Annotated in this window: 127 protein-coding genes, 2 tRNA genes, 3 pseudogenes and 1 riboswitch (1 of these 133 only partly in view); of the genes and pseudogenes, 77 read left to right on the forward strand and 55 right to left on the reverse strand. The window is 40.1% G+C overall.

Features of this window, described 5'->3' with window-relative positions; translation table 11 throughout:
• Positions 1–314: 314 nt before the first annotated feature.
• The 3 genes from H7O61_RS00005 to exbB are packed head-to-tail and all read right to left on the reverse strand — an operon-like array spanning position 315 to position 1,955.
• Positions 315–1,166 carry an energy transducer TonB family protein gene (locus H7O61_RS00005; RefSeq protein WP_187874731.1) on the reverse strand — a complete coding sequence of 284 codons (852 nt, stop codon included), beginning with the start codon at positions 1,164–1,166 and terminating at the stop codon, positions 315–317.
• Entirely contained in the window at positions 1,132–1,521 is a 390-nt protein-coding gene (gene exbD, locus H7O61_RS00010) for a TonB system transport protein ExbD (protein WP_000836377.1), read from the reverse strand. Before exbD ends, H7O61_RS00005 begins: the two co-directional genes overlap by 35 nt.
• On the reverse strand, positions 1,518–1,955 hold the full coding sequence (gene exbB, locus H7O61_RS00015) for a TonB-system energizer ExbB (RefSeq protein ID WP_165548881.1): 438 nt from the start codon (positions 1,953–1,955) through the stop codon (positions 1,518–1,520). The genes exbD and exbB overlap by 4 nt, the downstream gene beginning before the upstream one ends.
• A gap of 310 nt (positions 1,956–2,265) precedes the next feature.
• On the opposite strand from exbB, the gene nikR reads away from it, so the two are divergent.
• Both nikR and nadD read left to right on the forward strand, forming a co-directional pair.
• Positions 2,266–2,712, forward strand: a complete 447-nt coding sequence (gene nikR / locus H7O61_RS00020) for a nickel-responsive transcriptional regulator NikR (protein WP_187874733.1) — start codon at positions 2,266–2,268, stop codon at positions 2,710–2,712.
• Positions 2,705–3,220 (forward strand): nicotinate (nicotinamide) nucleotide adenylyltransferase, encoded by a 516-nt coding sequence (gene nadD, locus H7O61_RS00025; protein WP_187874873.1) that lies wholly within the window; start codon positions 2,705–2,707, stop codon positions 3,218–3,220. The genes nikR and nadD overlap by 8 nt, the downstream gene beginning before the upstream one ends.
• On the opposite strand, the gene H7O61_RS00030 is transcribed toward nadD, so the two are convergent.
• Positions 3,217–3,978: a J domain-containing protein gene (locus H7O61_RS00030; protein ID WP_187874735.1), complete on the reverse strand. Its 762-nt coding sequence runs from the start codon at positions 3,976–3,978 to the stop codon at positions 3,217–3,219. The two genes, nadD and H7O61_RS00030, sit on opposite strands and share 4 nt — an antisense overlap.
• Positions 3,979–4,116: 138 nt before the next feature.
• Here H7O61_RS00030 and mnmA point away from each other — a divergent pair, with 138 nt between their 5' ends.
• The gene (gene mnmA / locus H7O61_RS00035; RefSeq protein WP_187874737.1) at positions 4,117–5,145 is read left to right on the forward strand and encodes a tRNA 2-thiouridine(34) synthase MnmA; all 1,029 of its coding nucleotides are present in this window, start codon (positions 4,117–4,119) and stop codon (positions 5,143–5,145) included.
• 60 nt (positions 5,146–5,205) lie between these two features.
• Here mnmA and H7O61_RS00040 read toward each other — a convergent pair whose 3' ends face one another.
• Both H7O61_RS00040 and H7O61_RS00045 read right to left on the reverse strand, forming a co-directional pair.
• Positions 5,206–5,895 (reverse strand): NYN domain-containing protein, encoded by a 690-nt coding sequence (locus H7O61_RS00040; RefSeq protein WP_187874739.1) that lies wholly within the window; start codon positions 5,893–5,895, stop codon positions 5,206–5,208.
• A gap of 204 nt (positions 5,896–6,099) precedes the next feature.
• On the reverse strand, positions 6,100–7,182 hold the full coding sequence (locus H7O61_RS00045; protein WP_187874741.1) for a hypothetical protein: 1,083 nt from the start codon (positions 7,180–7,182) through the stop codon (positions 6,100–6,102).
• A gap of 178 nt (positions 7,183–7,360) precedes the next feature.
• Here H7O61_RS00045 and dnaJ point away from each other — a divergent pair, with 178 nt between their 5' ends.
• From dnaJ to H7O61_RS00060, 3 genes are read left to right on the forward strand one after another with little or no spacing between them, the layout of a single operon-like run.
• A complete protein-coding gene (gene dnaJ / locus H7O61_RS00050; protein WP_187874743.1) occupies positions 7,361–8,470 on the forward strand; it encodes a molecular chaperone DnaJ in 1,110 nt (369 codons plus the stop codon).
• A gap of 10 nt (positions 8,471–8,480) precedes the next feature.
• A complete protein-coding gene (gene azlC, locus H7O61_RS00055; RefSeq protein ID WP_187874745.1) occupies positions 8,481–9,167 on the forward strand; it encodes an azaleucine resistance protein AzlC in 687 nt (228 codons plus the stop codon).
• The gene (locus H7O61_RS00060; RefSeq protein ID WP_000928591.1) at positions 9,161–9,517 is read left to right on the forward strand and encodes a branched-chain amino acid transporter permease; all 357 of its coding nucleotides are present in this window, start codon (positions 9,161–9,163) and stop codon (positions 9,515–9,517) included. The genes azlC and H7O61_RS00060 overlap by 7 nt, the downstream gene beginning before the upstream one ends.
• On the opposite strand, the gene H7O61_RS00065 is transcribed toward H7O61_RS00060, so the two are convergent.
• Genes H7O61_RS00065 through crdA form a run of 4 tightly spaced genes read right to left on the reverse strand, consistent with a single transcriptional unit; the run spans position 9,498 to position 15,221 of the window.
• Entirely contained in the window at positions 9,498–12,605 is a 3,108-nt protein-coding gene (locus tag H7O61_RS00065; RefSeq protein ID WP_187874747.1) for an efflux RND transporter permease subunit, read from the reverse strand. The two genes, H7O61_RS00060 and H7O61_RS00065, sit on opposite strands and share 20 nt — an antisense overlap.
• Entirely contained in the window at positions 12,606–13,604 is a 999-nt protein-coding gene (locus tag H7O61_RS00070; RefSeq protein WP_187874749.1) for an efflux RND transporter periplasmic adaptor subunit, read from the reverse strand. It lies immediately after the preceding gene.
• Positions 13,601–14,839 carry a copper resistance outer membrane protein CrdB gene (gene crdB / locus H7O61_RS00075; protein ID WP_187874751.1) on the reverse strand — a complete coding sequence of 413 codons (1,239 nt, stop codon included), beginning with the start codon at positions 14,837–14,839 and terminating at the stop codon, positions 13,601–13,603. The genes H7O61_RS00070 and crdB overlap by 4 nt, the downstream gene beginning before the upstream one ends.
• A 4-nt stretch (positions 14,840–14,843) precedes the next feature.
• On the reverse strand, positions 14,844–15,221 hold the full coding sequence (crdA, locus tag H7O61_RS00080; RefSeq protein WP_000731571.1) for a copper resistance determinant CrdA: 378 nt from the start codon (positions 15,219–15,221) through the stop codon (positions 14,844–14,846).
• Between the two features lie 175 nt (positions 15,222–15,396).
• On the opposite strand from crdA, the gene fumC reads away from it, so the two are divergent.
• From fumC to H7O61_RS00095, 3 genes are read left to right on the forward strand one after another with little or no spacing between them, the layout of a single operon-like run.
• A complete protein-coding gene (gene fumC, locus H7O61_RS00085; RefSeq protein WP_180577529.1) occupies positions 15,397–16,788 on the forward strand; it encodes a class II fumarate hydratase in 1,392 nt (463 codons plus the stop codon).
• A gap of 22 nt (positions 16,789–16,810) precedes the next feature.
• Positions 16,811–17,062, forward strand: coding sequence for a hypothetical protein (locus tag H7O61_RS00090; RefSeq protein ID WP_187874753.1), 252 nt, complete (start codon positions 16,811–16,813; stop codon positions 17,060–17,062).
• A gap of 30 nt (positions 17,063–17,092) precedes the next feature.
• A complete protein-coding gene (locus H7O61_RS00095) occupies positions 17,093–17,707 on the forward strand; it encodes a ribonuclease HII (protein WP_187874755.1) in 615 nt (204 codons plus the stop codon).
• On the opposite strand, the gene H7O61_RS00100 is transcribed toward H7O61_RS00095, so the two are convergent.
• Positions 17,681–18,259, reverse strand: a complete 579-nt coding sequence (locus tag H7O61_RS00100) for a hypothetical protein (RefSeq protein WP_187874757.1) — start codon at positions 18,257–18,259, stop codon at positions 17,681–17,683. The genes H7O61_RS00095 and H7O61_RS00100 overlap by 27 nt on opposite strands.
• A 325-nt stretch (positions 18,260–18,584) precedes the next feature.
• The gene (locus tag H7O61_RS00105) at positions 18,585–19,670 is read right to left on the reverse strand and encodes an AAA family ATPase (RefSeq protein ID WP_187874759.1); all 1,086 of its coding nucleotides are present in this window, start codon (positions 19,668–19,670) and stop codon (positions 18,585–18,587) included.
• A 210-nt stretch (positions 19,671–19,880) separates the two neighbouring features.
• On the opposite strand from H7O61_RS00105, the gene rpsJ reads away from it, so the two are divergent.
• The 29 genes from rpsJ (at position 19,881) to rplQ (ending at position 33,723) form a co-directional block, all read left to right on the forward strand.
• On the forward strand, positions 19,881–20,195 hold the full coding sequence (gene rpsJ, locus H7O61_RS00110) for a 30S ribosomal protein S10 (RefSeq protein ID WP_000411561.1): 315 nt from the start codon (positions 19,881–19,883) through the stop codon (positions 20,193–20,195).
• Between the two features lie 35 nt (positions 20,196–20,230).
• Complete coding sequence (gene rplC / locus H7O61_RS00115) at positions 20,231–20,806, forward strand: 50S ribosomal protein L3 (protein WP_187874761.1); 576 nt, start codon at positions 20,231–20,233, stop codon at positions 20,804–20,806.
• Between the two features lie 34 nt (positions 20,807–20,840).
• Positions 20,841–21,488 carry a 50S ribosomal protein L4 gene (rplD, locus tag H7O61_RS00120; protein ID WP_187874763.1) on the forward strand — a complete coding sequence of 216 codons (648 nt, stop codon included), beginning with the start codon at positions 20,841–20,843 and terminating at the stop codon, positions 21,486–21,488.
• 3 nt (positions 21,489–21,491) lie between these two features.
• Positions 21,492–21,773 (forward strand): 50S ribosomal protein L23, encoded by a 282-nt coding sequence (locus H7O61_RS00125; RefSeq protein ID WP_000763613.1) that lies wholly within the window; start codon positions 21,492–21,494, stop codon positions 21,771–21,773.
• Between the two features lie 15 nt (positions 21,774–21,788).
• Positions 21,789–22,619 carry a 50S ribosomal protein L2 gene (rplB, locus tag H7O61_RS00130; RefSeq protein WP_000985809.1) on the forward strand — a complete coding sequence of 277 codons (831 nt, stop codon included), beginning with the start codon at positions 21,789–21,791 and terminating at the stop codon, positions 22,617–22,619.
• A gap of 11 nt (positions 22,620–22,630) precedes the next feature.
• A complete protein-coding gene (gene rpsS / locus H7O61_RS00135; RefSeq protein WP_000091385.1) occupies positions 22,631–22,912 on the forward strand; it encodes a 30S ribosomal protein S19 in 282 nt (93 codons plus the stop codon).
• A gap of 9 nt (positions 22,913–22,921) precedes the next feature.
• Positions 22,922–23,290, forward strand: a complete 369-nt coding sequence (rplV, locus tag H7O61_RS00140) for a 50S ribosomal protein L22 (protein ID WP_000030349.1) — start codon at positions 22,922–22,924, stop codon at positions 23,288–23,290.
• Positions 23,291–23,293: 3 nt separating this feature from the next.
• A complete protein-coding gene (rpsC, locus tag H7O61_RS00145) occupies positions 23,294–23,998 on the forward strand; it encodes a 30S ribosomal protein S3 (protein WP_042961587.1) in 705 nt (234 codons plus the stop codon).
• A gap of 2 nt (positions 23,999–24,000) precedes the next feature.
• On the forward strand, positions 24,001–24,426 hold the full coding sequence (gene rplP / locus H7O61_RS00150) for a 50S ribosomal protein L16 (RefSeq protein ID WP_187874765.1): 426 nt from the start codon (positions 24,001–24,003) through the stop codon (positions 24,424–24,426).
• Positions 24,413–24,613, forward strand: coding sequence for a 50S ribosomal protein L29 (gene rpmC / locus H7O61_RS00155; RefSeq protein WP_000877884.1), 201 nt, complete (start codon positions 24,413–24,415; stop codon positions 24,611–24,613). The genes rplP and rpmC overlap by 14 nt, the downstream gene beginning before the upstream one ends.
• A 14-nt stretch (positions 24,614–24,627) precedes the next feature.
• Positions 24,628–24,888, forward strand: coding sequence for a 30S ribosomal protein S17 (gene rpsQ / locus H7O61_RS00160; RefSeq protein WP_001092746.1), 261 nt, complete (start codon positions 24,628–24,630; stop codon positions 24,886–24,888).
• 2 nt (positions 24,889–24,890) lie between these two features.
• Complete coding sequence (gene rplN / locus H7O61_RS00165) at positions 24,891–25,259, forward strand: 50S ribosomal protein L14 (RefSeq protein ID WP_000616110.1); 369 nt, start codon at positions 24,891–24,893, stop codon at positions 25,257–25,259.
• Positions 25,259–25,480, forward strand: coding sequence for a 50S ribosomal protein L24 (gene rplX, locus H7O61_RS00170; RefSeq protein WP_000834238.1), 222 nt, complete (start codon positions 25,259–25,261; stop codon positions 25,478–25,480). Before rplN ends, rplX begins: the two co-directional genes overlap by 1 nt.
• A 12-nt stretch (positions 25,481–25,492) precedes the next feature.
• Positions 25,493–26,038: a 50S ribosomal protein L5 gene (gene rplE, locus H7O61_RS00175; RefSeq protein ID WP_181324190.1), complete on the forward strand. Its 546-nt coding sequence runs from the start codon at positions 25,493–25,495 to the stop codon at positions 26,036–26,038.
• Positions 26,039–26,047: 9 nt separating this feature from the next.
• Complete coding sequence (locus H7O61_RS00180; RefSeq protein WP_001085694.1) at positions 26,048–26,233, forward strand: type Z 30S ribosomal protein S14; 186 nt, start codon at positions 26,048–26,050, stop codon at positions 26,231–26,233.
• 9 nt (positions 26,234–26,242) lie between these two features.
• Positions 26,243–26,638: a 30S ribosomal protein S8 gene (rpsH, locus tag H7O61_RS00185; protein ID WP_000245805.1), complete on the forward strand. Its 396-nt coding sequence runs from the start codon at positions 26,243–26,245 to the stop codon at positions 26,636–26,638.
• Between the two features lie 10 nt (positions 26,639–26,648).
• The gene (gene rplF, locus H7O61_RS00190; protein WP_187874767.1) at positions 26,649–27,185 is read left to right on the forward strand and encodes a 50S ribosomal protein L6; all 537 of its coding nucleotides are present in this window, start codon (positions 26,649–26,651) and stop codon (positions 27,183–27,185) included.
• Positions 27,186–27,198: 13 nt separating this feature from the next.
• Complete coding sequence (gene rplR, locus H7O61_RS00195; protein WP_187874874.1) at positions 27,199–27,555, forward strand: 50S ribosomal protein L18; 357 nt, start codon at positions 27,199–27,201, stop codon at positions 27,553–27,555.
• Positions 27,556–27,569: 14 nt separating this feature from the next.
• The gene (rpsE, locus tag H7O61_RS00200) at positions 27,570–28,013 is read left to right on the forward strand and encodes a 30S ribosomal protein S5 (RefSeq protein WP_001860543.1); all 444 of its coding nucleotides are present in this window, start codon (positions 27,570–27,572) and stop codon (positions 28,011–28,013) included.
• Positions 28,014–28,032: 19 nt separating this feature from the next.
• The gene (rplO, locus tag H7O61_RS00205; protein WP_000522167.1) at positions 28,033–28,434 is read left to right on the forward strand and encodes a 50S ribosomal protein L15; all 402 of its coding nucleotides are present in this window, start codon (positions 28,033–28,035) and stop codon (positions 28,432–28,434) included.
• Positions 28,435–28,473: 39 nt separating this feature from the next.
• Entirely contained in the window at positions 28,474–29,736 is a 1,263-nt protein-coding gene (gene secY, locus H7O61_RS00210; protein WP_079340490.1) for a preprotein translocase subunit SecY, read from the forward strand.
• Complete coding sequence (map, locus tag H7O61_RS00215; protein ID WP_001018132.1) at positions 29,736–30,497, forward strand: type I methionyl aminopeptidase; 762 nt, start codon at positions 29,736–29,738, stop codon at positions 30,495–30,497. The genes secY and map overlap by 1 nt, the downstream gene beginning before the upstream one ends.
• Positions 30,497–30,715 carry a translation initiation factor IF-1 gene (infA, locus tag H7O61_RS00220; protein WP_000090248.1) on the forward strand — a complete coding sequence of 73 codons (219 nt, stop codon included), beginning with the start codon at positions 30,497–30,499 and terminating at the stop codon, positions 30,713–30,715. Before map ends, infA begins: the two co-directional genes overlap by 1 nt.
• Before the next feature lie 78 nt (positions 30,716–30,793).
• The gene (gene rpmJ, locus H7O61_RS00225) at positions 30,794–30,907 is read left to right on the forward strand and encodes a 50S ribosomal protein L36 (protein WP_000868339.1); all 114 of its coding nucleotides are present in this window, start codon (positions 30,794–30,796) and stop codon (positions 30,905–30,907) included.
• Positions 30,908–30,910: 3 nt separating this feature from the next.
• Positions 30,911–31,273: a 30S ribosomal protein S13 gene (gene rpsM / locus H7O61_RS00230; RefSeq protein WP_000090814.1), complete on the forward strand. Its 363-nt coding sequence runs from the start codon at positions 30,911–30,913 to the stop codon at positions 31,271–31,273.
• A gap of 22 nt (positions 31,274–31,295) precedes the next feature.
• The gene (gene rpsK, locus H7O61_RS00235) at positions 31,296–31,691 is read left to right on the forward strand and encodes a 30S ribosomal protein S11 (RefSeq protein ID WP_120935534.1); all 396 of its coding nucleotides are present in this window, start codon (positions 31,296–31,298) and stop codon (positions 31,689–31,691) included.
• 9 nt (positions 31,692–31,700) lie between these two features.
• On the forward strand, positions 31,701–32,327 hold the full coding sequence (rpsD, locus tag H7O61_RS00240; protein ID WP_000135258.1) for a 30S ribosomal protein S4: 627 nt from the start codon (positions 31,701–31,703) through the stop codon (positions 32,325–32,327).
• A gap of 11 nt (positions 32,328–32,338) precedes the next feature.
• Positions 32,339–33,373: a DNA-directed RNA polymerase subunit alpha gene (locus H7O61_RS00245; RefSeq protein ID WP_187874769.1), complete on the forward strand. Its 1,035-nt coding sequence runs from the start codon at positions 32,339–32,341 to the stop codon at positions 33,371–33,373.
• Positions 33,373–33,723: a 50S ribosomal protein L17 gene (gene rplQ, locus H7O61_RS00250; protein WP_001964612.1), complete on the forward strand. Its 351-nt coding sequence runs from the start codon at positions 33,373–33,375 to the stop codon at positions 33,721–33,723. The genes H7O61_RS00245 and rplQ overlap by 1 nt, the downstream gene beginning before the upstream one ends.
• Before the next feature lie 497 nt (positions 33,724–34,220).
• On the opposite strand, the gene H7O61_RS00255 is transcribed toward rplQ, so the two are convergent.
• The 4 genes from H7O61_RS00255 to H7O61_RS00270 all read right to left on the reverse strand — a co-directional run bounded on the left by H7O61_RS00255 (position 34,221) and on the right by H7O61_RS00270 (position 36,568).
• Positions 34,221–34,835 carry a thiamine diphosphokinase gene (locus H7O61_RS00255; protein WP_187874771.1) on the reverse strand — a complete coding sequence of 205 codons (615 nt, stop codon included), beginning with the start codon at positions 34,833–34,835 and terminating at the stop codon, positions 34,221–34,223.
• Positions 34,823–35,485, reverse strand: coding sequence for a nicotinamide riboside transporter PnuC (gene pnuC / locus H7O61_RS00260; protein ID WP_187874773.1), 663 nt, complete (start codon positions 35,483–35,485; stop codon positions 34,823–34,825). The genes H7O61_RS00255 and pnuC overlap by 13 nt, the downstream gene beginning before the upstream one ends.
• Positions 35,473–35,582: riboswitch (TPP riboswitch) on the reverse strand. It overlaps the preceding gene by 13 nt.
• Before the next feature lie 77 nt (positions 35,583–35,659).
• Positions 35,660–36,154: a hypothetical protein gene (locus tag H7O61_RS00265; protein WP_187874775.1), complete on the reverse strand. Its 495-nt coding sequence runs from the start codon at positions 36,152–36,154 to the stop codon at positions 35,660–35,662.
• A gap of 39 nt (positions 36,155–36,193) precedes the next feature.
• Positions 36,194–36,568, reverse strand: coding sequence for a pantothenate kinase (locus tag H7O61_RS00270; RefSeq protein ID WP_187874777.1), 375 nt, complete (start codon positions 36,566–36,568; stop codon positions 36,194–36,196).
• A 714-nt stretch (positions 36,569–37,282) separates the two neighbouring features.
• Here H7O61_RS00270 and tenA point away from each other — a divergent pair.
• A complete protein-coding gene (gene tenA / locus H7O61_RS00275) occupies positions 37,283–37,936 on the forward strand; it encodes a thiaminase II (protein WP_187874779.1) in 654 nt (217 codons plus the stop codon).
• A gap of 62 nt (positions 37,937–37,998) precedes the next feature.
• Here tenA and H7O61_RS00280 read toward each other — a convergent pair whose 3' ends face one another.
• On the reverse strand, positions 37,999–38,547 hold the full coding sequence (locus H7O61_RS00280; RefSeq protein WP_001970937.1) for a YceI family protein: 549 nt from the start codon (positions 38,545–38,547) through the stop codon (positions 37,999–38,001).
• Positions 38,548–38,670: 123 nt separating this feature from the next.
• On the opposite strand from H7O61_RS00280, the gene H7O61_RS00285 reads away from it, so the two are divergent.
• From H7O61_RS00285 to trpA, 8 genes are all read left to right on the forward strand, one after another.
• Positions 38,671–39,408 (forward strand): 5'-nucleotidase, lipoprotein e(P4) family, encoded by a 738-nt coding sequence (locus H7O61_RS00285; RefSeq protein ID WP_001930131.1) that lies wholly within the window; start codon positions 38,671–38,673, stop codon positions 39,406–39,408.
• 67 nt (positions 39,409–39,475) lie between these two features.
• A complete protein-coding gene (locus H7O61_RS00290; RefSeq protein WP_001930132.1) occupies positions 39,476–40,534 on the forward strand; it encodes a glycosyltransferase family 9 protein in 1,059 nt (352 codons plus the stop codon).
• A gap of 231 nt (positions 40,535–40,765) precedes the next feature.
• A complete protein-coding gene (trpE, locus tag H7O61_RS00295) occupies positions 40,766–42,268 on the forward strand; it encodes an anthranilate synthase component I (RefSeq protein WP_187874781.1) in 1,503 nt (500 codons plus the stop codon).
• Positions 42,265–42,849 carry an aminodeoxychorismate/anthranilate synthase component II gene (locus H7O61_RS00300; protein WP_000688272.1) on the forward strand — a complete coding sequence of 195 codons (585 nt, stop codon included), beginning with the start codon at positions 42,265–42,267 and terminating at the stop codon, positions 42,847–42,849. The genes trpE and H7O61_RS00300 overlap by 4 nt, the downstream gene beginning before the upstream one ends.
• A complete protein-coding gene (gene trpD / locus H7O61_RS00305; RefSeq protein WP_079294864.1) occupies positions 42,846–43,853 on the forward strand; it encodes an anthranilate phosphoribosyltransferase in 1,008 nt (335 codons plus the stop codon). Before H7O61_RS00300 ends, trpD begins: the two co-directional genes overlap by 4 nt.
• A complete protein-coding gene (gene trpCF / locus H7O61_RS00310; protein WP_079340482.1) occupies positions 43,846–45,204 on the forward strand; it encodes a bifunctional indole-3-glycerol-phosphate synthase TrpC/phosphoribosylanthranilate isomerase TrpF in 1,359 nt (452 codons plus the stop codon). The genes trpD and trpCF overlap by 8 nt, the downstream gene beginning before the upstream one ends.
• A 1-nt stretch (position 45,205) precedes the next feature.
• The gene (gene trpB, locus H7O61_RS00315; protein WP_187874783.1) at positions 45,206–46,387 is read left to right on the forward strand and encodes a tryptophan synthase subunit beta; all 1,182 of its coding nucleotides are present in this window, start codon (positions 45,206–45,208) and stop codon (positions 46,385–46,387) included.
• Positions 46,384–47,172 carry a tryptophan synthase subunit alpha gene (gene trpA / locus H7O61_RS00320; protein WP_187874785.1) on the forward strand — a complete coding sequence of 263 codons (789 nt, stop codon included), beginning with the start codon at positions 46,384–46,386 and terminating at the stop codon, positions 47,170–47,172. Before trpB ends, trpA begins: the two co-directional genes overlap by 4 nt.
• Positions 47,173–47,351: 179 nt before the next feature.
• On the opposite strand, the pseudogene H7O61_RS08005 reads toward trpA, so the two are convergent.
• The 22 genes and pseudogenes from H7O61_RS08005 to secG all read right to left on the reverse strand — a co-directional run bounded on the left by H7O61_RS08005 (position 47,352) and on the right by secG (position 68,732).
• Positions 47,352–47,729 (reverse strand): annotated as a pseudogene (locus H7O61_RS08005) (hypothetical protein).
• Positions 47,730–47,900: 171 nt separating this feature from the next.
• Positions 47,901–49,280 carry a phosphomannomutase/phosphoglucomutase gene (locus H7O61_RS00330; protein ID WP_187874788.1) on the reverse strand — a complete coding sequence of 460 codons (1,380 nt, stop codon included), beginning with the start codon at positions 49,278–49,280 and terminating at the stop codon, positions 47,901–47,903.
• The gene (locus tag H7O61_RS00335) at positions 49,281–51,692 is read right to left on the reverse strand and encodes a DUF7494 domain-containing protein (RefSeq protein ID WP_079358023.1); all 2,412 of its coding nucleotides are present in this window, start codon (positions 51,690–51,692) and stop codon (positions 49,281–49,283) included. It abuts the gene before it with no gap.
• The gene (gene nuoN, locus H7O61_RS00340; protein ID WP_097682009.1) at positions 51,682–53,154 is read right to left on the reverse strand and encodes an NADH-quinone oxidoreductase subunit NuoN; all 1,473 of its coding nucleotides are present in this window, start codon (positions 53,152–53,154) and stop codon (positions 51,682–51,684) included. Before nuoN ends, H7O61_RS00335 begins: the two co-directional genes overlap by 11 nt.
• Positions 53,141–54,679, reverse strand: coding sequence for an NADH-quinone oxidoreductase subunit M (locus tag H7O61_RS00345; protein WP_187874790.1), 1,539 nt, complete (start codon positions 54,677–54,679; stop codon positions 53,141–53,143). Before H7O61_RS00345 ends, nuoN begins: the two co-directional genes overlap by 14 nt.
• 3 nt (positions 54,680–54,682) lie before the next feature.
• Positions 54,683–56,521 carry an NADH-quinone oxidoreductase subunit L gene (gene nuoL / locus H7O61_RS00350; RefSeq protein WP_187874792.1) on the reverse strand — a complete coding sequence of 613 codons (1,839 nt, stop codon included), beginning with the start codon at positions 56,519–56,521 and terminating at the stop codon, positions 54,683–54,685.
• A gap of 2 nt (positions 56,522–56,523) precedes the next feature.
• Complete coding sequence (gene nuoK / locus H7O61_RS00355; protein WP_000579759.1) at positions 56,524–56,826, reverse strand: NADH-quinone oxidoreductase subunit NuoK; 303 nt, start codon at positions 56,824–56,826, stop codon at positions 56,524–56,526.
• Positions 56,823–57,371, reverse strand: a complete 549-nt coding sequence (locus H7O61_RS00360) for an NADH-quinone oxidoreductase subunit J (protein ID WP_127964664.1) — start codon at positions 57,369–57,371, stop codon at positions 56,823–56,825. The genes nuoK and H7O61_RS00360 overlap by 4 nt, the downstream gene beginning before the upstream one ends.
• Positions 57,364–58,023: an NADH-quinone oxidoreductase subunit NuoI gene (gene nuoI / locus H7O61_RS00365; protein WP_187874794.1), complete on the reverse strand. Its 660-nt coding sequence runs from the start codon at positions 58,021–58,023 to the stop codon at positions 57,364–57,366. The genes H7O61_RS00360 and nuoI overlap by 8 nt, the downstream gene beginning before the upstream one ends.
• A gap of 9 nt (positions 58,024–58,032) precedes the next feature.
• On the reverse strand, positions 58,033–59,022 hold the full coding sequence (gene nuoH, locus H7O61_RS00370) for an NADH-quinone oxidoreductase subunit NuoH (protein ID WP_001277310.1): 990 nt from the start codon (positions 59,020–59,022) through the stop codon (positions 58,033–58,035).
• Complete coding sequence (locus H7O61_RS00375; protein WP_187874796.1) at positions 59,019–61,580, reverse strand: NADH-quinone oxidoreductase subunit G; 2,562 nt, start codon at positions 61,578–61,580, stop codon at positions 59,019–59,021. Before H7O61_RS00375 ends, nuoH begins: the two co-directional genes overlap by 4 nt.
• Positions 61,577–62,563 (reverse strand): hypothetical protein, encoded by a 987-nt coding sequence (locus H7O61_RS00380; protein ID WP_187874798.1) that lies wholly within the window; start codon positions 62,561–62,563, stop codon positions 61,577–61,579. The genes H7O61_RS00375 and H7O61_RS00380 overlap by 4 nt, the downstream gene beginning before the upstream one ends.
• Positions 62,564–62,565: 2 nt before the next feature.
• A complete protein-coding gene (locus tag H7O61_RS00385; protein ID WP_000819164.1) occupies positions 62,566–62,796 on the reverse strand; it encodes an NADH-ubiquinone oxidoreductase subunit E family protein in 231 nt (76 codons plus the stop codon).
• Positions 62,793–64,022: an NADH dehydrogenase (quinone) subunit D gene (gene nuoD, locus H7O61_RS00390; RefSeq protein WP_000068227.1), complete on the reverse strand. Its 1,230-nt coding sequence runs from the start codon at positions 64,020–64,022 to the stop codon at positions 62,793–62,795. Before nuoD ends, H7O61_RS00385 begins: the two co-directional genes overlap by 4 nt.
• Before the next feature lies 1 nt (position 64,023).
• Complete coding sequence (locus H7O61_RS00395) at positions 64,024–64,821, reverse strand: NADH-quinone oxidoreductase subunit C (protein WP_001873976.1); 798 nt, start codon at positions 64,819–64,821, stop codon at positions 64,024–64,026.
• Complete coding sequence (locus H7O61_RS00400; RefSeq protein WP_001183508.1) at positions 64,821–65,300, reverse strand: NuoB/complex I 20 kDa subunit family protein; 480 nt, start codon at positions 65,298–65,300, stop codon at positions 64,821–64,823. Before H7O61_RS00400 ends, H7O61_RS00395 begins: the two co-directional genes overlap by 1 nt.
• Complete coding sequence (locus H7O61_RS00405) at positions 65,300–65,701, reverse strand: NAD(P)H-quinone oxidoreductase subunit 3 (protein WP_001183385.1); 402 nt, start codon at positions 65,699–65,701, stop codon at positions 65,300–65,302. Before H7O61_RS00405 ends, H7O61_RS00400 begins: the two co-directional genes overlap by 1 nt.
• 92 nt (positions 65,702–65,793) lie before the next feature.
• A complete protein-coding gene (locus tag H7O61_RS00410) occupies positions 65,794–66,498 on the reverse strand; it encodes an SIR2 family NAD-dependent protein deacylase (RefSeq protein WP_187874800.1) in 705 nt (234 codons plus the stop codon).
• The gene (locus H7O61_RS00415; protein WP_187874802.1) at positions 66,495–66,959 is read right to left on the reverse strand and encodes an RDD family protein; all 465 of its coding nucleotides are present in this window, start codon (positions 66,957–66,959) and stop codon (positions 66,495–66,497) included. Before H7O61_RS00415 ends, H7O61_RS00410 begins: the two co-directional genes overlap by 4 nt.
• Positions 66,949–67,554, reverse strand: coding sequence for an orotate phosphoribosyltransferase (gene pyrE, locus H7O61_RS00420; protein ID WP_187874804.1), 606 nt, complete (start codon positions 67,552–67,554; stop codon positions 66,949–66,951). Before pyrE ends, H7O61_RS00415 begins: the two co-directional genes overlap by 11 nt.
• 3 nt (positions 67,555–67,557) lie before the next feature.
• Positions 67,558–68,115 carry a ribosome recycling factor gene (frr, locus tag H7O61_RS00425; protein WP_187874806.1) on the reverse strand — a complete coding sequence of 186 codons (558 nt, stop codon included), beginning with the start codon at positions 68,113–68,115 and terminating at the stop codon, positions 67,558–67,560.
• Positions 68,115–68,732, reverse strand: coding sequence for a preprotein translocase subunit SecG (gene secG, locus H7O61_RS00430; RefSeq protein WP_187874807.1), 618 nt, complete (start codon positions 68,730–68,732; stop codon positions 68,115–68,117). The genes frr and secG overlap by 1 nt, the downstream gene beginning before the upstream one ends.
• A 116-nt stretch (positions 68,733–68,848) precedes the next feature.
• Between secG and H7O61_RS00435 the strand changes: the two genes are divergently transcribed.
• From H7O61_RS00435 to babB, 11 genes are all read left to right on the forward strand, one after another.
• Positions 68,849–69,577: a methyltransferase domain-containing protein gene (locus H7O61_RS00435; protein WP_187874809.1), complete on the forward strand. Its 729-nt coding sequence runs from the start codon at positions 68,849–68,851 to the stop codon at positions 69,575–69,577.
• A gap of 70 nt (positions 69,578–69,647) precedes the next feature.
• Complete coding sequence (gene trpS, locus H7O61_RS00440) at positions 69,648–70,628, forward strand: tryptophan--tRNA ligase (RefSeq protein WP_165508605.1); 981 nt, start codon at positions 69,648–69,650, stop codon at positions 70,626–70,628.
• Positions 70,629–72,416: an extracellular solute-binding protein gene (locus tag H7O61_RS00445; RefSeq protein ID WP_187874811.1), complete on the forward strand. Its 1,788-nt coding sequence runs from the start codon at positions 70,629–70,631 to the stop codon at positions 72,414–72,416.
• A complete protein-coding gene (locus H7O61_RS00450) occupies positions 72,413–73,459 on the forward strand; it encodes a microcin C ABC transporter permease YejB (RefSeq protein WP_187874813.1) in 1,047 nt (348 codons plus the stop codon). The genes H7O61_RS00445 and H7O61_RS00450 overlap by 4 nt, the downstream gene beginning before the upstream one ends.
• Before the next feature lie 8 nt (positions 73,460–73,467).
• The gene (locus H7O61_RS00455; protein WP_231623796.1) at positions 73,468–74,079 is read left to right on the forward strand and encodes an SH3 domain-containing protein; all 612 of its coding nucleotides are present in this window, start codon (positions 73,468–73,470) and stop codon (positions 74,077–74,079) included.
• A 7-nt stretch (positions 74,080–74,086) separates the two neighbouring features.
• Positions 74,087–74,878, forward strand: coding sequence for a shikimate dehydrogenase (locus tag H7O61_RS00460; protein ID WP_079358036.1), 792 nt, complete (start codon positions 74,087–74,089; stop codon positions 74,876–74,878).
• Positions 74,879–75,084: 206 nt separating this feature from the next.
• The gene (gene holA, locus H7O61_RS00465; protein WP_187874817.1) at positions 75,085–76,107 is read left to right on the forward strand and encodes a DNA polymerase III subunit delta; all 1,023 of its coding nucleotides are present in this window, start codon (positions 75,085–75,087) and stop codon (positions 76,105–76,107) included.
• 343 nt (positions 76,108–76,450) lie between these two features.
• Entirely contained in the window at positions 76,451–76,879 is a 429-nt protein-coding gene (rpsF, locus tag H7O61_RS00470) for a 30S ribosomal protein S6 (protein ID WP_001216726.1), read from the forward strand.
• Between the two features lie 9 nt (positions 76,880–76,888).
• The gene (locus tag H7O61_RS00475) at positions 76,889–77,434 is read left to right on the forward strand and encodes a single-stranded DNA-binding protein (protein ID WP_187874819.1); all 546 of its coding nucleotides are present in this window, start codon (positions 76,889–76,891) and stop codon (positions 77,432–77,434) included.
• Positions 77,435–77,457: 23 nt separating this feature from the next.
• Positions 77,458–77,715 carry a 30S ribosomal protein S18 gene (gene rpsR, locus H7O61_RS00480; protein ID WP_000440196.1) on the forward strand — a complete coding sequence of 86 codons (258 nt, stop codon included), beginning with the start codon at positions 77,458–77,460 and terminating at the stop codon, positions 77,713–77,715.
• Between the two features lie 398 nt (positions 77,716–78,113).
• Complete coding sequence (babB, locus tag H7O61_RS00485; RefSeq protein ID WP_187874821.1) at positions 78,114–80,240, forward strand: Hop family adhesin BabB; 2,127 nt, start codon at positions 78,114–78,116, stop codon at positions 80,238–80,240.
• Between the two features lie 685 nt (positions 80,241–80,925).
• Here the strand turns inward: babB and H7O61_RS00490 are convergent.
• The gene (locus H7O61_RS00490; protein WP_000468328.1) at positions 80,926–81,156 is read right to left on the reverse strand and encodes a YdcH family protein; all 231 of its coding nucleotides are present in this window, start codon (positions 81,154–81,156) and stop codon (positions 80,926–80,928) included.
• A gap of 118 nt (positions 81,157–81,274) precedes the next feature.
• On the opposite strand from H7O61_RS00490, the gene alaS reads away from it, so the two are divergent.
• The 4 genes from alaS to H7O61_RS00510 all read left to right on the forward strand — a co-directional run bounded on the left by alaS (position 81,275) and on the right by H7O61_RS00510 (position 85,396).
• Complete coding sequence (alaS, locus tag H7O61_RS00495) at positions 81,275–83,818, forward strand: alanine--tRNA ligase (RefSeq protein WP_187874823.1); 2,544 nt, start codon at positions 81,275–81,277, stop codon at positions 83,816–83,818.
• A gap of 1 nt (position 83,819) precedes the next feature.
• Positions 83,820–84,392 carry a septum formation inhibitor Maf gene (maf, locus tag H7O61_RS00500; RefSeq protein WP_187874825.1) on the forward strand — a complete coding sequence of 191 codons (573 nt, stop codon included), beginning with the start codon at positions 83,820–83,822 and terminating at the stop codon, positions 84,390–84,392.
• Between the two features lie 116 nt (positions 84,393–84,508).
• Positions 84,509–84,991, forward strand: coding sequence for a hypothetical protein (locus H7O61_RS00505; RefSeq protein ID WP_079340465.1), 483 nt, complete (start codon positions 84,509–84,511; stop codon positions 84,989–84,991).
• Positions 84,992–85,138: 147 nt separating this feature from the next.
• A complete protein-coding gene (locus H7O61_RS00510) occupies positions 85,139–85,396 on the forward strand; it encodes a hypothetical protein (protein WP_187874827.1) in 258 nt (85 codons plus the stop codon).
• A gap of 79 nt (positions 85,397–85,475) precedes the next feature.
• On the opposite strand, the gene H7O61_RS00515 is transcribed toward H7O61_RS00510, so the two are convergent.
• The 6 genes and pseudogenes from H7O61_RS00515 to H7O61_RS08010 form a co-directional block, all read right to left on the reverse strand.
• Positions 85,476–86,480, reverse strand: coding sequence for a formamidase (locus H7O61_RS00515; protein WP_001966237.1), 1,005 nt, complete (start codon positions 86,478–86,480; stop codon positions 85,476–85,478).
• A 162-nt stretch (positions 86,481–86,642) separates the two neighbouring features.
• Positions 86,643–87,770: a glutamine-hydrolyzing carbamoyl-phosphate synthase small subunit gene (gene carA, locus H7O61_RS00520; protein WP_187874828.1), complete on the reverse strand. Its 1,128-nt coding sequence runs from the start codon at positions 87,768–87,770 to the stop codon at positions 86,643–86,645.
• Complete coding sequence (locus H7O61_RS00525) at positions 87,770–88,321, reverse strand: DUF507 family protein (protein WP_001237418.1); 552 nt, start codon at positions 88,319–88,321, stop codon at positions 87,770–87,772. The genes carA and H7O61_RS00525 overlap by 1 nt, the downstream gene beginning before the upstream one ends.
• Before the next feature lie 78 nt (positions 88,322–88,399).
• A complete protein-coding gene (locus H7O61_RS00530) occupies positions 88,400–89,647 on the reverse strand; it encodes a glycosyltransferase family 39 protein (RefSeq protein ID WP_187874829.1) in 1,248 nt (415 codons plus the stop codon).
• Positions 89,648–89,650: 3 nt separating this feature from the next.
• Complete coding sequence (locus H7O61_RS00535; RefSeq protein ID WP_187874830.1) at positions 89,651–90,547, reverse strand: DMT family transporter; 897 nt, start codon at positions 90,545–90,547, stop codon at positions 89,651–89,653.
• A 53-nt stretch (positions 90,548–90,600) separates the two neighbouring features.
• Positions 90,601–90,797: pseudogene (locus tag H7O61_RS08010) on the reverse strand (hypothetical protein).
• A gap of 99 nt (positions 90,798–90,896) precedes the next feature.
• Between H7O61_RS08010 and H7O61_RS00540 the strand changes: the two are divergent.
• Positions 90,897–91,358, forward strand: coding sequence for a hypothetical protein (locus H7O61_RS00540; RefSeq protein ID WP_000301303.1), 462 nt, complete (start codon positions 90,897–90,899; stop codon positions 91,356–91,358).
• 95 nt (positions 91,359–91,453) lie between these two features.
• On the opposite strand, the gene folP is transcribed toward H7O61_RS00540, so the two are convergent.
• The 6 genes from folP to H7O61_RS00570 form a co-directional block, all read right to left on the reverse strand.
• Positions 91,454–92,596, reverse strand: coding sequence for a dihydropteroate synthase (gene folP, locus H7O61_RS00545; RefSeq protein ID WP_187874831.1), 1,143 nt, complete (start codon positions 92,594–92,596; stop codon positions 91,454–91,456).
• Complete coding sequence (locus tag H7O61_RS00550) at positions 92,593–93,249, reverse strand: DNA polymerase III subunit delta' (protein WP_001930189.1); 657 nt, start codon at positions 93,247–93,249, stop codon at positions 92,593–92,595. The genes folP and H7O61_RS00550 overlap by 4 nt, the downstream gene beginning before the upstream one ends.
• Positions 93,246–93,788: a HobA family DNA replication regulator gene (locus tag H7O61_RS00555; RefSeq protein WP_000788274.1), complete on the reverse strand. Its 543-nt coding sequence runs from the start codon at positions 93,786–93,788 to the stop codon at positions 93,246–93,248. The genes H7O61_RS00550 and H7O61_RS00555 overlap by 4 nt, the downstream gene beginning before the upstream one ends.
• Positions 93,785–95,002: an aspartate kinase gene (locus tag H7O61_RS00560; protein ID WP_187874832.1), complete on the reverse strand. Its 1,218-nt coding sequence runs from the start codon at positions 95,000–95,002 to the stop codon at positions 93,785–93,787. Before H7O61_RS00560 ends, H7O61_RS00555 begins: the two co-directional genes overlap by 4 nt.
• On the reverse strand, positions 94,996–95,469 hold the full coding sequence (locus tag H7O61_RS00565; RefSeq protein WP_000902630.1) for an RNA pyrophosphohydrolase: 474 nt from the start codon (positions 95,467–95,469) through the stop codon (positions 94,996–94,998). The genes H7O61_RS00560 and H7O61_RS00565 overlap by 7 nt, the downstream gene beginning before the upstream one ends.
• Positions 95,470–95,629: 160 nt before the next feature.
• Positions 95,630–95,920 (reverse strand): c-type cytochrome, encoded by a 291-nt coding sequence (locus H7O61_RS00570; protein WP_187874833.1) that lies wholly within the window; start codon positions 95,918–95,920, stop codon positions 95,630–95,632.
• Positions 95,921–96,015: 95 nt separating this feature from the next.
• Between H7O61_RS00570 and hemW the strand changes: the two genes are divergently transcribed.
• Positions 96,016–97,053: a radical SAM family heme chaperone HemW gene (gene hemW, locus H7O61_RS00575; RefSeq protein WP_187874875.1), complete on the forward strand. Its 1,038-nt coding sequence runs from the start codon at positions 96,016–96,018 to the stop codon at positions 97,051–97,053.
• A 50-nt stretch (positions 97,054–97,103) separates the two neighbouring features.
• Here the strand turns inward: hemW and crcB are convergent, their stop codons facing one another.
• From crcB to H7O61_RS00590, 3 genes are read right to left on the reverse strand one after another with little or no spacing between them, the layout of a single operon-like run.
• Positions 97,104–97,496, reverse strand: coding sequence for a fluoride efflux transporter CrcB (crcB, locus tag H7O61_RS00580; RefSeq protein ID WP_187874834.1), 393 nt, complete (start codon positions 97,494–97,496; stop codon positions 97,104–97,106).
• A gap of 47 nt (positions 97,497–97,543) precedes the next feature.
• Complete coding sequence (locus H7O61_RS00585; RefSeq protein WP_187874835.1) at positions 97,544–98,224, reverse strand: uroporphyrinogen-III synthase; 681 nt, start codon at positions 98,222–98,224, stop codon at positions 97,544–97,546.
• 2 nt (positions 98,225–98,226) lie between these two features.
• Entirely contained in the window at positions 98,227–98,559 is a 333-nt protein-coding gene (locus H7O61_RS00590) for a rhodanese-like domain-containing protein (protein ID WP_060473521.1), read from the reverse strand.
• Positions 98,560–98,630: 71 nt separating this feature from the next.
• Here H7O61_RS00590 and H7O61_RS00595 point away from each other — a divergent pair, with 71 nt between their 5' ends.
• From H7O61_RS00595 to H7O61_RS00655, 13 genes and pseudogenes are all read left to right on the forward strand, one after another.
• Positions 98,631–101,471: an FAD-binding and (Fe-S)-binding domain-containing protein gene (locus H7O61_RS00595; protein WP_187874836.1), complete on the forward strand. Its 2,841-nt coding sequence runs from the start codon at positions 98,631–98,633 to the stop codon at positions 101,469–101,471.
• 39 nt (positions 101,472–101,510) lie between these two features.
• Positions 101,511–102,215: a di-trans,poly-cis-decaprenylcistransferase gene (locus tag H7O61_RS00600; RefSeq protein ID WP_078241651.1), complete on the forward strand. Its 705-nt coding sequence runs from the start codon at positions 101,511–101,513 to the stop codon at positions 102,213–102,215.
• Positions 102,209–102,895, forward strand: coding sequence for an ABC transporter ATP-binding protein (locus H7O61_RS00605; protein ID WP_041049767.1), 687 nt, complete (start codon positions 102,209–102,211; stop codon positions 102,893–102,895). The genes H7O61_RS00600 and H7O61_RS00605 overlap by 7 nt, the downstream gene beginning before the upstream one ends.
• 312 nt (positions 102,896–103,207) lie before the next feature.
• On the forward strand, positions 103,208–104,482 hold the full coding sequence (gene purD, locus H7O61_RS00610; RefSeq protein WP_187833108.1) for a phosphoribosylamine--glycine ligase: 1,275 nt from the start codon (positions 103,208–103,210) through the stop codon (positions 104,480–104,482).
• A gap of 48 nt (positions 104,483–104,530) precedes the next feature.
• Positions 104,531–105,010 carry an RDD family protein gene (locus H7O61_RS00615; RefSeq protein WP_187874837.1) on the forward strand — a complete coding sequence of 160 codons (480 nt, stop codon included), beginning with the start codon at positions 104,531–104,533 and terminating at the stop codon, positions 105,008–105,010.
• A 1-nt stretch (position 105,011) separates the two neighbouring features.
• Positions 105,012–107,273, forward strand: a complete 2,262-nt coding sequence (locus H7O61_RS00620; protein WP_001878079.1) for an LPS-assembly protein LptD — start codon at positions 105,012–105,014, stop codon at positions 107,271–107,273.
• Between the two features lie 14 nt (positions 107,274–107,287).
• Positions 107,288–107,992, forward strand: a complete 705-nt coding sequence (locus H7O61_RS00625) for a phosphoribosyltransferase (protein ID WP_001090667.1) — start codon at positions 107,288–107,290, stop codon at positions 107,990–107,992.
• A gap of 2 nt (positions 107,993–107,994) precedes the next feature.
• On the forward strand, positions 107,995–110,061 hold the full coding sequence (locus H7O61_RS00630) for a polyribonucleotide nucleotidyltransferase (protein ID WP_001930199.1): 2,067 nt from the start codon (positions 107,995–107,997) through the stop codon (positions 110,059–110,061).
• Between the two features lie 132 nt (positions 110,062–110,193).
• Positions 110,194–110,511, forward strand: a complete 318-nt coding sequence (locus tag H7O61_RS00635) for a F0F1 ATP synthase subunit C (RefSeq protein WP_000669961.1) — start codon at positions 110,194–110,196, stop codon at positions 110,509–110,511.
• Positions 110,512–110,584: 73 nt separating this feature from the next.
• Positions 110,585–110,671 (forward strand) — tRNA-Leu (locus H7O61_RS00640).
• A 53-nt stretch (positions 110,672–110,724) separates the two neighbouring features.
• Positions 110,725–110,811: transfer RNA gene (locus H7O61_RS00645), tRNA-Leu, on the forward strand.
• A 299-nt stretch (positions 110,812–111,110) separates the two neighbouring features.
• A complete protein-coding gene (gene cysE / locus H7O61_RS00650; RefSeq protein WP_000886344.1) occupies positions 111,111–111,626 on the forward strand; it encodes a serine O-acetyltransferase in 516 nt (171 codons plus the stop codon).
• Positions 111,627–111,864: 238 nt separating this feature from the next.
• Positions 111,865–111,960 (forward strand): annotated as a pseudogene (locus H7O61_RS00655) (IceA2 protein) (its annotated part continues 81 nt past the right edge of the window); the annotation flags it as partial.

Raw genomic sequence — 111,960 nt, forward strand, 5'->3', positions numbered from 1 at the left:
TTCACTTGTTGAACCGCTTCACCGATCTGATAGCCCACGCTCATGTAAAATCCATCGTCTTCAGCCCTTGATAATGAGAGCATGAGAGAAAGAGAGAGTAAGAGAGATTTTTTGATTTTCATGTTTTTTTCCTTTTAATAGATTTTTCTTTGATACAAAGAAACTTCGTACTATAAGCAATAAATGGAATTTTATGGCTAATTTTAGCGCTAAATTTTAGAGGTTTTGTTTTTTTTTTTTTTTGTAAAAATTGGGAAAAATAGGGGTTTTGGCCCAACTTTTAAGGCTTGAATCGCCCCTAAAAGAAAGGCTAATCAGTCTTCTTTCAAGCTATAAGCGATAGGGATTTTTAGATGCACGGTTTCGTCTGGTTTAGGGAACAAATGCGCTGCGTTTTTAATGGCCTCTAAAGCCGCATGGTTTAAAATATCCGTCGTGTTGCTTTTGACGACTTTAATGTCTGTAACGCTCCCATCAGCATTGATCGTAAAGCTCACTAGCACTTCGCCCTCAATGCCCCTAATTTGCGCCATTTTGGGATAGCGGTTCTTAGAAGAAATAGCGGTTTGGATCTTCATTAAAAATTCGTTGCTCACCCCTGGGTTATAAGCTTGGGCTTCAGAAGTGGCCCCCTCAGAGGTTTTGTTGGATTCTTCTTGCTTGTCTTTTTCTTTGACTATATCTTTAGTCGTTACTTGTTTAGGAGCGCTCTTTTCTTTAGCTTCCTCTTTAACTTCTTCTTTTTTGGGTTCTTCTTTAGGCTCTTCTTTTTTAACCTCTTCAACTTTAGGCTCAGGTTTAGGCTCGGGTTTTGGCTTAGGCTCGGGTTTGGGTTTGGGTTCAGGCTTAGGTTTTGGCTTGGGTTTAGGCTTAGGCTTTGAAACCTTTTTTTTGGGTTCTTCTTTTTTTGGCTTTTCTTTCTTGGGTTCTTCTTTAGGCTCTTCTTTAGGTTTAGCGGATTCGGCATTCGTCTTCACTTTAGAATTGGTGTTAATGCTGGCTAAACTCATGGTAACCTTAGTGGTCCCCGCTTGCGCTAAAGGCTCTGGAGCGTCTTCGCGCAGTAAAAAATAGCCAAACCCTATAGCGTATAGGGCAAAAGAGATTAAAAAGCTAACACTCGTTGAGACTTTACTGAGCTTGCGTGGAGATGGAGAAATTTTCATGATTATGCTCTTTTAAAATATCCATAATGCTGATAAAAGTTTCAAAACGAGAGCTTTTGTCGCTTTTTAAGTCTATAAGGGTTTTAGGGTCTGTTTGTTTGACTACAGCGCTCAAAGCTTCTAAATTCGTCGGTTTGTCATCTACGAAAATATTGTCATGCTCATCTACAGAGATGACCACCACTTTTTGATCGTTTGGCTGGGATTTTTCCGCATTTTTAGCGTTAGGGAGACTGACTTTAATCTTGCCTTGCGCAATAAAAGTAGAAACGCTTAACACAATCGCTAGCAAAACGAGCATAATATCAATAAAAGGGACAACATTCAGCCCATCGCCTCTTCTGATGCTTTTCATTTTTTCATGATCCTAAATTTTTCGCTCAAAACATCGGATTTTCTCAACAAGCTATTGTAAGCGATCAAAGTGGGAATCGCCACAGCAAGCCCTAAAGCGGTCGCTTTTAAAGCTAAAGACAAACCTACCATGATCGTTTTAGCGTCCATCCCGCCGCTCACGCCCATGTCATAGAAAATCACCATGATCCCTAAAACCGTCCCCAATAAGCCCACATAAGGCGCGTTAGAATAAATCACATAGAGAATGGTTAGATTCTTGGTTAAATCCAAATTCAAAGCATCTATATCATCATAAGCTTTTAAATTGACTTTAGAATAAAAAATAACCCTTTCAATCACAAACCACAAAGCTAAAAAACTGGCCACGCCAAGCACCGCAAAAACAAATATATCCACATAATCTTTCAACATTCCCATTGAAAAACCGCCCATAAAAACTCCTTTTGTCTATAATCAAATAACTCCCCTAAAACTAAAGCAAGCCGTTCTAGGGTAACGCTCTAAGAAACACCAATTCGCATAATCCTCTAAAAATGATAAAGGAATATTGGGTTATTGATTATATTGTTTTAATAATAATAAGTCAATGATAATTAAGCTAGTAATTGTAATTAAATTCAAACGCTCTTATGACCAACCATTTAAATCCAGTTTGTATTATAATTGTTCATTTTAAATTAATTCAATCATACTAGCATGAGCGGCTTTTAACAAACTCATGCCAAAAAAGGATTTTTCTCAAATGGATACACACCACAAAGACGATTCAATCATCCGCTTTTCGGTTTCTTTGCAACAAAATTTATTAGACGAATTAGACAACCGCATCATTAAAAACGGCTATTCTTCTCGCTCAGAATTGGTGCGCGACATGATCAGAGAAAAATTAGTAGAAGACAATTGGGCAGAAGATAACCCTAATGATGGGAGCAAGATCGCCGTGTTGGTGGTGATTTATGACCACCACCAAAGGGAATTGAACCAGCGCATGATAGACATTCAGCATGCCAGCGGGACGCATGTTTTATGCACCACGCACATTCATATGGATACACACAATTGCTTGGAGACGATCGTTTTACAAGGCAATTCGCTTGAAATCCAACGCTTGCAATTAGAAATTGGGGGGCTTAGGGGGGTTAAATTCGCTAAATTGACTAAGGCGTCTAGCTTTGAATACAATGAATAGCGTCTTAAAATACAAAGAATTAGCGCTCTATGGAGGGAGTTTTGATCCCTTGCACAAGGCTCATTTAGCCATTATTGAGCAAACTTTAGAATTACTGCCTTTCGCTCAGCTCATTGTCTTACCCGCTTATCAAAACCCTTTTAAAAAGCCATGTTTTTTGGACGCAAAAACCCGTTTTAAGGAATTGGAAAGAGCTTTAAAGGGAATGCCTAGGGTGCTATTGAGCGATTTTGAAATCAAGCAAGAAAGGGCCGTGCCTACGATAGAAAGCGTTCTTCATTTCCAAAAACTCTACCGCCCCAAAACGCTTTATTTAGTCATAGGAGCGGATTGTTTAAGGCATCTTTCTTCTTGGACTAACGCTAAAGAGCTTTTAAAAAGGGTGGAATTAGTGGTTTTTGAAAGGATCGGCTATGAAGAGATCCAATTTAAGGGGCGTTATTTCCCTTTAAAAGGTATTGATGCACCGATTTCTTCTAGCGCGATTAGGGCCAGTTTAGGGGTTTAAGCGTGTTTTTTAATGTGGCGGTAGGCTTCTTGAATGATGGCGAAGCGTTTGGCATAAAGAGCCTTTTTTTCTTTAAGATCGCATAAATCAGGGTGGTAGGTTTTAGCCAATTCTAAATAACGCTTTTTCACCTCGCTGAAATTTTCATGCTTGATGAAACCTAACGCTTTATAGCATTCTCTTAATTTGCGCTCAGCCAAGGTGGTGTAGCTGTCCTTACCAAAGCCATTAGGATAGATGAAATGCAAGCATGCGTTATGGACGATTCTATTTTCATTGAGCGTTACAATGAGTTCCCAAAAACGCTCTGAATCGCCTCTTATATGCAATTCGTCTTGGGTTTCTAAAAACACATAGCCGTTAAATTTTTGGCGTAAAAACCGCTTGGCGATAGGGTGCTTGGTGATAAAAAGCGCATATTCTGCCCCAAAGGTTAAAACTTTCACTTCTATTTTTTCTAAAAGCGTGTTTTGAGCTATGATTTTGATGCGTATGGGCAGGTGGCTTTTTTGTAAAATCTCTTCTAATGAATACTGGCTAATATCTTTTTCATGCGCGCATTCAAGGGCATGATAGACCCAATTAAGCAAGTAGTTTTTTTTAAAACATTCCGTGTCATTTAAAATGAGTAACGATGAAGAGAGCATGTGGCACTGGCTGAAATGTTTTTTAGCGTAGTTTAAAACTTTTTTCAATAAAGGGTGGCTGTTAGGGAGCGCGATTTGCGTGAATTTGGCTAACAATTCAATTTTGGCCATTGCCCTTATTTTCTCCATGCGTTTTGATGCGATTTTTAAAAATCTTTAGGTATTTTAGCATGCCAATGGTTAAAAAAGGTGGTTATGAGTGGTTTTTGCGCTAGACTACGAGCCATAACATTTAGTGAAAGATTAAAAATGAAAATAGCGGTATTACTCAGTGGGGGGGTGGATAGCTCTTATAGCGCTTATAGCTTAAAAGAGCAAGGGCATGAATTAGTGGGGATTTATTTAAAACTCCATGCGAGCGAAAAAAAGCATGATTTATACATTAAAAACGCTCAAAAAGCGTGCGAGTTTTTAAGCATTCCTTTAGAGGTGTTGGATTTTCAAAAGGATTTTAAAAGCGCGGTTTATGATGAATTTATCAGCGCTTATGAAGAAGGGCAAACCCCAAACCCATGCGCGTTGTGCAACCCTTTAATGAAATTTGGGTTAGCTTTAGATCACGCTTTAAAATTAGGCTGTGAAAAGATCGCTACCGGGCATTATGCGAGAGTCAAAGAAATTGATAAGGTAAGCTATATTCAAGAAGCTTTGGATAAAACTAAAGATCAGAGTTATTTTTTATACGCTTTAGAGCATGAAGTCATCGCTAAATTGGTGTTCCCTTTAGGGGATTTGTTAAAAAAAGACATTAAGCCTTTAGCCTTGAATGCGATGCCTTTTTTAGGCACTTTAGAGACTTATAAGGAATCTCAAGAAATTTGCTTTGTGGAAAAAAGCTACATTGACACTTTAAAAAAGCATGTTGAAGTGGAAAAAGAGGGCGTGGTGAAAAACCTACAAGGCGAAGTCATTGGCACGCATAAGGGCTATATGCAATACACGATTGGCAAACGCAAAGGCTTTAGTATTAAAGGCGCGTTAGAGCCGCATTTTGTGGTGGGGATTGACGCTAAAAAGAACGAGCTAGTCGTGGGCAAAAAAGAAGATTTAGCCACGCGTTTTCTCAAGGCTAAAAACAAATCTTTAATGAAAGATTTTAAAAAGGGCGAATATTCTATCAAGGCTCGTTACAGGAGCGTGCCTGCTAAAGCGTTTGTGAGTTTAAAAGATGAGGTGATTGAAGTGGAGTTTAAAGAGCCTTTTTACGGCGTGGCTAAAGGGCAAGCCTTAGTGGTTTATCAAGATGATATTTTGCTTGGCGGGGGCGTGATCGTTTAAAAATTAAAAAACTAAGAGATACGCCTTTTAGCAGTCTCTTAATGCTTTATTGAATAGGCGTTATTGTTGTTGTTTAAATTGTGGCAACCTAGTGGTCAAATAATCAATATGTTCTTTTAGATCCTCTCTAATATGATTTCCCATAGGATCAAGAGTGAAAATGATACCTTCAACTCGAGCAAGTTTTGAAGCAGGGACAAAATCGCTATCACCAGAAATTAAAACGATTTTTTGCACTAATTTTTTCAACGCTAAAGTGGCTATATCAAGTCCTATCTTTATATCAACGCCTTTTTGCTTTGCGTGATAGATAAAATCATCATTTTGAAATTTCTCTATACTTATTCTCCTGTTAAAAAGTTTCTTTTCTTTTTCCTTGTCGTGAATGACCCATCTAGCGTTGTTTTCGTCAAGATACCCTAATCTTAACGCTAAACAAGGCTTAGAAATTAAACATTTATGTAATTCGCTTCTTTCTTGATAGCTTGAACTTTTGGATAAATCTAAAGGTGTTTGAGTGTATGGATAATGAACCTTTTTACTTAATGGCTTACAATCATAAAAAAATATGCGGTATAGTTCTTCATCATTCTCTTTATTGATATGCTTTAGGCAATGAATATGAATATCGTGTGCTAATTTTTCTGGGTTAAGATCTTCATACTTGTCACCAAACTGCTTTCTAAGATGAGATTTGTAGCATCTTATAAAAAAATCTCCATCCACAAGTATAGCTACTTTTTTTGACATTCTAAAATCCTAACTAAGTATAAAAGTCCGTCTCTTTCACCACTTCAATATTGGGTGACAAGAAACGGATAGAAAATATCTAGGGTTCGCACTTGTATTCTATAGGTTCACAAGGGTCATTGGATTCCTCAATAATGAGAATCCCCTAGAAGTTATATCCTTATTTTACTCTAATTGTTTTTACTTGTCAAATATTCTCAAGTCCTACTCTCGCTTAAAATTTTCAAAGCTAGGGAATCCATGCGGATCTAAGCGGATATTTTTAATGGAAGCCTTTTTATCGCTCAAATCGCCATTCAAATTGGAAGGCTTTGGCGTTTTGGCATGCTGTTTGGCTAAAAGGGCTAAAACTTGGGCGTTTAACGCCATGGTTTCATTCAAAAACGCCATTTGCTCACTCAATTCGCTTAAAAATTCTATATTCAAGGTTTTTAAAGTGTGTTCGTAATTGGCTAAGATTAGAGCATGCTTTTCTTTGTTGTTTTTAGCGTTTTTTAATTCCTTGTCTCGCTCTATTAGGGCGTTTTGGTAGCGTTGCTGTAATTGGTTAGCGCATGATTTGAGATTTTCTTTATCGCATAAAAAGCGCGATTTTAAAGTTTCCAGGCGTTTTTCTAGGGGTAAAAAGGTTTTTAGGGCGTCTTCTTTAGCTTGGATTTGGCTTTGAAGCTTGTTTTTAAATTTTTTCAAACGCATGGCTTTATAGGCTTGAAAATCATGGTTTATGAGGGCGTTGTATTCTAGGGTTTTGTTATGGGATTGTTGATCCTGTATTTCATTTTCTAAAACCTGATCGCATAAGGCGTTTAAAGCACTCATCAAATCCAATTGCGAGAGTAATTGGGCGAGTTTAGGCTCTTTGAGTAAGAAAAGGGCGTTGTTTTTTTCTTGGACTTCTAAAGCGTTTGACGCCTCTTCTAAATTCTTAACGCCGCTCAAATAAGGGCAATGCTCTTGCAAGAAAAGCGCTTGAGATTCTTTGATTAAGCGTTCTTGATTCATTTTCTCTTTTAAGCGTTTTTCTAAAGCTTGTAATTTTTCTAATTCCAAAGCGCTTTGTTTCAATAACGCATCAGTGTCCATAAGGCGGATCTGGCTGGCGTTAAAAAAACGCCTTTGACTGGTTAGGGTGCTGTTAGCCTTTTTGATTTCTTTAAGTTGATCCTGATTGTTGGAAAGCATGTTTTGATAGATTCTTAAACTTTCATTGAGTTTGTAAAGCATGTCAGAAAGCTGTTCGTTAGAGCGCGAGAGCTTGGCGTTAGTTTGGGAATCAAAAGTCATCATTATCTGCGCGTTTGAAAAGGTTAGAAAAAATAAGAAAAGGCAAAAAAATCTCATGGGGTTATCTTTATTATTATGATTTCATCGTGTTATTTTATCTAAGTTTTGGCATGCACCAAAACACGCAAAATTATCGCTTTTAAGATAAAATAAGCGTTTTGATGCCATTTTTGGAGCGATCGTGGAATTGAGTTATTATGAAATTTTAGAAGTGGAAAAACACAGCAACCAAGAGACCATTAAAAAGTCTTACAGAAAGCTGGCTTTAAAATACCATCCGGACCGAAACGCCGGCGATAAAGAAGCCGAAGAAAAATTCAAGCTCATCAATGAAGCCTATGGGGTGCTAGGCGATGAAAAGAAGCGGGTCTTATACGACAGGTATGGTAAAAAGGGCTTAAACCAAGCCGGCGCGAGCCAGAGCGATTTTTCTGATTTTTTTGAAGATTTAGGCTCGTTTTTTGAAGACGCTTTTGGGTTTGGCGCTAGAGGGAGTAAAAGGCAAAAAAGCTCTATCGCACCGGATTATTTGCAAACCATTGAATTGAGTTTTAAAGAAGCGGTTTTTGGCTGTAAAAAAACCATTAAAGTCCAATACCAAAGCGTCTGTGAAAGTTGCGATGGCACGGGTGCTAAAGATAAAGCCTTAGAGACTTGCAAGCAGTGTAATGGGCAGGGGCAGGTGTTCATGCGTCAAGGTTTTATGAGTTTTGCACAAACTTGTGGGGCATGTAAAGGCAAGGGCAAGATCATTAAAAACCCATGCCAAGCGTGTAAGGGTAAAACCTACATTCTTAAAGATGAAGAAATTGATGCGATAATCCCTGAGGGCATTGATGATCAAAACCGCATGGTGCTTAAACATAAAGGCAATGAATACGAGAAGGGGAAAAGAGGGGATTTGTATTTAGAAGCGCGAGTCAAAGAAGATGAGCATTTCAAACGCGAAGGCTGTGATTTGTTCATTGAAGCGCCGGTGTTTTTCACCACTATCGCTTTAGGGCATACGATTAAAGTGCCGTCTTTAAGAGGAGGCGAATTGGAATTAAAAATCCCTAGAAACGCCAAAGACAGGCAAACTTTTGCGTTTAGAAACGAGGGCGTGAAGCACCCTGAAAGCTCTTATAGGGGGAGTTTGATCGTGGTGTTGCAAGTGATTTATCCTAAAAGCTTGAATAAAGAGCAGCAAGGGTTATTGGAAAAATTGCATGCGAGTTTTGGCTATGAGGGCGAGCCGCATAAAAGCGTTTTAGAAACCTGTATTTCTAAAATTAAAGACTGGTTCAAATAAAAGATTGTTGATGCATGAGTTTCTAAAAGCTTTCAAAGACGCTTTCCCTCATACCATTTCTATCTTTTTAGGGTATTTGCTTATGGGAATGACTTTTGGAATGCTTTTAGTCCAGCAAGGGTATGATTATAAAGTCGCTTTGTTCATGTCGTTATTCATCTACGCTGGGGCGGTGCAGTTTGTAGCGATCACGCTTTTAAGCGCGCAAGCGAGCTTGATGAATGTCGTTATTGTGAGCTTGTTAGTGAATGCGAGGCAGACTTGTTACGCGCTTTCCATGCTAGATCGATTCAAAAACACCAAATGGCGTTTGCCCTATTTAGCGCATGCGCTCACGGATGAAACCTTTGCGTTATTGAATTTATACGCCCCTAAAGAGGGGGTGAGTGAAAAAGACTTCATTTTTAGTATTTCCTTACTCAACCACTCTTATTGGATTTTTGGCTCGTTAGTGGGTTCGTTGGTGGGTTCGCATTTTTCTTTTGACACTCAAGGCATGGAATTTGTGATGACAGCGATTTTTATCGTGCTGTTCATGGAGCAATACAAACGGAACACAAACCACAAAAACGCATGGCTTGGGATCGCTATTGCGGTCGTTTGTTTGGCGCTCTTTGGGACTGAATACTTTTTGCTCATCGCTTTAGTTTTAATGGTGCTTGCCCTCATTTTGTTTAGAAAGCAGTTAGAATGTTAATGCATTCTATACTCATTCTTTTAGTCATTATAATAACGACTTATTTCACGCGCATTTGGCCTTTTATGGTGTTTAATTCTAAAAACCCGCCCAACGACTTTGTGCGTTATTTGGGTAGGGCTTTATCATGCTCAGTGATAGGCATGCTCGTGGTTTATTGTTTTAAAGACATTCACGTTTTAAAACCCCCATATGGGATCAATGAAATCACCGCTTTTTTATCCGTTATCCTTTTACACCGCATTTTTAAGGTGTTTGTTTTAAGCATCACGCTCCCTACCATTCTTTATATGGTTTTAGTCCAAAGCCATGTATTGGAAAAGGCTTTTTTTAATATTCATGTTTCCTGATCCTAGCGTTTTTAATCACAAAATACGCCGTAGGGATAATAAAAAGCGTTAAAACAACGCTGCTTATCATGCCTCCTAGCATGGGCGCAGCGATGGATTTCATGATTTCACTCCCCATGCCATGGCTATACATGATCGGAATGAGTGAAGCTAGAATGCTAAAAAAGGTCATAAGCTTGGGCCTTACCCTAAGCACCGCCCCATGCATGATGGCCTCTTTTAAAGCGGCGCTGTTTTGCTCTTTTAAAGGGGTTTTGATGAATCTTTGAAACGCGTCTTCTAAATAAATAATCATCACAATAGCCGTTTCGCTCGCTACCCCTAAAAGGGCTAAAAAGCCCACTAACGCCGCCACGCTCATGTTAAATCCCATGATATTCATAAAAATTAACCCCCCTAAAAACGCAAAAGGCAGAGTGAAAAAGCATAGTAAGGAATTAGTGAGATTCTTCAAAGCAAAGACAATTAAAATAAAAATGATAAACACGCTCACCGGCACGATGTATTGTAAGGTTTTAAACGCTTCTTCTAAATACTGGCTCTCACCGCTAAATTCATAATAATACCCGCTAGGCAATTGGATTTTTTCTAGCGCTTTTTGAGCCAGTTGTCTGTAGGTATCAGAGCTGATATTGGCTTGTGGCACAATATAAATAAAATTCACATTCAAGCCCTTTTCGCTCTTTAACACCGCCGGCGAGTTGTCGTAATAGATGCGGGCTAACTCCCTTAAGGGCATGTAATTGTAAGCGGTTTTGATGTAGAGGTTTTGTAATCTTTCAATGGTGTTTCTTTCTGTGTCTTCTAAGCGTAAAGAAATGGGGTAATTTTCTACGCCCTTAATCATGGTAGTGAGCATGGCTCCGCCCAGAGCGAATTTAATCGTGTCTAACACGGCGTTTTTATTGATGCCATAACGAGCCAGATTTTCATCGTTCAAATCCAGCGTGATGTAGTAGCCATTATTGGATCGCTCCGCAAAGACGGACAAACTCTCTTTTAGGGTTTTGAGCTGTTGTTCCATAAGGATCGCTAATTCTTGTAATTTATCCGTGTCATTACCATAGAGCTTGATGCCTAGGGGCGTTCTAATCCCGGTTAAGAGCATGTCCGTTCTCCCACGAATGGGGTAAGTCCATGAATTAATCAAGCCTTTTAATTGCAAGGTTTTTTCCAATTTATCCCTAACTTCCTTATAACTGAGCTTTTCTTTCCATTCGTTTTGCGGCTTTAATTCAATGTAGGTTTCTATCATGCTCAAACCGGCAGCATCGGTGCTGGTGTTAGCGCGCCCCACTTTACCAAAAACTTGTTTGACAAAATCCAATCTCTTGATAGCGCTATTACTTTTTTTCAAATATTCTAAAGCGGTGTCAATGCCCACGCCATTAGTGGTTACAGGCATATACATTATTACCCCTTCATTGATTTGGGGGATAAATTCCCAGTTGAGTTTTTGATACGCTACATACAAGCCCCCTAAACCCACAACGCTCGCTATTAAAAAAGCGTATCTGAACTTAAGCACAACATTCAAGCTTGCACCATAAATTTTCATGAAAAAAGCGTTAATAGGGTTTTTAGACTCTTCTAAAATCCGCCCCTTAATGAGCCATACCATTAAAATAGGGACCATGGTGATAGAAAGCAAGGCTCCTACTAGCATGGCAAAGGTTTTGGTGTAAGCTAAAGGGGCAAAAAGCTTTTCTTCTTGACCGGTGAGCGCAAAAATTGGCAAGAAAGAAACCACGATAATCATTAAAGCAAAAAATATCGCGCCTCCTACATGCTTAACCCCTTGCATGATACCATTAACCCTTTGAGCGTTGTCTTTTACATCAATGCGTTGCAAATGCTTGTGAGCGTTCTCTACCATCACAATCGCCGCATCCACCATCGCCCCTATAGCGATCGCAATGCCCCCCAAACTCATGATACTCGCTTCAATATTGAAATAACGCATGAGCAAGAAGCTGATGCACACGCTTAAAGGCAGAGTGATAATCACCACTAAAGCGCTCCTGAAATGCAGTAAAAAAATCGCAATAATGACTAGCACAATGACGCTTTCTTCTATGAGCGTGTGGATCAAATTGTCAATACCTTTTTCAATCAATTCGCTCCTGTCATACACGCTGGTGATTTTCACATCAGGATTACTCGCTTGTAGGGTGGCGATTTTTTCTTTAATGGCTTTAAGCACCTTATAAGTGTCAGCGTGATAGCGCACCATGACAATCCCGCCTACCACTTCCTTATTGCCATTGAGATTGGCAGCCCCTCTGCGTGGTTTTGGCGTTAGCCTCACGCTGGCTATATCTTTGATTTTTAAAGGGATAGCCCCTTCTTTTTTGATCACAATTTCTTCTAAATCCTTCAAAGATTGGATATACCCATGCGATCTTATGATTTTTTCAAACCCGTTTTCTAAAATAACGCCCCCGCCGGTATCGTTATTGGAATTTTTAATCGCGTTAGCGACTTGTTCCAAACTCAAGTTATAGCGGATCAGAGAATCGTTTTGAAGCGTTACTTCATAATCTTTCACAAAGCCCCCCACGCTTGCGACCTCACTCACCCCATCAACCCCCAAAAGAGCGTAGCGGTAATAAAAATCTTGCAAGACTTTCAAATCGCTTAAATTCTTGCTATCGCTAGATAAGGCGTATTGATACGCCCAGCCAATAGAAGTGGAATCGCTCCCTATTTCCACTTTAGCGTCCTTGGGCAAATTGCTCACTCGGTTTAGTTGCTCTAAAACCCTATCCCTAGCCCAATACAGATTGACGCCGTCTTTAAAAATAATGTAAATCAGGCCGCTTTCATAGCTAGAAATCCCCCTAACCGTGTCAATGTTAGCGATACTCATGAAAGTAGAAACTAACGGGTAAGTAACCTGCTCTTGCACGATTTTGGGGCTTTGGTTGGGGTAAGTGATTTGCACGACCACTTGAGCGGGGCTTAAATCCGGCAAAGCGTCTAAACGGACGCTTTTTATCGCCCACAAAGAGGCTAAAAAAATGAGTAGAGTGACTAAAGTGGTAAGGAGTTTGTTTTTAACGCTTAAATCAATGATTTTTTCTATCATTCAATAATCCCCATTGTTTTGAGCGTCAGCGTCTAGCACGAATAAAGCGTTATTAGCGACTTCTTCGCCCGCTTTTAAACCCTCTAAAATTTCATAACTCCCATCGCTCAAGCGAACGGCTTTAATTTCTAACGGGCTTAAGCCAAAATCATCTTTTTTAAACACGATAGCTTTCCCCCCTTTAATCAAAACCGCTTCTTTAGGCAGGATCTTCATTTTTTGTGGTTTTTGAAAGATTTCCACTTGAGCGAACATGTTAGGGTAATAAAGCTGTTTAGCATTAGGCACATTGAAGCGTGCTTCTAGCATTTTATCTTCTTTGTTTATGATGGGGTTGATGTTTTCAAGCGTGATTTCTTGCTCGCCTTTAACCCCTTCTACAAACAAAATCGCTTTATGCGTGTTTTTTAAAAACTCCAAATCCTCTTGATTGACTTTAACAAGCGCCCACAATTGGCTTAAATCTATGATTTGAAACAACTCTTGCCCTTTTTTAATGAAGCTCCCCTCATTGAGATTGGGGCTTTTTTTAAAAATAACGCCGTTAAAACGAGAGTAAATAGTCATTTCATTTTGGACTTTATGAGCGCTGATGGTTTTTTCAATGCTGGAGTTTTCTAGCCCTAATAGTTTTAGTTTTTCTTTAATCGCTCCCACTTGTTGGTTGAATTTCAATGATGATAGCAATTCGCTTTGAGCGCTCACTAATTCAGGGGAATACACGCTCAATAACCTATCGCCCTTTTTAATGGGGGTATAGGTTTTATTTGCATAAAGCTTTTCCACATAGCCATCAAAACGCAGGGTTTGAGAAAAAATCAGCGCTTCATTGGGCTCTAAGAGTGCATAATAGCGCCGGCTTTGAGAAAATTCTTTTTCTATGACCTTAGTGGTGGGAATGTTGAAGCGGGTTTGGCTTTTAGCTTCTTTAGTTTCTTGAGCGTTAGCGGATAAGGGGCTACAAAATAAAATCAAGGCTAACCATAAAATCCGCTTCATTCTAATCCTTTAAGGTTTTGTAAAGACAAATAAGCGCTATTTAGAGCGCTTAAGGTTTCAAGCTGGGTGATTTGGGTAGTGATTTTGTCATTAAAAGCGTTGTAATAAGCGTTGTAATCGCCATTAGTTTTCAAATCAAGCGCATAAATTTGCACGATTTTTTCATTCTGCTTGATGATTTTATTGATCGATTCTAGGTTTTTTTGCAAGGTTTCTAATTTTTTAAGGAGTTTTAGGGCCAGGTGGTGGGTTTTGTTTTTGGTGTTTTCCACTTCGCTTTTAAACGCCAAGCTTTCTTTTTTCTTTTGCTCCACTAATTTAGCCTGCTTGCCGTAAATGGGTAAGGGGATAGACAAAGCGACGCTAAACATATCGTAGTTATAGTATTGTTTGGAGCGGAAATAATACACCCCGGTAACATTCACATCTTCTAAAAAGCTTTTTTTAGCCAAAGTGATGTCTTTTTGCGATTTTTCTTCATCAAGCCTAGCGATCGCAATATCGTAATTAGTGGCGCTAATGTTATATAACTCTTGCTCCTTATTGAATTCAAAATTTTTAGGGGCAATGCTTAAAAGCTCGTTTTCTTTAAAAGTCAATTCGCCCATGGAATAATGGCTGCTAGATAGCGCTTCTTCTAAATTGTTTTTTTTGATTTCTAATTGCGATTTTAAAATTTCTAGCTTGGCGATCGCTATTAAATTGGGCGAACTGGAATGGTTGGCTTGATAGAGGGTGTTTTCTAAATTTTTAATCGCTGTGTTTAAAAGCTCTATTTCTTGCTGGTTTTTATAATTTTCAATGCCGCTTATCATTAGATTAATCGCTAATTGCTGCTTGGTTTTTTTAAGCTCTAATATCTTTTTTTGCTTTTCTAAATGGATCATTTTAGACTGCGTGAGTTTTTTACCATTTAAATCCACTTTTTGAGACAAGCCCACGCTCATGTTTTGCATCAAGGTGCTATCTAGCCTGAAAAAATCGCTCACATTAGCGTTGTTATAGCCTAAATACAAAACAGGGTTATCCCACTTGCTAACGGCTTTTTCTTGAGAACTTAAAGCGTCAATTTGCTCTTGTAAGGCTTGTATTTTTTGATTTTTAGAAAGGTATTTAGCCACAAAAGATTGGATCTTTAAATCTTTAGCAAAACCCAAACTAAAAAGCAGTAAAAAAGCACTTAAAAGGCGTATTGAAACGCCCCTTTTATAAAACACGCTCATAAAAGATGGCATGCTCTTATAAATCCAGGCTTGTTTTAGCGCGATAAACCTGGCCCTCTTTAGATTTAATATCCACCCTCACCTGCCATGTCCCATTCATAGAAAGATTGGTTTTGGCTTCATAAATGCCGTTTTTTTCACTCACTTGCGCCATTTCTTTCATCGCTGGCATGCCAGGCATTTCAGGCATCATAAACTGCACCCTAACGATAGCTTTTTCTAAAGCCTTACCTTTTAAAGTGGGGCTAAGCACGAAAGTGTTATCGCCTTTAATGGGGTTACCCACGGATTTGATTTTCACTTCCAAGTCATTCGCTTTTAGGGTTTGCTCCCATGCGTTTAAACTCATAACCCCCAATGCACTTATTAAAAATAAAGCGGCTAACTTTTTCATCGTTTTGACCTTTAAATTAAGATAACAAGAAAATTCTTGTTGCGGAAGAATGATAACTTTCTTTTGTGTAAAAATTGTGGAAATTGTTTTTAAAAAAATTAGGGTTTTTAAGTGGAAGGTATAAGAGTTTATGCTATTTTTTTAAGGTTTTAAAATCAAATTTCAAAGGATTAGTATGCAATTTAGAATTGAACATGACACGATGGGCGAAATTCAAGTGAATGACAGCCAATACTGGGGGGCTCAAACGCAACGCAGTCTTGAAAACTTTAAAATTGGTACCGAAAAAATGCCTAAAGAACTCATTGGCGCGTTTGCCAAACTCAAAAGGAGTCTGGCGGTTGTCAATCACAAGTTAGGGAAATTAAGCCTAGAAAAATCCCAAGCCATTATCAAGGCGTGCGATTGCATTTTAAAAGGCGAGTTGTGCGGCGAGTTTCCCCTAGCGATATGGCAAACAGGGAGCGGGACTCAAACGAACATGAATCTCAATGAAGTCATTGCCAATAAGGCTACAGAAATTTTAGGGGGTAATTTCAGAGAGAAAAAACTCATCCACCCTAACGATGATGTGAACATGTCTCAAAGCTCTAACGACACTTTCCCTACCGCAATGCACATTGTGAGCGTGCTAGAAATCACGCGCAAGTTATTGCCCAGTTTAGAGAATCTGTTAAAGACCTTTAAAGACAAAAGCCAACAATTTAAAGAGATTGTCAAAATCGGGCGCACGCATTTACAAGACGCTACGCCTTTAACTTTGGGGCAAGAATTTAGCGGGTATGCGAGCATGTTAGAGCATTCTAAGCAACAAATTTTAGAGAGCTTGGAGCATTTAAGAGAATTAGCCATAGGCGGGACTGCCGTAGGCACAGGGCTAAACGCTCATAAAGAATTGAGCCAAAAAGTGGCTGAAGAATTGAGCCAGTTTAGCGGCGTGAAATTCATTTCTGCACCCAATAAGTTCCATGCGCTCACTAGCCATGACGCTATCGCTTATGCGCATGGGGCTTTTAAGGCTTTAGCGGCGAATTTAATGAAAATCGCTAACGATATTAGATGGCTTGCGAGCGGGCCGCGCTGTGGTTTGGGCGAGCTTAATATCCCTGAAAACGAGCCGGGCAGTTCTATTATGCCCGGTAAAGTCAATCCCACGCAATGCGAAGCGATGACAATGGTAGCCGTGCAAGTGATGGGGAATGATACCGCTATTGGCATTGCGGCCAGTCAGGGTAATTTTGAACTGAATGTGTTTAAACCGGTGATTATTTATAATTTCTTGCAAAGTTTAAGGCTGTTGAGCGATAGCATGGAAAGTTTTAATACCCATTGCGCAAGCGGTATTGAGCCTAATAGAGAAAAGATTGATTATTACTTGCACCATTCTTTGATGCTAGTAACCGCCCTAAACCCGCATGTAGGCTATGAAAACGCCGCTAAAATCGCTAAAAACGCCCACAAAAAAGGCATTTCTTTAAAAGAAAGCGCGTTGGAATTGAAACTCTTGAGCGCTGAAGATTTTGACAAATTCGTGGTTCCTGAAAAGATGATCGGGCCTAAGGCTTGAAAGTCTTGGGCGAGAGCATGAGATGAAACCTGAAAAAGCCACTGGTAGCAAAGAGATTTATAAGATCTTAAAAGAAGCATTGCATGACAATAAAGATTTGAATCTTTATTTGGAATCTGGAGGTAAGCATGCCAAGCTGACTGATGGGGTGCATTTTTTGACGATCCCTTCATCGCCAAGCGACAGAAAAAGCGCGAAAAACTTTGAAAAAGAATTAACAGAGTTTATTAAGAATATAAGAGAAAACAAGATAACGCATGAAGCGCATGAGTAGGAATTTTTATACCGGTTTGGTTGCGTATCAATGACTCTAGGCATTGATGAAGCGGGGAGGGGGTGTTTGGCCGGTTCGCTTTTTGTGGCTGGGGTGGTGTGTAGTGAAAAAACAGCCTTAGAATTTCTAAAAATGGGTTTAAAAGACAGCAAGAAGCTCAGCCCCAAAAAGCGCTTTTTCTTAGAAGATAAAATCAAAATGCATGGTGAGGTCAAGTTTTTCGTGGTTAAAAAAAGCGCAGAAGCAATTGATAGCTTGGGCTTAGGGGCGTGTTTGAGGCTCGCTATTCAAGAAATTGTAGAAAATGGTTGCTCTTTAGCCAATGAAATAGAAATAGATGGCAACACGGCGTTTGGCTTGAACAAACGCTACCCCAATATACAAACCATCATCAAGGGCGATGAAACAATCGCTCAAATCGCTATGGCGTCTGTTTTAGCGAAAGCTGCTAAGGACAGAGAAATGCGACAATTGCACGCTTTGTTTAAGGAATACGGCTGGGATAAGAATTGCGGGTATGGGACTAAACAGCATATAGAAGCGATCATTAAGCTGGGGGCTACGCCTTTTCATCGGCATAGCTTCACGCTTAAAAACCGCACCTTAAATCCCAAACTCTTAGAGGTGGAACAACGCCTTATTTAAAAGGGCGCTGAGATTGGTAGCGCTCGTTGAAGAAAGGTTGATATGCTTTGCTTTAAAGTAAGCGATGAGATCTTCAGGCTGAATGAAAGGGAATTGCACCATAACATACACACGATGGTTGATGGCATCCACGAACCTTTTAGCCAAAATGGATTTAGACACTAAAAAATCAACAAGCCCAAATAAATGGCTGATAACATTATTTTTAACTTGAAGCGCTTTAACAATACGATGGTGCATTTTAGTGAGTAAAATGCTTTCTAAAGTGCTGTAAGCGTTCATTCTGGCCCTTAAAAGAGCGATTTCTTCAGCGTTCTTTTCAGGGGGCAATTGGTCATCATAGGGGATATAGTTGGAATAAAAATCGTTCCTTTTACCAAAAATTGAAGCCGATCCGACATATTGATTGGGCGGGTTCTTTTCGTTAAAAAGATTGACTTTAAGCCAACTAGGATAGTCTGCGATGTCTTGAAAGCTCTTGGCATGCGCTGTTTGAGCGAAGAGGCCTAGGGATAACAAGGCGCATAAACTTAATTTTTTCAATGCGTTCATTATAGCTTCCTTTCTATAAAAAAAATATCCTACGCTTTTAGGGTAGGTGGGTATTTCTCAAAAAGGCGAAATACTGGGATAGCTTATAGTGGTTTAGCTTAAGAAAAAATAAAAAAAATGTTAATAATATAAAAAAATGCGTAATAATTTTAATACATAAATACATAAATACATAAATACATAAATACATAAATACATAAATACATAAATACATAAATACATAAATACATAAATACATAAATACATAAATACATAAATACATAAATACATAAATACATAAATACATAAATACATAAATACATAAATACATAAATACTAATAACTATTATACCAAAATAGATTGAATATCCAAAGAAAAATCAATAAAATTAAGGTGTTTGTAGGGGGGATTATGGGCTGAAATAGGGGCGTTGATAGAAACCACCACGATATTAAAAAACCCATGCTCATGGCACCAAGAAAGCTGTTTTTCTAAAAAATGGGGCGTGGGGAAAGCGTGGGCGATGAGGGCGAGCTTGCTGGTAGGATTTCGCAAGATAAAAATCCCATTGTCATGGGAGTAAAGCTCATAATTTGGGAATTGCTTGTAAAGCTCTAAAAAAACCATGTTTTCAAAAACGCTTAAAAGCGAGGGGCTAGGAGTCAGGCTATAAGGCAAGGCAAAATCGCACAGATACAATTTGGTTTTATGATTTTCAAAGCTAGGGACTAAAAAAAGGATGCGTTGTTTTTCTAGCGCATGTAAAAATTTATAGAGGGTGTCTTTAGAGGTTTTCAACTCCTTTTTGAGTTGCGTATAAAGATAAAAAGCGCTCACAAACTTAGATTGATGCGCGCAGATTTTAGCCATTAGGGGGGCGTAAGCTTGAAAGGCTAGTTTGATATTTTCTTGTTTTTTTAGGATTTTTTCTTGCTCGTTTTCTGCAAAAAGCGAATCTAAAGCGTTGCCGTCTCTTAAAAAGCGGTTAAACAGGGTGTTTTTAGGGGTGTTGGGCTTGAAAAAGCTAGTGTATTCTTTAAAATTCAACCCTAACGCATAGCATAAGCTAAAATGGGGCGCTGTTATGGGGCTTAAACAATTAGGGATAAGAACGATTTTGGGAAGCTTGGGCAGGCTAAAATCCAAGCGCTCTATATTGTCTAAAATGAGCAAATCCATTTTCTTTTCCAAATGCCATTTTAAAAGCCATGAGCTTAGAATGTTTTGGTTCAAACGCATGTCATTGTAATTGATATACACAGGGTTTTTAAAATCCTTCGCTAATTTGAGGGCGAAAGTGGTTTTACCGGATTTCATCGGCCCTAAAAGACAGATTTTATCGCTTGAAGGCGGGTTTGAAAGCGGGTTGTTTAAAGCCGGCTCTTTAGGGGTTTCAAAAGGCCCAAAAGGGTGCAAGCAAGAAAGGGGCATGAACTTCCTTACAAAGGGGATTGGATTAAGATAATCGTAGCACATTTTTTTATATTTCCTTATAAAAAGGAAGTAAAAACCTCTAAAAAGCCCTAAAAACAGCAAAAGTTATTGACTAAATGGCGCATTTTGAGTAGTATTTCAGTTTTTATTTTATTGTTTTATTCTGTTTTTAAGTAACGAATGAAACGAGTTCTTTTAGGAGAGTTTATGGAAAAAATCAGGTTGAAGCTCAAAGCTTATGACCATAGAGTGTTGGATCGCTCTGTTGTGGCTATCGTGGAAGCCGTAAAGCGTTCAGGTTCTGAAATTAGAGGGCCTATCCCTTTACCGACTAAGAATAAGCGTTACACCGTTTTACGCTCCCCACATGTCAATAAGGATTCAAGAGAGCAGTTTGAGATTAGGGTTTATAGCCGGTTGATTGATATTATCTCGGCCACCCCAGAAACCGTGGATAGCTTGATGAAGTTGGATTTGGCTCCTGAAGTGGATGTAGAAGTAACTTCTATGGAAACGAAGTAGTCCTAACGCATTGAGATAATAAAAAAGGGTTAGATATGGAATTTTTAGTTCAAAAGATAGGCATGAGCCGCACGATTGATGCTAACAGCACGCCTGTAACCTTGCTTAAAGTCTTGCAAGCGAAAGTGTGCCAGCTAGAAAATGGGAAAGCTTTAGTGGCCTATGCGATGCATAAAAAACACAATAAGGCGATTGAAGGCCAGCAAAAGAAATACCAGCTCAGTAAAGAGTTTAGCCATTTCGCTACCTTAAAAGCTTCCCAACAACAAGAGCTTGGCGATTTGGATTTGAGCGCTTTAGAAACGCTTAAAAGGGTTAAAGCGAGCTTTAAAACAAAGGGAAGAGGCTTTGCGGGGGTGATGAAGCGTTGGAATTTCCAAGGCGGGCCTGCAGCGCATGGGAGCCGTTTCCACCGCCGTCCTGGCTCTATTGGTAACAGAGAATGGCCAGGAAGAGTGCAAAAGGGTAGGAAAATGGCAGGGCATTATGGCAATGAGCTAGTTACTTGCCAAAACGAGGTGCTCTCTTTTGATAAAGAAAGTATGGTGTTAGTGCTAAAGGGTTCAGTGGCCGGCTTTTCTGGGGCTTATGGACGCATTAGAGCGGTATAAAACCATACATTGAATATAATATAAAGGGTTTGATATGAGTAAGGCCATCGTTTTAGACAGCCATTTGAAAGAAAAGGGTAGCGTGGAGTTACCTAAAAGATATGAGAGTATCAACAGCCATAACCTCTATCTTTATGTGAAACATTATTTATCTTCTGTGCGCGCTAATACCGCTAAAAGTAAAAACCGCGCTGAAGTGAGCGGGGGCGGCAGGAAGCCTTGGGCGCAAAAAGGGGGCGGAAGAGCCAGAGCAGGGAGCATCACTTCGCCTGTGTTTGTCGGTGGGGGTGTCTCTCATGGGGCTACAAATAAGCGCAATTACAACCTTAAAATCAATAAAAAACAAAAGCGCTTGGCTTTAGAATACGCTTTAGAAGAAAAAGCGCAAGCGAACAAGCTTTTTGTGGTGGAAAAAATCGCTATAAAAGGCGTGGTTGAAGACAATAAAAGAAAGCATTTGACTAAAGAAGCCAACCAAATGTTTCAGGCTTTAGAGCAACGAGACACTTTGTTTGTGTGCATGAACATGGACGAATACACCGAGTTAGCCTTTAGTAACCTTAAAAAATGCCTTGTTATTGATGTGAGCGAGTTAAACGCTTATCTTTTAGCGGCGTTTAGCTCTGTGGTGATGGAAGAAGCGGCGTTTCAGCATGCGGTGCAAGATAAGACAGAGGAGTAAAAAATGGCAGACATCATGGATATAAAGTCAATTCTTTACACTGAAAAGTCATTAGGATTGCAAGAAAAAGGTGTTTTAGTGGTCCAAACGGCTCAAAATGTAACTAAAAACCAACTCAAAGAAGTGTTTAAAACTTACTTTGGCTTTGAGCCTTTGAAAATCAATTCTTTGAAACAAGAAGGTAAGGTGAAACGCTTTAGAGGGAAGCTTGGACAAAGAAAGTCGTTTAAGAAATTTTATGTGAAAGTTCCAGAGGGCGCTAGCATTGCCGCCCTTGGCGCGTAGAAAGGAGAAAGCGTTATGGCGATTAAAACTTATAAGCCCTACACCCCAAGCAGACGCTTCATGTCGGTGTTGGACTCTAAAGACATTACCGCAAAAAGCAGTGTCAAAGGCTTACTCACTAAGCTTAAAGCGACAGCAGGGAGGAACAATAACGGGCGAATCACTAGCCGCCACAAAGAGAGAGGGGCTAAAAAACTCTATCGCATTATTGATTTCAAGCGCAACAAATACAACATTGAAGGGAAAGTGGCTGCGATTGAGTATGATCCTTATAGAAACGCGCGCATCGCTCTTGTAGTCTATCCTGATGGGGACAAACGCTATATTTTACAGCCAAGCGGTTTGAAAGTGGGCGATAGCGTTATCGCTGCTGAAGGCGGTTTGGATATTAAAGTGGGCTTTGCGATGAAGTTAAAAAATATCCCCATAGGAACGGTGGTGCATAATATTGAAATGCATCCAGGGGCTGGTGGGCAATTAGCCAGAAGCGCTGGGATGAGTGCTCAAATCATGGGTAGAGAAAATAAATACACCATTCTTAGGATGCCAAGCTCTGAAATGCGCTACATTCTAAGCGAATGCATGGCAAGCATTGGCGTGGTAGGGAATGAGGATTTTATCAATGTCTCTATCGGTAAGGCAGGGCGTAACCGCCACAGAGGGATCCGCCCACAAACTCGTGGTAGTGCGATGAACCCCGTGGATCACCCGCATGGTGGGGGCGAGGGTAAAACAGGGACAAGCGGTCATCCTGTATCGCCTTGGGGTACTCCAGCTAAGGGCTATAAAACTAGAAAGAAAAAAGCTAGCGACAAGCTCATCATTTCCAGAAAGAAACATAAATAAAGGGTTAAAGAATGTCTAGGTCAATTAAAAAGGGTCCTTTTATAGACGACCACTTGATGAAAAAAACGCTCAAGGCAAAAGAGGGTAAGGATAACCGCCCGATTAAAACATGGTCTAGAAGAAGCACCATTTTGCCTGAAATGATTGGTTTTACTTATAATGTGCATAACGGAAGGGTTTTTGTCCCTGTGTATATCACAGAAAACCATGTGGGTTATAAGTTAGGGGAATTCGCTCCTACAAGAACTTTTAAAGGGCACAAAGGCAGTGTCCAAAAAAAGATTGGCAAGTAAGGGGGTAGAATGAGCAAAGCGTTATTAAAATTTGTGCGGTTATCTCCTACTAAAGCCAGATTGATTGCAAGACAGATTCAAGGCATGAACGCTGAATTAGCGATCGCTAGTTTGGAATTTACGCCCAATAAAGCGGCTAGAGTGCTTTCAAAAGTGGTGGCTTCTGCGGTCGCTAACGGCTCTTTAGACGCCAAGAGCGCTCTGATTGTTTCTTGCAGAGTGGATGCTGGCCCTGTGCTTAGGCGCTCCATTCCAAGGGCTAAAGGCAGAGCCACGGCCATTAGAAAGCCAACATCTCATGTATTCGTAGAAGTAGCAGAAGGGAAAGAAATGAAATCTTCTAAAAGCCATAAAAAAAATCAAGCAGAAGGTAAGTAGGGCATGGGACAAAAAGTTAATCCGGTAGGTTTAAGATTAGGTATTAATAGGAATTGGACTTCCAGATGGTTCCCTAGCGCTCGCACCGCTCCAAGCAATATTGATGAAGACAATAAGATTAGGAAATTCCTTAAAAAAGAGCTTTATTATGCTGGCGTGAGCGAGATTGTGATTGAAAGAGCGGCTAAAAAACTGCGCGTTACGGTCGTAGCGGCTCGCCCAGGGCTTATCATTGGTAAAAAAGGCGTGGATATTGAAAAAGTCAAAGAAGGCTTAAAAACGCTCATCAAAAAAGAAATCTCCATTAATATTAAAGAAGTCAAACGCCCCCAAGCTGACGCCCAATTAGCCGCAGAAAATGTAGCTACCCAGCTAGAAAAAAGGGTCGCTTTCCGCCGTGCGATGAAAAAGGTCATGCAAGCGGCGTTAAAATCTGGTGCTAAAGGGATCAAGGTGCGCGTTTCTGGCCGTTTAGCAGGGGCTGAAATCGCTCGCACCGAATGGTATATGGAAGGGCGCGTGCCTTTACACACCTTAAGGGCTAAGATTGATTATGGCTTTGCTGAAGCGATGACAGTATATGGTATTATTGGCGTGAAAGTGTGGATTTTCAAAGGGGAAGTTTTGCAAAAAGGCATCCAATTTGAGAAAAAAGAAGAGGCTAAAGAAGAAAGAGAGCCTAGAAGAAGCAGAAGAGGGAGGCAATAATCATGTTAATGCCAAAAAGAACAAAATACAGAAAGCAAATGAAAGGGCGCAATCGTGGGAAAGCCCATCGTGGTAACTCTATTGCGTTTGGGGATATTGCGATTAAAGCCATAGAGCATGGGAGGATTGATTCACGCCAGATTGAATCCGCAAGGGTGGCCATGACAAGGCACATTAAAAGAGCGGGTAAGGTGTGGATTAGAGTGTTCCCTGATAAGCCTTTGAGCGCTAAACCTTTAGAAACCAGGATGGGTAAAGGTAAAGGCTCTGTGGAAAAATGGGTGATGAATATCAAGCCGGGCAGAATCGTTTATGAAATGCTAGGCATTGAAGAAGGACTGGCGAGAGAAGCTTTAGCTTTAGCTCAGAGCAAACTTCCTTTTAAAACCAAAATTGTAACTTGTGAGAGCGAAAATGAAATATACTGAATTGAAAGATAAAAGTATCAAGGAATTAGAAGAGTTGTTGCATGCTAAAAAAGCGGAGCTTTTTGAGTTGCGCGTTAAGTTAAAGGCTATGCAATTGAGTAATCCTAACGAGATTAAGAAAGCCAGAAGAAATATCGCTCGCATTAACACGGCCATTAATGCGCATTATTCTTCTAGCGTTGAGTAAAAAAAGGGTAAGCAATGAATACGAAAGAGCCGCATAAGAGGCTGGTGCAAGGCAAGGTTATCAGCAAATTTGCTGAAAAAAGCGCTGTGATTCTTGTGGAAAGAAAAGTGGTGCATGAAAAATACCGCAAGATTGTTAAAAAGTTTAAAAAATACACCATCCATGATGAAAACAATCAGGTGAAAGTAGGGGATTTTGTGAGCGCGATTGAGTGCAGACCGCTTTCTAAAACCAAGTCTTTCACGCTTAAAGAAATTTTAGTAGTGGGAGTATAAGCATGATACAGAGTTTTACAAGATTGAATGTCGCTGACAATAGCGGCGCTAAAGAAATCATGTGCATTAAGGTGTTAGGAGGCAGCCATAAACGCTATGCGAGCGTGGGCAGCGTGATCGTGGCTTCCGTGAAAAAAGCTATCCCTAATGGTAAGGTGAAGCGCGGTCAAGTAGTCAAAGCCGTTGTGGTGAGAACGAAAAAAGAAATCCAAAGGAAAAATGGTTCTTTGGTGCGTTTTGATGACAATGCAGCAGTGATCTTGGACGCTAAAAAAGATCCGGTTGGCACAAGGATTTTTGGGCCAGTGAGCCGAGAAGTGCGTTACGCTAATTTCATGAAAATTATTTCTCTAGCGCCGGAGGTTGTATAATGAAAAGCGAAATCAAAAAAAATGACATGGTGAAAGTCATTGCAGGAGACGATAAGGGTAAGGTTGCTAAGGTTTTAGCGGTGTTGCCTAAGACTTCTCAAGTGGTTGTTGAAGGGTGTAAAGTGGTGAAAAAAGCGATTAAACCTACTGATGATAACCCTAAAGGGGGCTTTATCCATAAAGAAAAGCCCATGCACATTTCCAATGTGAAGAAAGCCTAAGGAGTTGGATACATGTTTGGTTTGAAACAATTTTATCAAAATGAAGTGAGGGCAAAACTCGCTCAAGAATTAGACATCAAAAACCCCATGCTTTTACCCAAGCTAGAAAAAATCGTTATCAGCGTGGGCGCTGGGGCTTATGCAAAAGACATGAAAATCATGCAAAATATTGCACAAACGATTTCTTTGATTGCAGGGCAAAAGGCGGTTATCACTAAGGCGAAGAAATCCGTTGCAGGCTTTAAGATCAGAGAAGGCATGGCGGTAGGGGCGAAAGTTACCTTAAGGAATAAACGCATGTATAATTTCTTAGAAAAGCTGGTTGTGATTTCATTGCCCAGAGTGAAAGACTTTAGAGGGATTTCACGAAATGGTTTTGATGGGCGTGGGAATTACACCTTTGGGATCAATGAGCAGTTGATTTTCCCGGAAGTGGTTTATGATGATATTATGGTCAGTCATGGCATGAACATCACTATGGTAACTTCTACAGACAACGATAAAGAAGCGTTCAAGTTGTTAGAATTGCTTGGATTGCCTTTTGCAAAAGTGAGATAAGGGGTTAATATGGCTAAAAAATCAATGATAGCAAAGGCTCAAAGGAAACCAAAATTTCAAGTAAGGGCTTATACCAGATGTCGCATTTGTGGGAGACCTCATTCGGTTTATAGGGATTTTGGACTTTGTAGGGTGTGCCTAAGGAAAATGGGCAGTGAGGGACTCATCCCAGGCTTGAGAAAAGCCAGTTGGTAAGGATAAGATATGGTAAATGATATAATTGCAGATTCATTAACTCGTTTGAGAAACGCTTCTATGCGCCGCTTAGAATTCACACAGCTTTATTACGCAAAGATCGTGGTTTCTATTTTAGAGATTTTTAAAGAAAAGGGTTTCATTAAAGATTTCAATGTCAAAGATAAAGACAAGAAACAATCGGTTTATGTGCAATTGGCTTATGATGAAAAAGGGCATTCAAAAATCAGCGAAGTGAAGCGCCTAAGCAAGCCCGGTCGTCGTGTGTATAAGCAAAAAAACGAGTTGAAGCGCTTTAAAAATGGCTATGGCGTGATTGTGGTAAGCACTTCTAAGGGTGTGATCACTAACGAAGAAGCTTACAGACAAAATGTCGGTGGCGAAGTGCTTTGCAGCATTTGGTAAAGGATTAAAAATGTCAAGAATCGGGAAAAGAATCATTGAAATCCCAAGCTCTGTGCAAGCGAGCGTGGAAGGGAGTAAGCTTCTTTTTAAAAACAGCAAAGAAAAGCATGAGTTAGAAACTCACAACCGAGTGAAAATCACGCTTGAAAACAACCAATTGAGCTTCCAGCCTGTGGGCGAAGACGCGCAGTCTAGGGCTTATTGGGGGACTTATGGCGCGTTAGCCAACAACATTGTAACAGGCTTAAGCACCGGTTTCACTAAGACTTTAGAAGTCAATGGCGTGGGCTATAAGGTGGCTTTGGGCAATAAAACTTTGGATTTGAGTTTGGGTTTTAGCCACCCGGTGAAATACCCCATTCCAGCGGGGATTGAAATGGTTGTGGAAAAAAACACGATCACTATCAAAGGGAGCGATAAGCAACAAGTAGGGCAAGTCGCCGCTGAAATCAGGAGTTTCAGACCCCCAGAGCCATACAAGGGTAAGGGTGTGAAATACAGCAATGAAGTCATTATTAGAAAAGCTGGTAAAACAGCTAAAAAATAAATAAGGTGAAATGATGAACGCAAAAGCATTGTATAAAAAGAAAGCCTTAAGAGATCGCCGGAAATTAAGGATTAAAAGCAAACTCTTAGGCGATGCACTAAGGCCTAGGGTGAGCGTTTTTCGTTCCAACCGCTATTTCTATGCGCAAGCGATTGATGATGTTAAACAAAGCACCATAACGCATATTGATGGCAGGAAAATGGGCTTTAAAAACACGCAAGAAGACGCTAAAAAATTAGGCGCTCTCTTTGCTGAAGAATTGAAAAGAGCAGGGATTGAGCGAGCGGTTTATGACAGGAATGGTTATCTCTATCATGGCGTGGTGGCAGCGTTTGCTGAAAGCTTGAGAGAGAACGGGATCGCTCTATGACAGAAAGGAAAGGTATGGAAGAGATTAACAGAGAAGAGTTTCAAGAAGTCGTTGTGAATATTGGTCGTGTAACCAAAGTGGTTAAGGGCGGTAGGCGGTTTCGTTTTAACGCTTTAGTGGTTGTGGGCAATAAAAATGGGCTTGTAGGCTTTGGTTTAGGCAAGGCTAAAGAAGTCCCTGATGCGATTAAAAAAGCGGTAGATGATGCGTTTAAAAACTTGATCCATGTAACGATCAAAGGCACGACTATCGCTCATGACATTGAGCATAAATACAACGCAAGCCGTATTTTACTCAAACCGGCAAGTGAGGGAACGGGGGTGATTGCTGGGGGTTCAACGCGCCCTATCGTGGAATTAGCAGGCATTAAGGATATTCTAACCAAATCTTTAGGCTCTAATAACCCCTATAATGTGGTGCGCGCGACTTTTGACGCTCTAGCTAAAATCAAGGCGTAGTTAAAAAGGAGATATGATAATGGGATTAGAAAATTTAAAACCGGCTAAAGGTAGTGTTAAAAAAATCAAACGAGTGGGCCGTGGTCAAGGAAGCGGTATGGGAAAAACCGCTACAAGGGGCGGTAAAGGTCAAACCGCAAGGACAGGCTATAAGGCTAAAAGAGGCTTTGAAGGAGGGCAGCAACCCTTACAACGCCGTTTGCCTAAAATAGGTTTTAGGACTAAAGATTCTCATATCTATTCTATCAATGTGGAAAAGAATGAAGCGATTAAAAATTTAGAAGAAATCACTTTTTCAAGCTTGCGCGCTTTACACCATTTCCCTCTTTATATTGAGGGCGTGAAATTGATCGGTAAAGACGCTAAAAACTTGGCTTCTAAAATTAAAGATGAAAGAATCAAAACAAGCGGGCAGAAATAATGCCCCTGTTGTATCAGCTTGATTTAAGAGGAATAAGTTATGAATAAAGCCATTGCTAGTAAGATACTCATCACTTTAGGTTTTTTATTTCTCTACAGAGTCTTAGCTTATATCCCCATTCCTGGCGTAGATTTAGCAGCGATCAAGGCTTTTTTTGACAGCAATTCCAACAACGCTTTGGGGCTGTTTAACATGTTTAGCGGGAATGCGGTTTCTCGCTTGAGCATCATCTCTTTGGGTATCATGCCCTATATCACTTCTTCAATCATCATGGAGCTTTTGAGCGCGACTTTCCCTAACCTGGCTAAAATGAAAAAAGAGCGAGACGGCATGCAAAAATACATGCAAATCGTGCGTTATTTGACCATTTTAATCACCCTAATCCAAGCGGTGAGCGTTTCAGTGGGGTTAAGGAGCATTAGCGGAGGAGCCAATGGGGCGATCATGATTGATATGCAAGTCTTTATGATCGTTTCAGCGTTTTCTATGCTTACAGGGACGATGTTGCTCATGTGGATAGGGGAGCAAATCACGCAAAGGGGCGTGGGGAATGGGATCAGCCTCATTATTTTTGCCGGGATTGTTTCAGGGATCCCATCAGCCATTTCAGGCACATTCAATCTGGTCAATACGGGCGTGATCAATGTTTTAATGCTCATTGGTATTGTGTTGATTATTTTAGCGACGATTTTTGCGATCATCTATGTGGAATTAGCCGAGCGCAGGATTCCTATTTCTTATGCGCGTAAAGTGGTGATGCAAAACCAAAACAAGCGCATCATGAATTACATTCCTATTAAATTGAATTTAAGCGGGGTGATCCCGCCCATTTTCGCTTCAGCTTTGCTCGTGTTCCCTTCTACGATTTTACAGCAAGCCACAAGCAACAAGACTTTGCAAGCGATTGCGGATTTTTTAAGCCCGCAAGGGTATGCGTATAACATTTTGATGTTCTTACTCATCATCTTTTTTGCTTATTTTTATTCTTCTATCGTGTTCAATTCTAAGGATATTGCGGATAATTTGAGGCGTAATGGCGGGTATATTCCAGGGCTTAGGCCTGGAGAGGGGACTTCATCGTTTTTGAATGCTGTAGCGAGCAAACTCACTTTGTGGGGTTCGTTGTATTTGGCGCTCATTTCTACCGTGCCTTGGATTTTGGTTAAGGCTATGGGCGTGCCTTTTTACTTTGGAGGCACGGCGGTGCTGATTGTGGTTCAAGTCGCTATTGATACCATGAAAAAGATTGAAGCGCAAATTTATATGAGCAAGTATAAAACTTTAAGCGCAGTAGGCTTTTAATGGCGATCTCTATTAAAAGCCCAAAAGAAATCAAAGCTCTAAGAAAAGCCGGGGAATTAACCGCCCAAGCGTTAGCCCTTTTAGAGCGAGAAGTAAGGCCTGGGGTTTCACTTTTAGAGCTGGATAAAATGGCTGAAGATTTTATCAAATCCTCTCATGCTAGGCCTGCTTTTAAGGGGCTCTATGGTTTCCCTAACTCTGTGTGCATGTCCTTAAATGAGGTGGTCATTCATGGCATTCCTACGGATTATGTTTTACAAGAAGGGGATATTATAGGCTTGGATTTGGGGGTGGAGGTGGATGGCTATTATGGTGATTCAGCCCTCACGCTTCCCATAGGCGCGATAAGCCCGCAAGATGAAAAATTGCTCGCTTGCTCTAAAGAGAGCTTGATGCATGCCATTAGCTCAATTAGAGTGGGCATGCATTTTAAAGAGTTGAGCCAGATTTTAGAGGGCGCTATTACAGAAAGGGGTTTTGTGCCTTTGAAAGGATTTTGCGGGCATGGCATTGGTAAAAAGCCCCATGAAGAGCCAGAAATCCCCAACTACCTAGAAAAAGGCGTCAAAGCTAATAGTGGCCCTAAAATCAAAGAGGGCATGGTATTTTGTTTAGAACCTATGGTGTGTCAAAAACAAGGCGAGCCTAAAATACTAGCGGATAAGTGGAGCGTGGTTTCAGTGGATGGGCTTAACACAAGCCACCATGAGCATACTATCGCCATAGTTGGCAATAAAGCAGTGATTCTTACGGAGCGTTAATGGCAAGAGATGATGTTATAGAAGTGGATGGGAAAGTGATTGAGGCGTTGCCTAACGCCACTTTTAAGGTGGAATTAGACAATAAGCATGTAGTGTTGTGCCGTATTTCTGGAAAGATGCGCATGCACTATATTAGGATTGCTTTAGGCGATAGGGTCAAGCTAGAGCTTACGCCCTATAGTTTAGACAAGGGTCGGATAACTTTTAGATATAAATGAATTTAAGGGTTATTTCAATGAAAATATGTTAGTATAAAAGTTTTTAGTAGTGCCTAATTTTTTCAAAGGAGAAAAATCATGAAAGTCAGGCCATCAGTGAAAAAGATGTGCGATAAGTGCAAAATCATTAAAAGAAGGGGCGTTATTAGAGTGATCTGCGCTACCCCTAAACACAAACAAAGACAAGGATAAAGCATGGCAAGGATTGCTGGTGTGGATTTACCAAAAAAGAAGAGAGTAGAGTATGCCCTTACCTATATTTATGGGGTTGGGCTTAAGAGTTCTAGAGAGATTTTAGAAGCGGTAGGCATTTCTTTTGACAAGCGTGTGCATGAATTGAGTGAAGATGAAGTGTCTAGCATCGCTAAAAAAATCCAACAAAGCTACCTAGTAGAGGGCGATTTGCGTAAAAAAGTTCAAATGGATATTAAATCCTTAATGGACTTAGGGAATTATCGTGGGATCAGGCATCGTAAGGGTCTTCCTGTGAGAGGCCAAACCACTAAAAATAACGCTAGGACTCGTAAGGGTAAGAAAAAAACCGTGGGTAGCAAGTAGCGGATAAGGAGATGATGATTTAATGGCTAAGAGAAATGTAACGGCTAAAAAGAAAGTAGTCAAAAAGAATATTGCGAGAGGGGTTGTTTATATTTCAGCGACCTTTAACAACACCAACATCACGATCACTGATGAAATGGGCAATGTGATTTGCTGGAGCACGGCGGGTGGTTTAGGGTTTAAAGGCTCTAAAAAATCCACCCCTTATGCGGCCCAACAAGCTGTAGAAAGCGCTCTAAGCAAGGCTAAAGAGCATGGCGTTAAAGAGGTGGGCATTAAGGTTCAAGGGTCAGGTAGTGGGCGTGAGACCGCTATTAAGAGCGTGGGCGCGACAGAGGGCGTTAAAGTGCTTTGGATTAAAGACATCACCCCGCTCCCTCATAATGGTTGCAGACCCCCTAAAAGAAGAAGAGTGTAAGGAGGCTTTATGGCAAGATATAGAGGCGCAGTAGAAAGACTAGAAAGGCGTTTTGGGGTTTCTTTAGCTTTAAAAGGTGAAAGGCGATTGAGCGGGAAGAGCGCGCTAGATAAAAGGGCTTATGGACCAGGCCAGCATGGACAAAGACGCACTAAGACTTCTGATTATGGGTTGCAGTTGAAAGAAAAGCAAAAAGCTAAAATGATGTATGGCATTTCTGAAAAGCAATTCAGGAGTATTTTCGTGGAAGCCAATCGCTTGGACGGCAATACGGGTGAAAACCTTATCCGCTTGATTGAAAGAAGATTGGACAATGTTGTCTATCGCATGGGGTTTGCGACCACTAGAAGCTCTGCTAGGCAATTAGTAACGCATGGGCATGTGCTTGTGGATGGTAAGCGTTTGGATATTCCCTCTTATTTCGTGCGTTCAGGGCAAAAAATTGAGATCAAAGAAAAAACCAAGAGCAACCCTCAAGTGGTGCGCGCGATGGAATTGACAGCTCAAACAGGGATTGTGCCATGGATTGATGTGGAAAAAGATAAAAAATACGGCATCTTCACCCGCTACCCTGAAAGAGAAGAAGTGGTTGTCCCTATTGAAGAAAGACTCATTGTAGAATTGTATTCTAAGTAAGGGGTTAGAGCATGAAAGTTATCAAAACAGCACCTTTGATCCCATCAGAAATTAAGGTGTTAGAGAAAGAGGGCAATCGGGTTAAGATTTCTCTGGCTCCATTTGAGTTTGGTTACGCTGTTACGCTCGCTCATCCTATTAGAAGGCTTTTGCTTTTAAGCTCTGTGGGGTATGCTCCTGTAGGTTTAAAGATTGAAGGCGCACATCATGAGTTTGACTCATTAAGAGGGGTTACTGAAGATGTGTCGCTTTTCATCATGAATTTAAAGAATATCCGCTTTATAGCCAAGGCGTTAGTGGGGCAGGATAGCTCTTTAGAAAACCAATCGGTTGTGGTGGATTATTCTTTTAAAGGGCCTATGGAGCTTAGGGCTAGGGATTTGAGTTCTGAACATATAGAAATCGTCAATCCTGAAATGCCTCTAGCCACAATCAACGAAGATGCTCAATTGAATTTTTCGCTCATTATCTATAAAGGAATGGGGTATGTCCCAAGCGAAAACACAAGGGAATTGATGTCTGAGGGCTACATGCCACTAGATAGCTCTTTCACGCCGATTAAAAAGGTCGTTTATGAGATTGAAAATGTTTTGGTTGAGGGCGATCCCAACTATGAAAAAATCATTTTTGATATTGAAACAGATGGGCAGATTGACCCTTATAAAGCGTTTTTATCAGCGGTGAAAGTGATGAGCAAGCAACTGGGCGTTTTTGGCGAAAGGCCCATTGCCAATACGGAGTATTCAGGCGATTACGCCCAAAGAGATGACGCTAAAGATTTGAGCGCTAAGATTGAAAGCATGAATTTGAGCGCTAGGTGTTTTAATTGCTTGGATAAAATCGGCATCAAGTATGTGGGCGAACTCGTGTTGATGAGCGAAGAAGAGCTTAAAGGCGTGAAAAACATGGGTAAAAAATCCTATGATGAAATCGCTGAAAAATTGAATGATTTGGGCTATCCGGTAGGCACAGAATTAAGCCCTGAACAAAGAGAGAGTTTAAAGAAAAGATTAGAAAAATTAGAAGATAAAGGAGGTAACGACTGATGAGACACAAACACGGATACCGCAAGCTTGGGAGAACCAGCTCGCACAGAAAGGCGTTATTAAAGAATTTAGCGATCGCTTTGATTGAGCATAACAAAATTGAAACAGGGATTTATAAAGCTAAGGAATTGCGCAGTTACATTGAGAAATTAACGACAGCGGCTCGTGTGGGCGATTTTAACGCGCACCGCCATGTTTTTGCGTGTTTGCAAAATAAAGAAGCCACCCACAAGCTAGTAACTGAAATCGCACCCAAATACGCGCAAAGGAATGGCGGATACACCAGGATCCAACGCACCACTTTTAGAAGAGGGGACGCTTCCACTCTAGCCACCATTGAATTTGTGTGAAATTTGACGGACTGCTAGCCAAGATTTTAGTCTTGGTTGGTATCGCTTTGATTTTATCTTTTTAAAAGAAGCACTTAAAAGCTTTGGCCTTGTTCTATTGATTGTAAAATTTAAAAAATGCTAAAAAGCGTTTTCTCAAAATATAAAAGAGCTTGGCGTTAGTTGAGCGATAACCTCAAAACTGCAAAAATCAAGCAACTAAAACCCCATTTTTTAAAAAATTAAAATAAATTCAAAACTCGCTTCTATCCCACCCTTTAATTGAGCGGTATTTCTTGCATTTTTATTGGGATTTCTAATTGGTTTGATGATTTTAAGAAATCCAACTACATAGAGATTGAGCCAGATGGATTGTGTTTTTAGGCATGCTAGATATGGGTGATTTGGCCGCTTTGTGATGGTTTTGTTAAAAATGATGAATTTTCTATGCCCACTCTCTCAAATGCTCTTTAACTTGGTGCAATATACAGACAAAAAATTCGCCTAATAAAATCCGCTCATAAGAACTTTTGATACACCAGCACCACCGATTTAGGTGTAGAGCTAAGGCTAAAAAAACTATCTGTAGCTTCATTGAGCGAGCCAGAAAAGAGCGTTTTTAAACGCAAGTTTTTTAAGGGGTATTTGAGATTTTTAGAAGTGAATTGGGCATTAAAATCCAAGCTAAAAAGTGAGATTTGCTCCCCTTTAAAACTGGGCAAAGTAAAAGGGGTTTCTAGTGCCCTAAAAAGACCATAATCGCTTACGGCTTGGATTTTTTTGCAAAACTTAAAATACTCCAACAATAAAAAAGTGTTCGCTAAAGCGTGGTCTTCTCGCTTGCCATTCAACCCTAAAAAAATAAAATCATCACAGCCCTTATTCAAAGCATAAAAAAAGGCTTTGGATAGATCGTTGCTGTTTTGTTCGCTCACGCATATAGGGTGATACAAGGCTTTCAAATGCGAATCAATGCTATCTAGATCGCCTATAACAACGCTGGGTTTGAATTGAAGCGCATGCAATGATATCACAGCCCCATCGCATGCGATTAAAAAGGGAGCGTTTTTTAAAAGGTCTAAGCATTTTTGGGATTTAGGAAACTCCCCATTCGCTAAAATCACTGCTTGCATGACTGGTTCCAGCGCTTAAAATAATACATGCCAATAAAAAGGTATAGAATCGTTGTGAAGAGTTGCACCAAGCTCTCTGTAGAAATTTGAAAAATACAAAACCACACGATAACAGACACGATATTCCCCAAAGTTACTAGCGCATAATTCTCCACATAGCGCAAAACCTGCAAAATAAAAGCAACAATAAAGATGACGAAATTAAAACTCTCTGCCCATAAAAAATTCGTTTTAATCTCTTTAAAAAACAAAGCGCTCACATAAGTTAAAACCCCTATGCTTAAAATAAGTGCAAAACGCCAATTTTTGGAAAGTTTTTGAGCCTTAATAGCACCCTCATGCTGCTGTGTCTTTTTCCATGCGAATAGCCCATAAATCGTTACCGGCATATACAAAAAAAGGCATAAAATCACATCAGCGTTTAATTTCCACTGGTAAGCGACATAAGCGTAACTCAAATTATACACAAGACCAAACACAAAGCAAATCGTTTGCCTTTCTCCGGCAAAAAACGCATACAAAACCCCACTAAGCCCTGCTAAAAGATTGATAAACGAGCCTTTGACAAGGATATTAGTGATGGTTAAAAACACGCAAGCGAGAATGAGCGTGGCGTAAAATCGTTTGGATAGTTGGGTGGTTATTAACATGTTATTCCTTACGCAAGAATTACCTTGACAAGTTCTACGGGTTTGATCTCAGCCTTTTAAAACTTGAGCGTTTTAAAAAGCACCCCTTAAATGCTCCTTATTGTAACACAAATCCATGAGAATGCGCTTTAAAGTTTTTATATCCCCCTCCATTTAATGCTATTTGGGTTTAAATCACCACCCTAATTTAGCGCAAAGCCTAGAACAAATCCCAAAAACACACACAAAGCCAAGCATAACCAAACCCTCTATAAGGAGATTGCTAGGATGCCCACAATACGCCGAGATCTCATGGATAGCGGCAATAAAGGGCATCGTTAAAAGCGCCATATAAAAATCTCTTAGCCTTGATCCTAACACAGCGTCATGAAACGCGCCAAAAAACCTAGCCTTAAAAATGGCTTTGAGAAACCTAGGGTATCTTACTTGGAAAGATTTATAACGATCCCTACCTCGTGGGTCAAATAAAAGGTTAGACAACAAAGCCGCTATTAAGAGTGTTAGCCATGCATAATAACTATCTTTAGGGCTAAAAAGTGGATCGACAGCGCCTAGGCTATGAGGAATTGTGGATATGCATCCCGCATAGACTATGGCCACCGCCCATTGATATTCCCAGTCGCTCAAACGCTTTTTTGAGCCATTCAAGTTCTCTTTTGTAGTATCCATGTTATTTCCTTCCCCCCCATCACCTTGGCTCATTTAAGATCACCAAGCATGCCCAAAACTATAGCCGTAATCATAAAAATCACGGATAGGTTCTCTTGGGGTTTGTGGTTCTCTAGTCTGAGGCTCTCTAGTCTGAGGCTCTCTATCAACGCCACGGATATAATCTTCTACCCTATCGCCTACTTCAGACCCAATATATCCTCCTGCTGTGCCACCAAGAAATCTCCCTAATCCAATACCCACTGGACCTCCAGGAACCCCAATTGCTCCTCCAATTTTATCACCAACAAAACCCCCAACACCACCCCCTATAAGTTTGCCTAATTCACCCCTTGCCTCTATTTTAGGACTAGCTATAGCCACATTAGCCATTGCACCGCATAAAACCACTACACAAGTTCTTAATCCGCTCATAACAAATCCTTTCATAAATTGAGATTCAAGGCATGTTTGACACACCTTGATAAGAATATTTATACCACAACCCTATTAAAAGCGTTGTTACAGATCAGCCAAAGATCACAAAAGTCTCAATAAGTGTTTTATTTATTCACAAATTACAGGATTAAGGTAAATGATTAGTTTTTAGCATTTTTTAAGCGCTTTGGAATGCCAAGTTTCAAGCATCAAAGCCTTTGATAGCGTTTTTACACCAACCGCTTAAAAATCGAACGCCCATTTTGAATATATTAGACGCTTTTTTATTTTTATGCTAAACTATTTTAAGTTTCAGCCGATATGACTTCATACAGAGCTTAAACCAATCATAAATAGTAAGGTTAATTCCATCTCGCTCTGTAATAGGTTTGAAACCATGCATCTAAGATTGACTCCTATCTTGTAAGTGCCATACTACAAGTTCCCATAATAAAAACTTCTAAAAATAAAAACCTACAGAGTGAGATGGAATTAACCTTTGTATGATTGCAAAGGATAGCCAATCTTAAACAACCAATACAAGCCCTGTAATATCATTAACCGCTATTCAAAATCACAGATATTTTGATATATCATTCAATTTTTAGATAGCAGGGCTTACTCATAAATCTTTTAAAAACAAATTTTTATACCATATTTGTGAGCTTTCGTGTTAGAATGCGTGTTGAATTGAATTTAAGGAGTGTAAAAATGCAAGTTTCACAATATCTGTATGAAAACGCGCGATCTATTTGGGGGGATTGTATTTCCCATCCGTTTGTTCAAGGCATTGGGCATGGGACTTTAGAAAGAGATAAATTCCGTTTTTATATCATTCAAGATTATTTGTTCCTTTTAGAATACGCTAAGGTGTTTGCTTTGGGCGTAGTTAAGGCTTGTGATGAAGCGGTGATGAGGGAGTTTTCTAACGCCATACAAGACATTTTAAATAACGAGATGAGCATCCATAACCATTACATTAGAGAACTTCAAATCACTCAAAAAGAATTGCAAAACGCGCACCCCACTCTAGCGAATAAATCCTATACAAGCTACATGATCGCTGAAGGGTTTAAGGGTTCTATCAAAGAAGTTACGGCGGCTGTTCTAGCCTGTGGCTGGAGCTATTTAGTGATCGCGCAAAATTTGAGCCAAATCCCAAACGCTTTAGAGCATGCCTTTTATGGGCATTGGATTAAGGGCTATAGTTCAAAAGAATTTCAAGCGTGCGTAAATTGGAATATTAATTTGCTTGATTCCCTCACCCTCGCTTCTTCAAAACAAGAAATTGAAAAATTAAAGGATATTTTTATCGCTACAAGCGAATACGAATACCAGTTTTGGGATATGGCGTATCAAAGTTAAATAAAGGTTTTTGTGCCGTTAGAAAAACGCAAGAGAAGAAATATCTATCCCTTGCAAAACGATTATTGAGCGTAAGCTTCTAGTTTGATCTCAATCTTTACTTCATCTCCAACGACAGCATCGCTAAAGGTTTTACCGATGCCAAAATCCTTGCGGTTGATTTTGCCTTCAGCTTGTAGCACCATGAATTCTTTTTTATTCATGGGGTTTTGTAAAGGGGCTTGGATTTTGGCTTCCAATACGACAGGCTTAGTGACGCCATGAAGGGTCAAATCCCCATGGATTTTACCATCTTCGTATTTGGTCATTTTAAAGCTCCCTTTGGGGTATTTCATGGCATCAAAAAACTCTGCTGTCCTTAAGTGGTCGTCTCTTTTTTTGTTCCTAGTGTTAATGCTTTTAATATCAATTTTACCCTCAAAAACATTGAGAGCTTTGGTATTAGGATCGGCATCAATTTTGCCATCAAAACTATCAAACACGCCTCTTGTTTCATTGAATTTGAAGTGTTTAACCTCAAACCACACACTAGAGTTTGCCTTATCAATCATATAAGGTTTTGCAAACACCAAACTAACACCAAAAAAGGTGAATGCTAACATTTTTTTCATTGTTTCCTCGCTTCATTTTGAATTAAAAACGCCAACTATACAACAAATTGGTTAATGGTAAAATACTCCTAATCGTCTGTTTTAAGGTATAATACAAAAAATCCCCATTAGGTAGGTGTTGTTATGATAGAAAAGACCCTTGCATCAGTTTTATTAGGATTGAGTTTGATGAGTGTGTTAGACGCTAAAGAGTGCGTTTCGCCGATAACAAGAAGCGTTAAGTATCATCAGCAAAGCGCTGAGATTAGAGCCTTGCAATTGCAAAGTTACAAAATGGCGAAAATAGCGCTAGACAATAATCTCAAGCTCGTTAAAGACAAAAAGCCAGCCGTCGTCTTGGATTTAGATGAAACTGTTTTGAACACTTTTGATTATGCGGGCTATTTAGTCAAAAACTGCATTAAATACACCCCAGAAACTTGGGATAAATTTGAAAAAGAAGGCTCTCTTTCGCTCATTCCTGGAGCGCTAGACTTTTTAGAATACGCTAATTCTAAGGGCGTTAAGATTTTTTATATTTCTAACCGCACCCAAAAAAATAAGGCATTCACTTTAAAAACGCTCAAAAGCTTTAAGCTCCCCCAAGTGAGTGAAGAATCTGTTTTACTAAAAGAAAAAGGCAAGCCTAAAGCCGTTAGGCGGGAGTTAGTCGCTAAGGATTATGAGATTGTTTTACAAGTGGGCGACACTTTGCATGATTTTGACGCCATTTTTGCTAAAGACGCTAAAAACAGCCAAGAACAACAAGCTAAAGTCTTGCAAAACGCTCAAAAATTCGGCACAGAATGGATCATTTTACCCAACTCTCTTTATGGCACATGGGAAGATGAGCCTATAAAAGCATGGCAGAATAAAAAATAAAATTTATCCATCGCATAAGAACGATTTTTGCTAACATGACAAAAAATTTGATCTCTTAGGCGGAGTCATGGATTTCGTAGGGTTTGAAGATTTAAAATGCAAAGATAAAGAAAACTCTCAAAAAGTTTTTGTGATCCGTAACGACAAGTTAGGCGATTTTATTTTAGCCATACCCGCTTTAATCGCTCTCAAGCATGCTTTTTTAGAAAAAGGCAAGGAAGTGTATTTGGGCGTGGTTGTGCCTAGCTATACCACTCCAATCGCTTTAGAATTCCCTTTCATTGATGAAGTCATTATAGAAGACAACCATTTGAGCACTACTCTCAAAAGTAAATCCATTGACGCTCTTATCTTTTTATTTTCTAATTTTAAAAACGCCAGACTCGCTTTCAGTTTGAGAAAATCCATTCCTTATATCCTAGCCCCAAAGACTAAAATCTATTCTTGGTTTTATCAAAAGAGCGTGCGCCAAAACCGCTCTTTATGCTTAAAAACCGAATACGAATACAATTTGGACTTAATCCATGCGTTTTGTAAAGACTACGATCTCCCTAACGCTCAACTTAAAAAAATCGCATGGAAGCTTAAGGACAAATCCAAAGAGCGAACCATCATCGCTTCAAAACTCAACGCTAATATTGATCTATTGTGGATTGGCGTGCATATGCATAGCGGAGGCAGTTCGCCCGTATTGCCCGCTTCGCATTTCATTGAGTTGATTGCAATCTTGCATGAAAAATTAAGTTGTGAGATCATTCTTATTTGCGGGCCAGGCGAGAGAAAAGCCACAGAAGAACTCCTTAAAGAAGTCCCTTTCGCTCACCTCTATGATACGAGTCATAGTTTAGTGGATTTAGCCAAATTGTGCGCGAATTTAAGCGTCTATATTGGGAACGCTTCAGGCCCTTTGCATGTGAACGCTTTATTTGACAACCAATCTATCGGGTTTTACCCTAACGAACTCACCGCCTCTATTGCCAGATGGCGGCCTTTCAACGAACAATTTTTAGGCATCACCCCACCTAATGGCTCAAACGACATGGGTTTGATTGACATTAAAAAAGAGAGCGAAAAGATTGTGGGGTTTATCACAAAAAATCTTTCTCATCACGCGCAAGAAAGATAACCGCAACAAACATTACGCAAGCGATCTTAAAAACGCTCAAAAGTTGAATCTGATTGAAGCGGTTTTTTCGCATTCTCATTAAAATTTCTAATTTCCTCATAAAATTGAGTCTTAAGGGATTCAATTTGAATTTAAGCTAGATTAGCTCTCGCACCAACTAGGCTATAAGATTTAGCGCTCATTTATCTATTTCTTGTAGAATACGAGTTTATTTTTAGCGTGAAGAAATTGATGGTTAGTCTCATAGAAAAAGCCCCTTATATTCCTTACCCCCTAGCTCTTTATGAAAAGTTAGAGCAACGGCACACTTTGCTTTTTGAAAGCGCTGAGATTGAGAGCAAAGTGCACACCAAATCCCTTTTAATGGCTAAGGCTTGTTTGAAGCTAGTTTGCAACCACAATATCGTAACCATCACTAGCCTAACGCCTAATGGCGGGGCGTTTTTACAAACATTGAGCACGTTTTTCAAAACGCCTATACAAGACAATGCCCTAATCTTAATTTATACCAAAGATAAAAAAGTCCAAGATGAGTTTTTAAAGCTCTTTGAGCCTAGCCCTTTTGACGCTTTAAGGGGGCTTTTTAAAAGCGTTAAAACAAAACCCAAACACCCTTTTACGCTCTTTAGCGCGGGCGTTTTTTCTTTTGAAATGCTCAATTTTTTTGAAGATTTGCCCCACTTAAAAGCAAACGACAACACCGCAAATGACTTTATTTTTTATGTCGCGCAAAATTTGATCATCATAGACCATAAAGAAAAAAGCACTGAAATCTTGGGGGCGTGTTTTGATGAACGCTTTAAAACAGAGATAGCCAAAGAGTTACAGGATTTAAAAGAATTGGCTAAAAACATTAAAAGCGACTTTATCCCTAAAAAAGCTAAGCAAAGCACAGGAGTTAGCGCTAGTTGCGATGATAGCGAGTTTGAAAAAAAAGTGTTATTCTTACAAGAAGAAATCAAAAAGGGCGAGATTTTTCAAGCGGTGTTGTCGCGCAGTTTTTATATGGAGTGCTTGGAGGGTTTGAGCGCGTATTACTATTTAAAGCTAACTAACCCTAGCCCCTATATGTTTTATATCAAAGACAGCGATTTTATCCTTTTTGGGGCAAGCCCTGAGAGCGCTTTAAAATACAACGCCTTAATGAATACGGCTGAAATTTATCCCATTGCTGGCACTCGTTTAAGGGGTAAGGACAAGCAAGGGAATATTGATTACGATTTGGATAGTAAAATGGAATTTGATTTGCAACACGACTATAAAGAAAGGGCTGAACACATCATGTTAGTGGATTTAGCCAGAAACGACATGGCCAGGGTTTCAAAAAAACGCTATTGCGACAAGCTTTTAAAGGTGGATAAATATTCCAATGTCATGCATTTAGTCTCAAGGGTTGTGGGGGAATTGAAAAAAGGGTGCGATAGTTTGCATGCTTACAGGAGTTTTATGAACGCCGGCACGCTCAGCGGGGCGCCTAAAATCTCTGCGATCAAGCTCATTTACCAACTAGAAAAGCAAAGGAGAGGCTCTTATGGGGGGAGCGTGGGGTATTTAAATAGCGAGGGCTCTATGGATTCTTGCATCACTATCCGTTCATGTTTTGTCAAAAACAATAGAGCGGTGATCCAAGCAGGAGCTGGCATCGTGTTAGACAGCGTGCCACAAAACGAAGCGAATGAAACAAGAGCCAAAGCGCAAGCCCTTATTGATGCGATCAGGAAAACCATCTCATGAAAATCTTTTTTATAGACAATTTTGATTCTTTCTCTTATAACTTGGTGTATGAATTAGAGTGTTTGGGTTATGAAGTGGCCGTTTATCAAAACGATATTGAGCCTGATTACCTTATGGATTTGATGAAAAAAGAATCAAAAACCCCCTTATTGTTCATTTCACCCGGGCCTGGTAACCCTAATAGTTCAGGCAATCTTTTAAAAATCATTGCAATGGCTAAAAAGAAATTCCCTATTTTAGGGGTTTGTTTAGGCTTGCAAGCCTTAGCGCAAAGCTATGGGGCTAAAATCATAAGGAGTAAAGAAATCGTGCATGGCAAAGCGACGACTATCGCACTCAAAAAGCATGCCGTTTTTAAAGGCTTAGGGGAGAGCATGGTGGTGGGGCGTTACCATTCTTTAATGGCAAGCGGGTTGCCTAAGAATTTAGAAGTGATCGCCGAGCATGACAATATCCCTATGGCTATTGTCAATGAGGAAGATAAAATTTTAGCCTATCAATTCCACCCTGAAAGCATCATGACTTTACAAGGGAGGGCGTTGTTAGAGCAAAGCGTGGGGTTTTTAAGAGGGTTGTCATGAAAGATATTTTAAACACCCTTTACCATCAAAAAGACTTGAACGATGAAGAAGTTAAAAAGTTATTCACGCTCATTATTGATGAAAAAGTAAGCCCCGCGCAACTTGGGGCAATTTTGTGCGCTTTAAAAATCAAGGGCGAGAGCTTTAAGGAGATTAGCGTCGCTGCAACCACGCTTTTAGAGCATGCCCCTAAGCCTTTTAATAGCGGCTTGGATTTAATAGACAATTGCGGCACAGGGGGCGATGGGTTAAGAACGATTAACATCAGCACGATTGCTGCATTCATTGCCAGCTCTATGGGGTTGCCCATGGCTAAACATGGATCAAGGAGCGTGTCCAGTCATAGCGGGAGCGCGGATTTGTTGGAAAATTTGGGCGTGAATATTGAAATGAACCCCATGCAATTAGAGAATTGCTTCAAACAATCGCATTTTGGGTTTTTATTCGCGCCTTTATACCACCAAAGTTTTAAAAAATCCGCTCCTTTAAGAAAAGAGCTTTTCACTAAAACGATTTTCAATTGCTTAGGGCCTTTAATCAACCCCTTAAGGCCAAAAATCCAGCTTTTAGGCGTGTATGACAAATCCTTGTGTAAGACCATGGCGCTAGCGTTGAAGGCTTTAGGCGTTAAAAGGGCGATGGTGGTTAATGGAGGGGGGACAGATGAAATCGTGTTGCATGACATTACGCATGCGTGTGAATTGAAAAATAACGAAATTTTAGAGTATGATTTGAGCGCTAAAGATTTTGATTTACCCCCCTATGATTTGAAAGAATTACAGATTGAAAACGCCAAAGAAAGCGCTCAAGCATGTTTAGATATTTTAGAAAATAAAGGCAAAGATTCGCACACGATGGTGGTTGCGGCGAATGTGGCGAGCTTGTTGTATTTAAGCCATAGGGCTAAAGATTTAAAAGAGGGCGTGGGCATGACTTTAGAGCATTTAAAAACCAAAGCACCTTATGCGCATTTACAAAAAATCATAAGGTTAAGCCATGCCTAGCGTGTTAGAAAACATCCTTAAAGACAAGCTCCTAGAAGTCTCTATGCTCAAAAAAAATCACACCTTGCCCGCAAACATAACCCCAAGCGATAGGGATTTTAAAAAAGCGTTACTGGAAAAAAAGACAAGCTTTATTTTAGAGTGTAAAAAAGCATCGCCCTCTAAAGGTTTGATCAGAAAAGATTTTGACTTGTTGAAAATAACGAAAACTTATGAAAAATTTGCCTCTTGCGTTTCAGTTTTAGCCGATGCTAAATATTTTTTAGGCTCTTATGAAAACATTAAGATCGTTTCGCAGCATTCCACCAAGCCCATTTTGTGTAAAGATTTTATCATTGACGCTTTTCAAATCAAACTCGCTAGAATGATGGGAGCTGATGCGGCGCTTTTAATGCTAAGCGTGTTAGATGATAAAAACTATTTAGAGCTTTTCAACCTCGCTAAATCCTTAAACATGAGCGTTTTAACTGAAGTTTCCAACAAGCAAGAAATCAAACGCTTACTCAAACTCCAATACGACATTATAGGCATCAATAACAGGGATTTACACACCTTAAAAACCGATATTTTTCACACGCTGGAATTACGCCCCCTTTTGCCTAAAGACGCGCTCATTATCAGTGAGTCCGGTATTTATTCGCATGCGCAAATCAAAGCCCTAGCCCCTTATGTGAATGGCTTTTTAGTGGGCAGCTCTCTAATGAAAGAAAAGGATTTGAAAAAAGCGTGTATTAAATTGATCCTAGGCGAAAATAAAGTGTGCGGGCTTACAAGAATCAAAGACGCCAAAGCCGTTTATAAAAACCATTTCATTTATGGGGGTTTGATTTTTGAAAAATCTTCGCCCCGATACATCAAGCCTAAAGAAGCCTTAAAGATCACAAAAGCGGTTAAAAAACTGGATTTTGTGGGCGTGTTTGTGAAAGATAGCGTTAAAAAAATTCAAAAAATCGTTAAAAAGCTTGATTTAAAAGCGGTGCAGCTTTATGGCTATTCGCCTAAAAAAATCGCTCAATTGAAAAAATCGCTCCCTAAAACTTGCGCGATCTGGCAAGTAATAAGCGTGGCGGATTCTAAAGATTTAGCGCCTAAAATTCAAGAAGCCTCTCTAATCTTATACGACACTAAGGGGGATAAAATGGGAGGCAATGGCGTGAGTTTTGATTGGGAAATTTTAGAAAATGTCAAAACGCCTTTCATGCTAGCTGGTGGGCTTAATTTGGATAATATTCAAAACGCCTTGAAAGTTAAAGCGTTGGGTTTGGATTTCAATTCAGGTTTGGAAATAAGCCCTGGGATTAAAAATAAGGATAAAATCAAGCGATTAGCCCGAATTTTAAGAGAGTATTAAAATGAATCAAAAAGCGTATTTTGGGGAGTTTGGAGGGAGTTTTGTTTCAGAGTTGTTAGTGCCTGCATTAAGAGAATTAGAACAGGCGTTTGATGTGTGTTTGAAAGATGAAAAATTCCAAAAAGAATATTTTCGTCTTTTAAAGGATTTTGTGGGCCGTCCTAGCCCCTTAACCTTGTGTCAAAATATCGTTTCTAACCCTAAAGTCAAGCTTTATTTAAAACGAGAGGATTTAATCCATGGCGGGGCGCACAAGACTAATCAAGCCTTAGGGCAAGCCCTTTTAGCGAAAAAAATGGGAAAAACAAGGATTATTGCTGAAACAGGCGCTGGGCAGCATGGCGTTGCAACGGCTATCGCTTGCGCATTATTGAACTTAAAATGCGTGATTTTTATGGGGGGAAAAGACATCAAGCGCCAGGAAATGAATGTTTTTAGAATGCGCTTATTAGGCGCTGAAGTCAGAGAGGTTCATTCAGGGAGTGCAACGCTTAAAGACGCTGTGAATGAGGCCTTAAGGGATTGGGCGAGCAGTTACAAGGACACGCATTATTTACTAGGCACAGCCGCCGGGCCGCACCCTTACCCCACAATGGTTAAAACCTTTCAAAAAATGATAGGCGATGAGGTTAAAAGCCAAATTTTAGAAAAAGAAAACCGCTTGCCTGATTATGTGATCGCATGCGTTGGAGGGGGGTCTAACGCCATAGGGATATTCAGCGCGTTTTTAAACGATCAAGAGGTCAAACTCATAGGCGTAGAGCCAGCCGGTTTAGGGCTAGAAACCAATAAGCATGGGGCGACTTTGAATAAGGGGCGTGTGGGGATTTTGCATGGGAATAAAACCTATCTTTTACAAGATGATGAAGGCCAGATTGCAGAAAGCCATAGCATTAGCGCCGGGCTTGATTATCCAGGGGTAGGGCCAGAACACAGCTATTTAAAAGAGAGTGGGCGTGCGGTTTATGAAAGTGCAAGCGATATTGAAGCGCTAGAAGCCTTCAGGTTGTTGTGCCAAAAAGAAGGCATTATCCCAGCATTAGAGAGTTCGCATGCCTTAGCGTATACCCTAAAGCTCGCTCAAAAATGCGAAGAAGAAAGCATTATCGTAGTGAATTTAAGCGGTCGGGGGGATAAGGATTTAAGCACCGTTTATAACGCTTTAAAAGGAGGTTTAAAATGAGGTATCAAAACATGTTTGAAACCTTAAAAAAACACAAAAAAATGGCGTTTATCCCGTTTGTAACCTTGGGCGATCCCAATTATGAATTGAGTTTTGAAATCGTTAAAACCTTAATTATTAGCGGGGTGAGCGCTTTGGAATTGGGTCTTGCTTTTTCTGATCCTGTAGCGGATGGCACCACCATACAAGCGAGCCATTTAAGGGCGTTAAAACACGCTAGCATGGCTAAAAATTTCCAGCTTTTAAAAAAGATTAGAGGCTACAACCATGATATTCCCATAGGGCTTTTAGCGTATGCGAATCTCATTTTTTCTTATGGCGTGGATAATTTTTACGCTCAAATCAAAGAATGCGGCGTGGATAGCGTTTTAATAGCGGACATGCCCCTAATAGAAAAAGAATTGGTCATCAAATCCGCTCAAAAACACCAAATCAAACAAATCTTTATCGCCAGCCCTAATGCGAGCAGTAAGGATTTAGAACAAACCGCTACGCATTCGCAAGGCTATATCTACACTTTAGCCAGGAGTGGGGTTACAGGGGCGAGCCATACTTTAGAAAATGACGCGAGCGCTATTATTAAAACCCTAAAAACCTTTAGCCCTACCCCAGCCTTACTGGGCTTTGGCATTTCTAAAAAAGAACACATCAAAAACGCTAAAGAAATGGGCGCTGATGGCGTGATTTGCGGATCAGCGTTAGTCAAAATCATAGAAGAAAATTTAAACAATGAAGACGCCATGCTAGAAAAAATTAAGGGGTTTGTAGGAGGAATGATTTCTTAAAGGCTTTTAGGCTTTGTTGCATCAAAAGACTAAAAATTATCTTTATTATATGATGCGCGTTATAGCGTTAGCGTAGAAAATACCGCCATAAGCCTAACAAACCAATATAAAAGCATCTCAAATCTTGCAGCATGGTTGGTAGCGGCTTAAAATCGCAGAACTGCAGAACTATTGATTACTCAGTCCTTTTCGTCTTCGGGTTCTATGTCTATTGTGTCATCATATTTAATTCCAGGTTTATTTTTTTGTGTTGGGTAACCATAATAGATTTCTAGAAGTTCTCTTTGAACTTGAAATTCTTCTTCCATAAGTTCCTTTTCTCTTTCAAAAGATTCTTGTTGTTGCGCCTCGCTTTTTTCTTTTATTTCAAGTTGAATACCTCTTTCTTCAAGTTGTTTTTCCTTTTCTACAAGCATTTCAGATCTTATGTTAGCTAGTTCGCACTACTTCGGTTCCATGTGGGCTTTCATATCTGTTTCCGGAAGACTATTATGAGCGATTTTCATCCTACAAGTAATAGTATTCTTTTTCTCATTGTTATGATTATTTGTATTCATAAAAATCCTTTACGATTGATTTAAAACTTTTCATTATAATAGGCTTAGCTTAAATAGTGCAAAAAAATTTGAGATCTTATGATTTTATGTGTGGTTTTAAAGCGACTTGTTTAATTGATCTAATATTTTTAAGAGCAAGGGATATGAAATGAGATTATCCCAAGCTCTATTTTAAAGTTTTTCTAATAACCCAAGCAACGCCCTTTTATATTCTAACGCTGTTGTTTCATCCTTGCCTTCAAAGCGGCTGACTAAATACGGGGTGGTGTTGCTTGCGCGAATAAGCCCAAAACCATGTTCAAAAACCACTCTCACGCCATCAATGCTGATGATTTCTTTGATTGTGGGGAAATGGCTTGGTGGGTTTTTAAGCGCTTCTTGTAGGTTATGAATGATTTCAAATTTTTCTTCTTCACTCACGGCGATTTTTTCTTCAGGCGTGGTGTAGGAATAGGGGAGGTTTTTAATGGTGTTTTCCAAATCGCTTGGACTTTGTTCAAGCAATAACTCCAAAGCCCTTAAACATGCGTAAAGGGCGTCATCATAGCCAAAATAGCGTTCTTTAAAAAAGATATGCCCGCTCATTTCAGCCGCAAAATGCGCGTTGGTTTCTTTGAGCTTGATTTTTAAATTGCTATGCCCGGTTTTATACATGAGCGTCTTACCAAAAGTATTAATCGTGTTATACATCACTTGAGAGCATTTGACTTCGCCGATCACAAAGGGGGTGATGCCTTGAGCATGCAAGCGTTTAGCGAATAAAATCGCTAATTCATCGCCCGCATAGATATGATGAGAGCTTAGCATCGCAATCCTATCCGCATCGCCATCAAAAGCAAAGCCTATCAAAATAGCGTTTTCTCGCATGTGTTTTTCTAAATCTTTTAAGTTTTTCGCTTCGCTAGGGTCTGGGTGGTGGTTAGGAAAATCCCCATTAGGATCGCTATAAAGGCTGCTAAAATCAATGTTTAAAGCCTTTAAAATCGGCTCTAATCCTAACGCCCCCACGCCATTGCCAAAATCTAAGGCGATTTTATATTTAAGATTTTTTAAATGCTTAAAATCCTTGATCAAATAGTGATGATACGCTTCTAGGGCATTGACTTTCTTTGGCGTTTCTTTTAGGGGTTTTTTTTCATGTTTAGCGTTTAAAAGCGTGTCTTTTAAAGCCTGAATGTCCTTGCCATAAAACGGATTTTGATTGAGCGTGATTTTAAAGCCGTTGTATTCTTTGGGGTTGTGAGAGCCAGTGATCATGATGGAATTAGGGCATTGAATGCCATTGATTTCATTAAAGGCCGCAAAATACGCTACCGATGTGGGGATTAGCCCTAAATCATACACTTTCAAGCCGCTTGATTGCAGCCCCGCGCTCAAAGCTTCAAACAAAAAACGCCCATGCACCCTTGCGTCATGCCCTACAAACACGCTTTTATCGTATTCTCGCATGATTTTCCCCAACTCCACGCCGATACTAAAAGCCGTATTTTCATCTAAAGTGGTGGGGTAAATGCCTCTAATATCGTATTCTCTAAAAATGCTAATGTCCATTCATGACTCCTTGTTTTTGAATAAATTTAAACCCTGTTCGCATAAATTTTGCCATGCGTTTGTTTGATCTTTTTGTTTTAATTGAACGCATTTTTCTAAACTGGCTTTGGATTTTGCTTTTTGATTGGTTAAATCCAATAAGCTGGATTGCAAGTATAAGGCTTTTTGGTGATCTTCTAAAGAAAGCCTGCGGTTTAAAAGTTTGTCTAGCGTTTCTAACGCTTTTAAATAGTCTTTGGTGGTTCTGTAAGCGTCAATAAGGGCGAATTCGCTAAAGGGCGTGTAAGAATAATCCTTATAAGCGTCTTGGAGTTTGAGCAAGCTTGTGGCATAAATTTTGACGCTTTTAGGGTCTTTTTCATTTTCTAGCAATTTAAAATAAACCAACGCCATGCGTTTATCGTCTTTGAAATGCTTTTCTAAAAACGCATACAAATTGAGCGCCAATTCTCTTTCATTGTTTTGCATGTAATCTGAAAATAACACAAAAGCAATGTCATAAAACTCTTTTTTATTTAAACTTTGAGCGAGGATCAAGGCGTCTTTAGAGGCCAGAGTGGAATTTTTAAAATCCCCTAAGCGGTAGTAATTGCGCCCCAAACGATAAAGCCATATTAATTTCTCGCTAGGGGTTTTAGCTGTTTTTAAAGCGTTTAGGGCAATAATTTGCGCTTTTTCTTTGAGCGATGCGAAATACAAGCAATCAAAGGCTTGGATTTCTTCTTTGGGGTTAAATTCAAAGGCGGTGATTTGGGATAAGTATTTTAAAGCTTCTTCGCAACGATTGTTTTCTAATGGGGTTTTAGCAAGGATATTGAGCGTTTTTTGGATCAAGGGAGAATCTTTGGGCAAATTTTTTTGCATGCCTAAAACTTCAGCATAGCGCTTATTGTCAAACAAGAGTTGGGCTTTCAACTCTAAAGCCTTTTGGGCTTCATTAGAATTAGGGAAATTTTGAATGATTTTATCGTAGTGGGCGATTTTTTCTTGCGTGTTCCCCTCCATTGAAAAAAGGGCTTTTTCATCGCGCGTTCTAACGACAGAAGCCCGCTCCAATTCCGCATGGTCTTGCAAATATCGCAAATTATAAAGGTGGGCGTTTTTAAAGTCCTTGATCCTTGCATACAACGCCCCTAAATCATAGAGCGCTTGCTCTTTAGCTTTCACATCATCATCTTGATTGAGGAGCAATTGAGCGATTTCAATCGCGCTTTCATTCATCTGGTTTTTTTTCAATAACTTGAGCAATTCTAGGGCTGATTCGCTATGCATAGAAAGATAATCAGGGTTGGATTGAACCACCTTATCAATGAGGTATTTAGCGTTATTAAAGTTTTGATAGTTTATCTCTGCTTCAGCCCAATTAAGCGCGATTTCACTCGCGCTCTCTTTGTCTTTGGCGTTAGAAAAAGCTTCTTTGAAAAGCATGCTAGCGCTGCTCAAATCAGAAGCTTCAGCCGCTTCAATGGCTAAATGCATTTGGGCTAAGGGGGCGTAGCGGGAGTTTTTGTATTCTAAAAGGATTCGTTTGTAATAGCGCACGGCTTGTTTGTAATTATTGTTTTCATCTAAAGCTTTGGCGACATAGTATAACGCTTCAGGGATATTGGGATCAGTCGGGTAATTTTTAATCCATTGGGTGCCAATATCTATGAGTAAGGATTTTTTAATGCCTAATTTACCTAATGCAATAATTTCCAATAAATACAAGTCTTTTTTAAAAATCGTTTGAGGGTAATTTTTAAACGCGCGGCTGATCGTGCGTAAGGCGTCAAAATAGGCTTGCGAATCCATTTGTTTTTTAGCTTCTAAATAGGCGTTTAAATCATAGCCCTTTGTGGTGAGTAGGGGTTTGTTATTCACATCCAGTTCTTGAATGATAGGGGTTTGAGCGTCTTTAATGATAATGGGGAAATTCAAGCCTTTTTGAGCGTTGTCTTTTTCGCTCAAAAAAGGGATTTTTTGATCATAGCCTATGATTTGCCACATTTTAGCTTTAGCGTCGTTTTCCACAAAAAGGGGAATCGCTTTTTTATAATCCCTATCAAAAGAAAAAAGGGTGAGCCTTCGCATCACTTTGGGTTTGATGTGTAAAATGAATTGTTGTTGGCGCATGGAATAGGTGATATTGAAAAAAGCGTTTTCTAAAGGGGTAAAGCCCTCTTTAGGGATGGAATCTATCACGCATTCTATGGGGCGTTTAGCGTGTATAATAGATAAAGACGCTTCAATCCCGCTCGGCGGTTTTTCATTAATGTAAGAGCAAGAAAACGACTTATTGTTTCGTAAGGTTAGAACCGAAAAGTCTTCTCCTTCTTCTTTGCCTTGCGTGAGCGTGAGGCTTAAAGCGTTGAGTGAATGGGAGAGCAAACCCACGCCCATTAAAAGAAAGAATTTTGACTTAAGCCACAAACTCTAAAAGCCCTCGCATCATAAACACAGAGAACAAGCACGCTAACGCCATGGCAATAATGACCGCATAAATGGGCATGGTGGCGTTTTGGGTGTAAATATCGTTTTGAGCGTAGCTTTGTAAGGGCTTATTGAAAAACATCGCCACGAGCCAACGGAAATAATAAAACGCAGCCACCGCGCTATTAACTAACATCACCACCGCTAAAAGAATGTGATTGCTCTCTAACGCGCTTTCAACGGCTAAAAATTTCCCCCAAAACACGCTAAAAGGCGGGATCCCTGCAAGCCCAAAAACAAAAATAGCGCCCAAGATCGCCACTAAGGGGTGGGTTTTGATAAGGCCGTTGAATTTAGAATAGGGGTGATCGTAGCGTTCATCCCATGTTTTTTCCCGGCTTTTTAAAAGCCATAAAAGGCCAAAAGCCCCAATGTAAGTGAAGGCGAACATGAACCAATAGACAAACATCGCTTGTTGGCTATCTTCAGTGTGGATAAACACGCACGCTAAAGCGAACCCAGAATGCGAAATAGAACTATATGCGAGCATCCTTTTGACATCTTCTTGCCATAAAGCAATGAAATTAGGGATGGTGATAGTCATAAGGATCAAAACATAAAAAATGTCTTCTACCCAAGCGGTATGAGTGTCTATAAACGCCCCAAAAAGGCGAGTCGCTACCACAAAGCCAGCGATTTTAGGCACAATGGAAATATAGCTCGCAAAGACCGGGTTATTGCCCTCATACACATCAGGCATCCATGTATGGAAAGGCACTAAAGAGACTTTAAAGCCAATCGCTCCAATCAAAAAAATAGCGCCCATCGCAAAGAGCATGGGGTTTGTGATGCCCTCAGTGTGTAAGTATAGGGTAATGACTTCAAGATTCAAGCTCCCTGTAAGCAGGTAAAAAGCCATCGCGCCCATAGCAAAAAACGCGCTCGCCATAGCCCCCATGGTGAAATACTTGATCCCTGCTTCCAAGCCGTAGCGTTTATCGCTCAACGCCATTAACACACAAAGGGGCAAGGACGCTGTCTCTAACCCAATAAGGATTAACAACAAATGGTTGCTTGAAACCATGAACTGAAAGCCAGCGACAATAAACAAGTATAGGGAATAAAATTCAGCGGTTTGAAATTCGTTGAAGCGTTCTTTTGAAAGGGCTAAGAAAATGAGAAAAAAAGCTGAAATCAAGACAATGCTTTGAGAGATGAGCGAGAGGGTATCCAAGCTTAAAAACCCAAAAAAAGCGTTTTCTTGCTCTTCTAACCCTAAAACCACCAAAAAATCCAAAACCAAAAAGAGCATGCATAAAAACACATTCAAATTGCGTGAAAACCTGGAAGTGAAAGCGTTGATTAAGAGCGTGAAAATCCCCCCACACACCAACACCAGCATGGGTAAAATGCTCTCAAAACTAAAGCTATCAAAAGAGATGTGGAGACTATCTATTAACATAAGAGACCTCTTTTATCTTAGTGTCCAATGAACCTAAAAAAGGGAGCGAGCGGATTTCTATCACCTCTAAAAGCTGCTTAGAGCCTTGCTCAATCGGTTTTAAAAGCATTTTAGGATAAATCCCTAAAATCAAAATCAAAGCTAAAATCACGCTTAAAACCCCTACCTCACGAGCGTTTAAATCTTCAAACACGCTGATTTGGTTGTTCCCGGTTTTCAAATTGCCAAAGAAGACATCTTTATATGAAGTGAGCATGTAAACCGCTGAGAGAATGATGCTTGTCCCGGCAATGATAGCCAAAAGAGGGTAAGTGGCAAAAAACCCTAACAAGCTTAAAAACTCTCCCACAAAACCAATGCTTAAAGGCATGCCCACATTCGCCATTAAAACGATCATAAAAAAGGCGGCAAAAACAGGAGCGCTTTTAGCGATGGATCCAAAGCGAGCGATTTCTAAACTGCTGGCGCGTTCTTCCAAGATACCAGCGAGTAAAAATAATCCCATGACGATAATACCATGCGCAAACATCATAAACACCGCCCCTGAAATCCCCTCAACATTGAAAGAAAAAACCCCAAGCACCACGACTCCCATGTGCGAGAACGAGCTATAAGCGATGAGGGTTTTTAAATCTTTTTGAGCGTAGGCTAGAAAACCTCCATAAATGATCATGCACAGCGCCACAATGGCTATGGGGGTCAAATAAACCTCTGAAAGCTCAGGAAAAAGCGGGAGCAAGAAGCGCAATAAGGCGTAAGTCCCCATTTTAGAAAGCAAGGCTGAAAGCATGACAGAGCCTAGAGTGGGGGCGTTAGAATACGCATAAGGCAACCATGTGTGTAAGGGAAAGAGCGGGATTTTAACCGCAATCCCTATTAAGAAAGCCACAAAGAGCCAGGTTTTAACCCCGCTAGAAAAATTCAACTGATACCAGTCTAAAACATCAAAACTCATCATGCCGTAATTATTGGCGTAGTCATACCCGATGTATAAAATGCCTAAAAGCATGCACAACGACGCTAAAAAGGTGTAGAGGAAAAACTTCATGCCAGAATAGATTTTGTTATTACGGCCAAAACGACCGATGAGGCATAAGACCGGCAAGAGCGAGATTTCCCAAAAAGCGTAGAAAAAGATCACATTAAGAGAAGAAAACACGCCCATCAAAATCCCCTCTAACAATAAAAGACAGATCGCAAAGTCTTTACGATGCTCTTTGACATAAATCACGCATAATAACACCACGATAGCGTTTAAGAGCAGCAAAAAGAGCGCGATGCCATCAACGCCCACATGGTAATTCACGCCAATTTGATAGATCAATTCCTTCATTTCTTCAAACTGCATGCCCGCTGTTTGAATATCAAACCCATGCCACAACAACAAGACCAATAACAATTCAATCAAAGCGATGACAATCGCATACGCCCTACTCGCTTGATCGCTCATAAAGAACGCTAATAGCGCGCTCAGCATGGGGAAAAAGATCACCACACTTAAAAGATGCGCATGTAAAAACTGCATTTCTTATCTCCCAAAAAAAGCTACAAACGCTAATAAGATTAAAACCCCGGCCACCATGAAGCGCAGCATGGAGGTTAAATTCCCATCTTGACTGATTCTAAACACACGCCCTATAACAAAAACGCTTCTTCCTATGGTATCCACTATCGCATCAATGATCCTTAATTCTACGACCTGGTGCAAGAATGAAGCGACAGCACTAAAAACTTTTGCAATCCCTTGATAAAGTTGCGGGATATAGTATTGGTTGAGCAAGAGCTTGTATAAAAAGCCCCTCTCTTTTTTAGAAGTGATACCATTTTTATATTTAAATATGGCATAAGCGATGCTCAATAACACCGCTATGGTGGTGATACTGATTAAAAGAGCGAGCGGGACTGGATACTCTCCAACACTAGGGATCACTTGAGAGATGAAATGAAAAAACGGCTCTTCAAAAAACCCAGCAATGACCGCCAAAACCCCTAACGGTAGCATGCTTAAAAGCATGAAATTTTTGGCTTCATGGGGGTGGTTGATTTCATGTTGTTTGGGGGCAAAGAATACTAGCATGATGAGCCTGAAGCTATAAAAAGCGGTAAAGATCGCCCCAATTAGAAGAACAAACCATAAAATGTGGTGGTGCATCCCAAAAGCCACTTCTAAAATCTTGTCTTTGGAAAAGTATCCTGCGAAAGGGTAAATCCCGCACAAAGCCACTGATCCTATAATCATAAAGATAGCTGTAACCCTCATGGGCTTGTATAAAGCACCCATTTTGATAATATCCAAATTGTCTTCCATCGCATGCATGACATTGCCTGAGCCTAAGAAAAGGAGGGATTTGAAAAACGCATGCGTGAAGAGGTGGAAAAGCGCGATCGCATAAGCCCCAAGACCGGCCGCTACAAACATATAACCCAATTGAGAAAGCGTGGAATAAGCCACGATGCGTTTTAGATCCTTATTGACTAAAGCCATGCTCGCTCCAAAAAGAGCCACAAACGCCCCCAAACATGCGATGAAATAACCCACTTCAAACACCGCGCTATACAAAGGGTTGGCTCTAATGACCAGATACACCCCAGCGGTTACCATTGTCGCTGCATGGATGAGAGCGGATACAGGGGTAGGTCCCTCCATAGCGTTGGCTAACCATGTGTGCATAGGGAATTGAGCGCTCTTCCCCATAGCGCCAATGAAAAGAAACACGCTAATGAAAAAGAGCATGGAATAATCGGCGTTATTGAGCATGCTAAAGACTTCTTTATATTGGAGGGTGCCAAAATTCCAAAAGATCAAAATAATCCCCATGAGCATGCCTAAATCCGTGATCCGATTCATCACAAAAGCTTCAATGGAAGCGTCATTCGCGCTTTTTTTATGATACCAAAAGCCAATGAGCAAGTAAGAGCATAGCCCCACCCCTTCCCAGCCAATGAAAAGCCCTAAAAAATTATCGCTCAACACCAACACCAGCATGGAAAACACAAAGCCGCTAAGGTAGGAAAAATAGCGGTTAAACCCTGTATCATGCTCCATATAGCCTATGGAATACACATGCACTAAGAAAGAAACTAAAGTGACCACGACAATCATGACCGCATTGATATTATCCAGCATGAGAGAAAAGCCCACTTTAAAATTCCCTACCACGATCCAATCAAACAAGTATTTTTCATAGCTTTGATGATGCCATGCTTGAATGAAAAGAACCACCGCGCCAATTAAAGAAACCAGCACGCACAAAGAATTGAAAACGCCCACATGCAACGCTTTAGCTTTAGCCCCAAACAGCCCCGCATAAACCGCACCGATTAAAGGCAAAAACAACACCACTGACAGCAAAGAAGAATACTGCATGCTCAACCTTTCATAGCGTTTAAAGAATCAATATCTAAGCTCTTGTATTTCTTAAACCATAAAATCACCAAGCCCAAACCAATAGCCACCTCACTAGCGGCAATAGCGATAATAAAGAGCGCGAACATCTGCCCGTCTAAATTGTGCGTGTATTTGGAGATCGCTACAAAACCGATATTGATCGCATTGAGCATGATTTCTGTGGAAAAAAAGAGTAATAGAATGTTTTTGCGTTTCAGCATGCCCGCTAAGCCAATGCAAAAGAGCAGCCCTGAAACAATCAAATAGTGGTTTAACCCTATCATAGAGATTCCTTTATAAAATGCGTGTGATTTTTCCCATGGATTTTTTGAATCCCTGTAGCGATGCCTCCAACCATGGCGACTAAAAGCATTAAAGCCGCCGCTTCAAAGGGAATGAGGTAATTGGTGAAAAGCACATAGCCAATCGCTTTAATGTTAGGGATTTGCGCATCAATAGCGTTGGAATTGACTTGCTTAGAAAGGTTTTCGCCAATGCTAGGAGCGCTTAAAATCAAGGTGAGCAATAGCACCACGCCAAATGAAAGAACGCACAAGATTTTAGGGCTTTGCTTGCGTTCAATGACTTCCGCAGCGGAGTTGAAAAACATCATGCCAAACGCATACATCACAATGACCGCGCCCACATACACCGTGATTTGCACCACGCCCAAAAACTCAGCGTCCAGTAAAAAGAAAAAAGCAGAGATAAAAACCATGCTGCTAGCGAGAGCGGTAATAGCATAAAGGATATTCGTGGTGGTGATCACCACTAACGCCATGCTTAAAGTAAGGATCGCAAAGAAATAAAAGGCAATGGTTTCAAACATTTTCATCTCCCTTATTACTTTCTGGGCTTGGAGACTCTTCTTTGGATTCTTCTTTTGAAGGCTCTTGAATATAATCTAAAGGGGTGGCTTGCATGCGTTCGTTATAATTAGGGCTTACCGCACCAAAGCCTAAAAATTCGGCATGCGAGCAGTTTTTAGCGTCTTGTTCGCTCGTTAGAAACTCGCTTTTAGAGCCGTATTGGGAGCGTTGGGTGCTGGCGTTTTCAAACCGATTCCCCATAACGATCGCTAATTCTGGGCAAACTTCCGCGCACAACCCGCAATAAATGCAACGCCCCAAATTGATCGTGTAAGAATCGATCTTTTTGCGGTTGTCTTCGCCCTTATGCGTGATGATCCTTATGCAATTGCTCGTACAAATCTTTTCGCACAGCCCACAACCAATACACCTTTCAGAGCCTGAGTCTAAAAGCCGTTGCAGATTATGCACCGCGCGATAACGAGGGCTTAAGGGGAGTTGCTCCATAGGGTAATGGATGGTTACGCTTGGGCTAAAAAATTCCTTGATCGTAAGCCCTAACCCTTTGAATAGATCCAAACCCAAGCTCGTTTTAATGGTGTCTTTAAACTGCTCGGTCGTGCTATGGATTTCGGCTCGTTTAGGAAGTTGCTTGTATTCTTGTTTGGCCATAAAACCTCCTTAAATTAAAATAACAATGCCCGTTAGCACGATGTTCAATAACGCTAAAGGCAGCATGATTTTCCAGCACATGTTCATCAACTGATCGGGTCTTACATGCGGATAAGTCGCTCTAACCCACATGGATAAAAAGACAAAAAAGCCCGCTTTGATTAAAATCGCTATGCCCCCAGGGATAAAGCCCCATGCGTTAAACCCACCAAAAAACACAATAGAAATCACAAAAGAAAAAGCGAATAAATGCGCGTATTCCGCTAAAAAGAACATGCCCCATTTCAAGCCGCTGTATTCGGTGCAATACCCTGCCACGATCTCGGCTTCATGCTCTAACAAGTCAAAGGGGGTTCGATTCAATTCGGCGTAGCTTGCGATCAAAAATAAAACAAACGCTAGAGGCTGCTTAAACACAAGCCAGTCTAAAAACCCACCGCTTTGGTAATGATTGATTTCCACCAAAGAGAGCGATCCTACCACCATTAGGGGGGCTAGAATGGTTAAGGTGCTGACCACTTCAAAGCTGAGCAGTTGGATCGTCGCTCTCGCTGAGCCAATTAAAGAGTATTTGTTATTAGAGGCAAGCCCGGCTAAAATGGGTGCATAAATCCCTGCCGAACCCACGGCTAAGAAAAATAAAAAGCCGATGTTGATGTCAGAAATAAGGGGCTTGATCTCATAGCCAAACAGAGTGAAATTAGGGAAAAAGGGGATGGGCGCCATGGACACAAACGCGCTCACCATCGCAATAATGGGCGCTAGCGTGAAAATGAATTTGTTCGCACCTTGGGGGATAATGTCTTCTTTAGTGAAAAGCTTAATGCCGTCTGCTGCAACTTGCAAAAGCCCAAAAGGCCCCACATAACAAGGCCCTAAACGGCGTTGGAAGTAGGCTAACACTTTCCTTTCAATATAAGTGGCAAAGCCTCCTAAAGCCGAAAAAACAGCGACTAAAATCAAAATTTTAATCAAGGTTTCAATGATATAAGCGCTCATGCTTGCTCCTTTAAATCCACGCTATCAAACACGCCCTCTCTAAAAAAGCCAGAATGGTTTTTCAAAAGAGAAGGCGAGATAACAAACACCTCTTGATCCAAGCTTTCATCAAGATACAAAACGCCTGTTAATTCCTCTTCTTCTTTAGATAAAGTGATGCTTTGCCCCACTTCTTTATTCAATTTTTTTAAGAAAGCTTTAGACACATAGACACCGGCTTTTAATTGCAGATTCTCGCTTTTATTGGTGGCGTTATTGAATTGCGTTTCTGGGTATTTTAAATAAGCGTTGAAAACGATTTTTTCTTTTAAAGGCTTGATAGGCTCGCATTCTGTGGTTTCGCATTCTTTAGCGCTGTTTTCAAAATGGCTTGTTCCTAATAAATAGCCTCTGTGATTAGCCCTGTCGTTAGTGAAATAATTGGTTAGATGATCAAACTCTAAGGCTTTAAAGCCCGCTTCTGTAGGGAGTTTGTGGGTGCATTCTGTGAGGTTTTCTTCCACAAAGCCAAAACCTTGCATGATATCGCTCAAGTCATAGCCTTCAAACCTCAAAGCCGGTTTTAAGGGTAACACACGCCCTTCAATATTAGTGATCGTGCCTTCTAGCTGGTTGAGACTGGGCAAAATAAAATCCACTTTACTGACAGCGTCTTTCCCAAAAACCCTATCGTCGCTATTGATAGTGAAATCCCCTTGAGCGCGAATGCCTACGATTTTTTCATGTTCAAAAATTTCTTCGCTCAATTCGCAAATGGAAGCGATGCCTAAAGCGTTCGCGCTCGGGGGGATAAGAATGGGTTTAATAGCGCTTTTTTGGGCTAATAAACGCAACATTTTAGCGATATTATGGGCTTGTTTGTGGCTATAAATTTCTTCGCCAACCACTAGCAGGGTGTTATTTGATTTTTGCAAAAGAGCGAGAATTTTTTCATAAGTTTCTAAATTGATGCCCGCTTCTTCAAGCAACAAATAAGTGGTTTTGGTAGGGACTTCAATTTTTTCTTCTTTAACCTCTGTCTTGTTTTCTGTTTGATTTTCTTTTGGGGCAGTCGCTTCTGTTTTATTCTCTTCTTTGTTTTCTTTTGAAGCAACTGCCTCTTCTTTGTTTTCTTCTTTGTTTTCTCCAATACTGCACCCTTGCTCGGCTTGTTCTAAAGCCTTTTTTCGCTCTTCTTCTAAGGCTTTAAGAGCCGCTTCATCCACAATGCTTTGTTTGGAATCTTCTAAGCTTTTTAAAGCCGCGCTTTCAATGTTAAGCATTTTTAAAAGCATGCCTAAAAGGATTTCTTCAGCCCCCACTTCATGGGTGATGCAAAAAGAGCTTCGGCACAAATTCGCTAGCGCGTTATCCTTGATAGGGTGCATAGCGATCAAAGAAGCTTTATTGAGTTTGAGAGCGTTATTAATAGCATAGCGCACCAAAGGGTTTTCTGTTTTGATAGAAGAGCCAATCGTAATGACTAAATGAGAAGTTTTAATCTCTTCAATATTGGGGCGTTTAACTTCGCCCAATACTTTTAAGAATTGTTGGAAATGATACGCTTCTTGATTGTAGATTTTAAAATTAAGCTTTTTCCTCAAACGCTCTATTAAAAACGCCTCTTCATTCGTAATATCTCCTCCTATCCGCACCGCTTCGCATTCTTTGAGGGCGTTTTGCACTTCTTTAAGATTAGCACTGCCTTTAGGGCTAGAGCTCACATCAAAAGCGAAACGGCCTGCCCCACAAATAGGGTTATGGTAAAAATCATTAAGCACTCTAAAGATTTTAGATTCTTCGCCTAGAGTATCAAAATGGCGTACATCATAAGAAATCAAACACCCGGCTGAGCAATGCGAACAAGTAGAATGAATCTTTTTTAATTCCCATGCGTTAGCCGTGTAAGCGAAATCTTTATAGCTCAAAGCACCCACAGGGCATACCGCAATGCATTCCCCGCAATCATAACAAGGCACGCTGCCCACAAAAGAAATAATGCCTTTTTGCTTACGACTCCACACGCTAAAAGCGTCTTTGGACATGCTGTCTTTAAATTTATCCGGAGCATGCAAATCGGCTTTAGTGGCTTTGAGATTGTTTTCGCCCACATTGTCCTTGCAAGTGGTTACGCACCTTTCGCACATGATGCACAAATTGGGATCATACAAGGCTTGTGCCCATGAATCTAGCGCTTTAAAATCATCAGCCACCGCATAAGGTTGGTGCTCTACGCCGGTTAAATGCGTCATGTCTTGCAATTCGCACTCCCCGCTCTTATCACACACGCCACACTCTAGGGGGTGATTGACATCATAAGTTTGCATGATGCTTTTTCTTTCATCCATGAGCGTTGGGGTGTTGGTGAGGATAACGGCGTTGTTTTTGGCTTTCGTGTTGCAGCTATAAATGCGTTTGCCATCCATTTCAACCATGCACATTTTGCATGCGACCGTGGGCGAACAACCGCTTAAATAGCAAATGGTAGGGATATAGATCCCAGCGCTCCTAGCGGCCTCTAAAACGCTTTGTCCCTCTTGGCATTCAATCGTTTTGCCATTGATATTCATTGTGATCATGAAATTCCTTGAGAGTGGGATAAAATAGGGATATAAGGGTAGGTGTCAAAAAACGCCCCTTCTAAAATCGCAATCAAGCCCTTTAAATTAGGGCTTTCTTCTAACTCGCATTCTAGCGTTTGATTGGAGATTTGAAACTTTGCTTTAGAATGCTTAATCTTGTTAGCGATCTTGAATTGCTTAGAAAAAGACAATTTGGGGGTTTTAAGGCTCTTATAAGAAACATAGACAAACGAGCCGTTAGCCTCACTTATTCGCTCTAAAAGTTCTAAATCTTTTGATTGGAGTTGTGATTCAAAAGGCAAAATGCCCTCTTTTAGGGCTGTTTCTAGAAACCATTCTTGATCTTTAGAATCATAAAAAGCGGTCGTTGCGCTTGAATCGTTGCAAGGGATGTGTAAAATTTCTAGGTAGTTTTGCAATCCGCTTAAAAGGGTGTATAAAAAGGCGTTATTGGCATGCTTAGTGATTTCTCTGTTTAAAACAAGCACCCTTTTTTTCGCTTTAACAATAAGCGCGATAAGCTCTTGCAATTCCTCTTCGCTCATGTTCGCTTCAGAGCTTAAATACCCCACATCTATTTTTTCTAAAACATGCCCTTTTAATGATGAGGTTTTTTCTAAAATGCCCCTTAAAATCAAAGCCAAAATCGCCGCTTCCGTGTTGATTTCATAAGACGCAAAAAGGCAATTTTCTTGCAAGTCTCTTGTATCTTGTAAGGGTCTTAATAGGGCGTAGGGGCGTTTTGATTGGTTAATGCTTCCTAAAATCCATCGTTCGTTTTCATTCAAACAAGCGTTTGAAAAACCCCCAAACAAAACGTACAAATCGCTCTTTTCTAAAAGGTTTAAGCTATCTTTACTCAATTTGTAATTGATCTTAAACCCTTTTTGAAAAGATAATTTTTCTAAATAATAAGCTTCTTTCAAACTAATTGAAGAGCTTGCACTTAAAGGGGAGTTTAAGGGGTTAAAGCCGCTCAAAATCAAGCCTTTTTTCTCACGACAATCGTCCAATCCGCTTGATTGAAACGCAAAGAATTGAGAAGCTCATGCCCTTTAGATTGGATAAATTCAGCACTTTTAGGGATATTGGAAAAATCCCCCACTTCAAACATGAAAATAGCGACTTCATTAGGTTGCATTTCTTTTTCAATCAATTCTTCTAAGCGTTCAAAAATATCTGCTTTTAAGGGGCGTAAATCAAAGCGTTTCATCTATCCACCTCGCCAAACACCGCATTGGTTGAGCCAATCACGGTTACTGCATCCGCTAAATATTGCCCCACTAAAATATCGCTCAAAGCCCCGATGTGATAAAAGCTAGGGGCTCTGATTTTTAATCTGTGAGGGTATGGCTCACCCTCTGAATGGATAAAAAACCCTAATTCCCCTTTAGGGCTTTCTGTGGGGGCATACACTTCCCCAACGGGCGGGTGCATGCCTTGAGCCACTAAGACAAAATGCTGCATCAAGGCATAATTTTGCGTCATTATATCTTCTTTAGGGGCGGAAATATAATGCGGGTTTTGAGCCATGATGGGCGTATCGGTTTTAGCATACATGGGGATAAGTTGCTCAATGATGCGAATGCTTTCATCAATTTCTAGCATATACAAGCAATACCGATCATAACTATCGCCATAATTGCCCACCGGCACATCAAAATCAAGCTCTTTATAAAGCTCATAAGGTTCTTCTTTCCTAATATCATAAGCGATCCCAGTCCCTCTTAACATGATACCGCTCATGCCCCAGCTTTGCGCCATTTTTGGCGTTACAACGCCCACATTTTCCAAGCGCATCCGCCAAATGCGATTCTTATCCAATAAGCCTTGAATGAGTTTTTTGCATTCCCTCATTTCGCCTAAAAACTTTTTTAAGCCCTCTAGCCAATTCGGGGGTAAATCCAAAGGCACGCCCCCAATCCTTATAGCGTTATGCGTGAGCCTAGCCCCGCAATAATCCTCCATCAAATCCAAGCCGTATTCCCTCGTTTTAAACGCATACAAAAACACGCTCATCGCCCCCACATCTAAAGCATGCACGCTGATAAAAAAGATGTGTGAAATCATGCGGTTAAGCTCTAGTAAAATCGTGCGGATCACTTGCGCTCGGCGCGGGATTTCTAAATTGAGCAAGGTCTCTACCGCATAAGCGTAAGCGTAATTATTACTGGTAGAAGAAGTGTAATCCAACCTATCGGTAGTGGGCATGTATTCGTTATAGGTCATGTTTTCGCCTAACTTTTCACAGCCTCTATGCAAGTAGCCAATTTCAGGGGTAGCCTTAATGATTTTTTCGCCCTCCAATTCCAAAATCAAGCGCAATTGCCCATGGCTACTAGGGTGTTGGGGGCCAAAGTTTAAAATCATTTGGTTGTCGTCATGTTCAAAAATGATGTTTTCAAATTGGGGGTTGAGTTTCGTGAAATTTTGAGCCATTTTATAGCCTCTTTTTTAAGATAGTGGGGGCGATTTTGTGCAAATCTTTGACAAAAGGGATTTTCTTAAACGCATGCTTTTCTTCTGTTTCTTTTAATTCTTCGCCCTTGCCCTGCTCATAGCCGATTTTTGCAAAATTGAAAGTGTCTTTTTCATCCACTCTCGCGCTGTCTCTCTGCTCTTTACCCACCACTTCTCGATATTCTTTGCCAAAAATTTTATCCACTTCATACCATTGAGCGAATTCATCGCCTTTGAGCGGGTAAGAACGCAATAAAGGGTGGCCTACCCAATCATGCGGCATGATAAGGCGTTTCAAATAGGGGTGTTTGTCAAACACAATGCCAAGCATGTCATACGCTTCCCTCTCGCTCCAATTAGCCGATCGGTATAAAAAACTCAAAGAATCCACGCTCTCATTAGGCAACAAAACGCATTTCACGCGCACCCTACGGCGGTTCTTACAGCTATCGCTAAAACCCACGAATTGATAAAACAATTCAAAATGCCCTTTTTTAGCGCACAAATCTATCGCGCTCATTTCGCTCAAACACTCATAACCCAAATGCCTTAAAATCGTAGCGACAGAAAAAATATCGTCTTTTTTGATCCAAAACACAGCCGTGTTAGTCTCTATGTATTTGTCTAAAATTTCATGCTTGTAAGAAAGGTGGTTGTAAATGACCTCATAAGCGCTGCCCTCTAAATATTTTTTAGGGGTGGGTTCTATGATTTTATAGGGGTCATGCTGGCGCGATTGTTTTTGCACATCTTCATAGGGGGATTGTTTTCTTACCATCACACTAACCTTTTAGGAGCGTCTTGTTTGATCGCTTTAGAGCGTCTGATCTTATCTTGTAAAACCATAAGGGCGTATTGTAAAGTTTCTGGGCGCGGTGCGCAACCGGGCAAGTAAATATCCACAGGAACGATCCTATCCGCTCCTTGAACGGTCGCATAAGTGTTGAACATCCCACCCGTGTTAGCGCAACTCCCCATAGAAATCACCCATTTAGGCTCAGGCATTTGATCATAGAGTCTGCGCATAAACTCGGCATGTTTTTTAGTGAGCGTGCCAGCGATGATCATCACATCAGATTGCCTAGGGCTCGCTCTAAAAATCGTGCCAAATCTGTCAAAATCAAACCTTGAACCCCCTGTTGCCATCATCTCAATCGCGCAACACGCCAAGCCATAAGTTAAGGGCCAGAGAGAATTAGAACGCCCCCAATTCAATAATTTATCCAAAGTGCTTAGAACGACTGGTGCTTGTTGCATTATTTCACCTCTAATTTTTGCCAGCTCAAAGCGTTTCGCTTTAAAGCGTAAATAAAACCGATTGCCAAAAAGAAGACAAAGCCTAGCATTTCAACGAGCCCAAACAAGCCTAACTTTTTAAAATCAATCGCCCAAGGGAACATGAAAACGATTTCTACATCAAATAAAATAAAAAGCATGGCCATGATATAGAAATGGTGCGACACCCTATTAGGCTGCTTGAGAGCCACAGGCCCGCATTCATAGGGAGCGAGCTTGAGCTTTTCGCCCTTTTTTTGAGCCATTTTACGGCTTAAAAACCTTTGAATCCTTAAGGTTAAGTTAAACACCCAAAAGGTGAATACCAACAAAACAAAAACGCCAAAATAGGGGTGATTCAATGCTTCTGCGGCTTGTTGCATCAGGCTCTCAAACTCCTTTAATTATTACTTTTAGCAAACGATGGAAGCAATTAAACCATGTTTTTGCTAATCGTTAGCTGAAAAAATAAAAATTATTTTAACATCTCTTGGGAGGCCATTTCTATGAGTTTGGGCATTAAATCTTGCATGGCATGCACCGCGTTTTCATTAATGCATTGGATATTCTGGGGCAAACGGGCGTTTTTAGCCTTAGGGTCAATGTAATAAATGAGGGCGTCTTTATGCGCATGCGTGTAGAGGCTAGCGGCGGGATAGACTTGCAAAGAAGTGCCAATGATGATTAAAAGGTGCGCTTGTTTGACTAAAGAAACCGCTTTTTTAAGCAAAGGCACCTCTTCGCCAAACCACACAATATCAGGGCGTAATTGCGATTTGTCCTTGGCCAAGTCGCCTAAATTCAAGTCCTTTTCCCACCTATAAACTAAATTAGGATCTTTCTTGCTGCGAACGCTTAATAATTCCCCATGCAAGTGCAAAATGCGAGAAGATCCCGCCCTTTCATGCAAATCATCTACATTTTGGGTGATGATATTGACTTGATAGTGTTTTTCCAATTCCGCTAAAGCCTTATGGGCTTTGTTAGGATAGACTTCAAAAAGCTGTCGGCGCCTTTGGTTGTAAAAATCCAACACCTTTTGCGGGTTCTTTTTCCAGCCATAAGGCGAGGCGACTTCCATGATGTCATGCCCTTCCCACAAACCGCCAGCGTCTCTAAAGGTTTTAATCCCGCTCTCTGCTGAAATGCCAGCCCCGCTTAAGATCACTAAATTTTTCATGATTCCTCCTTGATGGTTTCAATATGAGTGCCGCTGAATTTGTCATGCAAAAAAAACTTAAAAATAAAAGGCGCAACAAACCCTATGAGTAACCCCATGCTCAACACCCACAAAACAAACCGCCACAACGCTAAAAAAAATCCCACTTCTTCACCATTATTTTTGACTAATCTAAACTGAGCGTAACGCATTCCAGGGCTTTGGGATTTAAAAGCGATAAAAAAGCTGTGCGTTAGGGCGTAAAAAAGCAGGCATAAAAAAATCGCGCTCTGGTTTTCCCTAAAATCCTTCGCGCTCCCTAAAATCGCATAAGTCATTATGTAAAGCATTGGGGTATAAATCATAAAAATATCGGTGATGAAAGCCTTTAAGCGTAAAGAAAGATACAGCCCTTTTAAAGGGCTTTCTAAAACGCGTTTTTTTTCTGGGGTTTTATTTTTTTTGGTTTTTTTAGTTGCCACGACTTCCCGGTTTGATAGCGACGCTAGTAGCGCATAAAGGGCAAGAGCTAGGCTTGTGCATGTCAAAAACAAAATCTTCTAAAGCAAACAAGGGCAAATGGCTAGGCAAACACGCGCCCTCTTGAGCTTTTAAATGAGAATGAGCGCGTTTGCAGATGCCCCGATTAGCTAGAGCACCAAAAGCCACGATTTGAGCGCCCTTTTCTTCTAAAACTTTAGCGCATTCCATGGCGGATTTTCCCGTAGTGATGATGTCCTCACACACTAAAATTTTTTCGTTTTTTTTGACTTCAAAACCACGCCTTAATGTCATGGTGTTATTCACCCTTTCAGTGAAGATAAAACGCACGCCCAAAGCCCTTGCAAGCTCATATCCAGCCAAGATCCCTCCAATAGCCGGCGAGCAAACGCATTCAATATTCAAATGAGCTTCTTTGATTTGTTTGGCTAATTCTTTGGCTAATCGTTCGGCCAGTTTGGGATCTTCTAAGACTTTAGCGGATTGCAAATAATAATTGGAATGGAATCCGCTGCTGAGCAAGAAATGCCCCTCTAATAGCGCTTGAGCGTTTTGATAACATGCCTTAATATCCATGGTTTAGACCTTTAAGATCGCGTCTTCTTTATTTTTCACGCTTTCATCAATTTTTTTAATGGCGTCATCGGTGATTTTTTGGATCTGCTCTTGGGCTTTCTTGCTTTCATCTTCGCTGATCTCTTTGTCTTTTTCTAATTTTTTCACCTGGTTGTTAGCGTCTTGGCGGATATTCCTCACAGCCACTTTAGCCTTTTCGCCCATCGCTTTGGCATCTTTTGCGATGAGTTTCCTTTGCTCGGTTGTCATGGGTGGGAAAAAAAGCTTGATCGTTTCGCCGTCGTTATTAGGATTCACGCCGATATTGGCTTCTTGAATGGCTCTTTCAATTTCTTTGAGCAGGTTTTTTTCCCATGGGCTGATTTGAAGGGTGGTCGCATCTAAGCTCATCACGGATCCGACTTGATTTAATGCCGTGGGTGTGCCGTAATAATCCACTTTGATGTGATCTAAAATATTGACTGAAACTTTCGCGCTCCTTAGAGTGGAAAAATCCCTGTTTAAAGCTTGAACGCTTTTTTGCATCAAATCTTTGGTTTCGTTATAAATGGCTTGTAGCATTATTTTTCATCCTTTTTTTGGTTGGTATGGGCGTTGGTTTGTGTTGCATGCGTTTTAGGCTTTTGGTGGGTGGTTGGGGGCGTTTTGGCGTTCTCTTTGGTTTTTTCAACACCCTTTATGCCATTTTCTTTGGCATCATTCTTTTCATTCTTTTCATTCTTTTCATTCTTTTCATTCTGTTTGGGGCTTTCAACAAAAGGTGCGTTTAATGGCTCTTTAGGAAGCTCTTTAGGCGTTTGTATAGGCATTAAAGGATTAGTGGGGGCTTGCTCTAAAGGGTTGAGCGTTGGGTTGAGTGTGGGATTAAGCGTAGGGTTGAGCGTGCCGGTGGCAGGGACTAAGGGCGAAAGCTCTTTATTGGCTTTAGTTTCATCTAAAACGCTCTTGCCGTATTCTTTGTTGTAAAAATAGCCCAAAGCGATGGTGTTGATGACAAACAATAAACCTAAAAACATGGTCAATTTCGCCATAAAGCTTGCGGGCCCTTTAGCGCCAAATAAAGAATCGTTGCTCCCGCTATAAGCCCCTAAGCCGATGCTAGAACTTTTTTGCAACAAAACCACCACCACAATCAATACCGCTAAAACAATTTGTAAGCCTAACAGAGCGCTTGTCATAAACACCGATTCCTTAAATCCCTAAAATTTAGAAAAAATTACGCTTAATCTTATCTAAAATTTGCTAAGAATACACTAAAATTTAGTTTTAATTTTAAGGTAGTGCGTTAAAGGCGGTGGTGTTGGACTCTTTTCATTCATTTAATCGGCATGCATTCAATAAGCATGCCAAAACTTACCATCTCTTCGCCCATATCCAGCAACAAATCGCTATCTGTCTTGTCCAATTTTTAAAACAAAAACATTACGCTAAAGTTTTGGATCTCGGATCAGGGAGTGGGGCTGTTTTTAACGCTTTAGAGCAACAAAATATTGTGATTGAAAATTTTATCGCTTTGGATAATTCCATGAACATGCTCAAATTGCACCCCACGCAATCTACTAACATTCAAAAAATCTCTTTAGAGCATGCGGATTTTGAAGAACATGTTTTTTGCGATTACGATCTGGTTGTGTCCTCTTCATCTTTGCAATGGGCTAGGGATTTAAAAAGCGTTTTAGAAAAAATCGCTCTTTTTAGTAAGGAGGCCGCTTTAGCTATCCATACGGATTTTAGTTTGCATGAAGTGCATGAGTTTTTAGGCACGCTTTCGCCTTTAAGGGATCTTAAAACGCTCAAATCCTTGATTAAAAACGCCTTTAAACATTTTCAAATAGAATTAGAAAACAAGCGCTTCACTCTTTATTTCAACCGCAAACAAGATTGCTTGAATTACCTTAAAAAATGCGGTCTTTTGGGGGGTTCAATGTTGAGTTTCAAGCAAAAAAAACATTTTTTCCAAAACATGGCGTTTGAAAAATTGAGCTATGAAGTGTTACTCTTTTCTGGGATCAAGCGCTCTTAAAAACCAAGATAAATTAAAATATTAAAATTAGGTGGTTACAATAACACTAACTAAACCAACGAGAAACAACATGCAAAAAAAACGAGTCTTTTCAGGCATCCAACCTACCGGGCAAATCCACTTGGGCAACTATCTAGGAGCGATCAAGCATTGGGTAGAATTGCAAGATGAGTATGAAAACCTTTTTTGTATCGTCAATTCGCATGCGATCACTCTTCCCATAGAGCCTACATTTTTAAAATCCCAAACCTATGAGCTGGTTAAATTGCTTTTAGCTTGCGGGATTAGTCCTAAGCGATCGGGGTTATTCATTCAAAGTGAAGTGGATGAGCACCCGGCCTTAGCATGGCTACTAGATTGCCAGGTGTCTATGGGGGAAATGCAACGAATGACGCAATTCAAAGACAAGTCTTTAAAAAACCCTAAAAGCGTGAACGTGGGGCTTTTCAATTACCCTATTTTGATGGCGTCAGATATTTTATTATACCAAAGCGATTTGGTGCCAGTGGGCGAAGATCAAAAACAGCATTTAGAGCTCACGCGAAACGTTGCAGAAAAATTTAACAGGGATTTTGGGAACTGCTTTAAAGTGCCAGAGCCTTTGATCGCTAAAGTGGGGGCAAGGGTTATGGGGCTAGATGATCCAAAAGTGAAGATGAGTAAATCGCATAAAGGGGCTAACCATGCGATTTTTCTTTTAGATGAGCCGGATGTTATTGTGAAAAAAATCAAAAAAGCGGCCACGGATTCTATGGGCGTTATTGCCTTTGATGAAACAAGAGAGGGCATTTTTAACCTTTTGAATATCTACATGCTTTTAAGCGATGAAAGCCCAGAAAAGATAGAAGAGCGTTTCAAAAATAAGGGCTATGGGGATTTTAAAAAGGAATTAGCTGAAGTAATGATCCAGGCTTTAAAACCCATCCAAGAAAGATACAAAGAAATCAGCGACGATGAGGTGAAAGCCGTCTTAAATTGCGGTGCTGAAAAAGCCAGGCCTTTAGCGAGAGCGACTTACCAAAAAGCTAAAGAATTGATGGGGTTAATTTGAGTGGTCTTTAAAATTTTAGGTTTATGGTTAGGGGTGTTTTGTTTCCTTAAGGCTACGCCTTATTTATACTTGGGCGAAGAGCCTAAATATAAAGACAATTTCACGCATTTTGAATACGCTAACCCTAACGCCAGAAAAGGCGGTGTTTTAAGGAATGACGCCATAGGGACTTTTGATAGCCTTAACCCTTTTGCGCTTAAAGGCACTAAAGCCGAAGGTTTGGATCTCATTTATGACACTTTAATGGTGCAAAGTTTAGACGAACCTTTTGTAGAATACCCTTTGATCGCTAAAGACGCAGAAGTGGCTAAGGATAACAGCTATGTGGTTTTTACCCTAGATAAAAGAGCGAGATTCAGCAATAACGCTCCCATTTTAGCGAGCGACGTGAAGTTTAGTTTTGATACGATCATGAAATTAGGATCGCCCCTTTATAGGCAGTATTACCAAGATGTTAAAAAGGCGGTTGTTTTAGACAAACACCATGTTAAATTCATTTTCAAAACCACTGAAAATAAAGAATTGCCCCTTATTTTAGGGCAGTTGCAGATCTTTTCCAAAAAAGCGTTTCAAAAGGATTATTTTGAAAAAAACCCTTTACTCATTCCTGTCTCTAGCGGTCCTTATGTGATCGCTTCTTTTGATGTGGGTAAGAAAATCACCTACCAAAGAAACCCTAACTATTGGGCGAAAAATTTGCCCAGCAGAAAGGGGCAATTCAATTTTGATCAAATCAAATTTGAGTATTACAAAGATGAAACCGTCGCCTTACAGGCTTTTTTAAGCGGGGCGTATGATTGGCGCCTTGAAAGCACGGCTAAGGTTTGGGCTAGGGGCTATGTGGGGAAAGCTATAGACAATAAAGAGATTACGAAGTATTTGATAGCCCACAAAATGCCAAGCGGCATGCAAGGGTTTTTTTTCAACACGCGCCGAGAAATTTTTAAGGATAAAAGGGTGCGTGAAGCCTTATTTTATGCGTTTGATTTTGAATGGGCGAATAAAAATTTGTTTTTTTCGCAATACAAGCGCACCACCAGTTTTTTCAGTAACTCTATCTATGCGTCCCCACCCCTTCCAAGCCCTGAAGAAAAAGCCCTGTTAGCCCCTTATGAAAAGAGTTTGGATGAAAGGGTTTTTAAAGAGCCTTATATCGTGCCTAGAACCGATGGGCCTGATGTTTTAGGCTATAATTTGAGGGAAAATTTAAAATACGCCCAAAAGCTTTTAGAGAGCACGGGCTTTTCTTACAAAAACATGCGTTTGGTGGATAAGAATAACAAGCCTTTCAGTTTCACTTTGCTTTTAAACAGCCCAGCCTTTGAAAGATTAGCTCTAGCCTTTGCTAAAAACTTAAGGGTGTTAGGAATTGAAATGAAAATCCAAAGAGTGGATTTAAGCCAGTATGTCAATCGGATCAAAAGCTATGATTTTGACATGATCGTAGGAGTGATTGGCCAATCGTCTTTCCCAGGTAATGAGCAGCGCTTTTATTTTGGCTCTTTGAGTGCTAAGGAAAAAGGCACAAGGAATTATGCGGGAATCTCTAGCAAAGCGGTAGATGATTTGATTGAAAAAATCATTAACGCTAAAGATTATAAGGAGCAATTGGCCGCCATTCAAGCGATGGATAGGGTGTTGTTGTGGGGGTTTTATGTGGTACCGCATTTTTATTTGCCTAATTACAGGATCGCAGCGTATAATTACATTGGCATGCCTGAAATCAGCCCTAGCTATGGATTTTCGCCGTATTTATGGTGGATAAAAAAAGAAAGGGGTCTTCAATGATCGCTTACATTCTTAAACGCTTGCTTTTGATTATCCCTACTTTATTAGCCATCATGACTATCAATTTCTTTCTGATCCAATCCGCCCCAGGAGGGCCTATTGAGCAGATGATGGCTAAAATCAATAACACGCAATCCAAAGAGATTCAAGGCGTTGTTAAAGAGCGTTCGTATAGGGCGTCTCAAGGGTTGGAGAGCGATTTGTTAGAAAATTTAAAAAAACTCTATGGTTTTGACAAGCCTATAGGGGAGCGCTATCTTCTCATGCTCAAAAAATATCTGCAATTTGATTTTGGGGAGAGTTTTTACCGCCAGATTAAAGTGATAGATTTGATTAAGGAAAAATTACCGGTATCCATTTCGTTAGGGTTTTTTAGCACGCTTTTAATTTATCTTATCTCTATCCCTTTAGGGATTTTCAAGGCCAAACGCAATAACGAGCCTTTAGACGTGCTAAGCAGCGTGGTGATCATTGTCGCTAACGCTATCCCGGCCTTTTTGTTTGCGGTGGTGTTGATCGTGTTTTTTGCTGGAGGGAATTATTGGCACTGGTTCCCTTTAAAGGGGTTGGTGAGCGATAATTTTGAAAGTTTGAGCGCGTTAGGTAAAATCAAAGATTATTTATGGCATATCACCTTGCCCGTTCTTTGCATTTCTTTGGGAGGTTTTGCAAGCCTCACGCTTTTAGTGAAAAACTCTTTTTTAGATGAAATGGGCAAACTTTATGTGGTGAGCGCTAAGGCTAAGGGCTGTTCAGTGGGGCGTATTTTTTATGCGCATGTGTTCCGTAATGCGGTTTTATTGGTGGTAGCTGGCTTTCCGCAAGCTTTTTTAGGCATGTTTTTTAGCTCAAGTTTATTGATAGAGATTGTTTTCAGTTTAGACGGGTTAGGGCTTTTAGGGTATGAAAGCATTGTGAGTAGGGATTATCCTGTTGTGTTTGGTTCGCTTTATATTTTCACGCTTTTAGGTTTGGTGGCGAGTTTGATAAGCGATTTGCTCTGCGTGGTGATTGACCCTAGGATTGATTTTGAAGAGCGTTGAGGGTAGGAATGAAAACTGAGATGAAATCTTTTTTAAAACTTTTTGCACAGCCTTTGTTGGTAGTTTTAGCGTTCATGTTGTTGTATGCTTTAGCGCATGCTATGCTTGGTTTTTACGTGAAAAAAGACAGCGCTCCAATAAGCCCGAATGTAGAAAAAAGCGAGACAGAGCGCCAAAACAGCGCGCTTTCGCCTAAAGAAGAAACCAACGCAACCACAACCGCCACAGAACAAAACCCCACCAAAGACCCTCCTTTGTCTTTAGACACAGCCACGCAAAAACAAGAGATTAAACAAGAAACTAAACAAGAGATTAAACAAGAAACTAAACAAGAGCAAGAAAAAGAAAACGAGCCTAAACAAAACAGCGTCTCGCCCGTTCAAAACAACCAAAAAGCCCCCACAATCCCCACAATGGGAAAAAAACCCTTAGAGTATAAAGTCGCAGTCAGTGGCGTGAACGTGCGCGCTTTTCCTAGCACAAAAGGTAAAATCTTGGGATTGCTTTTAAAAAATAAAAGCGTGAAGGTTTTAGAAATCCAAAACGATTGGGCTGAAATTGAATTTTCTCACGAAACAAAGGGCTATGTGTTTTTAAAACTTTTAAAAAAGGCTGAATGAAAGAATAATGAAATTAAAATCTTTTGGGGTTTTTGGAAATCCCATTAAGCATTCCAAATCGCCCTTAATCCATAACGCTTGTTTTTTGACTTTTCAAAAAGAATTAGGGTTTTTAGGGCATTACCACCCCATATTGCTCCCTTTAGAAAGCCACATCAAAAACGAGTTTTTGCATTTGGGATTGAGTGGGGCTAATGTAACCTTACCCTTTAAAGAAAGGGCGTTTCAGGTTTGCGATAAAATCAAAGGCATCGCGCTTGAATGCGCTTCAGTCAATACGCTTGTTTTAGAAAATGATGAGCTTGTGGGTTACAATACCGACGCTTTAGGGTTTTATCTTTCTTTAAAGCACCAAAGCTACCAAAACGCTTTGATTTTAGGCGCTGGGGGGAGCGCTAAAGCCCTAGCGTGCGAATTGAAAAAACAAGGCTTAAAAGTGAGCGTGTTGAACCGCTCTTCTAGGGGATTGGATTTTTTCCAACGCTTGGGCTGTGATTGTTTTATGGATCCTCCTAAAAGCGCTTTTGATTTGATCATTAACGCCACTTCAGCGAGTTTGCATAACGAATTGCCTTTGAATAAAGAGGTTTTGAAAGGGTATTTTAAAGAGAGCAAGCTCGCTTATGATTTGGCGTATGGGTTTTTAACGCCCTTTTTGTCTCTGGCTAAAGAGTTAGAAATCCCCTTTCAAGACGGGAAAGACATGCTCATCTATCAAGCTGCTTTAAGTTTTGAAAAATTCAGCGATTCTCAAATCCCTTATTCAAAAGCGTTTGAAGTCATGCGAAGTGTTTTTTGATGCAAGGGTTTTTAAGAAGCCTTTTTTTTGGGTTAAAAAGATCCCTAAACGATTCGCTCCCCTAGTAGAAAAGGGCGTTGTGAATTACCCAACCGCTAAAGCGATTGGGTAATTCACGCCTTTAGAAAAGGTGCGTATTAAAATCACGCATGCGGATTTGATTTTAGGGCAAGTTAGAGGCGAAATCACAGAAAGGATCAAAGAGCATGTATCGTAAAGATTTGGATAATTACTTAAAACAACGCCTCCCTAAAGCGGTGTTTTTGTATGGGGAGTTTGATTTTTTTATCCATTATTATATTCAAACGATTAGCGCGCTTTTTAAACGCGATAACCCTGACACAGAAACTTCGCTTTTTTATGCGAGCGATTATGAAAAAAGCCAGATTGCGACCCTTTTAGAGCAGGATTCTTTATTTGGAGGGAGCAGTTTAGTCATTTTAAAACTGGATTTTGCGCTGCATAAGAAATTTAAGGAAAACGATATCAATCTTTTTTTAAAAGCCCTAGAGCGGCCTAGCCATAACAGGCTTATCATAGGGCTTTATAATTCTAAAAGCGACACCACAAAATACAAATACACTAGCGAAATTATCGTTAAACTTTTCCAAAAAAGCCCCTTGAAAGATGAAGCAATCCATGCACGCTTTTTTATCCCTAAAGCGTGGGAGAGTTTGAAATTCTTACAAGAAAGGGCGAATTTTTTGCATTTAGACATCAGCAATCATCTTTTAAACGCTCTTTTTGAAATTAATAACGAAGATTTAGGCGTTTCGTTTAACGATTTAGACAAGCTAGCGGTTTTAAATACGCCCATCGCTTTAGAAGACATTCAAGAATTAAGCTCCAATGCGGGGGATATGGATTTGCAAAAGCTCATTTTAGGGCTTTTTTTGAAAAAAAGCGTGCTTGATATTTATGATTATTTGTTAAAAGAGGGCAAAAAGGATGCGGATATTTTAAGGGGGTTAGAGCGGTATTTTTACCAGCTTTTTTTATTTTTCGCCCACATTAAAACGACCGGTTTAATGGACGCTAAAGAGGTTCTAGGCTACGCTCCTCCTAAAGAGATTGCTGAAAATTACGCTAAAAACGCCTTGCGTTTGAAAGAAGCCGGCTATAAGAGGGTTTTTGAAATTTTTAGGTTATGGCACATTCAAAGCATGCAAGGGCAAAAGGAATTGGGCTTTTTGTATTTGACCTCCATTCAAAAAATCATTAACCCTTGAAAATGCTGAAAGGTGTTTTTATAATCTAACAATAAAAGAGCTTGCGTCAAGCAAGCGATAACTTTACTAAAAAAGCGGTCTTCTTGGGTTAGGGGGATTTTAAGGGGGTTAAGGGGGAGAGTTATTTCAAAATACCCCCCTATCCCCTTAAGAGAATGAGTTTTGTTATAAAAATTGAAGTTAAAAACCCCATTTTTTAAAAAATTAAGAATAAAGTTTTGAGTTTCAATATTTGATGAGAAACATTTAATCCAAAAACAAGCGAAAGCAAGGTATAATCAAAAGTTTTTTAACCTTGCTCTTTTTTAGTAAAAAAAGGGCTATACAACCACAAGGAGAATGGATGAGGCATTATGAAACGATGTTTATTCTCAAACCTACTTTAGTAGAAGAAGAGATTAAATCCAAAATTGAGTTTTATAGAGAAGTGATCACTAAGCACCATGGCGTGATTGAAACGAGCCTAGATATGGGCATGCGTAATTTAGCCTATGAAATCAAAAAGCACAAAAGAGGCTATTATTATGTGGCGTATTTCAAAGCAGATCCGTCCATGATTTTAGAGCTTGAACGATTGTATCGCATCAATGAAGACGTGTTGCGTTTCATTGTGATCAAATACGAAAGCAAAAAAGAAATAGAAGCGTGGCATGCGTTAGTGGATAGGGCTAATAAAAAGCCATCACACGCCAAAGAAAAGCATGAAAAAACCGAACACGCGCATTCTCACCACGCAGAGGAAGCAAAAAGCACAGAATCTCATAGCGAATAAGGGCTTATCATGTTTAATAAAGTGATTATGGTAGGGCGTTTGACTAGGAATGTGGAGTTGAAATATTTGCCTAGCGGTTCGGCTGCGGCTACAATAGGTTTAGCCACAAGCAGGCGTTTTAAAAAGCAAGACGGCACGCTAGGCGAAGAAGTGTGCTTCATAGACGCTCGTTTGTTCGGGCGAACGGCTGAAATCGCTAACCAGTATTTGAGCAAGGGTTCAAGCGTTTTGATAGAAGGGCGTTTGACTTATGAGAGCTGGATGGATCAAACGGGCAAAAAAAATTCCCGCCACACTATCACAGCGGACTCGTTGCAATTTATGGATAAAAAGTCAGACAATCCCCAAGCAAACGCTATGCAAGATAGCATGACGCATGAGAATTTTAACAACGCTTATCCCACTAATTACAACGCCCCTAGCCAGGATCCTTTTAACCAAGTCCAAAGCTATCCACAAAACGCTTACGCTAAAGAAAATTCACAAGCACAGCCGTCCAAGTATCAAAACAGCGTGCCTGAAATCAATATTGATGAAGAAGAAATCCCCTTTTAAGGGTTAAAATTTAAGGAGACATTATGGAAAGAAAACGCTATTCAAAACGCTATTGCAAATACACCGAAGCTAAAATCAGCTTTATTGACTATAAAGATTTAGACATGCTCAAGCACACGCTATCAGAGCGCTATAAAATCATGCCAAGGAGATTGACAGGCAATAGCAAAAAGTGGCAAGAGAGGGTGGAAGTAGCGATCAAAAGAGCCCGCCACATGGCTTTAATCCCCTACATTGTGGATAGGAAAAAAGTCGTGGATAGCCCTTTTAAACAGCACTAAGCGTTTGATTAGGGCTAATAGGGGGCATGCCCTTTTTAATCTTATTTAATCTTATTTAATCTTATTTAATCTTATTTAATCTTGGCTTGGCTTTTATGGAGCGCTAGTGGTAAAAACGATAAAATCCCCTTTAAAACCACCCAAGCAAAAATCCCAAATGTTTTTAGCGTTTGAACGCTTCATGACAAAATAAAAAAAGCTTGGGCGGTGATTTCTTAAGCGTTATTAGGGGGTTAGTGGGAATGTTTCCAAAACACCCCAAAAAACCTTTTTTTTTTTTTTTTTTTTTTAAACAACAAAACGCCCCATTAGTGCAAAAATCTTATCAATTCATGCTATACTAACGATTTTATAGGACTTAGGATTTACCTAACCATTTAATTTAAAAAGGAGAAAACATGAAAAAAACCCTTTTACTCTCTCTCTCTCTCTCTCTCTCGTTTTTGCTCCACGCTGAAGACGACGGCTTTTACATGAGTGCAGGCTATCAAATCGGTGAAGCCGCTCAAATGGTAACCAACACCAAAGGCATCCAACAGCTTTCAGACAATTATGAAAAGCTGAACAATCTTTTGAATAATTACAGCACCCTAAACACCCTTATCAAGTTATCCGCTGATCCGAGTGCGATTAACGACGCAAGGGATAATCTAGGCTCAAGCTCTAGGAATTTGCTTGATGTCAAAACCAATTCCCCAGCGTATCAAGCCGTGCTTTTAGCGTTGAATGCGGCGGTGGGGTTGTGGCAAGTTACAAGCTATGCTTTTACTGCTTGTGGCCCTGGCAGTAACGAGAGCGCGAATGGAGGTATCCAAACTTTTAATAATGTGCCAGGACAAAATACGACGACCATCACTTGCAATTCGTATTATCAACCAGGACATGGTGGGCCTATATCCACTGAAAATTATGCGATCATCAACAAGGCTTATCAAATCATCCAAAAGGCTTTGACAGCCAATGGATCCAGTGGAGAAGGGATTCCAGTTTTAAGCAACACTAATACAAAACTTGATTTCACTATCAATGGAGACAAAAGAACGGATGCCACACCAAATGAAAAATTAATATACCCATGGAGTCATGGGAAAGCTATTTCAACCTCGTGGAATGGAGGAAGACAAACAAGCACCTCAGAAAGTATCAACACAGAAAATAACGCTCAAGAGCTTTTAAAACAAGCGAGCATCATTATCACTACCCTAAATGAGGCATGCCCAAACTTCCAAAATGGTGGTAGCGGTTATTGGCAAGGGATAAGCGGCAATGGGACAATGTGTGGGATGTTTAAGAATGAAATCAGCGCTATCCAAGGCATGATCGCTAACGCGCAAGAAGCCGTTGCGCAAGCCAAAATCGTTAGTGAAAACACGCAAAATCAAAACAGCCTAGACGCTGGAAAACCATTCAACCCCTACACAGACGCTAACTTTGCTGAAAGCATGCTTAAAAACGCGCAAGCCCAAGCGGAGATTTTGAACCAAGCCGAACAAGTGGTGAAAAACTTTGAAAAAATCCCTACAGCCTTTGTAAATGACTCTTTAGGGGTGTGTTATGAAGTGCAAGGAGGTGAGCGTCGTGGCACCAATCCGGGTCAGACGACTTCTAACACTTGGGGGGCAGGCTGTGCGTATGTAGGACAAACGATAACAAATCTTAAAAACAGCATCGCTCATTTTGGCACTCAAGAGCAGCAAATACAGCAAGCAGAAAACATCGCTGACACTCTAGTGCATTTCAAATCTAGATACAGCGAATTGGGCAGCACTTATAACAGCATCACCACCGCGCTCTCCAAAGTCCCTAACGCGCAAAGCTTGCAAAATGTGGTGAGTAAAAAGAATAACCCTTATAGCCCGCAAGGCATAGAAACCAATTACTACCTCAATCAAAATTCTTATAACCAAGTCCAAACCATCAACCAAGAATTAGGCCGTAACCCTTTTAGGAAAGTGGGTATTGTTGGTTCTCAAACCAACAATGGCGCGATGAATGGGATCGGTATTCAGGTGGGTTACAAACAATTCTTTGGCCAAAAAAGAAAGTGGGGCGCTAGGTATTACGGCTTTTTTGATTACAACCATGCGTTTATTAAATCCAGCTTTTTCAACTCGGCTTCTGATGTATGGACTTATGGTTTTGGAGCGGACGCTCTCTATAACTTCATCAACGATAAAGCCACCAATTTCTTAGGCAAAAACAACAAGCTTTCTGTGGGGCTTTTTGGAGGCATTGCGTTAGCGGGCACTTCTTGGCTTAATTCTGAATACGTGAATTTAGCCACCGTGAATAACGTCTATAACGCTAAACTGAACGTGGCGAACTTCCAATTCTTATTCAACATGGGAGTGAGGATGAATTTAGCCAGGTCTAAGAAAAAAGGCAGCGATCATGCAGCTCAGCATGGCATTGAACTAGGCGTGAAAATCCCCACCATCAACACGAACTACTATTCCTTTATGGGGGCTGAACTCAAATACCGCAGGCTCTATAGCGTGTATTTGAATTACGTGTTCGCTTATTAATGTTTAGCTCTTTGTGGAACTCCCTTTTTTGGGGGTTTCTTTCTAAGGGATTTCTTTTTTTAAACCCTTTGTTTTAGACTCTTTGTTTTAAACTCTCTTTGTTTTAAACTCTCTTTGTTTTAAACTCTCTTTGTTTTAAACTCTCTTTGTTTTAAACTCTCTTTGTTTTAAACTCTCTTTCTTAAATTCTTTGTTTTTGAACTCTTTGTTTTTTAAACTCTCTTTGTTTTTAAATTCTTTGTTTTTTGGGGGGTTTGATGAAAAAATCTTTTTTAGCGTTTTTAGTGATTAGTTAGTGGGAAACTTGGCGTTAATTCAAGCGGTAATCTCTTAAGAAGTGCTTCTTTATATAGGGGGGTTAAGTTGGAGATTAAAAGGGGGAGAATGGTTTCAAATGCTTCCTATCTTTTTAAGAGAATAAAACTCCCTTTAATAAAATAAAACTCAATAAAATGATTTTTACAACAAAATGAGATCTAAAACGATAAAACAAAATACCATTTTTTAAAAATGTAAAGAACATTAAAATATTAATAAAGCTTATGGTGGGAATAAAGCTGAAAGCAACCTAACGCTTCAATTCAAAATCAAAGCGTTAAGTTTAACTAATAAGTCTAACTAAGCGGTAAAGCGAAAACGCCCCTCAAAAAGCGTTTTAGCGTGTTTTCACAAAGATGACTAAATCTTAAACATGATCGGATTTTTGCTTTTCTCTATACTCTATGATCATGCTGTGGATTTCATCTTTTAATTTTAATTTTTGTTTTTTCATGTGGCTGACTTCAGCGTCGCTAGCGTTTTGTTGCTCAGCGGTTTTGATGTCGTCATCAAGCTGGTTGTGTTTCTCAAAAATCTTATCAAAATGCGGATTATTCGCTTTTAACACGCTGATTTCGTCTCTAAATTCATGGAACATGGTTTTCTCCTTTATTTTGGATGTTTAAAGTATAATAAACTATCTTTTTAAAAAAACAACTTAAAAGAGCTATAAAATAGCTTTAAAGCGCGCGATAAAACGACAAAAAGGAATACCCATGGACATTCGCAACGAATTTTTACAATTTTTTAAAAATAAAGGGCATGAGATTTATCCCAGCATGCCTTTAGTGCCTAATGATGCCACCTTGCTTTTTACCAATGCCGGCATGGTGCAATTTAAAGATATTTTTACCGGTATAGTGCCGCGCCCTAGCATCCCTAGAGCGACAAGCTCGCAATTGTGCGTGCGCGCAGGCGGCAAGCATAACGATTTAGAAAATGTCGGTTATACCGCAAGACACCACACGCTTTTTGAAATGCTAGGGAATTTCTCTTTTGGGGATTATTTCAAAGAAGAAGCAATCTTGTTTGCGTGGGAATTTGTAACCAAGAATTTAGGGTTTAAGCCTAAAGATTTATACATCAGCGTGCATGAAAAAGACGATGAAGCCGTTAAATTATGGGAAAAGTTTGTGCCTGTTGATAGGATTAAAAAAATGGGCGATAAAGATAATTTTTGGCAAATGGGCGATAGCGGGCCTTGTGGGCCTTGCAGTGAAATCTACATTGATCAAGGCGAAAAACACTTTAAGGGGAGCGAAGATTATTTTGGGGGCGAGGGCGATAGGTTTTTAGAAATTTGGAATCTGGTGTTCATGCAATACGAACGCTCTAGTAATGGCGTTTTATCCCCCTTGCCAAAGCCTAGCATTGATACAGGCATGGGCTTAGAAAGGGTGCAAGCGCTATTAGAACATAAGCTCAATAATTTTGATTCTTCATTATTTGCGCCTTTAATGGAAAAAATCAGCGAGCTTACAAGCTTGGATTATACGAGCGAATTTCAGCCAAGCTTTAGGGTAGTGGCCGATCACGCAAGGGCGGTAGCGTTCTTGCTCGCTCAAGGGGTGCATTTCAATAAAGAAGGCCGTGGCTATGTTTTAAGGCGTATTTTAAGGCGAGCCTTAAGGCATGGGTATTTAATGGGCTTGAAAGAAGCGTTTTTATACAAAGTCGTGGGTGTGGTGTGCGAGCAATTTTCTAACACGCATGCGTATTTGAAAGAATCTAAAGAAATAGTGATGAAAGAGTGCTTTGAAGAAGAAGAGCGCTTTTTAGAGACTTTGGAATCTGGCATGGAATTGTTTAACTTGTCTTTAACGCATTTGAATGAAAATAAAATCTTTGATGGCAAAATCGCTTTCAAGCTTTATGACACCTTTGGTTTTCCTTTGGATTTAACAAACGACATGTTAAGAAGTCATGGGGCGTGTGTGGACATGCAAGGCTTTGAAAATTGCATGCAAGAGCAAGTGAAACGCTCTAAAGCCTCATGGAAAGGCAAGCAAAACAACGCCGATTTTAGCGCTATTTTAAACGCTTATGCGCCCAATACATTTGTAGGGTATGAAACGACAGAATGTCCTGCCAAAGTTTTAGGGTTTTTTGATAGCGATTTTAAAGAAATGACAGAAGCAAACCCTAACCAAGAAGTCTGGGTGTTGCTAGAAAAAACCCCTTTTTACGCAGAAGGTGGGGGGGCTATAGGCGATAAGGGCGCGCTTTTAAAAGGTGATGAAGAAGCGGCTCTAGTGTTAGACACAAAAAACTTTTTTGGGCTTAATTTTTCGCTCCTTGAAATCAAAAAAGCGTTAAAAAAAGGCGATCAAGTGATCGCGCAAGTGAGCGATGAACGCTTTGAAATCGCCAAACACCATAGCGCGACGCATTTATTACAGAGCGCTTTAAGAGAAGTTTTAGGCTCGCATGTGAGTCAAGCGGGGAGTTTAGTGGAATCCAAACGATTGCGCTTTGATTTCTCGCATGCTAAAGCGCTCAATGATGAAGAGTTGGAAAAAGTAGAAGATCTAGTCAACGCTCAAATTTTCAAGCACTTAAAAAGCCAAGTGGAGCATATGCCTTTAAATCAGGCTAAAAGTAGGGGGGCGTTAGCGTTATTTAGCGAGAAATACGCTGAAAATGTGCGCGTGGTGAGCTTTAAAGAAGCGTCCATTGAATTGTGTGGGGGCATTCATGTGGAAAATACCGGGCTTATTGGGGGGTTTAGGATTCTTAAAGAAAGCGGGGTGAGTAGTGGGGTCAGACGCATTGAAGCGGTGTGCGGGAAAGCCTTTTACCAATTAGCTAAAGAAGAAAGTAAAGAGCTTAAAAACGCTAAGATTGCATTGAAAAATAACGATGTGGTAGCCGGCATCAACAAGCTTAAAGAGAGCGTGAAAAACAGCCAAAAAGCTCCCGTTTCTATGGATTTACCGGTTGAAAAAATCCATGGCGTGAGTTTGGTGGTGGGCGTAGTGGAACAAGGCGACATTAAAGAAATGATTGACCGATTGAAAGGTAAGCATGAAAGATTGCTCGCTATGGTGTTTAAAAAAGAAAATGAGCACATAAATCTCGCATGCGGGGTGAAAAACGCCCCCATAAAAGCGAACACATGGGCTAATGAAGTGGCGCAAATTTTAGGGGGCAAAGGGGGCGGGAGAGATGATTTTGCGAGCGCTGGGGGCAAGGATACAGAAAAATTGCAAGCCGCGCTCAATTTAGCGAAAAATACCGCCCTTAAAGCTTTAGAGGGATAGCATGGAGTTGGTTTTAGGCTCTCAATCTAGCGCTAGGGCGAATCTTTTAAAAGAGCATGGGATTGAGTTTAAACAAAAAGCGCTCTATTTTGATGAAGAAAGCCTAAAAACCACAGACCCTAGGGAGTTTGTTTATTTGGCGTGCAAGGGGAAATTAGAAAAAGCTAAAGAGTTAGTTGCAAACCATTGTGCTATCGTGGTTGCTGATAGCGTGGTGAGCGTGGGTAATCGCATGCAACGAAAAGCTAAAAACAAGCAAGAAGCCCTTGAATTTTTAAAACGCCAAAATGGTAATGAAATAGAGGTTTTAACCTGCTCGGCATTGATTTCTCCCAAACTAGAATGGCTGGATCTATCGGTTTTTAGAGCGCGTTTAAAGGCGTTTGATTTCAGCGAAATAGAAAAATACTTAGAGAGCGGTTTATGGCAAGAAAGCGCGGGCTGTGTGCGTTTAGAGGACTTTCATAGGCCTTATATTAAAAGCTCAAGCGAGAATTTAAGCGTGGGGTTGGGGCTGAATGTAAAAGGCTTGTTAGGGGCGCTACAATTAGGGGCTAAACTTTCATCGTTATAAACGCTATCCTTTTATTTTAAAACACTCAACAATACTACTTTCTAGCCAACCCCCCTTGACAAACAAAAAAAAAAAAACGATACACTCTAGCATTTGATGTTTAAAGGGTTTGTCGCATGGCGCATTTTATTTTTTCTGTTGCGGTGGTGCTTTTATGGTTGGTTGCGTGGGGCATATATCTCGTGTTTGTGAAGAACTTAAAAAGAGAGATGGAAGAGATAGAAAATTCTGATCCCAATCAAAACAATCCTTTCATTACTTCTGCTATGGGTATTGGAGGAGCGGCTATCAGTATTTTTTTCCCAGATACCAAACCAATCGTTGATGGCGTCAAGCCGTTGGCTGAGAAAGGTTTGCAAGAGGCGTTTAGAAAAGACAAGCTCACAGAGGGGCAAAAATTTTTAATCTCTGGCTTAAGATTCATTTCGTTATTTTGCATTGTTGTTGCAGCAGTGATAGGCTTGTGTCTCATTTGGAGTTTCAATGGGTGGTCTTTTTGGAAAGTAACGGGTTATTTTCTTCTTTATGTGTTTCTTTGCTTCGCTTCAACATTTCCAAATATATTTATTGCTAATATAAATATATTAGATGACCGATAATTGGTTCATGATAAAAAGCAATGTTTTTAGGCTTATCCCTAAAAGATAAACATTTAAAACACTCTATCTAACTGATAAACCCCCTTGACAAATAAAAAAAAAACGATACACTCCAGCATTTGATGTTTAAGGAGTTGTCATGGGGTCTTGGTCTCGTATTCTTTTATCAATCTTGGTGGTGGTTTTGGGATTAGCGCTTACTACCATGCTCTTAAATTGGCATGTTTAGTGGGAATGATCTATTGTGGCTATGGCATTATTACAGATTTTAGCGCTCTATCAGCCGCAATGTGGTGGTGGTCTTTATCAAAAATAACATGGTTTTGCATAGGCTATGCGCTTTTTTGGCCGCTTGCGCTTATTATGGGTTTTCTTACATGCTCTGTGATAGAAGACTATTCGTAAAAATTGATTGAAAAAATTAAAATAGGGGAGAAACTAGAACCCTTAAAAACAGGTTCTAGCAAAAATACAAGGTTAGGGGTTATTTCCCAAAACGCCCACCGGTGGTAGGGTAGCCATAAATAGAGCCGTCTTTGATTTTCATGTGATCTTCCCAAGGCAATTTGTATTTGCCGGCCGCTAAGTCTTTGATGTAGGTTAAGCCTGCGTCATGTTCTCCGCCTGGTTTAGCCACATACCCTCTATGGCCTAGGTTGTAAATGTTGTTTTCTAATCCCCAGCTTAAGCGGGCGTTGTCTGCCATTTTAGGATAGATTTCCCCGGTTACAATCTCCCAAGGGTTGCGGTGCCCTTGAACGAGAGTCGTGCCGTCAAAGTTACAGATTTGCCCTTCGCCAAAGTAGTAAAAGACATTGTCATAGCCGGCTAAATTCACGCTCACGGTATACATCAAATTGTGCCATGCGTTGGAGCGGTTGGTCAAAATCCATTGATCATTGACTTGAGTGCTATAGCCTGAAATGCGGATATACACATTGCACCCTTTATAGGCCGCTTCTCTAGCGAGCTCTGGAATCATGCCGTCATGGCAAATGCACACGGCTAATTTTGATCCACCAGGCCCCTCGCACACAGGCATTCCTAAATCCCCAGGATACCATGGCTCAATGGGATTCCATGGGAATAGCTTGCGGTATTTTAAAATGATTTTACCTTGCGGATCAATGATAATAGCGGTGTTGTAGGGGTTTTTGTTAGAATCAGGATTGCGTTCCATGATTGAAAAAACACCATAAACTTTCGCCTCTTTACACGCCTTAGCGTATAGCTCTGTCTCTTTACCCGGGATGTCTAATAAAAACTCTTCGCTAAGCCACTTAGCGGTATTCAAACCTTGCGTGCTGTATTCGGGGAAAATGATAAGCTCCACTCCCGGATACCCCGCTTTAGTCGCATGCAAGGTTCTAATAATGCTTTCAATGTTGTGATCAATGTCCTTACGGCTATTGACAATTGGCACAGGAAACTGAATGGCTGCCACTAAAAACCCTTCAATAGGTTTGCCCATACTACCGATACTTCCCATAATAACTCCTTCTAAAAGTTTTATCGCAATAACAATAATAATTATTGCGAGAGAATACTATTGCAAGAGAACTAATTTAGAGTAAATGCGAGATTTTTTTGATAAAAAGATTTAAATCTATTTTTAAAGCGCTTTTCAACCTTTATAGGTGTTTAAAAACCCCTAAAAGCCCTCCAGCAATCCCACAAATTCCTTAAAAATATAGTGGCTCTCTTTAGGGCCGGGGCTGCTTTCTGGGTGGTGCTGGACAGAGATGATGGGAGCGTTTTTATAGCGCACGCCCTCAATGGTGTTGTCAAAAAGATTGCGGTGCGTGATAGTAGCGATTTCTTCAATTGCTTCAGGGACGCAATAGTTGTGGTTTTGCGCGGTGATTTCAACGGCGTTTGTTTCTAGGTTTTTAACGGGGTGGTTGCTCCCATGATGGCCAAATTTGAGCTTGTAAGTGGGATAGCCTTGCGCGATAGAGAGCAATTGATGCCCTAAGCAAATGCCAAACATGGGGATTTTAGCGTCAATGAGTTGTTTGATCTCGCCAATTTCTTGCCGCAAGCTCAAAGGATCGCCTGGCCCGTTAGAGAGGAAAATCCCGCTAATTTCTTTTTTTTCATAGGCTTTAATCAGCTCGCTAGCTTTAGTGTGGTGCGGGTAAATAAGGGCTTTTAACCCCACATTTTGAAGCTCGTTTAAAATGTTGCCCTTAGCCCCAAAATCCAAAACAGCGATAATTTTATGCGGAGTTTTTTCATCAAAAGGCTTGTAATCTAGGGTGTTGAAATCAAAAGTAGCGCGCTGGTGCGTGATGATTTTTGGCGTGGAAACGCTAGACACTAAGGGGGAGTGAGAGATTCTAGGGGCGTTTTTTAAAACCTCTTCAAGCTTGTTTTTGTCATGCTCTATCGTGGAAGCGACCATCATCAAGCACCCATGATGGCGTAAGGTTTTGATCAAACTCCTGGTATCAACCCCACAAATCCCTAAAACGCCACGCTTTTTTAAATAAAGGCTCAAGCTAAAATCCGCCCTTGAATTAGAAAAAAATTCGTTGTAATGGCGCGCTAAAACCCCTGCGCATGAAAAAAAGGATTCATCATCTTTAGGATTAGCGCCCACAACCCCAATTTCAGGCATGCTAAAAACCACAAATTGCCCCTTATAGCTGGGGTCGCTAATGACTTCTTGATAGCCGCTCATGGAAGTGTTAAAAACAAGCTCGCCCACTTGCGTGCCGCTAGCCCCAAAACTTTGCGCTTGCAAAAAAAGCCCGTTTTCTAAATAGAGAGAGACCATTATAAAAAACCTTTGCGTCTTAATTCTTCTTCATAGAGCCTTTCAAACACCAACTCGTATTCATCGCTCCCTACGGGGAGTTTGCGTTTGTAATGCTTGATTTTTTCATGCACTTCGTTTTCAATGCTTTCATACGCTTTAGAATAGGTGTCAATGGATTTGTAAATCAAGTTTCTTATCAAATTCTCTGACACGCTAAACATGATCAAATCCTCATCTAAGATTTTGTTCAAAATCTGGTGCGATAAATCGTTGCACCTTTCTTCCCAAAACAAATGAAAGCCCTCTTTTTGAGCGATCTGTCTTTTAATCATCCAAAAAAGCTGCCTTTCATCCATCCGCATGAATTCTATTTCATCGGTGTTTTCTTCTAAAAGCTCTCTGGCTTGCTCATCAATGGCGTTTTCTTTTTTAACGCTTTTTTCTAAAATCCCTTCTATCAATTCACACAATAATTCCCTAGGGGCTTTTAATTCTAATAGTTTTGAATGGATAAAGTCGTTGGCAATCTTATGGCTTATATGGTTTATATGGGTTAGTTTGAGTCTCATGATTTTTCTCGCGTATTTTATTTATTTTTGGAGTGCATTTTATCATTCTTTAGATAAAATGCTTTTTAAAGAATGGGTTTAATGGCGCACCAAACTATAGGATTGTAGAATTTTATCAGCGTAGATGATTGTAATATCAGGGCGTTTTTTAGAAATTTTAGCGTTGATCAGTCTTAACCTCCCCCCTTCTTTAATGCCATAGAATTGAAGCCTTAAAGCGAGTTGTTTATCGTTAGTGCGGATTTGATGAATGCCTCTTAGTTGCAAGGCTGTAGCGACTTCTTTGGCTAAGAAATGCCGGTTTAATAATTTTTCATTAGCACCAGAAATCTTACTCCCCCATAAAAAGAGCGTTTCAGTGAGCATTAAAAGATACAAACTAAAAACGCGCAAATAATACTGCCCCCTAAATTCCTTTAAACGCACCCTAAGGCTATTTAAAACGCTTTTAATGAACAAGGGTAAGCCGATTAACGCTAAGGGGGCGAAAGTTTTTAAATCTATCTCTTGGCGCATGCTCAAAAGCAAAGGGAAAAGCCAGCCGCTCGCGCTCATAAAGGATAGTAACGATGGCTTTTTATCCAAAAGGGCTTTATAGAGCGTATAAGGGTAGTAGAGGAACAATAAGGGCGAATACAAAAGCATGAGTTCTAAGCAAGTGTCTATAAAATACCCGCTAGGCAAGCCTTTATTAAAATCCCCACTAAAAAGAGCGATATTTACGCCTAAACCTACCAAAGCAAAGATCGCGCTCTTAAAATAGCGTCTTCTTAAAGCGTAGGCAAAAACCCCTAGTAAAAGCGGGATGAACGCGCCGTCTAAAAACGCGCAAGCGCTAAGGATCAAATAAGGGATTTTTTGGGTTTTGATATACAAATAGCTAATCAAAAGCCCAAGGCTTAACACCAGCACGCTTTTAGCTAGTAAAATCGCAAAGAGATTCACCCCAGGCAATAAAGCGTAAGTCAATACCACATAAAGAGCGTCTTTAGGCTTTTTTAAAATCTTTCGCCCTATGATGTAGAATAAAAACATGTTGATGACGTGAGCGATCAAAAAAGGCAATCTCAAAGCCAAATCGTTTTGGCCTAAAATGGCGGTGCTTTTTTGAGCGATTTGAACAAACCACACATCGCTATAAAAAAAGTCCTTCGCTTCATTGTAACTGATAGAAATTTCTTCGCTCATCAACAGCCCCAAAGCCAGGACTAAAAAAACCATGACAATAAAAATTAAATCGCTTAAATCAAAGCTTCTTGTTTTTTTTTCCGGATAAATAAAATAGCGGAAATATAACAGAGCGCTTTGTAAGGGGCTTAGTTGCATGACTTAAATTTTTTTTAATTCTTTTAAAAGAGCGGGCAAGGCAATGAGTAAGCCTGAACATAAGATCAAAGCCACCCCTAAAGAGCTTTTAAGATCCAAAAATGTATCGCCTAAATACAGCCCAAACAATAGCCCCCAAACAATGCGGGTGTATTCAATGGGGGCGATGATCCCAGCAGGAGCGTTCATGTAAGCATAAGTTAAGAAATACTGCCCTAAAGTCCCGCTAATCCCTATTAAAGAAATCCACAAAATGTCTTCTTTTCTAGGGATATGAACGCCTGTGGATAAAAAAGGAATATCAATGAACATGCCCGCTAACCCAAGAAGGCTCATGCCAAAGGCAAACGCTAAAATCACGGCCTGCTTGTCGTAATATTCCCTCAAATCCCTTAAAGTGATATACGCTAAAGACACAAAGATCCCGCTCAATATACCCATAAGAATTTCAACCGACCCCACATTTTCCACGCTAGGATCGGAGATCAACACCACCCCCACTAGTCCGATGCATGCGGAAATTAACGCGCTTCTTTTGAGCTTTTCTTTCAAAAGCAAAGGGGAAAGGAGCACCGTATAAATGGGCGCGCATTGCGAGAAAGCCGTCGCTGTGGCGAGCGAAATTTTTTCAATATTGTAAAAAAACGCCAGCATGGCTAAGCCCCCCACAATGACCCTAAAAGCGAGCTTTTTAAAACCGCCTTGTTTGTAACTCTTCAAGCGGTAGGGTTTGAAAGGATAAATAAGCAAGAGTAAGAGCGTCATGGTAATGGAGCGGTAAAACACGTTTTCCATAGGGGAAAAATAATCCGCTGTGATTTTAACAAACGCGCTCATGATCCCAAAGCATAAATTCGCCAAGAGTATCATTGAAACGCCAAATAAAATGGTATTACGCATGCCTTTTACCCATCAATAAAGATTTTTAGGGTAGTTTAACCTAAAATCTCTAATTAAGGATTAAAGTTTTTAAGCTCTAAACGCATAAAAGTTGCATTGATTGATAAAATCATGGTATAACAACGCTCTAGGAGTTTTACCTTTTGTTTATCCATTTTAAGCTCCTTATAGAAATATGAAAACACAAAAACACGAATCCTTTTTGAAAATAAACTCCTAGACCCTTTTTAAAGGGTTTGAATGCCACCATTAGAAAAACTTTTAATCCATCGCCTTTTGAATTTTTTAGCCTCACTATGGAATGAATTTTGCTTAACATTAGCGTAAAATCCAATTTTAGGAAATTCACATGGCTGTTTCTTCTATCAATCAGTTTGATTCTAACCTCTATGGGCTTTTAAACGCTAAAAGCGCTCCTAAAGAAGACCTAGCTCCTATTGAAAGCACAGAAAAAATAGAGCGAGAAAAAAAGGACGCTCCAACAGAAAACCTCCCCTTTAATCCTGACAAGCGAGAGACTTACGGCTTTTTGGTGTTAGAATTGATGAGCGATAGAGAGTATGAGGCTTTTTTAAGGGCTACGGCCGGAATGGATGAGAGTCAAAAACGCCTTGCCGCCCAGTCGCTTTATAGCTTGACGGATTTTTATAACGGGAAATTCTCTAAAGAAGTGGAAAACGCCCCCAAGCAACCGGTGAATGGCTTGCACAAAAAAGCCTTTCAAACCTTTAACGCCACCAACCATAACGCTTTTTTGCAACGCTACCAAAACGCTTACAACAACCCTTCGTCTATGGATGTGGTTCTTTGAATGCTAGGGCTAAATGGGGCATTAATCATCAAAAACGCTTTTGAGCGTTTTTTATCACCAATGTTTTTGATTGAATCAAAACCAAAAATTTTGATTCAATCCGCTTCTTCCAAACTCTTAAACACTTTGATTAAATCTATATGCTCATCAATATCATGTACTCTTAAAATACTCGCTCCATTTTGCAACGCCATTAAATGCAAGCTCAAAGTGCCAGCGAGCCGGTTTTGAACTTCACGCCCAGTGATAAGCCCGATCGTGTTTTTACGACTCGCTCCCACCAATAAGGGTTTTTTGAATTTAAGAAAATGGCTTAAATGCTTGATTAAGGCTAGATTATGCTCTTTTAATTTAGCGAATCCAAACCCAATATCTAAAATAATATCTTGAAGCGCGTATTTTTCTAAAACCTCTAGTTTTTCCTTAAAAAAGCGATCCATTTCATCAAACAGGTTGTGGTAAAAAACATTTTCTTGCATGTCTTTGGGGGTTTTTTGAGTATGCATTAAAACGCAAGTGGGCTTGTAATCTCTTGCGACTTCTAGCATTTCAATACTATTAAAACCGCTCACATCATTAAGGATGGAAAAACAATGCTCCAAAGCCATTTGGGCGGTTTTAGCATGGTAGGTGTCTATGCTGAATTGAGTGCACTGGTAGAGTTTTTGGGATTTGATTTCTAATAAAATTTCTTTTAAGCGATCTTGCTCTATTTTTGGATCAATGATTTCACTCTGCGGTCTTGAACTGGCCGCGCCTATATCAATGAGCGTGATACCCTTTTCTAGCAATTGATAGATTTCTTCAAGCGCTTTTTTGCTACTAAACCGGCTCTTTTCATAGAAGCTATCCGGAGTCAAGTTTAAAACCGCCATGATCTGTGGGGCGTTAGGCTTAGGGGCTTTGAGGTGGCTTTTTAATTCTTGTGCTAAATGTTTAAGCCCAAAGGGTTGGGAATGGCACTTAACAATCAGGCGTTCTAATTGGTTAGCGCTCGCAATCAGCACCCCATCATAAAAAGGCTCTTTAGCCAAAATACAATCTCTTGGCGTGGCGAAATCGCCCCCAACGCTTATGGCTTCTTGCTTTAAAATCAGCGCAGCGCTTAAGGGCAGATGTTGGATTTCAAAAACAAAGCTAACGCCTTTTTGATACATATGGTTTTGTGCGATCTTTTCTGGGCCTATTTTTTGTAAAGCGTTTTTGAGCGCATCAGGGTTAAGGCGTTTTACAATCATGGCGTTTTCTTTTTAGATAAAAGGCTTAAAAGCAGGGGTAAAAGATTGTAGCTGAGCTTGTAATAAGAGCTGTTAGCTTTGATCGCTAAATCAAAGGCTTGCAATTCTTGCTCGTTTAAGGGGATCTTATGCCTGTTGATACTTTCTAACAGGCTTTCAATTTTTTCTCTCTGATTTTCTCTGGAATCAAAATTTTCTTTGTCTAAATTTTTCAAAAACGCATAAATGTCTTTCAAATCCAGCCTGGATAAATCCAAATCTAAAGGTTTTAGGGGGATTTTTTGGCGCTTGTCTTCTTTGATTAGGCGGGATTTAATGGTGGCTAGCACATGGTTTGGGCTTTTAGCGAACATGATAAAACAAACGTTATTCGGGGGTTCTTCTAAGATTTTTAAGAGCGCGTTTTGGGCTTCTACGCCATAGCTGGGCGCAGCGATTAAAAAAGCGTTCAGTTCGCTGTGTTTTAGGTGAGCTTTGGAAATCACTTCTTTGGCATGCTCTATTTTAAAATCCTTGTTAAAAGTTTTGATCACCTTTTTGTCTTTTTCAATAATTTCCGTGTAGAATTTAATATGATTTTTAAAAAGGCTTGCGGCCTCTTCTAAGCTCTCTTCAAGATTGTCCGTATAAACAAGGCGGTTGGAGTTTTTCACAGAGTAACCTTATTGTATAGCGCGCTAAAAAGCGCGTTTTCAAAGAGTTTGAAGAGTTGCAATAATTTATAATCTAACAAGCTATCATGCTCTTTTAAAAGCAAGCAATCTTCTTTAAGCTCTTCAAAAAGCCATAAAAAACTAGGGATTTTACTCAGTAGTAAGGTTTTTAAACTTTCATTTTCAATTTTCCCAACATGCCAAAACATGGGGTTTTGATAAGTCATCTCTATAGTGGCTAGAGAGAGATTCGCATCGTTTTTGGGGTAGAAAGAAGAAGCGTTAAAATCAATGACGGACAATAAGGGGCGCTCTTTTAAATCTTTAGGGTTTAAGTTAGAAAGAATGTAGTTTAAAAACCAGCGCCTAGAAGAATCCGCGCTCACCAACAGCGATCCGCCATTAAGCACATGCGAAATGGTTTGCGCGATGAGTTTGGCGTAGCTTGATCGCTCTAACTCCAACCACCCGCTTTGTTGGGCGATAAATTCCCCCTGATCGCGCACAAATTCCTTGATCCAGTCGTAGAAATTTTTCATTGATCCAATTGATACACCGCATGCAAGGTTCTAACCGCTAATTCAGCGTATTTAATGTCAATCAAAACCGAAATTTTAATCTCGCTTGTGGAAATCATCATGATATTGATATTGTCTTTGGCTAGGGCTTTAAAAGCGACGCTCGCCACCCCAGAATGCGACTTCATGCCCACGCCCACTATGGAAACTTTAGCGATATTTTCATCATAATCAATGGAATCCATTTGCGCTAAAAAAGGCTTTAAGGCTTGCTTGGTTTCTTCTATTTGGGTTTTAACGATCGTAAAATCCAAATCGGTTTTGCCGTCTCTGCCAATCGTTTGGACGATCATATCCACGTTAATGCGATACTCCGCTAAAGCGCCAAAGATTTCAGCGGCAATGCCAGGTCTGTCTTCCACGCCCTCCATGCTCACACGAGCCTGATTCTTATCCAATGCGATCCCACTCACTATAGGGGTTTCCATGCGTTCTCCTTTAAAGTCTTTTTCAGCCACAATGAGCGTGCCTTCGCTATGGTTAAACGAATTGCGAGTCACTAATTTCACGCTGAGTTTTTTGGCTAATTCTACCGAGCGGTTCAATAACACTTTAGCCCCCATAGAAGCCAGTTCAAGCATTTCATCATAGCTGATTTGCGCGATTTTTTGAGCCTTTTCTTCAATGCGCGGATCGGTGGTATAAACGCCATCCACATCCGTATAGATTTCACACAAATGCGCTTTTAAAGCCCCGGCCAAAGCGACCGCACTCAAATCGCTCCCCCCACGCCCTAAAGTCGTTGTTTCGCCTTGAATATCAGCGCCTTGAAACCCAGCGATCACCACAATGTAGTTTTTTTCTAAAAGCCCTGTGATGCGTTGGGTGTCAATGGATTGGATCACGGCGTTTTGAAAATGCGAGCTGGTTAAAATACCCGCTTCTTTCCCGCTCAAGGAAATGGCTCTATGCCCATACCTCTCTAACGCCATGCTCAAAGCCGCGCTTGAAATCCATTCCCCCGTGCTGACGATCCTGTCCATTTCTCGCTTGTTAGGGTTATGGCTGAAATTCTTGCCAAATTCTAAAAGCCGATCCGTTTCGCCGCTCATCGCCGAAACCACCACCACGACTTGATGCCCTAATTTAACGCTTTCTAAAACCCTTTGGGCGACATTGTGGATCCTTTCTGTGCTGCCCATGCTCGTGCCGCCGTATTTTTGAACGATTAACACCCTAAATACCCCTCTCTTCTGAAATAAGCAATGACTTGGCGGTACACTTGACGCTTAAAGGGAACGATTTTTTTAAGCAAATCCTTAAGATGGATGAATTGGTAAGCTCTAAATTCTGGCGTGTGTTTGTTCAAATCAATGTTGTTAGCATGCTTTAGGCGCACTAAAAAATAGCGTTGCTTTTGCCCGTCAAACGAATAGAATTTATGCTCCATATTGCTTGGGAAATCATAGGCGATCCATCTGGGGTATTGCGCTAAAATCTCTATTTCATTCGTGCCAATTTCTTCTAATAATTCTCTATGGAGCGCTTCTAAAGGGGTTTCGCCCTCATCAATGCCCCCTTGGGGGAATTGCCACGCTCCTTCAATATCTATGCGCTCAGCGATAAAAATTTCGCATGTATTAGGGTAATCTGGCGACACAATGATAGCCGCAACATTAGGACGATATTTTTTATGTAGCATAGGTCTTTATTTTAGCTCTTTCTTGTTTGATTAAGATGGTATTATAATGCATGCTGGCTTTAAGTAGGGTTAAGAATGCCATTAAAATCAAAAATTAAGAAAAAAAGGCTTGAAACTCATTTTAATAGCGCCCAAATAGCGCTATTAAAAATAAGAGAGTTTATTTGAGAGTGGGGATGTATTTGGCTAAAGCTTTGATGTCTTCATCGCTCAATTTTTTAGCTTGTGCGGCCATGACAGGATTCTTGTTGGCACCGTTTTTAAAATCCATAAGCTCTTTTTCAATTTCCGCTTCACTCATCATGTTGACGATTTTGCTTTTGCCTAAAGCTTTCTTTTCAAACTTAACCCCATGGCAAGCGGCACAACTTTTTGCAAGAGCCTTAACATCTGTTGCCATTAAAGCGTTTGCGAACGCTAAAACGCCTAAAGCCATAATAACCTTTTTCATAGTTTGTCTCCTCATGCTTATCAAAATAACCCTAAAATGATACAATTACAAGTTTAAGTTTCGCTTAAAATGAAATGAAAATGAGAGAAATAAATATGATTTTATACATTCATATCCCTTTTTGTGAAAATAAATGCGGTTATTGCGCTTTCAATTCTTATGAAAATAAGCATGGGCTAAAAGAAGAATACACTCAAGCGCTATGCCTGGATTTAAAGCATGCCTTAAATCAAACTGATGAACCAATTGAGAGCGTTTTTATTGGCGGCGGCACGCCTAACACTTTGAGCGTGGAGTCTTTTGAAAGGATTTTTGAAAGCATTTATCGCAATGCGTGCTTGAGCATGGATTGTGAGATCACCACTGAAGCTAACCCCGAATTGATTTCTAAAGCTTGGTGTCAAGGCTTAAAAGATTTAGGGATCAACCGCTTGAGTTTAGGGGTGCAAAGTTTTAGGGAGGATAAATTATTGTTTTTAGAGCGCCAACATTCCAAAAATATCGCTCCTGTGATAGAAACTATTTTAAAAAGCGGGATTGAAAATGTCAGCATTGATTTGATTTATAACACCCCATTAGACAATGAAAACTCTTTAAAAGAAGAATTAAAACTCGCTAAAGAACTCCCTATCAACCACTTGAGCGCTTATGCTTTGAGTGTTGAAAAAAACACGAAATTAGAAAAAAACGCCAAAAAACCCTCATGCACCAATTTTGACAATATAATAAAAGAGATTTTAGAGGGCTTTTCTTTCAAGCAATACGAAGTGTCTAATTACGCTAGAAACTATCAAGTCAAGCACCATTTAGCTTACTGGGGGGCTAAAGATTATTTAGGGTGCGGGGCTGGGGCTGTAGGCTGCGTGGCGAATGAGCGCTTTTATGCGAAAAAACTCATAGAAAACTACATCAAAGACCCCCTAAAACGCCAAGTTGAGACGCTTAATAAACAAGACAAGCGTTTAGAAAAGCTGTTTTTAGGCTTGAGGTGCGTGCTGGGGGTTGAGATTAGTTTCTTAGATGAAAATAAAGTAAAGTTTTTGATTGAAGAAAACAAGGCTTTCATTAAAAATGACCGATTGGTAGCGAGCGATTTTTTCATGGCCGATGAAATGGCTTTGTGGCTGTTATGATTGTAGGCTTTGCTTTAATCAAGCGTTAATGAAACGCTAGAAAGCGTTTTTTAATTAATGCCTACAAAATGTTTAGCCAAAAACCACCCGATAGCCACCCCAATAAGCCCTAAAAGGTTAGTGCCTAAAACATAAGAAATGGCTTCAAGGTATTGGGATTTTTGCAAGAGTTTTAAAGTGTCTAGCCCATAAGAAGAAAAGGTCGTAAAACCCCCTAAAACCCCAGTTACAAAGAAAATCCCAAAATCATCGCCAAAAACTTTTTTGGCGGCCAAATGCCCCATAAAGCCGATGACAAAACACCCTATGACATTCACGCTAAAAGTCCCTAAAGGGAAACTTTCAAACATTAAAAACTTACTGGGCATCATTTTGCCCACAAAATACCTTAGCGAACTCCCTATAGCCCCCCCTAAAGCGGCCCATAAAAAGACAAAATTCATGCATCATCCTTTAGAAAAACCATTGAGAGCATTATAATAAGATATTTTTAACATTCCTTAACTCTCAAATTTAAAGCCAGTTCTAAACACGCTTCTAAGGAAGGCTTTTTAGCAATATAGCTTTGAATGCCTTGTTCTTGTAAATAATGAGCGGTCGTGTTGCCAATGCTGATAGCGGTGTAATTTTCTAAAAATTCAAAATAGTGCAAAAAGGCTTTTGCATGGCTTATGGCGGTAAAAATAAGAACGCTCTTTTCTTTGGGCTTTAGGGTGTTTTGTTCGCTTAAGGTTAAATGTTTGAGCTTGTTTTCATAAACAACGGCTTGTTGGAAATTGATGCCATGCTCTAAAAGAATGGTGTCTAAAGAAGAGGCAATTTCTTTTGCCCTAAGATACAAAACGCTTTTTTTTTCTAATAAAGGAAGGATTTCTTTAGCGAACTCTTTGCCATGGGCTTTTTCCCCTATAAAGGTGGTTTTAAAATGGTGATCTTGTAGAGTTTTGGCGGTGGGTTCGCTCAAAGCGTAAGCAGGAATGTTTTGTAACATTTTGAGTTTGGGGCTGTTGTTTAGGGTTTCTAGCAAGGAAAACACCGCATTTTTAGAAGTGAAAACAAGGGCGTTAAAAGGGGTTAGATCCAATTCTAAGGGATAGTAGCGCAATTCATTTAAAATGAGAGTCTTATAAGGGGCGATTCTTTGAGAATGCACCCATACAATCTCCCTCATGTCTAGTTTTTTTTATCGCAAGTGTCATCATAGACCATTCTAAAGCCGTATTTTTCAAAATCATAGACATTGCCCTCTAAATAATAGGGCGTATAGCCTAATTCATGCATGCTTTTAGCCGCATCTAAAGCCCTGCGACCAGCCCTGCAGTGGAGCAACACTTTTTGATCTTTGTGCTTAGATAAAAAATCAGCGAGCTTTTCTTGGTCATTGACGCTAATGAGCGTGGCGTTAGGCAAATGCAATTCTTCATATTCGTCCAATTCGCGCACATCCACGACGATAAAATCATTGAAATTGACTTCTTCTAAACTGATTGCATAATCTTCGAGCATGTTTATCCTTAATTTTTAAAGTAAGGTTATGTTACAATGATTTGATAAATAGGAATGTTTAAGGAGAGTGTGTGGAAGAAAATTATCATGCTTTTTTCACCGAAGCGAGCGGGTTTTTAAACGAGCGGATCTTTAAGGATTATTTACGCCGTTTGGCTTATGGCATTGATGCGTCATGTTATCGTTATATCCCTAAAATAGTCGCTTGGGTGAAAAATGAAGAAGAAGTCCAAAAGCTTTGTGTTTTAGCCAAAAAGCATAGCGTTACATTGACTTTTAGAGCGGCTGGGAGCTCCTTATCAGGGCAGGCGAGCTGTGATGGGGTGCTAGTGGTGGTGGCGCATTTTTTCAAAGACGCTCAAATTTTAGACAACGCTCAAAGCATTCAGCTCTCATGCGGAGTCATAGGGAGTAACGCGAACGCTCTATTAAAACCTTACCATAAAAAAATAGGCCCGGATCCCTCTACGATAAACACCGCTATGATAGGGGGGATTGTCGCTAATAACGCTAGCGGGATGTGTTGCGGGGTGGAGCAAAACAGCTACAAAACCCTAAAATCCTTAAGAGTCATTTTAGCTGATGGCGCTCTTTTAGACACGGCTAATCAAGAGAGCGTTGAGAATTTCAAAAACGCGCACAAAGATTTGATTGAAGGGGTTTTGAACTTAAGAAAAGAAATCTTAAAAGATAAAGAATTGCACGCTTTAATTAAGAAAAAATACGAGATCAAAAACACCACCGGCTACAGCTTGAACGCTCTCATTGATTTTGAAGATCCGATTGAAATCATTAGCCATTTATTCATAGGCTCTGAGGGGACTTTAGGCTTTATTTCAAGCGTGGGATTAGAATGCGTGAAAGACTACGCTCATAAAACTTGTGCGTTATTGTTTTATGAAAATTTAGAGCGATGCGCCAAAGCCGCTCAAATTTTAGCCGCCTTAAAGGCCAAACAACCCGAAATGATTTCTTCAGCAGAGCTTATGGATTATGCGTGCTTAAAAAGCGTGAAAGGTTTGGAGGGCATGCCTAGTGTGGTTTTAGAAATCAAAGAACCTAACGCATGCTTACTCATTCAAAGCGAAAGCGATGATCCTTTAATTTTAGAAAACAACATGCAAGCGATTTTAAACGCTTTGAACGCGGTACCGGTCGTTTTAGATTCTCAAATCAGCAGTGATCCTAATGTTTATCAATCGTGGTGGAAGATCAGAAAAGGCATTTTCCCTATCGCAGCGTCAAAAAGAAAAAGCCAAAGCTCTGTGATCATTGAAGACATCTGCTTCAGTCAAGAGGATTTTGTAGAGGGGGCAAAAGCGATTGAAGGGCTTTTAAAAAAACATGGCTTTAAGGATAACAGCATTATTTTTGGGCATGCGTTAAGCGGGAATTTGCACTTTGTCGTTACGCCGATTTTAGAAAATGAAACCGAAAGAAAGGCGTTTGAAAATTTAGTTTCTGAGATGTTTTTAATGGTGAGTGAAAGCTCTGGCTCTATTAAAGCCGAACATGGCACAGGCAGGATGGTAGCCCCTTTTGTGGAAATGGAGTGGGGAGAAAAAGCCTATAAAATCCATAAACAAATCAAAGAATTGTTTGATCCTAATGGCCTTTTAAACCCTGATGTGATCATCACAAACGATAAAGAAATCCACACTAAAAATTTAAAGAGCATTTACCCTATTGAAGAGCATTTGGACATGTGCATGGAATGCGGGTTTTGTGAAAGGATCTGCCCTAGTAAAGATTTATCCTTAACGCCACGACAACGCATCGTTATCTACAGAGAGATAGAGCGTTTGAAAGAAAGGGTAAGCCATGGTTATGATGAAGATCAAGTTTTATTAGATGAGCTTTTAAAAGAGTCTGAATACTTAGCCCACGCCACTTGTGCGGTGTGCCATATGTGTTCTACCCTATGCCCTTTAGAAATTGATACCGGGAGCATCGCTTTAAATCATTATCAAAAAAACCCTAAAGGCGAAAAGATCGCTTCAAAGATCCTTAATAACATGCAAATAACCACAAGCGCGGCTCGTTTTTCTTTAAAAAGCGCTTTCGTGGTTCAAAAACTCATAGGCCCTCACAACTTGGTGAGCCTAACCAAAGGGATTAAAAAATTCATCAAACCTTTCCCCAAAGCCTTTCATTACATGCCCAAAAACAACGCCTATCCTTTAGAAAATAAAACGCTTAAGGGTGGAGAAAAAGTCATTTATTTCAGCACCTGCATCAACCGCTCGTTCGCTCCATCAACCAAAATGGCGGATAAAAGATGCATTCAAGAAGTGTTTGAATCCCTATGCCAAAAAGCCAAGGTTTCTGTGGTGTATCCTAACGGATTAAACGCGCTTTGTTGCGGGAAAGCCTTTATCAATTACACCGACTTAACCAAGCAAAACAATGAAAAAAACCATGCGATCTTTTTACAATTAAGCGATAACGGCAAGATACCGATTGTTTTAGACCATAGCGCATGTTCGACGCATTTTATCAAGCAAATGAAAGCTTATAAAGATCTGAAAGTCTATGATTTGAGCGTCTATATTGAAGAAGTTCTAAGCCCAAAATTAAAATTCAACCCCATTAACGAAGACATAGGGTTATACACGATGTGCGCTTTAAAGTTAGAAAATAAAGAAGAGTTGTTATTCAATTTGGCTAAAAAATGCACTTTAGGCGAGATTGTTATCCATAAAGAGACGGGTTGTTGCGGCTTTGCGGGGAATAAGGGCTTTTTCACCCCTGAATTGAACGAGAGCGCTTTAAACGGCTTTCAAGAATTTTACCAATCCTATGATCTTAAAAGGGGCTTTTCCACTTCTAGCACTTGTGAAATTGGTTTGAGTGAAAAAACCCAATTTGCTTGGCAGCATATCGCTTATTTAGTGGATGCTTGCACGCTTTAATGGTGTATAATTAAAGAATTTCTTTAAAGGGTAAAGGCATTGGATAACACTCTCAAACATCTTGCCATTATTATGGATGGTAATGGCAGGTGGGCTAAATTAAAGAATAAAGCTAGGGCTTATGGGCATAAAAAAGGTGTAAAAACCCTAAAAGACATTACGATCTGGTGCGCTAATCATAAGTTAGAATGCTTGACTTTATACGCTTTTTCTACGGAAAATTGGAAACGCCCTAAAAGTGAAGTGGATTTTTTAATGAAAATGCTTAAAAAATACCTTAAAGATGAGCGATCCACTTATTTAAATAATAACATACGCTTCAGGGCGATAGGGGATTTAGAGGGCTTTTCTAAAGAATTACGAGATACGATTTTACGGCTTGAAAGTGATACCAGGCATTTTAAGGATTTTACGCAAGTTTTAGCCCTTAATTACGGATCTAAAAACGAGCTTTCAAGGGCGTTTAAAAGCTTGCTAGAAAACCCGCCTAACCATATCAATAATATAGAAAGCTTAGAAAATGAAATCTCTCATCGTTTAGACACGCATGATTTGCCGGAAGTGGATTTGTTGTTGCGAACAGGGGGGGAAATGCGCTTGTCTAATTTTTTATTGTGGCAATCTAGTTATGCGGAATTGTTTTTCACGCCGATTTTATGGCCTGATTTCACCCCTAAAGATTTAGAAAACATCATTAGCGATTTTTACAAAAGAGTGCGCAAATTTGGGGAATTAAAATGCTAGTAGAAATAGAGAATTTGACTAAAACTTATGGGAGTTTAAAAGCGCTAGACAATATCAGTTTGAAACTACCCAAACAGCAATTTATAGGGCTTTTAGGGCCTAATGGGGCGGGTAAAACCACTCTGTTAAAGATTTTAGCTGGATTGAATTTGAACTATCAAGGGGAAGTGAAAATTTTAAATCAAAAGATCGGTATAGAGACTAAAAAAAGCGTGGCGTTTTTAAGCGATGGCGATTTTTTAGATCCTAAATTAACGCCTTTAAAAGCGATCGCTTTTTACAAGGATTTTTTTAGCGATTTTGATGAATCAAAAGCCCTAAATTTACTGAAACGCTTTAGCGTGCCTTTAAAAAGAGAGTTCAAAGCCCTTTCAAAAGGCATGAGGGAAAAATTGCAGCTGATTTTAACCCTATCACGAAACGCTTCTTTGTATCTTTTTGATGAGCCGGTGGCTGGGATTGACCCTATTGCAAGAGAAGAGATTTTTGAGTTAATCGTTAGTGAGTTTAGCCAAAACGCAAGCTTGTTAGTCTCTACGCATTTGGTGGTGGATGTGGAAAAGTATTTAGACAGCGCGATTTTTTTAAAAGAAGCTAAAGTGGTGGCTTTTGGGGATGTGGGGGAATTAAAAAAAGGATATAGCAGTTTGGAGGTAGCGTATAAAGAAAGGCTGAAATAAATCAGTCAGTTTGTCTTAAAACGCCCAAACGCCAATTAAAACTATCACAGATCGCTTGAATATTTTTGCATGGAATTTCTTTAAAATTTAAGTATAATTGTAAGCATCGCCTAGATGATTCGTGTTTCTTATTGATGGCAAGTTCGTTGAAAAAATAAGTTAGGCTAAGGTAGTGGTTTTTGTGTGATGGCATTTTTTAAATCTGCCCCTAAGAAAATCCTCCTAGCCTTATTAGTGTAGGTTTGTTGAACTTATGCGCATGTAAAAGTAGCGGTCATCTGGGTTTAAAAACAACCACATTGCAGGAAAGACATGAAAGATAACAATAACTATAATGTTTTAATTGTGGGGAATAAGGGGCGAGAGTATGCTTTGGCTCAAAGGCTTCAGCAAGATGAGCGAGTGAATGCTTTGTATTTTTGTTTGGGTAATGGTGGCACTCAAGATTTAGGTGAGAATCTGGAATGCGAACATTACGAGCATATCGTGGAATTAGCCCTGAAAAAACAGATCCATTTAGCCATCATTTCAGAAGAGGAGCTTTTGATTTTAGGGCTTACAGAAATGCTAGAAAAAGCGGGGATTTTAGTGTTTGGGGCTTCTAAAGAAGCGGCTAAGTTAGAGGCTTCTAAAAGCTATATGAAAGCTTTTGTTAAAGAGTGCGGTATCAAAAGTGCATCTTACTTTGAAACAAACGATTTAAAAGAAGCTCTCAATCACATTCAAAACGCTTCCTTCCCTTTAGTGATTAAAGCGTTGAATAAAAACACAAGCATTGTCCATCATCAAGAAGAAGCGCTAAAAATCCTTGAAGACGCTTTCAAACAAAATAATGAGCCTGTGATCATAGAGCCTTTTTTAGAGGGGTTTGAGCTTTCAGTTACAGCGCTCATAGCCAATGATGATTTTATCTTGTTGCCCTTTTGCCAAAACTACAAACGCTTATTAGAGGGGGATAATGGAGTCAATACAGGGGGTATGGGGGCCATCGCTCCTGCAAACTTTTTCTCTAATGAATTGGAAGAGAAAATAAAAAATCATATCTTTAAACCCACTTTAGAGAAATTTCAGGCTAATAACACGCCTTTTAAAGGGGTTTTACTCGCTGAAATTGTGGTCATAGAAGAAAAGGGCGTTTTAGAGCCGTATTTATTGGATTTTAGCGTGCGTTTTAAAGATATTGAATGCCAGACGATTTTACCCCTTTTAGAAAGCTCGCTTTTAGATTTGTGTTTGGCTACAGCCAAAGGGGAATTAAATTCTCTTGAACTGGTGTTTTCTAAAGAATTTGTGATGAGTGTCGCACTCGTTTCTAGGAATTACCCCACTAGCTCTTCGCCCAAGCAAACCCTTTATATTGATCCGGTTGATGAAAAAAAGGGCCATTTGATTTTAGGGGAGGTGGAGCAGGATAATGGCGTGTTTGAAAGCAGTGGGGGGAGGGTGATCTTTGCCATTGGCAGAGGAAAATCCTTATTAGAAGCCAGAAACCATGCTTATGAAATCGCTCAAAAGGTGCATTTTGAAGGCATGTTTTATCGCAAGGATATTGGTTTTAAGGTGTTAGATTTGAAAGAATATTCTTAAAGGTTAAAGTTTAAGACAAACCAAAGAGTTTGTCTTGTTTGTTTTTGAATGCGCTCTCCAAATTTAGAAAAAGAAGAAACTGAAATCATAGAAACGCTCCTTATGCGTGAAAAAATGCGTTTATGCCCCTTGTATTGGCGCATCTTAGCGTTTTTAACCGATGGTTTGTTGGTAGCGTTTTTATTGAGCGATCTTTTAAGGGCGTGCGATTTCTTGCATTCTTTATACTGGTTAGCTAACCCCATTTATCATGGCGTGTTTGTCATAGTGAGTTTTATCATCTTGTATGGCGTTTATGAAATCTTTTTTGTGTGTTTGTGCAAGATGAGTTTGGCTAAACTGGTTTTTAGGATTAAGATCATAGATATTTATTTAGCGGATTGCCCCAGTAGGGCTATTTTATTGAAGCGTTTAGGGTTAAAGATCGTGGTTTTTCTATACCCCTTTTTATGGTTTGCGGTGTTTAAAAACCCCTATCATAGGGCGTGGCATGAAGAAAAAAGCAAAAGTCTTTTGGTGTTGTTTTAAAATGATTCGTTGGTTTTATGTGGTGTTTTTTTTGTTATTGAGCGTATCAGACGCTAAAGAAATCGCTATGCAACGATTTGACAAACAAAACCATAAGATTTTTGAAATCCTTGCGGATAAAGTGAGCGCCAAAGACAATGTGATAACCGCCTCAGGGAATGCGATTCTATTGAATTATGACGTGTATATTCTAGCGGACAAGGTGCGTTATGACACCAAGACTAAAGAAGCGTTATTAGAAGGCAATATCAAGGTTTATAGGGGCGAGGGTTTGCTCGTTAAAACCGATTATGTGAAATTGAGTTTGAATGAAAAATATGAGATCATTTTCCCCTTTTATGTCCAAGACAGCGTGAGCGGGATTTGGGTGAGCGCGGATATTGCTAGCGGGAAGGATCAAAAATATAAGATTAAAAACATGAGCGCTTCAGGGTGCAGCATTGACAACCCCATTTGGCATGTCAATGCGACTTCAGGCTCATTTAATATGCAAAAATCGCATTTGTCAATGTGGAATCCTAAGATCTATGTCGGCGATATTCCTGTATTGTATTTGCCCTATATTTTCATGTCCACGAGCAACAAGCGCACCACTGGGTTTTTATACCCTGAGTTTGGCACTTCCAACTTAGACGGGTTTATTTATTTGCAACCCTTTTATTTAGCCCCCAAAAACTCATGGGATATGACCTTTACCCCACAAATCCGCTATAAAAGGGGTTTTGGCTTGAATTTTGAAGCGCGCTACATCAACTCTAAAGACGACAGGTTTTTATTCAATGCGCGCTATTTTAGGAATTACACCCAATACGTCAAACGCTATGATTTGAGGAATCAAAATATCTATGGTTTTGAATTTTTAAGCTCCAGTAGGGACACTTTACAAAAATACTTCCATCTTAAGTCTAATATTGACAATGGGCATTACATTGACTTTTTATACATGAACGATTTGGACTATGTGCGTTTTGAAAAGGTCAATAAGCGTATCACAGACGCCACGCACATGTCTAGGGCGAATTACTATTTGCAAACAGAAAACAATTATTACGGTTTGAATATCAAGTATTTTTTAAACCTGAATAAAATCAATAACAACCGCACTTTCCAATCTGTCCCTAATTTGCAATACCATAAATATTTAAATTCTTTGTATTTCAGGAATTTATTGTATTCAGTGGATTATCAGTTTAGAAACACTGCAAGAGAGATCGGCTATGGCTATGTGCAAAACGCTTTGAATGTGCCGGTGGGTTTGCAATTTTCTTTGTTTAAAAAGTATTTGTCTTTAGGGCTTTGGAATGATCTCCAACTATCTAATGTGGCTTTAATGCAATCTAAAAATTCCTTCGTGCCTACGATCCCTAATGAATCAAGAGAATTTGGAAACTTTGTGTCTTCGAATTTTTCCATGTATGTGAATACGGATTTGGCTAGAGAATACAACAAGCTTTTCCACACGATCCAACTGGAAGCGATTTTCAACATCCCTTATTACACCTTTAAGAATGGCTTATTTTCTCAAAACATGTATGCTTTAAGCGCGCAAGCTTTAAACAGCTACACCTCGCCTTTATTGAGAGATTACGATTATCAAGGGCGTTTATATGACTCCGTGTGGAATCCTAATAGCATTTTACCTAGCGATGCGAGCAATAAAACGGTGAATTTAACCCTAACGCAATACCTTTATGGCTTAGGGGGGCAAGAGTTGTTGTATTTTAAAATATCGCAACTCATCAATCTTGATGATAAAGTTTCGCCCTTTAAAATGCCCCTAGAAAGCAAGATCGGGTTTTCGCCCTTAACGGGATTGAACATCTTTGGGAATGTTTTTTATTCGTTTTATCAAAACCGCTTAGAAGAAATCTCTGTGAACGCCAATTACCAACGCAAATTTTTAAGCTTTAACCTCTCTTATTTTTTAAGGAACAATTTTAGCAGTGGGATTAATAGCATTGTAGAAAATCCTGCGGATTATTTAAAGGCGGGTTTTAGCAACGACTTTGGCTATTTTTCCATGAGCGCGGATGTGGGTTATGATATTAGAAACAATGTGGTTTTAAATTGGAATGTGGGGATTTATAAAAAAATCCGTTGTTTTGGGATTGGCTTTCAATTCGTCAACCAACGACGCCCTATCCTTACTGGCGATCCCAACCAGCCTATAAGAGTGTTTGAAAATAACTATGTTAAGCTAGAATTAGACTTTTCACCGATCACTAAAACCAATGTGACTTACCGCTCTTTGCAGCGTAAGTGAGGAAAGGAACAGATTTGAATACGGACTTTAGCCATATCACCGATATTGAGGGCATGCGTTTTATCAATGAAGAAGACGCTTTAAACAAATTGATTAATGAAATCCACACGCGCCACATTGATTTAAAAGATTCCATCATGCTCGCTTTGAGTTTTAACGCCTTGTATTTAGCTAACGCTTTAGCACAAAAATTTGGGGCGACTTATGATATACTTTTTTTAGAACCTATCTTAGCCCCTTTAAACTCAAAGTGTGAAATCGCTTTAGTGAGTGAAAGCATGGATATTGTGATGAATGAAAGTTTAATCAATTCCTTTGACATCGCTTTAGACTATGTTTATGGGGAAGCCAAGCGGGCTTATGAAGAAGACATTCTGTCTCACATCTATCAGTATCGCAAAGGCAATGCGATTAAAAGCTTAAAAGATAAAAATATTTTTATCGTAGATAGGGGGATTGAGACCGGGTTTAGAGCAGGGTTAGGCGTGCAAACTTGTTTGAAAAAAGAATGCCAAGACATTTACATTTTAACCCCCATTCTCGCGCAAAATGTCGCTCAAGGCTTAGAAAGTTTGTGCGATGGGGTGATTAGCGTGTATCGCCCTGAATGTTTTGTCTCTGTGGAGCATCATTATAAAGAACTCAAGCGATTAAGCAATGAAGAAATTGAAAAATACTTGGGCGCTAACAACGCGTCCAATCTCAAAAAGGAACATTAAATATGGATTTTATCACCATCAACTCTGGTAACAGAACCGAAGAATTCGCTCTCAAACAAGTGGCCAAACAAGCCACTAGCTCTTTAATGTATCGCTTAGGAAAAACCCTTATTTTAGCGAGCGTGTGTATAGAAAGAGAGCCTGTGAGTGAAGATTTTTTGCCTTTAGTGGTGCAGTTTTTAGAAAAATCTTATGCAGCCGGTAAAATCCCGGGCGGTTTTGTTAAAAGAGAAGGCAGAGCGCAAGATTTTGAAATCTTAACCTCTAGGCTCATAGACAGGACTTTACGCCCTTTATTCCCTAAAGGTTACCGCTACCCTACCCAAATCACTTTAATGGTTTTAAGCCATGATATTGAAAACGATTTGCAAGTTTCTGCTTTAAACGCCGCTTCAGCCGCCCTCTTTTTAGCCCATATCGCTCCTATTAAAAGCGTGGGCGCTTGCAGGATCGCTAGGATGGATAACGAATTTATCATTAACCCTAGCGCAAGCCTTTTGAATCAATCCAGTTTGGATCTGTTCGTGTCCGGCACCAAAGAGAGTTTGAACATGATAGAAATGCGCTCTTTGGGGCAAAAATTAAACGCTTTAGAAGAGCCTTTAATGCTAAAAGCTTTAGAATTGGCTCAAAAAAGTTTGAAAGAAACCTGCACGCTTTATGAAGAGGCTTTCACGCCCTATCAAAACGAGCTTCTTTTTAAAGAGGGCGAAGGGATAGCCCTTAATGAAAGGCTGTTGGATTTATTAACAAATCAGTATTTTGATGAAATCATCAAAGGCATTGAAAGTTCTGCTTTGAGCGAGCGAGAGAATGTTTTCAAAGAAGTGGCTAGAAAAATCAGCGAAGCCCACTCAGAATTCAGTTTAGAAGAAATTGAATTGTCTTTAGAGAAGGTGAAAAAAACCGAGATCAGACGCATGATTATTCAAGATAAGATCCGCCCAGATAAGCGCGCGTTAGAAGAAGTGCGGCCCATTTTGATAGAGAGCGATTTGCTCCCCATGGCGCACAGCTCCATTTTATTCACTAGGGGGCAAACTCAAAGCTTAGTCGTAGGGGTTTTAGGCACGGATAATGACGCTCAAACCCATGAGAATTTGGAGCATAAAGCCCCTATCAAAGAGCGCTTCATGTTTCATTATAATTTCCCTCCTTTTTGCGTGGGCGAAGCGAGCTCTATTGGCGCGACTTCAAGGCGCGAATTAGGGCATGGGAATTTAGCTAAAAGAGCCTTAGAAACGAGCATTAAAAATAAAGAGCAGGTGATACGATTGGTTTCTGAGATTTTAGAAAGCAATGGTTCAAGCTCAATGGCGAGCGTGTGCGCAGGGTCTTTAGCCCTTTATGCAAGCGGTGTGGAAATTTACGATTTAGTCGCTGGGGTGGCTATGGGCATGGTGAGCGAGGGGCAAGATCACGCCATTTTAAGCGATATTAGCGGTTTAGAAGACGCCGAAGGCGATATGGATTTTAAGATTGCCGGGAATGTAGAAGGCATTACGGCTATGCAAATGGATACCAAAATGAGCGGTATCCAATTAGAGGTTTTATACCAAGCCTTACTCCAAGCCAAAAGAGCGCGCAAACACATTTTAAAAATCATGCATGAAGCGAAAGAAAAGATCGTGATCAATTTTTCCCATTTGCCCACAACTGAAATTTTTAATGTCGCGCCAGATAAAATTATAGAAATTATCGGTCAAGGGGGGCGCGTGATTAAAGAGATAGTAGAAAGGTTTGAAGTTAAGATTGATTTGAACAAACCGAGCGGTGAAGTGAAAATCATGGGGAATAAAGAGCGCGTTTTAAAAACTAAAGAATTTATTTTAAACTATTTGCATTCTTTAGATCAAGAATTGGAGCGATACGCTATTGATGAGGTGCTAGAAGCTCAAGTGAAACGAATCGTGGATTTTGGGGCGTTTTTAAGCTTGCCTAAGGGAGGCGAAGGCTTGTTAAGAAAGCAAAACATGGACAGGTGTCAAGTGATCTTAAAAGAAGGCGATAGCATCAGGTGTAGGGTGATTAGTTTCAATAAGGGTAAAATCGCTTTGGATTTGGCTTAAAATTTTTAAAAAGCGTTTTTAAAAGAGATTTTAAGCAAATTTAGATTAAAATGAGTCCTTGCTTGTATTTTTGAAAGTAGAGGAACGATTCGAAATGAAAATCAAGCCTAATTTTTGAAACGGAGTGCGAAAATGAAATTTTTAGCGTTATTTTTTCTGGCTTTAGCGGGCGTTGCTTTCGCTCATGATGGTGGCATGGGTGGGATGGATATGATTAAATCTTATTCTATCTTAGGAGCGATGATCGGTCTAGGGATTGCCGCTTTTGGTGGGGCGATCGGCATGGGGAATGCGGCCGCAGCGACCATTACAGGCACAGCGAGAAACCCAGGAGTGGGCGGTAAATTGCTCACAACCATGTTCGTGGCCATGGCGATGATTGAAGCGCAAGTGATCTATACTCTAGTGTTTGCTATTATCGCTATTTATAGTAACCCATTCTTAAGTTAAGGGTTTTGATAGGCTAAATTATTGCTTAAAAAGCATGATTTAGCTATAATATTTTCTTATTTTTGAATTTTTAGCACTGGTGGTGGAATTGGTAGACACGCCATCTTGAGGGGGTGGTGGGAGCAATCTCGTGCGAGTTCGAGTCTCGCCCAGTGCACCATTAAGTTTTTTTAAGGAATAAGTGGGTATAATCTCACTCTTTGCTCTATACACGCCGAAGTGGTGGAATTGGTAGACACGCTAGACTCAAAATCTGGTGGGAGCAATCCCGTGTCGGTTCGAGTCCGACCTTCGGCACCACTACTAGTAATTTTTTTCAATCTGCTTTTTATTTTTTCGTTTAAAATAGTTTTATTCCAAATAAATGCCAAATCAATGATGGATTAGCGGGTTTTTAAGCCTTTTTAAAGGGTTGTTTAAGAGAATTTAAAGAAATTAAAAGAGAGAGCGTTTTACCCTATTAATTTTTTACTCCATTAAAAGGAGTGTGAGTTTGGGTATAATGGCAAGAAAAATTTGCATCAAGTTTTATTGGAATGGATGAGAAAAATCTGCTTAAGTCATGTTGATCCAAATATTTTTTAACCGGAGACTCTGTCATGCTAGATCTGTCTTATAGCTTGGAGCGTGTCTTGCAAGAAGACCCGGCAGCTAGGAATAAGTGGGAGGTGCTCTTGCTTTATCCGGGCATTCATGCGCTGCTTTGTTACCGCCTAGCGCATGCGTTGCACAAGCGGAGGTTTTACTTCATCGCTCGTGCACTTTCTCAGTTAGCGCGCTTTATCACTGGGATAGAAATCCATCCGGGCGCTAAGATTGGGAGGGGGCTTTTTATCGATCATGGCATGGGTGTGGTGATTGGCGAGACCACAGAGATTGGAGATGATGTTACCATTTATCATGGCGTAACTCTGGGTGGCACGGGCAAATTTAAGGGCAAGCGCCACCCTACTTTAGGCAATCGTGTGGTAGTGGGGGCAGGGGCTAAGGTCTTGGGTGCGATTTGCGTGGGCGATGATGTGAAGATCGGAGCTAATGCGGTGGTGCTTTCAGATTTGCCCACGGGTTCTACGGCTGTAGGCGCTAAAGCTAAAACCATCACAAAAGATCGTTAATTTTAGACAAGTGGTTGAGCTAATTTGAGCGATGCGGGTTGTTTTGAGGGTAAATTGATTTAATGTTGCAGAGAGGGATTTTATGAGAGTTAAGCGGGTTTGTTGTTAAGCTATTCTTTAGGGATTTTGCGATCAAATACTTAAATACTCGAATTAGGTTTATTTGTTAGTTAGACTATAGACTAGACTGGTAGTTTGGCGTTGGGTATATCACAATTTATATTTTAGGAGATTTATAATGGTGGTTGTAATTAAAGTCGTTAATGGCAAAATACAGGAATATGAGAATGGTAGCCATAAGAGAACCTATGGTAGTAATATCGTAGCTGCAGAT

It is taken from the genome of Helicobacter pylori (assembly GCF_014496965.1).
GTDB classification, from domain to species: Bacteria; Campylobacterota; Campylobacteria; order Campylobacterales; family Helicobacteraceae; genus Helicobacter; species Helicobacter pylori_CZ.

Coding starts and splice junctions, on each gene's coding strand:
- H7O61_RS00635 (WP_000669961.1), top strand. CDS start 110,194: ATGAAATTTTTAGCGTTATTTTTTCTGGCTTTAGCGGGCGTTGCTTTC.
- H7O61_RS00360 (WP_127964664.1), bottom strand. CDS start 57,371: ATGTTTGAAACCATTGCCTTTTATTTCTTTGCGATCCTTACTTTAAGC.
- holA (WP_187874817.1), top strand. CDS start 75,085: ATGTATCGTAAAGATTTGGATAATTACTTAAAACAACGCCTCCCTAAA.
- crdA (WP_000731571.1), bottom strand. CDS start 15,221: ATGAAAAAGTTAGCCGCTTTATTTTTAATAAGTGCATTGGGGGTTATG.
- H7O61_RS00455 (WP_231623796.1), top strand. CDS start 73,468: ATGAAAACTGAGATGAAATCTTTTTTAAAACTTTTTGCACAGCCTTTG.
- H7O61_RS00285 (WP_001930131.1), top strand. CDS start 38,671: ATGATAGAAAAGACCCTTGCATCAGTTTTATTAGGATTGAGTTTGATG.
- exbB (WP_165548881.1), bottom strand. CDS start 1,955: ATGGGCGGTTTTTCAATGGGAATGTTGAAAGATTATGTGGATATATTT.
- H7O61_RS00375 (WP_187874796.1), bottom strand. CDS start 61,580: ATGATCACAATGAATATCAATGGCAAAACGATTGAATGCCAAGAGGGA.
- H7O61_RS00525 (WP_001237418.1), bottom strand. CDS start 88,321: ATGAGACTCAAACTAACCCATATAAACCATATAAGCCATAAGATTGCC.
- rpsC (WP_042961587.1), top strand. CDS start 23,294: ATGGGACAAAAAGTTAATCCGGTAGGTTTAAGATTAGGTATTAATAGG.
- babB (WP_187874821.1), top strand. CDS start 78,114: ATGAAAAAAACCCTTTTACTCTCTCTCTCTCTCTCTCTCTCGTTTTTG.
- alaS (WP_187874823.1), top strand. CDS start 81,275: ATGGACATTCGCAACGAATTTTTACAATTTTTTAAAAATAAAGGGCAT.
- rpsD (WP_000135258.1), top strand. CDS start 31,701: ATGGCAAGATATAGAGGCGCAGTAGAAAGACTAGAAAGGCGTTTTGGG.
- H7O61_RS00535 (WP_187874830.1), bottom strand. CDS start 90,547: ATGCGTAATACCATTTTATTTGGCGTTTCAATGATACTCTTGGCGAAT.
- rplF (WP_187874767.1), top strand. CDS start 26,649: ATGTCAAGAATCGGGAAAAGAATCATTGAAATCCCAAGCTCTGTGCAA.
- nikR (WP_187874733.1), top strand. CDS start 2,266: ATGGATACACACCACAAAGACGATTCAATCATCCGCTTTTCGGTTTCT.
- nuoL (WP_187874792.1), bottom strand. CDS start 56,521: ATGCAGTATTCTTCTTTGCTGTCAGTGGTGTTGTTTTTGCCTTTAATC.
- carA (WP_187874828.1), bottom strand. CDS start 87,770: ATGGTCTCTCTCTATTTAGAAAACGGGCTTTTTTTGCAAGCGCAAAGT.
- H7O61_RS00270 (WP_187874777.1), bottom strand. CDS start 36,568: ATGAGCGGATTAAGAACTTGTGTAGTGGTTTTATGCGGTGCAATGGCT.
- H7O61_RS00400 (WP_001183508.1), bottom strand. CDS start 65,300: ATGCAACAAGCACCAGTCGTTCTAAGCACTTTGGATAAATTATTGAAT.
- H7O61_RS00395 (WP_001873976.1), bottom strand. CDS start 64,821: ATGGTAAGAAAACAATCCCCCTATGAAGATGTGCAAAAACAATCGCGC.
- rplE (WP_181324190.1), top strand. CDS start 25,493: ATGTTTGGTTTGAAACAATTTTATCAAAATGAAGTGAGGGCAAAACTC.
- nuoK (WP_000579759.1), bottom strand. CDS start 56,826: ATGATAGGGTTAAACCACTATTTGATTGTTTCAGGGCTGCTCTTTTGC.
- trpA (WP_187874785.1), top strand. CDS start 46,384: ATGAGGTATCAAAACATGTTTGAAACCTTAAAAAAACACAAAAAAATG.
- crcB (WP_187874834.1), bottom strand. CDS start 97,496: ATGAATTTTGTCTTTTTATGGGCCGCTTTAGGGGGGGCTATAGGGAGT.
- rplB (WP_000985809.1), top strand. CDS start 21,789: ATGGCGATTAAAACTTATAAGCCCTACACCCCAAGCAGACGCTTCATG.
- rpmJ (WP_000868339.1), top strand. CDS start 30,794: ATGAAAGTCAGGCCATCAGTGAAAAAGATGTGCGATAAGTGCAAAATC.
- H7O61_RS00030 (WP_187874735.1), bottom strand. CDS start 3,978: ATGGCCAAAATTGAATTGTTAGCCAAATTCACGCAAATCGCGCTCCCT.
- H7O61_RS00620 (WP_001878079.1), top strand. CDS start 105,012: ATGATTCGTTGGTTTTATGTGGTGTTTTTTTTGTTATTGAGCGTATCA.
- trpCF (WP_079340482.1), top strand. CDS start 43,846: ATGCCTAGCGTGTTAGAAAACATCCTTAAAGACAAGCTCCTAGAAGTC.
- nuoN (WP_097682009.1), bottom strand. CDS start 53,154: ATGTTAATAGATAGTCTCCACATCTCTTTTGATAGCTTTAGTTTTGAG.
- H7O61_RS00555 (WP_000788274.1), bottom strand. CDS start 93,788: ATGAAAAATTTCTACGACTGGATCAAGGAATTTGTGCGCGATCAGGGG.
- H7O61_RS00060 (WP_000928591.1), top strand. CDS start 9,161: ATGTTAATGCATTCTATACTCATTCTTTTAGTCATTATAATAACGACT.
- rpsK (WP_120935534.1), top strand. CDS start 31,296: ATGGCTAAGAGAAATGTAACGGCTAAAAAGAAAGTAGTCAAAAAGAAT.
- crdB (WP_187874751.1), bottom strand. CDS start 14,839: ATGCCATCTTTTATGAGCGTGTTTTATAAAAGGGGCGTTTCAATACGC.
- H7O61_RS00065 (WP_187874747.1), bottom strand. CDS start 12,605: ATGATAGAAAAAATCATTGATTTAAGCGTTAAAAACAAACTCCTTACC.
- H7O61_RS00090 (WP_187874753.1), top strand. CDS start 16,811: ATGAAACCTGAAAAAGCCACTGGTAGCAAAGAGATTTATAAGATCTTA.
- rpsM (WP_000090814.1), top strand. CDS start 30,911: ATGGCAAGGATTGCTGGTGTGGATTTACCAAAAAAGAAGAGAGTAGAG.
- H7O61_RS00590 (WP_060473521.1), bottom strand. CDS start 98,559: ATGCTCGAAGATTATGCAATCAGTTTAGAAGAAGTCAATTTCAATGAT.
- fumC (WP_180577529.1), top strand. CDS start 15,397: ATGCAATTTAGAATTGAACATGACACGATGGGCGAAATTCAAGTGAAT.
- H7O61_RS00245 (WP_187874769.1), top strand. CDS start 32,339: ATGAAAGTTATCAAAACAGCACCTTTGATCCCATCAGAAATTAAGGTG.
- H7O61_RS00540 (WP_000301303.1), top strand. CDS start 90,897: ATGGCTGTTTCTTCTATCAATCAGTTTGATTCTAACCTCTATGGGCTT.
- rplC (WP_187874761.1), top strand. CDS start 20,231: ATGGAATTTTTAGTTCAAAAGATAGGCATGAGCCGCACGATTGATGCT.
- folP (WP_187874831.1), bottom strand. CDS start 92,596: ATGATTGTAAAACGCCTTAACCCTGATGCGCTCAAAAACGCTTTACAA.
- H7O61_RS00005 (WP_187874731.1), bottom strand. CDS start 1,166: ATGAAAATTTCTCCATCTCCACGCAAGCTCAGTAAAGTCTCAACGAGT.
- H7O61_RS00410 (WP_187874800.1), bottom strand. CDS start 66,498: ATGAAAAATTTAGTGATCTTAAGCGGGGCTGGCATTTCAGCAGAGAGC.
- H7O61_RS00515 (WP_001966237.1), bottom strand. CDS start 86,480: ATGGGAAGTATCGGTAGTATGGGCAAACCTATTGAAGGGTTTTTAGTG.
- H7O61_RS00570 (WP_187874833.1), bottom strand. CDS start 95,920: ATGAAAAAGGTTATTATGGCTTTAGGCGTTTTAGCGTTCGCAAACGCT.
- H7O61_RS00630 (WP_001930199.1), top strand. CDS start 107,995: ATGGATTTTATCACCATCAACTCTGGTAACAGAACCGAAGAATTCGCT.
- rpsH (WP_000245805.1), top strand. CDS start 26,243: ATGGTAAATGATATAATTGCAGATTCATTAACTCGTTTGAGAAACGCT.
- pnuC (WP_187874773.1), bottom strand. CDS start 35,485: ATGTTAATAACCACCCAACTATCCAAACGATTTTACGCCACGCTCATT.
- H7O61_RS00255 (WP_187874771.1), bottom strand. CDS start 34,835: ATGCAAGCAGTGATTTTAGCGAATGGGGAGTTTCCTAAATCCCAAAAA.
- H7O61_RS00095 (WP_187874755.1), top strand. CDS start 17,093: ATGACTCTAGGCATTGATGAAGCGGGGAGGGGGTGTTTGGCCGGTTCG.
- H7O61_RS00405 (WP_001183385.1), bottom strand. CDS start 65,701: ATGCAACAAGCCGCAGAAGCATTGAATCACCCCTATTTTGGCGTTTTT.
- rpsF (WP_001216726.1), top strand. CDS start 76,451: ATGAGGCATTATGAAACGATGTTTATTCTCAAACCTACTTTAGTAGAA.
- H7O61_RS00125 (WP_000763613.1), top strand. CDS start 21,492: ATGGCAGACATCATGGATATAAAGTCAATTCTTTACACTGAAAAGTCA.
- H7O61_RS00290 (WP_001930132.1), top strand. CDS start 39,476: ATGGATTTCGTAGGGTTTGAAGATTTAAAATGCAAAGATAAAGAAAAC.
- H7O61_RS00070 (WP_187874749.1), bottom strand. CDS start 13,604: ATGAAGCGGATTTTATGGTTAGCCTTGATTTTATTTTGTAGCCCCTTA.
- H7O61_RS00615 (WP_187874837.1), top strand. CDS start 104,531: ATGCGCTCTCCAAATTTAGAAAAAGAAGAAACTGAAATCATAGAAACG.
- rplR (WP_187874874.1), top strand. CDS start 27,199: ATGAACGCAAAAGCATTGTATAAAAAGAAAGCCTTAAGAGATCGCCGG.
- H7O61_RS00045 (WP_187874741.1), bottom strand. CDS start 7,182: ATGATGACTTTTGATTCCCAAACTAACGCCAAGCTCTCGCGCTCTAAC.
- H7O61_RS00450 (WP_187874813.1), top strand. CDS start 72,413: ATGATCGCTTACATTCTTAAACGCTTGCTTTTGATTATCCCTACTTTA.
- H7O61_RS00330 (WP_187874788.1), bottom strand. CDS start 49,280: ATGGACATTAGCATTTTTAGAGAATACGATATTAGAGGCATTTACCCC.
- rpmC (WP_000877884.1), top strand. CDS start 24,413: ATGAAATATACTGAATTGAAAGATAAAAGTATCAAGGAATTAGAAGAG.
- secY (WP_079340490.1), top strand. CDS start 28,474: ATGAATAAAGCCATTGCTAGTAAGATACTCATCACTTTAGGTTTTTTA.
- exbD (WP_000836377.1), bottom strand. CDS start 1,521: ATGAAAAGCATCAGAAGAGGCGATGGGCTGAATGTTGTCCCTTTTATT.
- secG (WP_187874807.1), bottom strand. CDS start 68,732: ATGACAAGCGCTCTGTTAGGCTTACAAATTGTTTTAGCGGTATTGATT.
- rplX (WP_000834238.1), top strand. CDS start 25,259: ATGAAAAGCGAAATCAAAAAAAATGACATGGTGAAAGTCATTGCAGGA.
- H7O61_RS00385 (WP_000819164.1), bottom strand. CDS start 62,796: ATGAAACGCTTTGATTTACGCCCCTTAAAAGCAGATATTTTTGAACGC.
- H7O61_RS00345 (WP_187874790.1), bottom strand. CDS start 54,679: ATGCAGTTTTTACATGCGCATCTTTTAAGTGTGGTGATCTTTTTCCCC.
- cysE (WP_000886344.1), top strand. CDS start 111,111: ATGCTAGATCTGTCTTATAGCTTGGAGCGTGTCTTGCAAGAAGACCCG.
- tenA (WP_187874779.1), top strand. CDS start 37,283: ATGCAAGTTTCACAATATCTGTATGAAAACGCGCGATCTATTTGGGGG.
- trpS (WP_165508605.1), top strand. CDS start 69,648: ATGCAAAAAAAACGAGTCTTTTCAGGCATCCAACCTACCGGGCAAATC.
- H7O61_RS00475 (WP_187874819.1), top strand. CDS start 76,889: ATGTTTAATAAAGTGATTATGGTAGGGCGTTTGACTAGGAATGTGGAG.
- infA (WP_000090248.1), top strand. CDS start 30,497: ATGGCAAGAGATGATGTTATAGAAGTGGATGGGAAAGTGATTGAGGCG.
- H7O61_RS00300 (WP_000688272.1), top strand. CDS start 42,265: ATGAAAATCTTTTTTATAGACAATTTTGATTCTTTCTCTTATAACTTG.
- H7O61_RS00105 (WP_187874759.1), bottom strand. CDS start 19,670: ATGCCCCTTTCTTGCTTGCACCCTTTTGGGCCTTTTGAAACCCCTAAA.
- H7O61_RS00040 (WP_187874739.1), bottom strand. CDS start 5,895: ATGTCAAAAAAAGTAGCTATACTTGTGGATGGAGATTTTTTTATAAGA.
- H7O61_RS00565 (WP_000902630.1), bottom strand. CDS start 95,469: ATGCTACATAAAAAATATCGTCCTAATGTTGCGGCTATCATTGTGTCG.
- maf (WP_187874825.1), top strand. CDS start 83,820: ATGGAGTTGGTTTTAGGCTCTCAATCTAGCGCTAGGGCGAATCTTTTA.
- H7O61_RS00460 (WP_079358036.1), top strand. CDS start 74,087: ATGAAATTAAAATCTTTTGGGGTTTTTGGAAATCCCATTAAGCATTCC.
- rplV (WP_000030349.1), top strand. CDS start 22,922: ATGAGCAAAGCGTTATTAAAATTTGTGCGGTTATCTCCTACTAAAGCC.
- hemW (WP_187874875.1), top strand. CDS start 96,016: ATGATTTTATACATTCATATCCCTTTTTGTGAAAATAAATGCGGTTAT.
- H7O61_RS00605 (WP_041049767.1), top strand. CDS start 102,209: ATGCTAGTAGAAATAGAGAATTTGACTAAAACTTATGGGAGTTTAAAA.
- nuoD (WP_000068227.1), bottom strand. CDS start 64,022: ATGGCTCAAAATTTCACGAAACTCAACCCCCAATTTGAAAACATCATT.
- rplD (WP_187874763.1), top strand. CDS start 20,841: ATGAGTAAGGCCATCGTTTTAGACAGCCATTTGAAAGAAAAGGGTAGC.
- pyrE (WP_187874804.1), bottom strand. CDS start 67,554: ATGGATATTAAGGCATGTTATCAAAACGCTCAAGCGCTATTAGAGGGG.
- trpB (WP_187874783.1), top strand. CDS start 45,206: ATGAATCAAAAAGCGTATTTTGGGGAGTTTGGAGGGAGTTTTGTTTCA.
- rplN (WP_000616110.1), top strand. CDS start 24,891: ATGATACAGAGTTTTACAAGATTGAATGTCGCTGACAATAGCGGCGCT.
- rplP (WP_187874765.1), top strand. CDS start 24,001: ATGTTAATGCCAAAAAGAACAAAATACAGAAAGCAAATGAAAGGGCGC.
- rplQ (WP_001964612.1), top strand. CDS start 33,373: ATGAGACACAAACACGGATACCGCAAGCTTGGGAGAACCAGCTCGCAC.
- nuoH (WP_001277310.1), bottom strand. CDS start 59,022: ATGAGCGCTTATATCATTGAAACCTTGATTAAAATTTTGATTTTAGTC.
- H7O61_RS00490 (WP_000468328.1), bottom strand. CDS start 81,156: ATGTTCCATGAATTTAGAGACGAAATCAGCGTGTTAAAAGCGAATAAT.
- purD (WP_187833108.1), top strand. CDS start 103,208: ATGAAAGATAACAATAACTATAATGTTTTAATTGTGGGGAATAAGGGG.
- trpD (WP_079294864.1), top strand. CDS start 42,846: ATGAAAGATATTTTAAACACCCTTTACCATCAAAAAGACTTGAACGAT.
- rpsQ (WP_001092746.1), top strand. CDS start 24,628: ATGAATACGAAAGAGCCGCATAAGAGGCTGGTGCAAGGCAAGGTTATC.
- map (WP_001018132.1), top strand. CDS start 29,736: ATGGCGATCTCTATTAAAAGCCCAAAAGAAATCAAAGCTCTAAGAAAA.
- mnmA (WP_187874737.1), top strand. CDS start 4,117: ATGAAAATAGCGGTATTACTCAGTGGGGGGGTGGATAGCTCTTATAGC.
- nadD (WP_187874873.1), top strand. CDS start 2,705: ATGAATAGCGTCTTAAAATACAAAGAATTAGCGCTCTATGGAGGGAGT.
- H7O61_RS00505 (WP_079340465.1), top strand. CDS start 84,509: ATGGCGCATTTTATTTTTTCTGTTGCGGTGGTGCTTTTATGGTTGGTT.
- rpsR (WP_000440196.1), top strand. CDS start 77,458: ATGGAAAGAAAACGCTATTCAAAACGCTATTGCAAATACACCGAAGCT.
- rpsE (WP_001860543.1), top strand. CDS start 27,570: ATGGAAGAGATTAACAGAGAAGAGTTTCAAGAAGTCGTTGTGAATATT.
- H7O61_RS00585 (WP_187874835.1), bottom strand. CDS start 98,224: ATGAGGGAGATTGTATGGGTGCATTCTCAAAGAATCGCCCCTTATAAG.
- nuoI (WP_187874794.1), bottom strand. CDS start 58,023: ATGGCCAAACAAGAATACAAGCAACTTCCTAAACGAGCCGAAATCCAT.
- rplO (WP_000522167.1), top strand. CDS start 28,033: ATGGGATTAGAAAATTTAAAACCGGCTAAAGGTAGTGTTAAAAAAATC.
- azlC (WP_187874745.1), top strand. CDS start 8,481: ATGCATGAGTTTCTAAAAGCTTTCAAAGACGCTTTCCCTCATACCATT.
- rpsS (WP_000091385.1), top strand. CDS start 22,631: ATGTCTAGGTCAATTAAAAAGGGTCCTTTTATAGACGACCACTTGATG.
- H7O61_RS00180 (WP_001085694.1), top strand. CDS start 26,048: ATGGCTAAAAAATCAATGATAGCAAAGGCTCAAAGGAAACCAAAATTT.
- H7O61_RS00280 (WP_001970937.1), bottom strand. CDS start 38,547: ATGAAAAAAATGTTAGCATTCACCTTTTTTGGTGTTAGTTTGGTGTTT.
- trpE (WP_187874781.1), top strand. CDS start 40,766: ATGGTTAGTCTCATAGAAAAAGCCCCTTATATTCCTTACCCCCTAGCT.
- H7O61_RS00265 (WP_187874775.1), bottom strand. CDS start 36,154: ATGGATACTACAAAAGAGAACTTGAATGGCTCAAAAAAGCGTTTGAGC.
- rpsJ (WP_000411561.1), top strand. CDS start 19,881: ATGGAAAAAATCAGGTTGAAGCTCAAAGCTTATGACCATAGAGTGTTG.
- H7O61_RS00530 (WP_187874829.1), bottom strand. CDS start 89,647: ATGCAACTAAGCCCCTTACAAAGCGCTCTGTTATATTTCCGCTATTTT.
- H7O61_RS00100 (WP_187874757.1), bottom strand. CDS start 18,259: ATGAACGCATTGAAAAAATTAAGTTTATGCGCCTTGTTATCCCTAGGC.
- frr (WP_187874806.1), bottom strand. CDS start 68,115: ATGCTACAAGCCATTTATAACGAAACCAAAGATTTGATGCAAAAAAGC.